The sequence below is a fragment of the Nocardia sputi genome, from assembly GCF_023501985.1.
This window is the reverse complement of sequence record NZ_JAMFLC010000024.1, coordinates 57,672-173,014: the sequence shown is the minus strand read 5'-3', so window position 1 is coordinate 173,014 and position 115,343 is coordinate 57,672. Positions and strand designations below refer to the sequence as shown.

Below are 115,343 nucleotides of genomic sequence, written 5' to 3'. Positions count from 1 at the left end.
GCACGCCTATGTTCAGCCCGTAGACTGACCTGTTCGGCGAGATCCTGTCAGACCCTCTGCTTACGATCTCGGATAACCGCTTTGATGATATGTCGCTGCTGGATCTGCTCGACGACAAAGTCGGGATCTGGCGGGGAAGGTATGGTGTGGACGCATTCGGTGTGCTCGACAGGATTCTCGATGACTACCAGGCTTTCGTCTCCGGCTTCTTGAACATCAGGGACGCGGAGGTCAAGCACAAGGTCGAGACGGAGATTGCCAACGGGCTGCTGTGGCCGGAACCCTGGCTGGCGCTGAATCCGGCGTTCGAACCGGGCGGAACTGTCTCCGAGCTCGTCGACCACGACCTACTACACCCGGGCGCACGCGAAATTTTCCGCATCAGGACCGAGGAGGATCGGTTCGGGCGGGAGATTCCGTTCCACCGGCACCAGACCGACGCGTTCGACGTCGCCCGTCGCGGCGAATCGTATGTGCTCACCACCGGCACTGGTTCCGGCAAGTCGATGTCCTACATCGTGCCGATCGTAGACCGGGTGCTGCGGGACGGTTCTGGACATGGGATCAGGGCGATCGTCGTGTATCCGATGAATGCCCTTGCGAACAGTCAGCTCGGTGAGCTGGAGAAGTTCCTCGGCCGCGATAACCCGGAGGTCACCTTCGGTCGTTACACCGGCCAGGAAACCCGCGCGGAGCGCGACGACATGTTGCAGAACCCGCCGGACATCCTGTTGACGAACTACGTGATGCTCGAGTTGCTGCTCATCAGGCCCCGGGAACGGACGGGGCTGATCGCAAGCGCGGCGGATCTGGCCTTCCTGGTGCTCGATGAGCTGCACACATATCGGGGTCGTCAAGGTGCCGATGTGGCAATGCTTATACGACGATTGCGGGGAGCGGTAGGGGGACGACGGCTACAGTGCATCGGCACGAGCGCCACGCTCGCGGGTCCTGGAACGAGAGCCGAGCAGCGTCACCAGGTCGCTGAACTGGCTACTCGGATCTTCGGTACCCGGATTCCCGCGCACAACGTCATCGGCGAGACTCTGCGCCGCGCGACATCGGGCGAGGTCGACACTCCAGCGTTGTCTGCTCGGCTCCACGCACCGACGCCGTCGACGTGGGAGGAGCTGCACTGTGACCCGCTGTCGGTCTGGACCGAACGGACCTTCGGACTGCGCGAGGACGAAGGCGAACTCGTTCGGCAGGTTCCGACTCGACTCAGGAGTGCCGCCGAGAAGCTGGCAGAACAGACCGGAGCCGACCAAGGCATCTGCGAGCAGAAGCTGCGCGAACTGCTGCTCGCAGGCTCCAGGGCGCGCGACGACAAGGGCCGCCCGCTGTTCGCGTTCAAGTTGCACCAATTCATCGGCAAAGGCGACACCGCATACGCGACCCTCGAGCCGCCCGGAAACCGCTATCTGACTACCCAGTATCAGCGCAGCTCTCCCGTGGGCGCGAAGGGACAACCCCTGTTTCCCCTCGCGTTCTGCCGCGAATGCGGCCAGGACTATCTCGTCGTCAGTCTTGACAGTGGCGCGGAAAAGTTCAGTCCTCGAATTCTCAGCGGTGGTCGTGGGGAGCAGGCAGAGGCGACCGGTCTGTTATTCCTCACAGACCAGCCGTGGCCTGCGGCGAACGACCCGGCCATTGCCGATTTCGTGCCCGATGATTGGGTGGTCGAGTCCGGCAGCCACCGCGTGCTCGACAAAGCAAGGCGAAACCGGTTGCCCGAGATCTATCGGGTCGATTCCTTCGGCACGATCACCGACGACGGCCTTCCCGTCGCCTTCTTCGAGACGCTGCATTTCTGCCCCACCTGCAAGACCAGCTACGAAAGCGCCCAGCAGTCGGAATTCTCGCGGGTCGCGAGCCTGGGCACGGAAGGACGTGCCAGCGCGGTCACCGTGTTGTCGCAGGCAGTCGTGCGTACGTTGCGCACAGGGGAGGATCTCGACGCGGATGCCCGCAAGTTTCTGGTCTTCTCCGACAACCGGCAGGATGCCAGCCTGCAAGCGGGTCATTTCAACGATTTCGTTCTCGTCGGCCTGGTGCGCTCCGCCCTCTATCGCGCCGCTCTCACCCAACAGGAAAGGCAGGCCGACGAGCCTCTGACCGACGAGAACCTCGGATCGCGAGTGGTCGCCGCGCTCGGTGGCGAGCCCGCCGACTTCGCCAAGGACGCGTCCACTGCGAATGAGCGAATCCCCCGCACCAGGATCACTCGCGCACTACGCGACGCCGTCACCTATTGTCTGTGGGCCGACCTGAAGCGTGGTTGGCGAATTACCATGCCCAACCTGGAGCAGACGGGGCAGTTGCGGCTGACCTACTTCGGCCTCGAGGAACTCGCCGAAGACGATTCGGTGTGGGCGGCTTGCGGCGAGCCGCTTGCCGGTGCGGAACCGTCGACGCGTTATCAACTGATGCAAGTTCTGCTCGATGAACTGCGCCGCAAGCTGTGCATCGAATCGGAGTTCCTCACCGAGGAGAAGTACGACAGCATCAAGCGCGCCAGTCAGGAGTGGCTCCGCGCGCCATGGGCGTTGTCCGACGAGACCGGTGTGTACGCGGGCACCGCCTACCCCGGAAGCCGTCCGAAATTCGAACCCGGCTCCGGAGCCGACCACTACCTGTCCGGGCTCGGCGCGTATGGACGCTGGCTGCGCCGACCCGACCGCTTCCCGCTGTATGATCATCCGCTCAAGCCCGCCGACGCGGACATCGTCATCGAGTCGCTGCTGAAAGTCATGGCTCGTGAGGGGGTTCTCGCCAGAATCGAGGAGCGCAACCGACGCACCGGATACCGAATCCGCGCCGATCTCATCGAGTGGCGCGCGGGCTCAGGGGAATTCCGGGTGCCTGATCCGATCCGCGGCAACCAAGCCGAGGGGCGTGTCAACCCGTTCTTCCGCCGCTTCTACGCCGAAACCGCCGCGCGGCTGGTCGGGCTGGAAGCTCGCGAACACACTGCCCAGGTGGACTCGATCAAGCGTAAAGAGCGTGAAGAGTTGTTCGGGGCGGCAAAGCTGCCGGTCTTGTACTGCTCGCCCACTATGGAACTCGGCGTAGACATCAAAAGCCTCAATGTCGTCGGTATGCGCAACGTTCCGCCTACCCCGGCGAACTATGCTCAACGTTCCGGGCGCGCTGGACGATCCGGCCAGCCCGCTGTCGTGCTGACCTACTGCGCCACCGGAAATGCCCACGACGCTTATTACTTCGGACGCAGCCAGGACATGGTCGCCGGAGCGGTCGCGCCACCGCGGCTCGAGCTCGGGAATCAGGACCTCGTACGCGCCCATGCGCACTCGATCTGGCTGGTGATCTGCGATCTCGACCTCAAAGCCAGCATGGTGGATCTCCTCGAGATCGACGAACCAGGCCAGCCGCTGCGCGCTGAGGTGCGTGCGGCCATCGAATCTCCGGTCAATCGAGCGCGTGCTGTGGGCGCGATCGCCGCGGTCCTCGGGACAACCGAGGAAGTCACCTCGGCGGAGTGGTGGACCGACAGGTGGGTTGCCGACACGGTGGACAACGCAGCTCGGCGATTCGATATGGCCGCCGACAGGTGGCGCGACCTCTACCGAGAAGCACTGGTGGAACTCGATGCCGCCAATGACGTCCTCAAAACGATCGGCGCGTCCGAGGCCGACAAACGTCAAGCGCGAGGTCGCATTTCGGAGGCTCGCGCGGCGCTGGACCTGCTGCGCGGGCAAGTCGACGACATCGCCCAGGGGGATTTCTACCCCTACCGGTATTTCGCCTCCGAGGGATTCCTGCCCGGCTACTCGTTCCCGCGACTTCCCTTGGCCGCTTTCATTCCGGCGGAGCGCCGCACCAGGAACGGCCAAGGCGACTATGTCCAACGGCCGAGATTCCTCGCGATCAGCGAGTTCGGACCCGGTGCCTTCATTTACCACGAAGGCGCCCGCTACGAAGTGAACCGGGTGAGTCTGCCGGCCCGCGAAGACGGCACCGGAGTGAACATCACAGAGATCAAACGCTGCAATGCTTGCGGCTACCTACATGAGATGAACGGCCCTACCAGTGTGGAGATCTGCGACCACTGCGGCGCGGATTCGCTCGAAACCCTCGACCGGATGATGCGCCTGATTTCGGTCAAGACTCGTCGCCGTGACCGCATCAGCGCCGACGAGGACGAGCGCCAGCGCGCCGGTCATGAAGTGGTCACGACCCTGCGGTTCGTCCCACACGGTGAGCGCGCCGGGCAGCTCACCAGCACAGTGCTTGTCGACGGCGCCACCGTGGGCACCATGACCTATGGCGACACCGCATTGATCCGGCGGATGAACATCGGGCTGCGTCGCCGCAAGGACAAACACATCAAGGGGTATCTACTCGACACTCTGGAAGGCCGGTGGGCGCGGGAAGCGGACCTCGGCAAGAACACCGATGGTGAGGTGCCACGAATCCGGCGGGTCGTGCCCTATGTGGAGGACCACCGTAATGCACTGGTGCTGCACCTCGACCCGGCCATCCCGAACGACGTGCGAGTGGCGGCCATGTATGCCCTCAAACGCGCCATCGAAGCCGTTTACCAACTCGAGAGCAACGAACTGGCAGCCGAGCCCCTGCCTGGCGGCACCGGCGATCATGCCTGGTCCCGTCTGCTGTTCTTCGAGGCCGCCGAGGGCGGAGCCGGAGTACTGCGCCGGCTGGCGACAGAGGACGGGCATATCCGCGAGGTAGCCCGCAAAGCACTCGAGATCCTGCATTTCGACCCCGATACCGGAGCCGACCTCGGCCACGCCGAGCACGCCGCGGAGGACTGCGCCCAAGCGTGCTACGACTGTCTGCTGTCCTACAGCAACCAATGGGATCACCAGCGGCTCGACCGGCACTGTGTCACGGACCTGTTGCGGGATCTGATGCGCGCCGACATCGAGGTCGGCGCGGGCGGGGAAGATCGTGCCGCGCAATTGCGACGTCTCGCGGCGCAGAGCAACACCCTCGAGCGACGGTTGCTCGCGCTGCTCGACGAGCATGGCTATCGGCTCCCGGATGCGGCGCAGCAACTTGTCGAGGGCTACTACGTTCGCCCCGACTTCGCGTTTCATACCAGCAGCGCGGATGTCGCGGTGTTCATCGACGGACCTGTGCACGATTCGGCGCACCGAGCCGAGAAGGATACGCAGGCCCGGACGAAGCTCGTTGATGAAGCCGGGTGGATGGTTTTGCGGTTCGGTTACACAGACGACGATGCCGAATGGCTCCAGACCATCAAGGACAATCCTGACGTGTTCGGTACCGGAAGGGTCGGCGCGTGACCACCACGGAATTTCCGCCCGGCGCTTTGGTACACGCGCGCGGCAGGGACTGGCTCGTACTCCCCGGCGGTCCCGAAGGGCTGGTGCTTGCCCGTCCCCTTGGCGGCCGGGAGGACGAAACCACAGTCCTAATACCCGAATTCGATGTCCCGGCCCTCGCCACGTTCCCCCCGCCGAAGGTCGGCGACCGGGGTGACGCCGCCCGGGCTCGGCTGTTGCGTGACGCCCTGCGCCTGTCCTTCCGGGCCACCGGCGGACCGTTTCGCTCCTTTGCGAACTTGGCGGTGACGCCGCGGAATTACCAGCTGGATCCGCTCATCATGGCCACCGCGCAGGACACCACCCGACTGCTCATCGCCGACGGTGTCGGCGTAGGCAAGACAGTCGAAGCGGGTCTGATCGCCGCCGAACTGCTCGCCACCGGGGACGCGCAACGCCTGGCCGTGCTGTGCTCGCCGCAACTCGCACCGCAGTGGCAAGCCGAGCTGCGCGGCAAGTTCGGCATCGAGGCACAACTGTTGCTGCCGTCGACGGTGAACCGGCTGAAGGTCCCCTGGGGCTCCACCATCTATGAGCACTACCCCTACCTGGTGGTCTCCACCGACTTCATCAAGCAGCGCAGCCGACGCGACGAATTCGTGCTCCACTGCCCCGAACTCGTCATCGTGGATGAAGCGCACACAGCGGTGGCCGCCGGCACTGTCGGCAACACACAGGCGCATTTGCGTTACACCGTGCTGCGCAAGATCGCCGACGATCCGGCACGGCATCTTCTGCTGCTCACAGCCACCCCGCACAGCGGCGATGATCATGCCTGGCAGTCGCTTATCGGACTACTAGATCCCCGGCTCGCGCAGCTACCGGCCGATTTGTCCGGGCGGGACCGGGAGGAGGACCGCAAGCTACTGGCGAAGTTCATGATCCAACGCCAGCGCGGCGACGTCCGCAAGTATGTCGACGGCGAGAACACCCCGTTCCCGAAGCGCGAATCCACTGAACTCAGCTACACGCTCACCCCCGCCTACCGCGCCCTGTTCGATGACGTCATGGCGTTCGCGCGCCAGCAGGTAAGCGATCCGGGGCTGAACACGGTGCGGCAACGAGTGCGGTGGTGGTCGGCGATCGCGCTACTGCGCTGTCTCGCGTCGAGTCCTGCCGCGGCGGAGCAAACATTGCTCAAGCGCTCAGCGCTCGCGTCCGTCGACAAAGCGGACGACGCCGATGCCCTGGCCGTCCCACGGGTGCTCGATGGCGACTTGGACGAAGCGCTGGAAGGCGAGGACGCCGCGCTCGGCGCCGACACCACCGATCCCGATGCGCCGGACCGTTCGACACGTCGCCGACTGCGCGAGCTCGCGGCCGCCGCCGCGGCGCTGAAAGGTCCGGCAGCGGACGCGAAGCTGGGACGGCTGATACCTATACTTCGGGATCTGATCGAAGACGGCTATCACCCGATCGTGTTCTGCCGCTATATCCCTACCGCCGAATACCTCGCCGACCACCTGCACACCGCGCTTTCCAAGAAACATCGCGACCTGCGTGTCGAAGCGGTCACCGGCCTTCTTCCCCCGGAGGAGCGAGAGGACCGGATCGCGGGATTGACCGAGCACGACGGTGCGCGGCTGCTCGTCGCGACGGACTGTCTGTCGGAAGGCATCAACCTCCAGGACGGCTTCACCGCGGTCGTGCACTATGACCTTGCCTGGAACCCGACCCGTCATGAGCAGCGCGAGGGCCGCGTCGACCGGTTCGGCCAACGCGCGGGCACCGTCCGCACCGTCACCTACTACGGCGAGGACAACGGCATCGACGGCGTTGTCCTCCAGGTGCTGATCCGGCGGCATGAGAACATTCGGCGCAGCACCGGGATCTCGGTACCGGTCCCGGTCGACTCGACCACCGTGATGAAAGCGATCTGGGAGTCGTTGTTGTTGCGGGGCACCGCCACCGACCAACTCGCCTTGGACTTCGGCGGTGCGACCTCCGATTCGCTGGCCGACGCGGTGGATGTGCGGTGGAGCGACGCCGCGCAGCGCGAGAAAGCCTCCCGCTCACGGTTCCGCCAGATCGGACTGCCCCGTGAGGAGGTCATCGACGTCCTCACCGCGGTACGGCGCTCGCTGGGTGGCCCCGCCGACGCCGAAACCTTCACCCGCGATGCCTTGTCTTTGTTGTCCGCGCAGATCAGCCCCACCGACGACGGATTCACCGCTCGTATCGACACCCTGCCGCCCGCGGTGCGTGATCAGCTTCCTCCGGTCAAGGATCACCGCCTGTTCTTCCACCGGTCCTTCCCCGTACCACCGGGCCACAGTGTGCTGACTCGCACCGATCCGACAGTGGAAGCGCTGGCTCGGTATGTGCTCGACGCCGCGCTCGACACCGACCTCGACCCGCAACTGCGCCCCACTCGACGCACCGGGGTGCTGCGCTGCGCCGGTGTCGACAAGGTGACCACGCTGCTTGTCGTCCGCTTCCGGCTCGAAGTGGTGATTCCGGGTTCCCGCGCCACCATCACACAGATGGCCGAAGAGGCACGGTTTCTTGCTTTCACCGTCGCCGCCGACGCCGTGACGTGGTTGCCCGACGACGCCGTCGAAACGCTGCTGGGGCAACGACCCAGCGGCAACGTCGCTGATGCGCTGGCCAGAACCCAGCTAGAGCGCGCGCTCGGCCGGCTCGATTCCGTGGCAGATCAGCTGCTGGACTGCGGCGAACGGGTCGCGGAGACCGTCGCCGACGACCACCGCAAGGTGCGCGCCGCGCGCAAAAGCGGCGGACGCGCGGTCAAGGTCCGCCTGCTGCCGCCGCCCGACGTGCTCGGCGTGTATGTCTTCCTTCCCGATAGGAGTGGCTCGTGAACGGGCTGTCGTCGTTCCGGTCCGTCCGCGCCATCGGCACCGTCCTGCCCAGCGAAGCACTCTCGCGTGGCGCCGAGCTGCGTATGCCAGGCCAGAGCGCCGCCGCCTACGTCCTGCCTCCCGGCATGACGATCAACGGGGCCATCGCTCGTGCCTGGGAAGCGATGCTCGCCACGCATCGCGAGTGGCAACACAGCCTGGACCGCCTGCCGTCCGGCGACCCGGCCATCAAGGTGACGCGCGAGAAATGGCTACTGCCACTGCTGTACGAACTCGGCTGGGGACGTCCCGAAGTCCTCGCCGCCGGCCTGGATGTCGCACCCGGCCTCGGCGAGACGACCGGGCAACACTTTCCGATCTCCCATCGCCTGTCCTGGCCGGATGCGGCGAACCCGGCGGTGTGGACACCGATTCACCTGATCGGCGCCGGAGTTTCGCTGGACACCAAGACCGCGGGTGTCGTCGCCCGCGCGCCTCAGTCGATGATGCAGGACTATCTCAACCGCGAGGACAACGCGCTGTGGGGCTTGTTGTCCAACGGCCGCATACTGCGTCTGCTGCGTGACGCCTCGACGCTGTCGAAACAGTCCTATGTCGAATTCGACCTCGATGATATCTTCACCAACCAACGCTACGCCGACTTCCGGCTCCTGTTCCTCACGGCCCATGCCAGCCGCTTCGCGCCGCAGGAGCCAGCACCCGCACCGGCGTCCGACGACGCCGAAGCAGCGCCGGCCACGCTCACCGCGGAGAGTTGCTGGCTGGAGAAATGGCGCACCACCGCTATCGATGACGGTGCTCGCGCTCTGCTCACGTTGCAACAGGGAGTGGCACGAGCGCTGCAACATTTGGGCACCGGCTTCCTCGGCCATCGGGACAATTCCGCCCTGCGCGACACGCTGGCCGCCGCGCCGGACGCCGATCGAGACCTACAGCGCGCTCTGCTGCGCATCGCCTACCGGCTGATCGTGCTGTTCGTCGCCGAAGACCGCGACCTGCTGCACACCTCCACCGTCGATCCGCGAGCCCGCCGGATCTACGCGGAACACTTCTCCACCGCCCGGCTGCGCCGCATGGCGAGCGCGCACGCCGGTACCAGACATACCGACCTCTGGGACGCCCACCAGATCGTCACCGACGCTCTCGCCGGAGAAGGACTGGCCGTACTCGGATTGAGTGGCCTCGAGGCCTCGCTCTTCTCCCGCGACGCGCTGGGCATCCTTATCGGCGCCCGGCTACCCAACCACGCATTCCTCGCCGCGATTCGGGCGCTTTCCCAGATCGACGATCCGGTGACAGGCACACCGCGCCCGGTGGATTACCGCAACCTCGACAGCGAGGAACTCGGCGGCATGTACGAGGGATTGCTCGCCTACACTCCCCGCTACGACGCCACCGCGCGCACATTCACCCTCGACACCGCCGCCGGCCACGAACGCAAGAAATCCGGTTCCTACTACACCCCCTCCGAACTGATCGACCTTGTCCTCGACGAAGCCCTCGATCCGCTCATCGACGAGGCCCTGCGCAGTTCGAGCGCCGAACAGTCCCTGCTCGCCCTGACTGTTATCGATCCGGCCTGCGGCAGTGGGCATTTCGTTGTAGCTGCGGCACGGCGCATAGCCTCGGCCCTGGCGACCGTCCGTACCGGAGACACCGAACCGAACCCGGCCGCGCTGCGCGCCGCGACCGCCGATGTCATCGAAAGCTGTGTCTACGGCGTCGACCTCAACGATCTCGCCATCGAGATCACCAAAGTCGCGCTGTGGCTGGAAGCGTTCGACGCCGAACGTCCCTTTCCTTTCCTGGACGCCCACTTCCGCGTCGGCAACGCGCTGCTCGGGACCACCCCGGCGCTGTTGCGCGACAATATCCCCGACTCGGCCTTCGTGGTGCTCGGTGACGACGATCGGGACTGGACCAGCAAACTCAAGGCCCGCAACAAGGCCGAGCGCCACGCCGACCTCGACCAACTCGCGTTCAGCTTCGGCCCGGAGACCCTCGACGTCGAAACCACCGCTTTCACCAACAAGGCGAGGAACGCCGATACCGGCCACGCGGGATCGCTCCGCGCGATACGAGCCCGTGCCGACGCCTGGCGCGCCCTGGAAAACGATCCTGATCTGCTCGCCGCGAAGCTCGTCGCCGACGCGTGGTGCGCGGCCTTCGTGCAGCCCAAGACCGAGCACTCCGGCCAGGGCATCACCCACGATACGCTCCGGCGTCTCGCCGAGGATCCCCGATCGGTGCCCGATACCGTCGTCGCTCAGATCAACTCGTTGGCTCGCCGGTATCGGTTCTTTCACTGGCACCTCGAATTTCCCGGCATATTCACCGTCCCGGCCGAAGGCGGGGGCGACACCTCGACCGGTTGGACCGGCGGCTTCTCCTGTGTGCTCGGGAACCCTCCGTGGGAGCGGGTGAAGATCCAGGACAAAGAGTTCTTCGGGAACAACGGTCGCACCGATATCGAGGCCGCCAGGACCGCCGCGATCCGCAAGACGATGATCGATGATCTGGCGCTGTCCGATCCCGACCTGTACCAGGCGTACCGGCAAGCGATCCACCAATCCGACGGCACCGCGCATATCCTGCTGCGCAGCGGCCGATACCCGTTGACCGGGCAAGGTGACGTCAATACCTACAGCGTATTCGCCGAAACCATGCGCACGGTCGTCGCGCCGACCGGGGCCGCTGGGATCATCACACCCACGGGCCTGGCAACGGACAAGACCACCGCCCCTTTCTTCGCCGATACGCTCCGCGCCAACCGCCTGCTCGCGTTCTACGACTTCGAGAACGAGGGGAAGATATTCCGGGATGTGGATCATCGTGTTCGATTCTCCATAACATGCATGACCGGACCCGGCAGAGCAGTCGGGCGGACCCAGTTCGCGTTTCTCTCGCGCCGCATCGCCGACGTTCCCTCGCGACGGTTCGAACTCGCTCCGGGAGAAGTCCTGGCGATGAACCCGAACACCGGCACCCTGCCCATGTTCCGCAGCCGCGTCGACGCCGACATCACCCTCGGCATCTACCGTCGCCACCCCGTTCTCATCCGCGACGACGATCCCGACGGCAATCCCTGGGGGCTGTCGTTCGGGACGGTCTTCCACATGACCAATGACTCCGACCTGTTCCATCAGCCCGATGACCTCGCGGACGCGCACTTCAACGGATGGTCCTACGAAAGTGGCGGTGAGGAATACCTACCGCTGTACGAAGCGAAGATGCTCGGCCACTTCGACCATCGCTTCTCCACCTATCATGGTGCCACGCAAGCTCAGCTCAACGTTGGCTCACTTCCACGATTGACCTCGGAGCAGCACGACGACCCCCACTGCGAGTCGATCGCTCGCGTCTGGGTACACCGAACCGAGGCTTCCGCCAAACTGGATAGAAAATGGAAAAAAGGCTGGCTGCTTGGCTGGCGAGACATTACAAATAAAGGGAACGAGCGCACATTTGTTCCAGCCGTGCTTCCGAGATCAGCCGTTGGAAACTCTTTCTACATTGCATTCCCGCAGGACCCCAAAAGCGCCGCGGATTTGCACGCCACATGGTCATCGCTCACGTTCGACTACGTCGCGAGACAGAAACTTAGCGGTTCACACATGAATTACTTCGCGGCGAAACAGATAGCGTGCCCCGCACCGTCAAGGTATTCCATTCCAGCGCCATGGCAACGGGATGTCACCATCACCCAATGGATCCAGCGGTACGTAGTCGAATTGTCCTACACCTCATGGCGATTGAAACCCTACGCAGTCGACTTGGGTGACGACGGCCCACCTTTCCGCTGGAATCCCGACCGCCGCGCTTTGCTCCGCGCAGACCTCGACGCCGCATTCCTCCATATCTTCGGGCTCACCCGCACCGAAGCCGAGCACGTGCTGGACTCCTTTCCCGTCATCCGCAAGTACGAGGAACGAGACTTCGGCGAGTACCGTACTCGCCGCCTCGTGCTCGATGCCTACGACCGCATGGCGACCGCTATCGCGCGAGGCGGCTCGGGCTGGCTTCCACTGTCCGGCACTCCGGCGGGGAGCGGAAGCCGCCACCATCCCTCGTAGAACATGCCTCGGAACCCGGCAGTCCAGCGGAAGCTTTGATCCTTCCCGGCAATGTCACGAGCCAGTGGCGGCAATGTGGTCCAGCCCAGCTCAGCGCCTCTGGATCTCAGCGGACGAGGGCGCCGAACCCGCCCGCCGGGTGAGATCGACCTGCTGAGATCACGACTACTCTCACGAAAATTAGTGCATCTCAACGCTGTTCCTGGTTCCATTGGATAGCGGTAGATTGTGCCGAGGTGGGGGTTTTCGTGGCTGAGGATGGATCGCAGGCCGAGCTGGTGATCGATGGACCGGCCCGTCCTGCGTCCATCCTGCGTGGATCGCCCTCCCGGAGAACAGACTTGATGGAGGCTTTCCAGGAGGCTTACGTGCGCGCTGTCGCCGCCGCGGCGGGTTGTGTCGTCGTCGGACGTCCGGAGATAGACGAGGGGGTCGACATCGTTCTGAGCCACACCTCGAATCGGCATCGCGCGGGCAGAGCCCGGCTCGAGATCCAGATGAAGGCGACGGCGACGGCGCTGGCGGCCGACGGCGCGAGCATCAACGCCCGGATCACCCGGAACCGCTACGACTATTTCAGGACCGATGACCCAGCGGTGGCCAAAATCGTCGTGATCATGCACGTACCCAAGCTGCAAGACGATTGGGTGTACCTCTCCGACGACGCCCTCGTGGTCCGGCATCGCGCCTACTGGGTAAGTCTGTGTGGCTTTCCGGCGACCTCATCCGCGGACATCACCGTGTCCGCGCCGTGCTCGAATACGTTCGACGATATCACCCTCTGCAAGATCATGGAGAGAGTGGGCAAAGGAGATCGGCCATGAGTTCGGCGGCCGATCGAGCGGTGGATGACTACAACAAAGCCACCGTTGCCTACTTACTGCGCAGATTCGGGTGGCGTTTATCGTATTCGATCCCGCAATCATACGAAGTCTGGTCGAACGAGACGGTCCCCGAACAGGAAATATTGCTTCCGATCAATCCGGCCAAGGGGGACTACGCGCAACTACTCCGGCGAGCGTTCAAGATGCTCATCTATGAGCACGGCGCAGAGGTCGAGCACACGAGCCGGCTGCTGATGTTCCAGCAACGATCCGACCTGGAATCGACGAAGTGGACCAAGGAGACACCGGTCGACGCGGGGATGATCGCCTGGGAGGAGGGCGAGCGTCTGTTCGCGGCGGCAAGGCTGAGCCTGGTCGCCGCCGCGAAGGCCACCAAGGAATCGCGACGCTACTTCGGGAACACCGCCGCCTACGTCGCCCGCAGATTCCTCGAAAGCACCTTCATGGGGCAAACAGAAGTGGGCAGCTTCGTGGTCACCGCCTACACCCCGTCCGATCGGTACTTCTACTTCAGCAAAGCCATTGAGGACGCGGCTCCGGGAAAGCTTTTCGAGACCCGCAATCGATGCCGCACCGGGGCCGAGATACTCGACAAGTTCGATGAGATAACGGCCGCTACGCGCTCGGCCTTGGACGAGTACCAAAGCAGGCCTCGTGTCGAGATATTCGACGACCTGGTTCAGACTGGGATGTCCTATGAGATGTCCAGCGCCCTCTCCTCGCTGTGCATGAACGGAGACGGTGCGGTGACCATCATCCGCAAGCCCACCCACTCCGGACGCGAGGTGCGGTACGAATACCGCTTCGACGCGGTGGAGTCCCCCATCCTGCGCAAGGTCGCCGACCGGTTCGCCGAGACTCGCGAGCCGGAACAAGTGAACTTGACCGGCGAGGTCACCCTGCTCGCGCATGAGTCGGCCACGGAGAGACGCCTGATTCGGTTGCACGTCTACAACCGCCCCGATATCCGGATCGTCCGAGTCGAACTGTCGGAGGAACAGTACGAACTCGCCCTCGAGGCCCACCGCCAAGACAAACCACTCAAGTTGTCCGGCACCGTCCACAGAGTCGGCCGATACCAATGGCTGACCGATCCGGTCAACGTCGAATTGTTCCCCGAAGGCAGCAATGACGACCCGTTGTCGGAACCGCATTGATGGCATTGCCGGCGAGCGCGGTCGACTGCCGATGCACTGACATCTGCGGGACTACCGCCGCCACTCGCGGACCAGGTCTTCTGGACCCCAGTGCGCAGCCAACGGCAGGTTGTCCGCGATGCCGGATCGGGAGACGACTACCAGCTCGGTGTCGTGATCGGTGCCGGTACCGCCGGTAGAGAGCGCGCGAGGGTGTCGTAGTCGTGGCGGTCGAAGGGGCGGTTTTCGAACCACTTGATCGATCTGACGAATTGAATCGCCTTGGCGACCGGTTCGGGGTCTGCGCCGATCAGGTCGATCTCCGGTTTGTTCTGCCGGTTCCACCACCCGCCGACCGCTTCGGTGCCGGGCCACCGATCGTCGGGGGAGTAGATGCAGCAGTGATTCGCGGATCAGAGGTTCGATCGCCCGTCCACGCCAAGTCGTCCACGAGCGTGCTATCCGAGCCAGTGCGAGGTTGCCGCGGCCGCGTTCGATGAGTGGAATGCCGCGTTCGAGGAAAGCGAGCCAGAACCGGAGATAGGAGTCGGCGATCCGGTCGCTCCCACTTGATCGTGTCGCGACCGACTATCGAAGAGAGCGCCGCATGACGGATCGGTTCCACCGAAGCACAGCCGACTCAGCGAATCTCGCGCATTTCAGCGTCGATTCAATCGGCCACGCCGGCCCACTTCGGCGACACAGCGGATGTCCGCCTGTTTCGGAAGCCGCCGAGGGCCCCGACATGGTCCGATAAGGACGTCGACGATGCTCCTCGAGAAGCCAGCGGGTTATCGGGTCGGGGCATGACGGCGGCCGGAGATCGGCGAGTCGCTGAACCGCTATTCGCAGCGGGACGGAATGACCGAGAGGGCGCTCAATATCCGAATCCCGCAATGTTTCAGTGATCAGATCGAGACATAGTTGATCTCGTTACAGCGAAATTCTCGATTGTGATACAAATCACGTTTAGTCATGAAATACCTGGTAGTCGAGCCACTACCACCAGTGTATCGAGTGTTCCAAGATCAGGAAATCGAATCATTAACTAGTTGTTTGCCGTAAGTTCACCGACCGTGATCAAGCTGAGATCAGGTCCGGAAGAGACCCGAGGAACCAGCTCTACAGCCCCAACGGCTTGTTTCTCTCCGGGTACGGCAGCGGCACCGAAGGGCACCGCCCCGATTTGTGCACCGCGTCGCGCCGCCAGGGATTCGCATCCTGGCTTTCACAACGAAATCCGATAACCGCACACGAGCCGAGATGGCGAACACCATACCCGGTGCCCGCCGTGGATCCGCGCCGGTTTCTCCGGCCGGATCGCCGCACGAACAAGGAACTGATTTCTCGATGCCTGACGCACACCTTTCCTTTCTCCGCCGCCCATCCCTTCGCAAGGGCGCGGCCCTCGCCGCCACCGTCGGCGTGATCGCTGTCGGCTTCCCCGCCGGTGTGGCGGTGGCCGACAACAACGCTGCGGCCCCGGTCGCACCGGTCGCCGCTGCCGCGCCGATCGACTTCCCGGGCCTGCCCGTGCTACCCGAACTGCCCGCGCTGCCAGGGTTGCCCGGTCTGCCAGGGGTGGCGCCCGAGGGTTTCCTGCCCGCGCCGCCCCCGGTCTACGAGAACAACCTCGACGGCTGGATTCGCCAGTCCCTCGACGTGATGCGCATCCACGGCATTCCGGGTAGCTACGAAGGCATTCACCGAAACATCATGCGTGAATCCGGCGGCAATCCCCGGGCCATCAACCTGTCGGACTCCAATGCCGCCAAGGGCACCCCCTCCAAGGGTCTGCTCCAGGTGATCGACCCGACCTTCAACGCCTACCACATCGACGGCACCGCCTTCGACATCTACGATCCGGTCGCCAACATCACCGCCGCCTGCAACTACGCGGCGCACCGGTACGGCTCGATGGACAACGTCAACGGGGCCTACTGAGTCTCGAGTCGGAGCAGGCGCCTCCCCGTCTTCTCGACGCGGGGGCGCTGCCGTTTCCCGAGGCGACTCCAGTTCACCTCGATCGGCCACTCCTGCCGCACCGCCATCGGCCAGCAGCACGCTGTGAATCGCGGTCCAAGGCACCGATTCCGAGTCTCCATGGGGCGGTCGAATGCGTGCGGGTGGTTGATCGACGCGGCGGTGACGATCGTCGCCGAACCCAGCACCGCGAACGAACGCGAGCACATAGGCTGCCTTCCGAAGACACGCATGGGGAACACAGGCGAAGAGCGCACACGAGGACCAGCGGGTCCGGACGGGCCACGGTGCGGTTCGCCAAGACCCGCCTTCGATTCAGATGGGACTGTGGCGAGCCTTATTCGCAATTCCCCGAGTCGTCGATACCGACGAACGAATTCGGATCAAGTGGAGGCCCGGGCGTTGCCGAAGCTGCTCCTGAGCCCGGCGTTCGGCATACGCATCGGGTGACTGCCTGGCACTTCCGCTGTCTCCGGCGAAAGGCTCGTTGGTGCGGAGACGAGTTTCGTGCTGTCACCTCAAATCCTCGACGGCGAAGCGAACCACGCACTCGGTACCGCAGGAATCGCGAGTGCTCGCCGATCCGGATGGCGGAGTGTCCCTCTGCTCCGCGCAGGCTAGACCTGCGCGGCGCGCCTGCCGAGGAATTCCCGCACCTCCGGAACCGCGGCATGTGTGCGAACCAGGTTGGCGATGGCATCGATGCGCTGGTGCAGGCGGGTGGACGCGAGTCCGGCGATGGTGTCGTAATTATCGGCAAGCAGTGAGCATGCTCGTGCGACGTCACCGGACGTTGTGAAGTTCTCCGCAAGATGGATCTGCCACGCGGCGCGCTCCCTAGGCCACGCCGACGAACTCTCGACTGCGGCTTGCAGGTTGGAGGTGGCCTGGGAGTGCTCGCCGAGCCGCATCTGTGCCCAGCCGATGCCACCGACGAATTCGGCTTCCGGCAGGTAAACCCAATCCGGGTCGTGCCCACGAGTTGACTCATACGCACGGTGCGCCCGACTGATCGCGGCCGCCATCGCCGACTTGTCCCTGCGAACCCCATGCGCTTCGACTTCCCTGATCGCCATCAAGGCACGCAGTTTCGGACCGCCGTCGCGGAGGGATGCCCGCGCCCCAGCCTGTGCGTATTGCACGGCCAGAGGGTTCCCCTTCGCGTCGTCACCGGGACGACTCGCCATCAGAAAGCTGGCATTCCCCAACGCATGCGCCGCAGCGATCCCATCACCGGCCGCATTGGCGGCGTTCGCCGCGTCCGCGTAATACCGCCGAGCATCATCGAGACGCCCGGCGTCGTAGTGCACCCACCCTGCGGCGGTCATCATTTCGGCGGCCGCGCTAGTGAGCGCCCGCCCGACCGTCTCGGTGTAACTGCCTTGGTCGAGAAGCTGCTCGACATAGCGGACTTGATTGGCCGCCACCCGGCACAATCGGTCACCACCGACCACCAGATCCAGTTCGTGGATCTGGTTCACGCTGTCGACGATGGCTTCTACATCGCTCGCGCCGACTTTCCCGCTGGACGCCGACGCGGCGTTCGCGGGGGCGGGAACCGACATCGTGGCGCCCACGCTCCCCAATGCCCCTGCTCTGAAGAAGTTGCGACGGTCCACATCTGCCTCCTGGTCCGACTCCACTACCAGTATGGCAAGCGGAACCTGAAGCGCACGGGCTACGAGCCGAAGAACGCGAACATCGTGGGAAGCGGGGCCGCCGCGTTCGAGGTGCGAGACGGCAGGCTGGGAGAAATTGATCAGTGCGCCCAACTCGGTCTGGGTCATGCCGACCGATTTACGGATTCGCCGGATCACTTCACCGGTCGTCATGTACATGGCCCAGCACCCCCCGATTATTGATTGTCGTTCCCCTGAGCATTCACCCCCGAAACGGGCGCCTGCGCAGGATATACGGCTCCTCGCATAGTCGGAACGGAAACCGAAATCCGCGCTCCCACTTGGCCGAATGCCGCGCTTACGTTCGCCGCAGGTGCCCGGTACCGGGCCGACGCCGGACTGTCGCGGCGCACCGGCCGGTCAGAGTGGCGGGCTGGTGGCGAGAGCCCCCGGTACCGGGCACCGGCCGATCCTCGGAGCAGAGAGGTTTCCCGTGTCCCCGCATTCCCTCGCCATTTACCAACTCATCGCCCTGTGTGACGCAGCCGCCCACCGTGCACCGAGGTTGCCGTTCAGCATCGCCCAAGCTCATGACGTGATGCAGATCCACGTGGCCTGCCGCGCGAAACATTGCGCACGCAAGGCGGCGGCACGACAGGTGCTGATCGACAGCGGACGAATGGTGCCGGACCCGAGCAGGCCGCAGTGAAGCCAACTGCCCCAGAGCCTCCGGACCGGCACCGCCACATCCAAATCGAAACCGGCCCGCTGTGCCTGGACTACCAGGCGAGCGCCGAACAGGCCGAAAGCGTCGCACGCGCACTGGCACAACGGTTCCCGGACATCACCGTGACTATCGACGACAACCTGGACGACGACCTCCCGCACCTCCCGTGCGCACGGCTGTGGGACTGATCGCTCGTCCCACCATTTATCTTCCGAATCCGAACGGAGAGTTATCGATGCAATTCGCATACGCCCGAGCAAGGCCGAATCCTCCCCGCCCCGTGCTCACGGAGCGGCCATGAATACAGATCCCGCCGCCGACCCGACACTCACCCGCTGCCAGCGCTACCGACACGTGTACGGGCTGCCGTGCTACGTACACGAGGAAACGCGACGAATCACCCTGCGCGCAGGAGATGTAGGTGCGGTCACGGTACCCGAACAACTCGGCAGAATGGTCCACAGCGACCTCGCCAGGCAATACTTGCTCGGCCCAGTCATCGCACACGGCTCCGGCCGCTGGACGATCCTCGTCCGTCCCGACGACACCCACCAGCTCGCCAACGACAGCGACATCTTCATCGCACTACTGCGCGCCCGCGCGACGATCGTCCCCAACGGCGGCGAGATACTGCTGCCCTCCCCCGTTGACGAACGGACCGGATACCGCTGGTGGGTCGTCGCACCACGCGACGCGTTCCGGCCACACATCAGCACGATCGTGCAGTCGATCATCATCTGCGCGGAGCGAAACCCACACCATCACTATGGTTTTCCGGGACCTGATCGGCCGCGAGACCACTCGTAGCAACGATCACCGAGCTGCGCCCGTTGATCTGCTGGCGCAAGGTTTCAAGCCTCCGGATCCGAACGAACCGAATCCGATGGAACCGGAGGCCCCCTGAGTGCGTCATAGTCTTCAGGGACGACTTTGACGGCCCGGATCGGGAGGCTTCGGTGGGACGACGGACGACGGCGACGGTTGCGGCGCTCGCTGGGGTGGTGCTGGTCGCTTCGGGGTGCGAATCGGCCACGAACGGGACTGCTACAACTGACACGTCGGCGGCCGCGGCCGCTCTGTGGGATCCATGCACGCAGGTGCCGAACAGCACGTTGCAGCAGATCGGCGTCCGACCGGACACCAAAAGGTCGGGGGTTGCGGGCGTCGAGGAGTCCGGATGGAAGGTGTGTTCGTGGAACAATGATGACTTCAACCTCGGAGTGTCCACGACGATCCACACAGTCGATGATTTCAAGGCTAAGCCGGACAACATCGACTTCTCCGACATCTCGATCGCCGGGCGCGATGGTGTCCAGCATCGCAGAACATCCGACCGGTTCAACGAGCTTTGCGATCTGATCTTTCCTGCAAACTCTGGATCGTACGGAGTGACGATTTCCAATCGCGCGTCAGCAAAGAATCCTGTGGAGCCGTGTTCGCGTGCGCGGGCTGCGGCGGCAATTCTTGTACCGACGTTTCCACGCTGAGCAGAGGGGCAGCAAGTGGCATTGGGCGAAGACTTAACACGGTGGCGGTATCTCGCTGGCGAGGCCGAGGCAGGTCGGCTGTATCTTGATCAGTCAGTCGCACAGGCATGCCGTGACGCGTGCAACCGTCAGATCGATCTCTACAACAAGCTTCGCGATGACCTGCAGTGGGTGAGCAAAGTGAGCGGCCTCGGCCGCTTCGACTGCTCCGACGAGCTGGCGAACATGCTGGGCGCCAAGGCAATCGGCGGCGACGGCGATGTGGACTCCGCCCTCAAAGAACACATCGAAGTACTGACCCTGATGCGTGATACGATCCAGATTTCCGTGGACCGCATCGGCGCACAGGACGACTCCAATGCGCAAGACACGAGCAATCTGCTGAGCTGACCGGGGGATAATCATGGGTCTGCCGTTCTTGGTAGCGATTGGCGCCGCGCTGTTCGAGCAGTCGAAATCGGGCCCGCCGGACAGCGGTTCGCGCGACGAGAGCGCCGACGCGGCCATCGCACGGAACCGCATCGCCGAAATCATGCGCGCCGGTAGCGATGTGCACATGCAGTCGCCGAAAGTTCCGGAAAGCGCGTACAAGAATCCGGACGGTATCGATGATCTCTATCAACGTGTGCAGGCGATGTCGATCACCGATGTTGTCGCGCTGCACCAGCGGTGGGAGTCCATTCGCAATCGGCTCGAGCAGGGTTTGCGAGGTTTCGGCCCGGAGATAGGCAAGGCCATGGAAGGCAAGTGGGAGGGGGCGGCGGCGAAGGCCGCCAGCGACGGGATCAAGGAATACGTCGACAAGTCCAGCGGACTGATCAGTTCGGTGCAGATCGTCGCCGAGAAGGTGAAGATCATCCGATCGGGCATCGAGGTCACCCGGCCCGCCGTGCAGGAGGCACCGGGGCATACGTGGACCAGCGATGTCGCCAGTTGGGTGCCGGGCCCGACGTGGAAGTTGAACCAGCATCGCGACGACGCTGCGCGCGATGCTTCCGTGAACGTCGTCAAGAACGTCTTCTACCCGGCCGTCCGGGAAGCCGACACCGGCGTTCCACTGGTACCCAAGCCGTACAACCCGGTGCACAATTCGGGCGATCAGCCATCCGCGCCGAACAAACCCTGGCAGCCGTCATCGTCCGGTACCGATACCGGCGTTAAAGGCACCACGGTAGACCCAGCACAGCTACCGGGTACTGAGAACACGCCAGAGAGCAGCGTCCCGTCCAGCGCGAATCCGGTTGCCGAGCGGGAAAGCACGCCCGAACAGACCACGACCACCCCCGCAGGCGCGAACCCTTCGACCCAACCAGCGAGCGCCGATCCCGGCACCGATCCATCACTGACCCGCCCCGGAACACCGAGCCCCGGATCCCCCGGCACGCCGAGTCCGGGCACACCCAGCCCAGGCGTGCCCGGCCTCGGCAACCCCGCGCCGGGTCGCAGCATCAACGGTGTGCCCGGCGTTCCAGGCGGCGTTCCCGCCGCCGCGTCCGCGCGTCCCGGGACCGGTCGGCCAGGAACGAGCGGCATGCCGGGCATGATGGCGCCGGGCGCTCGCGGCAAGGGCGACGACGACAAGGAACATCAGACGAAGGACTATCTCGTCAACCAGCGCAACGGCGAGGAACTCACCGGCCTCGGTGCGGAGAACAGGGTGAAGTCGGTGCCCCCGGTGATCGGCGAATGAGCGAGCCGAGAATCGACGCCACGCCGAAACACACGACACGGCCGTGGTGCACGACGAAGGAGCCGGCTTCATGAGCCGACGGGACTGGTCGTTCACCGCGCTCGGTTTCACGGTGCTGTGGCGGGCCGTCGAGCGCGACGTGCTGCCATACCCGTTGCAGTACCGCTCCACCGCCGAGACCGTCGCTGATTACGAGGCGGAGTGGAAATCCGAAGCCGCCGGACTGCACCGTCGACTCGACGAGTCCTTGTACAGCGCCTTGCGTGTGCTGGCCGAACCCGAGGCGCGCATCGAGATGGCGGGTTTCAGCGGGAAGGAGAAAGTACGCGTCCACGCGGCCGTGCATTATCGGCATGCTGTGCTGCTCGTACAGGAGCCCACGTCGTCGCTGGATCGCGGTGAGGCGGTGCACATGTCACTAATCGATGCGGAGAGCGTGAGCCGTCGGGTCATCGACCATCTGCCGGGCGCCGCACGCGGCAGCGGCCCCGGCATCGAGATCTCTCGGCACGAACTCGACGCCGACGACGAGGAACCGTACCGCGTGGGCGCACCGGCCCCGCCCCGTGCCCGAGCCGAGCAGTTCTTCGAACGCCCCCGCAGCACCATCGCCCACGTCGCGGTGTACGCGGGCCCGGCCTGGGACAATCGCCCGGCACCCGCCCGCGGCTTCCACGTGATGGACTATCCCGACGGCCGCTATCTCGTCCGCAGCGGACCCACCATCAAGGCCGTCCCCGCCGACACCACCGAAGTACGAAGCCAACTCGACCGGGCCATACAGGTAACGGTCGCGGCCTTCCGCGAGGAAAACGATCCCAGTTACACCTGAAGCGTCGGAATCCTGCACGCGCAACCGGATCGCCCGGGCCGAGAAGTCAGCCGACACCGCCGCCGGAACTGCACCGGAGTCGGACCAGTGGACCTACTCCTGTCGCCAAGTCAGCGTACTTCGAATTCGTTCTTGTACAGCCGGTTCGGCGGCGGTGCGGCACGCTCACTGACCTCGACGAGGTGATCACACGCACGCAATACTTGCGGGCGGTAGCTCCCGCCGAAGGTCACCATCACCGATCCCCCGACACCGTTGCGGCCGCGCGTCTGATTCGCCTCCCGGCCGACGTTGAAAACGTTCTCGAGATCGCGGCCGTCGTTGCCGACCGCAATGCTGCCGTCGTGAAAGAACTGGACGAACGTCCCGTTATCCGCGCCAACCGTTCCGGCGACAGTTCGACCGCCTTCCGGATCGAGCGAGATCTCGACGTCACACCGTTGCTGCCCTGCGGTCGGGCCAGGTGTCGACAGAGCACGGCCGATGCTGAGGAAGACGGTTTCGCCGAGCGCGTTGTGGCGTTCACGGCCCTCGATGGTCCACAGATGTGTGGTCGACCAGACCTTCACCCGGCCGTCGTCGAATATCGACACTCGGTCGCCCATGTCGTTGCCGACCAAGTACTTGGCATTGTTCGCTGTCACAGTGTTCCTCTCATGCGGGCAGCAGGTCCCGTCCGTCCCAGGTGAACCGCGCCGTTGTCACCGCGTCATCGCCGTCGCCGCCCACGATCTGATGAATTCCGATCCCACTCAACTCCGTATACGTGCACCACTCATGATCTGAGGTCAGCATCAGGTCCAAATCCAACGTCGACAGCAGGGCGAAGATCTGCCCCCGGTTCACGGTGTCGACGCCGACGAACACCTCATCCAGCAGGATGATCCGCGGAGCCTGTGGCGCTGCATGGTAGTGGGCCGCGACAGCCGCGAACAATGGCAGGTGCAAGGCGATGGCCTTTTCGCCGCCGGACAGCGCGCCGTGCAGTTTCTTGGTCAGCTCCTGGAAGCCGTCGCCGTTGCCGCGGTCGATCTTGACCACGAACCGATGCCAGGCCGTGTAGTCGAAGACCTGCGCGAGCTGCTGCTCCCAGCTGGTGGCCGTGTCGTCGGCCTTGGCCTCTTCGATCCGATCACGCAAGAAGCGATGCAAGGATTCACGGTCGGCATCGCTGAGCCGGACGGGATCTTTGAGCAGCAGGTCGCGAGCGGCCTTGGTACCGGTCGGAAGGTCTTTACCGACCTGCCAAACCAATTGCACCGCGACGTTCGAGGCGGTACGCACGCGTTGCAGCCGCGCGTTCATGTTGTCAACGAGGTCGTTGGCCTGACGGATACGGGCGGCGAGATGACGGCGGGTATCGCCGGTCAACGTCTGGTCGAACAGCCGCCTTTCTTGTTCGGTGATCTCGCTCTTGCTCTGTTCGGCTTCCGTGCCGAGTATCCGCAGCAATTCGGCGCAGCCGACCCGGACGCCGTCGACCACAGCGGTGAAGACTTGCACGTCATCGTCGGTTTCCAGATCGAGGTCGGCGCGGGAGCTGAGCGCGGCGCGGCATTCGTGCACAGCTTCGTTGAGTCGGCGCACCGCGTCGTTCAGGTTGCTCGTGGCGTACGGGATGGTGGGCCAGGCCGCGGCGACGAACCGTGCCGCGTCGAGTGCGGCGCGAACCCCATCCGAAGCTGCCAACGTCTCGCGGAACGTCGACAGGTCGGGCATGGCGCTGTCCGCTGGGAAGATTCCGGCCGACAGCTGCCGGAAGCGCAGCGCGACACGATCTCGGGTCACGGTGGCAGCATCCCGGGCGGCGGCATACGAAGCGTGCTGGGCCGCGAGACCACCGACCTTCGTGGCGAGTTCGGTGAGTGTGATGCCGTCGCGTTCGAGGTCACCACCGCGCTCTTGCTTGCGGATCCGCAGGGCTTCGATTTCGGCCAGGACTTCCCGGTAGTCGCGGCCGACAGACTCCTCGATGGCATCAAGTTCGGTTGCCAGCCGCTGATGCTCGTAGATCGCCTCGGCGGCGGCGTCGGCTCGTTCCGCGGCATCGGCGGCGGAACCCTCGGCGCGGTCGGCGCGGTCAGCGGTGATGGCCCGTGCCTGACGCAAGTCGCGGTAAGCGTCGAGCCACACGTCGGCTTGACCCGCGAAATCATCGATCGCTCTGTTCAGAGCCGCGAGGCCGGTCCGGTCGGTCGGAAGTCCGGTTTCAGCGGCGAGCGCGGACAACGCGTACAGTGAGTTCTTCACCGCGGCTTCCTTGGTGGAGACGTTCTCGAGCGATTTGCGTACTTGGCGATCGGCCGCGTCCAGGTTCGATGCCATTCTGGTGAGCCGATCCTCGGCAGCTGAGAGCGCGCTGCGGTCCGGTCGATCGTCGTATTCGGACTCGATGAGGCCGCGGTGGGCGATCAGTTGTCGCAGTAGCGTGCCGAGTTCGTCGAGCCGCCGGTCGTACTCCGCGATCTCGGCCTCGAGTTCACGGACCCGACGATGCCTCGCGCGTTCGCGGGTGGAGGCGCCGATGTAGGCGGGCTGCTCTTTGCGCCAGCTTCCGGTGAGGTTGCCGACGCGCCAGGCCCCGTCGGCGCCGACGGCGGCCACCGCCCCGGTGGGCAGCCGGTCACCGAAGGCGATCGTGCCCAGCAGTCGGCGCACCACATCCGGCGATACCTCGGCGTCCGGAACGACAATGAGGATGTCCGCCAGAGAGCGGCCCGCCACCGTCTCCAACACTGTGTGGTCGGCGAATACATCGTGGCCGTCGACCTCGCCGTCTTGCCCGATCCAGGCATCCAGCAGTCCAGCGGATTCAAGGGCGGCCTCCGTCGCCGCCGCGAGGGCGCCGGGCACCCCTTCGGCGAAATCGACCAGACGCCATAGCGGCGCTCCGGACATTCGGCTTCGATCGGCAGTCCGCCAAGCCGGCCGGATCGGCGGTATGTCATGGTGGTCGTCGAGCCGATCCCGTTCGGCGACCAACTCGCCGCGCTCGGTCTCGGCGGCGGTGACTGCCCGTCGGCAATCGTTCTCTCGACAGGCCACATCCTCCAGGGCCGCGGTGACCGCCTTGTTCACCGTATCCATCAGCACTGATTGGCTCTCGGCGAGATCGGCGATGGCATCGGGCGCCTCGAAGATCAGGGCGCGACATCCGGTGGCCCACTCGTGCAGCCGCTCGCGCAGCGCATCGAGTGTGCGCGCGCGTTCCTCGACGGCCTGCACGTGAGCGTCCTCGGCCTGCGTGAACTCGGCTCTGGACAGCTCCAGTGCGGACTCGGCGTCGGTGCGCGCGTCAACCGTACGTTGGTGCTTGTTGAGCGCATCGGTCATATCGCTCAAGCGTTCCCTTTTGGCGCGTACCGCACCGCGCAGCAGGGTCCGTGATCGGTTCGACTCCGGGGCGTCGGCCAGTTCGTCGTACACGCTCGTGAGTCCAGCACGGTGCGCGGCCTGCCGGGCTTCGATACCGCTGACGTCGGCGATCCGTTCCAGTCCCGCTTCGGCTCGGACAGCGGCGTCATGAAGTTGCGCGGCGCTCGCTGCGGCTCGCTGCAAACGCTGCGCGTCAACGTCGAGCCGGTCGGCACGCGACTTGGCGCTTCGAACCTGTTTGCGCAGATCGTCGAGTTTCAAACCCTGCTTGTAGGCGTCTGTCTTCGTCAGCCCTTCGAGCCTCGATTCAGTATGCGCGAGTTCGGCTTTCGTTGCATCGATCCGTTGCTCGACCTCCCGCTTGCGCTGTTGCGTGTGTTCATGCTCATCGGCGGATTTCTTTGCTTTACTGGAGAGTTTTTCCAGCTCCGTGGTGGCCGAGATGAGCGCGGCGGCGCCCGCACGCAGCACACGCTGGGCGTAGGTGCGCTGATGACGCGCCAGCTTGCCGGTGGCCTGGACCTCGGCATCCAAACGGGCCAGGCGCTCGCGCTGGGCGTCCAGCCGCTCGAAACCCTCCGCGAGATCCGCGATCTCCTCGTGGCTAAGCGGCGGCAGGGCACGCGACAGCAGCGTGGACAGCAAGGCCGGATCGAGTCGCTGTGACAATTTCGGCGTCCGCAATTGCAGCAATGCGGTGATCAGGGCGTCGTAGCGTTGCTCGTTCAGGGTCGGGAACAGTGCCGCGCGCACCGCCGCGCGGTAATCGGAGGCGCTGTCGTACACCATGCCGGAACTCCCGATCCGCTCGGCCAGTGTCGCGCGGGTCAGCGGGCGGCCGACATCGGTCAGGACCAGCCTGTCCTCGCAGCCTGCCGCACCGACCCGCGACACCGTGGTGAAGTAGTCGGCGTGCACCGCGTTGGTGCGACTCGTGGCCTGGAGGCGAGCACCGCAGGTGAACCAGCGGCTGGTCTCTCCCTGGAGCCGGAATTCCAGCCAGACGTACCCCACCCTGGTCGCGCCGGAGGCTCCTTCCCCCATCAGGTTCCAGTGCATGGTCCGTTCGCTGGTGCCGAAGGTCGACAACCGGTTGGCCCGCAGACTCGCGTCGAACAGGAATGGCAGCAACAACTCCAATGCCTTGGACTTGCCGCTACCGTTCGGACCACGCAGCAGCAAGCGGCCGTCATGGAATTCGAATACCTCGTCGTAGTAGCGCCAGACGTTGAGAATTCCCGCACGAGTCGGCATCCACCGGTCGCCTTCGCGCGTCTGCGGTCGTTGCGGAAACTCGGTCACGGTCATGACGGTTCCTTCGCGGTATCGGCTGTGCGAATCTCGTTGACGCGATAGCGGAAGGCGGCCGGCAGCGGAGTCACCAAACCCGATGCCGACGTGCGGACGAGCCCGAACTCCTTCAGCACCGCGAGCGCGTCGGAAACTATCTCTCGAACGCCACCTTCACCTTGATATTTTCGGGCCCAGCGCGGAAAGCGTTCCAGCATTCCGGCAGTGCTGCGCTGCAACTGCTCGACGGTGGTCGGACCCGGCATGGCATCCAGGAGCAGCAGGGCGGCTACCTTCGCCGTGCTCGCGTCATCGGGGAACTTGTTGTCGGTCGCGATGCCGTCCGGATCGATCAGAAGTAGACCTTCGGCCCGTTCCTCCAGGATGAAACCGCCCTGTTCGGCGGCGCGACGCAGCAGCTGCCTGCCGGTGGGAGACTCGAGGTAGGCGCGCTCGTCCGCACTGAGTTCGTCGAGGTAGACCACGGGGTCGTCGACAAGCCGGCGAAATACGCTGTGCCGCAACCATAGATTTCGCTGAGCGTCGGAAACGCCGGTGCGGTCCGCATGCCTGCCCGCCGGTGCGCCCGCCAGTCCATAGCGACGCTCCCTGGTGAGTTCCGCCAGGACATCGGCGAGTCGCAGCGGCACCTCTTCCACGGGCATTCCCAGCTGCGATGGCCCCGAGGGGGTCGCCAGTAGTCGCAACAACAGCGTGGTGTCGACTCGGAACAGCACCTTCGCCGCGTCCGAATCCACAAACGAGTCGGCCACCCCATCGACCGCTTCGAGTACGCCGAACGATTCCAGGAGCCGCAGCGCGTCCACGAATGCCATCCGTTCACCGCGGCTGGCCGAATCGAAGGTCTCCACCACCGGTTCTTCTGCGGTGGCGGCCCGCACCCGTCCCGCGAGCAGGCCGATGGTCGTCACGGGAGCAGCGAAAAGTTCCGCCGCCACCACGCACAGCAGCACATACCGCCTGCGATCGAACGCCGATCTACCGGAACGCAGCCGGCGCGCAGGCCGGGTCGGGTCGGTGGCCGGCCGCACCTTGACCAGACGGGCATAGCCGAGCCGAGGCTCGACGATCAGCGTCCACCCGCAGTAATAGTCGAACCACTTCGCAATCGGATCGCGCCGCCTTCTGATCACGTCGAACACGTCCGGCGCGGCGCGTTCGGTGATCAGCGGATCAGCAAGTAGATGCCGCACGCCCCGGGCGATCTGCTCCCGTTCGGCGATCACCAATTGGTTCGCTAGTTCGCTCACGATGGACTCCCGAAAGCTGCCTGAGTTTCGATCATGCGAATGCTCCCCGGTGGCGCCTCTCAGGTCCGGGTGCGGTGATTTCCACAATGTAGTCGGGCCCGCGAAACACTCCGCGCCGTGTTTTCAGCTCGGCGGTTCCGCCGTCAGGCGAGAGCCGTAAGACGATTTCGACCCGTCCGTCCGCGGTGCAACCACGCCGAGTGCCGTTCGGCTCCTGCACGCCGCCGAGCGCGCGGCCGAGCAATTCGAGCAGTCGTTCGAACACCTCGTGATCCAGTTCGCCGAAGGCTGAAAGCCGGATGCTGCCACCGGTGTCGAGCATGTCCCACGCGGCCTGGAGTTCCGCCCGTTCCAGTGCGGCACGTACCGCACGGGCCTCCTTGATCGCCGCGACATCGGGAATCGCACCGGTTCGGCCGAATCGCTCGGTGCGACCAGACGATCGTAGAAGCGGCGAGACCTCGACTGCGGGCGCCTCCTGCCAGGACGCCGTATGGCTCACCAACTCCGGGTCGGAGTGGGCCAGGTGTGGATGCCGCGCGGAGTTGAGCCCGAAGGCGGTGGACCACAACCGGTGCAGATCGTCCTGCTCCGGCAGAACCGAGAACCACCGGGCCAACTCCCGGAAATCCGCCACGGCGCTGCTCGAGCGCCTGCGTGACTCGGTGATCCGATCGAGCACCTGGAGCAATGTGACGATGGCCCGCCGACCGACCTGGCGCAGTTGGTCGATGCGCGGCTGCGTGCCGTCCGCAGGCAGGAACCACGCGCGCAGGCCATCCCAGCGGGCTCTGCGGTGTTCCAGCCACGCCACCCCGGGATCGATGCCACTCAGTTGCGGCAGTTCGGCTCCGCGTAGAGCACGTTGATGCATGCGCGTGACACCGAAGTCCTCGATCGCCTGGATGCGGGAGCCGATCACATGAGCGCGGTACTCGAGATCGGTGAGGAACTCGTGGAGGTAGGCCACCGTCGCGGCTTTGACCTCGTAAAAGACTGTGAGGTCCACGCCATCGGCGCGCAGCAGACGCTGCAATTCGCCGTTGAACTGCTTGGTGTTGCCCCGTAGCGCCGCGAGATGGGACTCGAGCTCGCTCAACGCCGTGAATACTCGGCGATCCGAACCGGACTCCAGTTCGTGCACCAGGTCGGCCAGCCGGTCGGAGATCGCGTCGAGTACCGCGGTCTGCAAAGCACCGGTCGACGCCAGAACCGTCATCGCGTGCAGGACGCCGGCGAAGGCGGCCTCACCCTGCCGGGTGAGCGAGTACTGCAGATTGCGACGTTCGTATTCCGTTGCAGTGCGGTAGTTCTCGGAGTGGTTCTGGATGACGTCGACCAGATTCCAGGTGTTCAGTTGGTCCAGCGCCGCAGTCAAATCGTGGTCCTCGATAGCTTCCAACCATCCGACCGACCGCAACCGGGCCCGAAGCTCGTCGATGCCGAGCGCCGTTTCCAGGCGTTCGTTCGCCTCACCGAACGCGTGCAGCACCGAAACATAGAGACCGGCGCGATCACCGCTGGTGAAACGGAACATCTCGGGCGGAACACGAATCGGATCCATCAGTGGCTCCCCCTGGCTGGCGACTCGAATGCCCACCATAGACCCAAGGGCCGACATTCACGGCTGGATATCCGTGAGCAATAGATCGACGACCCGCTCCTCAGGGACCGCCAGGCCGGTCCGGCGCAGGTGCTCTGACAGGTCACCATCCCACGGCACAGGGGTCACCCGACCGACAGGGGGTCCGCTCGCCCCAACCGCCGAGAGGTAGTCAGCGCTGGTCATTCGCCAAGGCATCGCACCGAACCTGGCGACAATGTTGGCGGCGATCCGCAAACCCTCCCCGTCGAGATCACCGTGATAGCGAAGTTCGGAGCCCGCACCTGCCAGCCGTTCCAGCAGCTGCACACAGGCACTGCTCGGCCACCCCGCCGTGCAGATGATCGGCGGGCAACGATCGCCGAAACGGCCCAACGCCATCGCGAGGATGCTGGGGTTCTCGACTATCCACACGAGTCCAGCCGCCTCGGCTGGTTGCGGCTGGCATCGGATTTGCTGCAGCGTCACAACCGCGGCCAGTCCACGGCTCGCGCAGGTGCGCAGGATCTCGCCGACCACTCCGTCGGTACTTCCAGTCGGCGATCCAGCGACAAGCACGGTGGACGATAGTTCGTCGTCAGCCAGCCCGGCACGCTCCCACAGGGCGCGCAACTGAATGGCGTCGGTCGGCGGCTCGCTGTTGTAGAGGGTGGCGAGAGCGCGAACAACCGTCGCCTACAACCGTGTTCCGTCGTCGAGTGCGTGCGGATCGCCGAGCACTCGTGCGGCGAACACCGGCAGAGGCAACCCGGCTCCGGGTAGTTCGCGCAGGACGCGCAACGCCCGCTCGAGTTCGGATCTCGTGTACTCGACCGACCTCGCCATCAATCCCGTGCGCCGCATCGAGGTCACCCATTCCTCGAGGACAGGTTGTGCGCACACGACGTCGTGGGCGGACAACCAAGCCCACAACTGCTGTCGAGCGGCGGCCTCGGCCGCGCGATCCGCTGCCCTATTGCCCACCGGCCCGACAAGATGCTCGACGACAGTGTAGGAATCCGTCCCGGCCACTTCGGATAGCACCGCATCCATATCGGCCACGCTGACCGTCCGGTACTCGCCCGGCAACCTGGACAAACCGAACAAGTCGGCGAATGCCGTCTGCTGGCGGATGTCCAGTGGGCCGACCTTGACCCGAAGCACCGGCCTGCCGGTCGACAGACGCCGATGCAACGCCTGCCACAGCGGCGCCAAGTCCGCGAAGATGCGCGCTACTGCCTGTTCGTCACGCATTGGTCGTTCGGGCAACGAAGCGGTACATCAGAACGGCCATCCGGTTATTCATACCCAATCGACCTGCAGCGCCGCGAGCAATTCGATGGGCTCATCACCCGTTGCTCCCTCGACTGTGCGAGCCACGCCCCAACCTGATCATGGTGATCCCCCACGTCGATTCGTCGATCCGCCGGAACCGATGGCGATGTCTGTGCAGCTAGAACGGTAGACATCGCGATGTCGGCCTCGAGACCCGCCTGCCACGTCGTGCTCATGTCGGCCACCTCTTTGGCGATTCGGTTCCAGCTCTCGGAATACGCCCCCACCATCTTGTCGTTTCCGGCGAGCCCGTCCAGCACCTTGCGGTATGGCTCGACGTGCGTGAGCATCCATCCGGCGATCTGATCGCCCACGAATCCGAACGGGTCTATCCCGGCATCCACTACGGTCGCGCCTACCGCGATGCCGCCGGTGATCGCCTCGAACGTCTCCGCGTGCCGGAAATTTGCGTAAGCCTCCCATGCGTCTCCCGCTATCGTGCCAGACAAGATCCCGGGCAACCTGGTCTCTCGATCCTGCTTCAGACCGATGTCGTGCATCCAGAAGACGGTCTCCTGGAAGTACTCCTCCCGGTAGTCGGTCCTCTCGGCGATCAGTGGTGTGTTCTCGGCTTTCTTCCGGTCGTCGAAGCCGGGAGTGTTCTCGTTGAGCCAGTCGCCGATTGTCGTGCTCACTGCGGCCCTCCCGGTGCGTCGGCGATGGTCTTGCGCAGTTCGGTCACCGACCTGCCGAAGGCGCCGACCTTGTCTTCGAATGCCGCAGCGACGGTGTCGAGTTTGCCGGGCAGCGCCGCGACGTCCTCGGCGAGCTTGCGGATCACGTCGATGGTGTTGCGATGTTTGTCCTCGAGCACCAGTTGCACGGGAGGTCGGGGTACCTCGCCGAATCGTCATTCGCGGCACCGAGATAGCTGGCGGCTTCCAGCGACAACGTCAAGCTCTGCGTGAGCTTTTGCAGCTTTCCGGCATGACTACGCACTTCGTCTGGATCTACGGAGATTGCATCAGGATTCGTCACGGTCACACCAGCCAGAAATGGTTGTAGTACTCGATCTCCGGATCCGGTTCGTCCGGGACGACGATCTGGTCACGGTCGGGCTTGCGGCTGCGCGGGGCGGCCGTATCCGAGGAGGCCGGTCCCGGCTGCGGCGGGAAGTGCTGCGGCGGGAAGTAAGGGGCCGCCATCGAGAGGTTGTCACTGGACGGATGCGAAGTGCGGTGTTCGGACGGTTCGACCGTGGGCGGATCGGGATCAGGGAAGCGCTGTGCGTACTGTTCGATGATCGCGACGCCCACCGGGTCTTCTCCGACGGTGTTCCGCACCAGCCCGGTGACCTCCGCGCGCAATGTCGAATGCGCCTGCCGCAGACAGGACATGATCTCCGCGGACAGCACCGCCGGATCCGTCCCGCGCGAACTCGGCGACAGCGTGATCGCCGTGGGCACACCGCTGCTTGCCAACGGTGACGACGACGCGACGATCTTTGCCCGACTCGGTGACCGTCGACTCCCGCATCCGGCCCTCCAACTCCTGAAACCTTCCGGCCCGGCGCTCGAATCCGCTGCCCCCTGCGCAAAGTCCTCCGCAACGCGGCTCACGTCGAATGCGGCCACTCACACCTCCCACTTCGCAGCTACCTATTGACTGACAACCCCGCCGCACGCATCGCGGATTCGACTTGTCTTCACACCTGACTCTGACGCAGCTCGCGGCCGATCGGTTCCATCTATTCCTGGAGCGTCACCGACCCGGGAAGCGACCGATCGGCCGGAATCCTTTCGTGCAGCCGCCCGGCTCGGAGCGACCTGTCACTGGGCGACTTCGGAACAATATCTGTTGCGCACAGTGATGTTCGACTCAGACGGCGATGGCGCCCCGGCTGCCGCCAATGCACAATCGACCGATTGCGCTGATGATCACCGGTTCGCCCTGGTCACATCGGTACTCCCGCCAGTGACAACAAACACACACATAGCGACACCTACGCTTGCCCTATGCCTCGCTGGAGCACGCACGATCGGAAATCAGCGAGAGTAGGTCGGCTGGCACGACTCGGCGGCGATCTTGAAACACTCTCAGCGACAACGCTTTCGAGTGCCAGGACAAGATCGGTCAGTTCCCCTGTGAGCAGACCGGAGGCGCAGTCGGATGCCGACAGCGAAGCAACAGGACCAACGTCTCCCACCGTGCGCCCGGGCTCGATCACGCCGAAGACAGAATCCGTCTCGCCGACAACGGCAATGGCGATGCCCCCGCTTCCGCCACCACGGCGGCGGGACGACGAGCCGCATCGACCGCACAACTTCGGCGCGGCCGCGCTCGTCGGGCTCTGCATCGGACTGGTGCTCGTCGTGGTGTCCGGTTGTCTACTCGTCGACCGCTCCACCGGAACGACGGCCTCGGCCACGCCGATCCGTGCCAGCGCGCCGACCACCACGACACCTTCGCCTACCGTCCGCACGACACCTCCACCTACCGTCCGCACGCCTCCCCGAGCCGCTCCACCTGTTTCCCACCTCGGAATCGGGATGACCTTCGGGAAAGTCACCGCCAACGACGGCACGACCCTGGTGGTCCGAAACGCGTTCACCACCGGCACCGCCAAGGTCCGCACCGACACCGACACAAAGGTGCACGTCCTGGCCGCCAAACAAGCATCCGACATACGCATCGGCGCCATCGTCGCCGTCTACGGTCGGCGATATGTCGATGACGCGATCCTCGCCGATGTCATCACCGGCATCTCCGTCGGCTCACCCCCCAAGTAATTCTCGTTCGTGCGCTTGCCGCCGAGTCAAGGCCGCCCGCGTAACGCGGCTTCCACCTCCACCTCATCGACGGGCTCTCGCTGTCCCCACACACTCCGTGCCAGGCGCAGCTTCCCGGCCATGCTGGCCACCAACGCCGCCTCCGCGGCCACATCTCCGGCTCCCTCCCGGAGCAGTTTGCTGTAACGGACCGCATCGACGACGACCGATTTGACCCGCTCGTGATCGAGGTACGTCCGCAGGTCACGACGCCACTCGCCGGTCGCGGCCTCGGGCTCGGCGGCGATCCACTCGGCGAGGAACGCCTCCTGTTCTTCCGGGAGATAGCCCATCTTGTGCAGATGGGTGGCCACGTCGTACACCGGGTCGCCGTACAGGGCGAATTCCCAGTCGAGAAACACGACCTGGCCGTCCCGCACGATCATGTTCTTCCGGTGCACGTCGGCATGCACCATTCGAAAGGGCCTCGGCTCGAGCGTGTCCCACGAGGCGACGACATCCTGGAGCGGCCGGTCGGGAACGCCCAACCGGCGGTAGAGGTCGCCGAAATCCGCGCTGCTCTCGCGGTACACCCGGGCGGTGACAGCCGACAGTCGCCGGGCGAACCCGGCGGGATCGTCGGTCCAATCGGGCTCGATCGGCGGCAGCAACTCCCGTGGGATGCGCCGGAGTTCCGCGAAGAGCGCCGCCACATCCGCCGGAACATGAGCCGGAACCGGCACGCCACGCGGCGCGATGCCATCCAGCAGGTCGCCATCGATGTAGTCGTGGATCTGGTAGGCGGGGCGGGCCGATTCCCAGCGCAACTTCGGCGCCGAAGCGACGAAGGGTTCGATCGAGATCAATACCGCCGCTTCGTGCCACTGCCGCAGATCCATCACGTCGGCGCCTTCGACGGGAATCCGCACGTTCACCGCTCCGGACACGCCGTCGACCCGCACATTGTGGTTGTAGTACCCGGCGGCCGATTGTGAGCGGGAAAGCGCGTCGTCGTACATCGCCTCGGCGTCGACGCCGAGTACCCGCGCGATCACCCGTGCGGCCTCGCGGTCCATGTTCGTTCCGGGCGTCGGCGGCTGGATTCGCGACCGCGCGCCCGCGGCGGCTTTCGAGATGTCGGGTTCGGTCCAGCCATACAGTGCCAGGACCGCTCGCGCCACGAGTACGAGACCGGGGTAGACGTTGGCGCCCTCGAACTCCGAGATAGCCCATCGCGCACTGCGTACCGCGTCGTCGCGTTGTCCTCGGCGCGCGAAGACCCCTGCGCGGAACAGCTCGGCCCTGGCCCGGCCCGATCGGTACCCGGCCTGTTCGAGGATCTCGCACGCTTCGGCGAGCGCGTGCTCGGCGGCGTCCAGCTCCCCGAGCGCCAACCGCGCCAAACCGAGTGCCGTGTAGGCCTTTCCGAGCTCGTGCAGGGCGCCGAGTTCCCGCTGCCGCACGATCGCGGTCCCGGCGGCCTCGATCGCCCGCGACGGGTCGGTGAGCGCCAAGAGTTCGGCCACATTCGTCGCGATGTTGGCCTGCCCGACGACGCTCCCCGCGGCCAGGTAATGGGTATCGGCCTCGGCCAGATACTGTGCGGCGCGCTCGGTGTCGAACGCCAGCCGGTAGGCGAGATGACGCAGCCGCGCCACATCTCCCAGGAACTCCCGGTCGTCGCCGTCCGTCATGGCCACGAGTTCCTCGCACATGGTCAACGCCTGACGGAATCGCCCCTGGCACATGTGCAGGTCGGCGGCCCACTGACCGGCGACGAGCCGTGCTCGCCCCGATCCCCGCGACCACACACTCTGGTAGATGGCCAGCGCGTCGTCGGTGTCACCGAGTATGCGGCGGGCGTTCGCCGCGGCGACGGCCAACCGCTCCGCGATCGGTCCGGTCCTATCCAGAGCGACGTCCCTGGTGAGCCGATCGGCTTGCTTGGCGTCGCCGAGCAGCACCGCCGCTTCCGCTTCCAGGCACCGCGTCAGTTCCGACAGTTCCGCCATACCTGCCAGGTTCTCATGTGGATCGTTCAGGTAGCGGTCCAGATCGCTGATCACTCCGCCGATCCCCTGGCTGCCGCCCGCCGCTTCGATCCGATCGACGTAGTGCAGCAACGTCACCGCGGACAGCATGCCCGAACGAACACCGTGATATCCCGCCTCCCGCAGGGCGGTGACCCGGCCGGTCGGCCGTTCCGCACGCACGAACCAGAGGTTGTGCAGCATCGCGTGCAGGGTGCGCCGAACATCCGGATCCAAGCGCCGCTGCAACGCGTCCACCATCAACTGGTGCAGCTGGAAGCGCGGGCCTTCGTCGCTTTCGTCCGCCGCGTACACGAACGAGTACGCGATCAGGGACTTCCACGCCGCGATGTGATGAGGCAACTCGAACTGCTCGGCCACCGCCGTGAAGATCTCTCGATCGAAGGTGCGAGGTAGCCCCAGCAGCTCCAGCATCCGGACCTCGTCGGGGCGCACGTGCTGGAGGAAACGCTCGAGAATCGTTTCGGGGGATACCAATTCGGCAGGGGTCACCCAACCCGCGCGGGTGCGGGCGTCGATGGCCAGATGCAGATAGAACGGGACACCGGCACTCGAAGCGGCGATTGCCGCGCGCTCGGCGGGTTCCTCGATTCCCGACGAATTCAGCAATTCGAAGCGGGCATCCATCGGCAGGTCGTCGACCGCGACCGCCCGAACTCGGCTGGACCACTCCGGATCGTGCCGCTCCCAGCCCAGTGGCTCGCGGCTGGCGATCACCACCAACCCGGTGTCCAATTGCGCCACCACATCGCGGAGCCAAGCATCGGACGCCGCGGCGCGGCCTTCGCGGTCGGTGCCACCCATCAAGGCTTCGTAGGCGTCCAGGAAGACCACATAGGGCCTACCTTCCGTCCCGCTTTTGAGATCTTCGGCGAACAGGTAGGAAACGGCTTCCTCCAAGCTCGCCAGGCTCAGCCGGTCGAGTTCCTGGAGGATCGGATCGTGCCGTATCCGATGTGTGCGGATAGCGCGGCGCGCACCGAGGTCGAGCAGCCGGGTCGCGGTGCCGAAGACCGGTATCCCGGTCGCGTCGTTGAGGATCTCGGTCAGGATCTCACTGTGCTCGGCGAGCGCCAGCGAATCAGAGGTAAGACGCAGATGCGGATGCATGCGCTGCCACAACACGGCGCAGGCGATGTCGAAGCGGTGGAATTTGATCTTCTGCGCACCGAACTGGACCCGCAGCACCGCGAGCCCGTCCGCGGCCTGACGATGACTCGGCACTTGCAGATCGAGCACCGCCGCCGGATGTTTGCGCTCGACCCGCGCTCGCAGCTCGGTGACCAACCGGGACTTACCGATTCCGCCGATGCCACTGAGCAGCATGACCCGGGGGTGGTCGGCGGCTTCGGTCAGTAGTTCGTCGAACCGGCTCAGCACCTGCTCACGATCGACGAATGGACGGCTGGCCGATCCCGGCTGAAAACGCGCGGTCAACACCATGGTGTGTTCCCCCTCGTGACGAGCACGCAACGATTCTGCCAGAGCGGGTCGCGTTCGGACCCGCCCTTCAGTTGCGGCGCCCGCGGGACGGGTGATGGAATCTGACATTCGATGGAACCGAACGTCGGGCCGCTACGTCAGATTCAGCAACGGACCGAATTCTCGAAGTGGGGGTTTGCAGGTGCAGGACAGTGGGCGCGACGCGACACAGCCATCCACCGACGCGCTGCGTGATCAGGTCGATTCGCTGCTGGAGGTTTTCGAGCAACAGCGCAGAGACCTGGCCGACGCTCAGTCCGCGATAGCGAGCACCACGGTCACGGCGTGGTCCTCGGACAATCTGATCCGGGTGGTCAGCAACGCCGCCGGTGTTCCGGTGGAAGTCCACGTCGAGCCGGAGGCGTTCAAGCGCTCCACACCGGACAAGCTCGGGCACTCCATCACCGAGGCCGTCCAGGCCGCCGCCCGGCTGGCGCTGGAGGCGACCCGACAGGCCGTCGCCCCGATCGAAGCGTCAGGAGAGGGTATTCCCGATCTCTCGGATCTGGTGCCCGGCGCCCCGAGCATCCGTGATCTGGTCCGCACGATGTTCCCGGAACCTCCCACGCCACAGAACGAGCCCGCAACGCTGGACGAGGAATCCGAGGACGAGTACTACCGCAACCGCTCCTACCTGCGGGACCGCCCGTGAGTTGTTTCCAGTCGGTCCGGATTGGCTGCGAGCCAATGCCTTCGGATTGCCGGGGCAACTGCGTCCCGCCATCCGATCGGACCGATGAGAACACAGCCGGGCCGATGGCTACGGCCATCGGAAGTCACTGATCTGGTGATGACAACAAGCGGGCGCTCCTATTTGCTTGTGCTGCACGTTACTTGCTTTCGAGAGGTGGGATTCTGAGTTGAGCCCGTCGAGCTGCTCATGGATGTCGGTCGCTGTCCGAAACCGCGACGGGGAGCGGTGATGGCAAAGCACAGTATTTCGGACTTCATGGAGCCGTATTTCCGGCGCCGGATCTTGCCCGAGCCAACGGATTCGGACTATGCCTGGGCGCGAGCGAACCCCGGCAAGTGGAAGTACCTCACGGACCCGAGGGCCGACAAGTCGGCGATCCGGAAGGAGAACGTGCTCGGCGGGTGGTTGGCCGACGACAACGGCGGGATCGCCGAGTACTGGGTGAACCCTGAATTCGTGCCGGTCCCGGAGTCGGCCGGCGTGGAACTCGCGAACGAGTTCGAGCTGGTGCTATGGCGAGCGACGTGGGGGTTCAACACCATCGCCTGGCTCATCGAGGCGTTCAGCCGCAGCGAGTTCACCGTGGTACTGGCCGCGGACGATCCGCAGGCTCAGCGTGGGTGGCCGTTCCGCGTCCTCGATACGATGACCTCTTCCAGTCCGATGATGATGTTGGATATCTACACCTCGCCGGGCAGGTTGCCGAAGGACGTGAACCCCTGGCTGCGGCGAGTTGTCTCGGGCCGGGAGTTGCTCGAGCAAGTGTGTCCGCAGGAATCGGTTTGGCTGTCGGTCAACCCCGTTCCATCCCTCAACTCGGCCGACGACTTCCTTTCCGCCACCATTCCCGGTTCGGATCTGACCGATTGGTGGCGTGAGTGGTCGGACGGCCAACGTACCCGTCCCGCAGCAGAATCCGATGCAACGTAAACGCCTGGAACGGCCCTCCGAGTACTACCGCGACCGCTCCTACTCACAGGATCGCCCGTGACCAACTTCCGTGTCGACCCGGATGCGCTGCGCGCCACCCGGCCAGGCTTCACCGACGTCGCCGACAAGATCGCCGCTGCCGCCGCCGACCTGCGGCGGGTCATCGAGACCGAGGGCGAGTGCTGGGGTTCGGACAAGATCGGCCAGAGCTTCGCCAAGAACTACACACCCGATGTCCCCAAAGCGTTGACCAGCGTCGACAACCTCGGCAAGACGATGACCAACCTCGGCGACAGCATGGTCGCCATCGCGAACACGGTGCAAAACCGTGACCAGGCCAACGCCGCCCAGATCGACCGGATCACCACCTGATGGGTATCGAAATCCCGGAGTGGCTGCAATGGGTCGCCAAATGGGTGGTCGGCGCGGGTGATTGGCCCGAGGGCGACGAAACCGCGATGCGGCGAGTAGCCGACGCATGGTCGGGGATGTCGGCCGCACTGAACGAGCTCGACGACGACGCCGCGCACACGATGCAGCAGGCGTTGGCGGCGATCGACGGACAAACCCATGACGCGATCGCCGCACACTGGGACACCTTGGCAGGCAAAGAAGGTGCCTGGCAGGCGCTGGTCGGATATATCGACAAATTGGCCGACCAAATCGGTGACGGCGCAGCCGATATCGAGCACACCAAGCTGGTCATCATCGGCGCGATGGTCATCTTCTCGATCGAGGTGGCGCCCTTGCTGCTGACCGCCTGGACCGGGTTCAGCGCCGGAGGCGCCGTCGTCCTGCGAATAGCCACACAGGTCACCATCCGCATGGCGATCAAACAGCTGATCGCCCGCCTGCTCACCCGCGCCGCCGCCAAAGCCGCCGCCCGGGTGGCCCTACTCGGCGCGATCAACGAGGCACTGGAGGAAGGCGGCCTGGAACTCGGCGTCAAAGTCTTCCAAGCCGCCACCGGGCGCCGCGACGAAATCACACTTCAGGACGTGAAGGCCGCTGGAATCGCCGCCGCCGCGGGCGCGGCGGGCGGCGCGGTCGGTGGCGGACTCGGCCGCAGCGGACTGTTGTCCGGTGTCGACGACGTCGCCGCCAGCCGCCTCGGCCGAGCCACCGTCGCCGCCACCACCGAAACCGCCACCGGCATCGCCGGCGAAACCGCCGCCGCAGCGACAGTCGCCGCGCTCACCGACCAACCCTTCAACCTCACCCTCGAAAGCATCACATCCTCCGCCGCACAGGGCGTTCCGCACGGCCTCCACTCCGCTGCCAACGACACGGACACAACGTCGTCCCCACCCGACCTGAGCGATTCGGGCCCGGACCTACCTGCACCCAGCGACAACCAGCCACCCGAACGCACTCAACCCGCACCCGGCGACACCGGAGACCGAACACAGCCGAGCAGCTCTCAGCCGCAACCCGAAGCGACCCAGCCCGCGAGCACCCCCGCCGACGCCGACGGGACCGACAGCGACTCCGTCACGTCGAATCCCCCGGAGAACACCACGCCTGCCTCGACGAGCTCGGCACAGCCGCAGAACACGACGGCTCACACGAGCGAGGTCGGCAACGAGAACTCCGGCCCCACCCCGGCCGGCAGTACCGATTCGACCTCGAACAACCCACAACCCCAGACTCCGGCCGCAACGCCTGTCAGCGCCGAGGGAACCTCGACTCCGTCACATGCCGACAGCCCATCCGATAGCAGCACCAGCACGGTGATTCCGGATCCGGGCCCACCCACGCTCAGCGGCACCCAGACGACGTCCATCGACGACACAGCACACAGCAACTCCGACGAGCAAGACCCGACCGGAACCACGACTTCGCCCGCCCCTGCGGCTTCAGCACACATTTCGAGCGAAATAGGCGGACAACCGACCGCCCCATCGAATCCCGCGCCCGCTGCCTACGATGCGGCTGATCAATCCGGCTCCCAACCCAGCATCCAGAACCGGTCGACCGCCGACGATTCGCCGCCCCTCCCCGACCGCGCCGCCCCGGCACCTGGCCAGCGCGTAGACGCGTCGACCGCACCGGACACCGCGACACCGAGCACGACCGGCCCCCTCGCCGCGACACCGCCCGCGACGCCTACATCCAGATCGGATGCCCAGGCCGATTCGCCATCGGACACCGTCACCTCGAGCGCTGTGGCAACAGCATCTCCAGCGGCCGTGCTGCCCAACACGCTCGCCGGACCTTTCGCGCCCGCCATCGACCCGGGCCAGCGCTCGACCGTTTCCACTCCAGACCCCGCTGCATCCGTCGGTCCAGCACAGTCTGCGACCGCCGCCACACCTCGGCCCGATCACCCCGCGCGCCCGAGGACTCCCCCGCAACCGGTCTCGCCGCCGACCACGACCAGCGAGCCCGGCAGCACCGGCGCCCCACCAGCCGACCTGGCCCACCGCGCGAGCCCAGCCGACCGTGCCTCATCGGGCGGTACTGCGCGCACGGCACCTTTCTCCGACCGCGCCGCGGCCACCGACATGCCTAGACGGGACGACACGTCGGAGGCGGCACAGCCCAATCGACGAGCCGACCCGAGTACTCGGCGGCAGTCGAACACGAACGATCCAGGCGCCACCGACTCCGAGGCGATGTCGTATTCCGGTGGCGCCGTGCGTCCACGCGACGACTTCGCGGCGTTCGAATGGGCGGAGGACGCCTACGACCATTTCCGCCGCGACGACGGTGACATCGATGACATCGCGCGCACACTCGGTGAACATCCGCGCACCGACGGCTCACATTTCACCCGCGACGATGTGGAGCAGATCAAGAACCATCTGTTCCGCGAAGAACACCCCATCATCGACTATGACGGCAACCTGATTCGACGCAGGTTCGACGCCGATCCGGCCATCGCCGAGGCATGGATCCGGTTGCGCGCCGGACATCCGCTGCCCGCCGATATCGTCTTACTCGAACACGAGCTGGCCGAGTCCACCTACCTGCGTGCTCATCCCGGCTCGACGTATCAGGACGCACACGCCCACGCGAATCTCGACCATCACTGGTCCAACGACATACCGCCACGAACTGGCGAACGCTACGACACACTGTGGGGACGACACGATGGCACTGCTGATCTACTACAACCAGACCAAGGACAACCCGAGCGAAGTGGAGTACCGGTTCGGGGAGACGAGGGACAACCTCGATCGCACACTGACCATCGACAAGACGAGCAACACCGCCCGCACGGACCAACCGGAGGACGGGATCTTCCGAGCGGCGGCAGGACAGATCATGATCCGGGCCAGACGCGAGAAGCAGTGGCCTCGCAACGGCGTGATCGCCTCGTAACCGAGGACAACCGTCCGCGCCCGGCACACTCGCAAGCGGACACTCCACGCCCGCAGGAGTCCGACCGTGGACCCCAGGGGACGACGGACCGTGTGGCAGCGATGCCACCTCGTGACGTTCCGGATTCTTCGGGCACCGCGCCGCATCGACCTTCGTCGCCGCGCGGGCCGGTCGAACTCAGCTACAACGACCTTCGGGTGATCGAGGATCACGCCACCAGGCACGGTCTGGTGGCCGCCGACATCGTCCGCGGGGTCCAAGACGGCACGCTGCGTGTCGGACAGTACGGCGTCTACAAGAACCCGGAACAACCGCCACTCCACGAGACTCCCGACAAGCTCGACCCGGAGTACCTCACCGAGGTCGTGGATCACGACCTGCGCGATCCCGTGCGACGGCGCTACGCGAGCGTCGAACCCGACGCATTCGAACCCGGCTGCGCCGACAACCTGCTGCCCGATCACCTGACCCGGTCCATGCCCGGCCAGGCGCTCGACGACGCGACTGCGCCGATCGACCCCACGAGGTTGGTGGTCAACTATCCCGGCGACGGCCTGTCGCCGGTATGGCGGGACAGGAGCGCTGAAGACGCGTTCCTGGACGCCCGCAACGCCCTGTTCCGCATGGATTCGCGGGGGCCGGAGATCTTCGACCTCGGCTTCTCGCCACGCGATCCCGGCAACCTCAACATCGGTGCGCACGTCGGCCACACCGGCCCCGGCCAAGCAGACGGCTTCGTGTCGCTGTCGAGGAGTCCGGAGCACACCATCGCCCGGGAAACGGACATCGCGGGCAACGACCTCAACCGGCTCGCCGATGAGGGGCAGCTGACACGTCTGCCCGACGGCACCTTCCGGCAGACGATGTATATGCACGAGCTGTACCACCCGCACGGCATCGACGTAGACGCCACCTTCCACGACGCCACTGCCCATAGCCGATACAACGCGGGCAGCCACAGGGAAGCCGAGATACTGGCCCCTGGCGGGATATCCGGCGACACCGTCTACCGCGTCTGGCCGCGGGAGATCATCGTCGACGCCAACGGGAACCTGGTATCCGTCAGGGTCGGCGAGCCCGTCTACAACCCGCGCTTCGCCCACCTGGACAACCCCCGTTTCGCCCACACCCACGATATTCCCGCTGTCGACCGAGGACGACAAGCGGGAGAGCACGCTCAGCAGCAGGATGCGCACTCCGGGCAGCACAGTCCCCCAACGGAACACGCACCACCGCACACGCAGGTTCCCCGCCCGGAACCTCCACCGCACCGGTCGGGTTTCGATCCGAACGTTCACAGGTACGTCGCGCATTTCAACGACGGTCGTGTCATCCCGCACGATCCCTTCTACTACGGCCGATACAACCCGCACATCGGCCGCTACCAGCCGACACCGCAGGAGACCGAGGCCGCCTACGCCCACCCGCTGGGGCAGAGCCCATACGACATCCAGGTGCGCAACTGGCTCGACGGCCACCAACAGCACACCGACTACCGGGCTCCCGAATCCCAGCCTCCGACACAGCAGGACCCGTGGCGGTCGATGCGGGCGCCGGAATCGCTCCCGCCGACTACTCACGAGCCGAGACAGCGCGCACAAGAGAACCCTCGTTCCCATGGCGAGACGCAACGCCTGAGCACACAGCGCACGCAGAATCCGTATACCGAGCACCCGCACCCGGACGCTCCGCACGTGCGGGAATCCGATCGTGGCCGGGTGCCGCCACGCGCGCCCGAAACACGCGCACCCGTAGCCGATCTGTCATCGATGCGAGCCCCCGAATCGCCGCCACCACAGCCGCGTGTCCCATCACCACCAAGACACGTAGCGGAACCACACTCACCCGTCGCTCCCCATCGGTCGGGCCCCTCCACGTCTGCGCCACATAATCCGAGACGACCTGCCAACCGCGAGCCCAGACAACACCTCGACCCGCGCATAGAGCGGCACATGGGATCGGGACCACAGCGTCAGGATTCTCATGTCACTGTGCCACTGCATGATCCGCACAGCTCCGCACCCCCTACCGAGGTGCCCGATCGTCGCCGTCCGATAGACCCGGAAACACAACGGGCACTCGAAGCGCGCAATGCGCGCGAGAACTACCGACGACGAGCACCCGATCGAGTCATCGCGGTTCGGCCGGACCGAACGCCCGGCATCCCCGCATACGAGATGCGGCGGTACGCGGAAGGACCCGAGCATGTTGCCGTGGTCAGCGTGCGGATCCACCTCGAAGCCGGTCCGCACGTCTCCCCGCAGGAGATGCGGAATCTGATCGAAAACGCTCACTTGGCGACAGACCGTGCCTTCAACTACGGTCACCGATTGCTCAGTGGTGACTGGCTGCTGGTCGACGTCGTCTTCACCGACGACCCGTCCACCGCCCACCTGTCCGTCGACGTCAACCGCGAAACGGCCGACCCGAGAAGCTGGCATCCACACGACAGCTCCGAAACGCTCACCAACCACCTGCGCGAGCATCTCGGACTGTCGGCCGACAGCCGGAATCAGCCGACCGTCCGTCCGGAAGACCTGCGACAGATCAGCAACGACATCGCCGCAGCGAACACCCCCACCAGATTCACCGGTCTGCCCGAGACTCGCGTCATCGACCACAACCGGCTGACCAACCTCGAAAATCGCTCCTACCAGCAGATTGTCGAGGACTCGCTGCGTGACGGCGACCGCTTCACAGTAGGTGCCGACCCACGTACCCACCCGTACGGGCGACTGATCAACGACGGCGGTCCCGGATTCCCCGGACGCGGCAACAACTGCCTGGACAGTGCACTGGCAGCGCTGTCATCGTTCTTCGGCAGGCCGCAAGTGTCGCTACCCCGCTACCCGGACCGGCTTGCCGACGGGACCATCGACCAGACAAGCGGCGAGCGCAATGGCCCGCAGCGCGCAGCCGACTGGCTCGGCAGCAGCTTGCGAAACCACGCCGGTACGCCCGTGCCGGATCAATTCATGGCGCTGCACAATCAGATCAGCGCCCACGGCCCTGGATCGGCCGCCTTGGTCATCAACGAGTGGCACGCCCGTGACCCCCGAACCAACGCCTTGCTGTACCACCAGGACGGGGCACCGGTCATCGACGGCAGCCATGCCACCGTCATCGTCTACCCGCTCGGCGCGAGCGGCCCGGTCTGGTGGGACCCCCAGCAAAGCACCTTCTCGGACCGGCCTCCAGCCGACATGATCCACAACTCCGCTGGCTTGTGGTCGATACCGATTCCACCGAATCAAGGAGTGAACAGTGCCGGAATTTCGAACCAGAGAGCAAGTGGAGCAGTATCTGGCACAGATCTTCAGCCCCGACCAGGAGTATCGGATCTACCAGTTCGAGCACTGCTGGGTCTGTCGGCCGATCTCGACTCCCGAGCAGATCGCGAACGGTCAGAGGCTGGGCTTGGGGAACTACGTGGTGAACGCCGAGACGGGAGTGGTGACAGCTCACGCGAGCCTCGCGCCGACCATGATCGGGGAGAGGTACGACGAGGCGATCCGCACGGGCCAACCGGTACAGGGCTACCAGGTGTATCCGCCGACTTGGCGGGTGTCTATCGAGCGGACACGGGAAGACGCGAAGGAGATCGAGTACCTGCTCCGAGCGACGTCACTGACCGATCCACCGGAACCGAGCAGCGAACACCAGCTCGTGATCGACAAGAACACCCTGTCGTTCAGTCCGACGGACAGCACGTCGGCGAACGCGGTTTCCTGGGCCGAGATGCGCAACCGGACGGATGGGACCTGGCCGCGACAGGGGACGTTCGACTTCTAGACGGCGCCGCTGAGCACGACGGCCCAGCAGCCTCCGTACCAACCTCCACGCAAGCCACCTCACCGAATACAAACACGCAGGTACTACCGATCCCAGCCCGTCCATCGGCGCCTGCCGACCCAGGACGCTCACGGGATCGTTCCGACGAACCCGCTGACCGCCGACATCCGCCGAATCCTGCTCCGGGCCCGAGCGCCGAAGATGCACGACGCTACGACCCCGCGTTCATCGAAAACCTACGAATCAGCAACTCCACCCCTGCCGACCGGCCCGACACACGGCCCGTCGAGCGAAGCGCCGACCCCAACGCCGCCACGATATTCGCCGAAAACCAACGCATCACCAACCCCACACCCGACAACCGCCCTGAGACGCCGCACGTCGAGCGGAGTGCCGAGCCCCCTCCCCGAGATCTCGGCATGCGCGGTGCGCAAGGGCAGATCCCTATCGAGAGGCTCGTCGACAGCGTTCGCGACCGTGTTGCCCAGGACCCCAAATTCGAACTCAGCTACAGCGAAAGGGATCTCAACAACCTGATCGAGCACGGACGTCGACTGGGAATCGATGATCGCGGCATCGCCGACCTCATCCATATCGGTTCCCGCCTTGCGAAGCCCATCACCGCTGACGTGCTCGCACAGCACATGGAGAACTGGGCCGATGTGGTTTCCGATCGCGGCTACCCATACCGCTTCGAAGACGCCGGTCACTTCAACGCGTTCGCCAGGGATCTCGATCGAATCCTCCACGATGCCGGATTCGGTGACCACGGCATCTTTGTCCAAGGATCGGCGCTGCGGAGCCCCCAAGCGAACGACATCGACATCGCTGTCGTCATCGACCGTGACAGGTTCCATGCAATCCTCGTGGAGCGCTACGACGGACGGATAGCGACCAAGGCCACCGATGCGGCACCAGGCGGTCCTCTGACCCTGAGAGGGCTCACGCGGGCCGAACTTCAGGCGCTGGCCCAACGGATACACGAAAACCCGAAGGCTTACAACAACCAGGCGCTTACATTCGCCAATGCAGTTCGAAAAGGCGTGATCCGATCGACGCACGACATTTCGAAATCACTCAAGGCGGCAGGCAAGGAGATTCAGAACAAATATCCGGAGCTGAACATCGAGGATATTTCACTGATCGTCCCGGGCAGCGACTTCGACTCCAGTCCCGAGTTGCCCGTTGTCGAAACCACCGACAAGGATCGCGCGCACGAACTCACTCGCAGACTGGAGGCCGCTCGGGAACTCGAATTCCAGCGTGACCTGGCCGACGGCCAACGCGGGAAGTTGCTGGCGCAGCTGAACCCGCATATACGGGAAATCGTGCAACTGTCGAGAGATCTCGCCGAGACGAATCGAGTGCAGAGCGCGGCGGAGTCGCTAGGGTATATCCAGGCTCGCGAGGCGCTCGATCGGATCCGGGAGGCACTCGAACGCGGCGCTCCGCTGACCGACGTGAGTAAAGATGTCGCACTCGCGAAGGAGCGCATGGCCGCAGCGCAGCAACTCGAACTCCATAGCCGCCTCGACGCGCTGCGTGAACTTCAACTAGGCGAGCACAGACAGGTTGTCGCACAAATCATCGAACTCGATGTGCGCGAGCGGAACCTCTTGACCACGACCCAGCTGGAGATCACTGAGCGAGCACTCGTCGAGGTAGCCACCCGAGAAGTACTGGAATTCCGCAACCAGCAGCCGGACGTGCGTACCCCCTCCCTCCAGCTCGAACTGAATACTGCACGCGAATACGAGCAGGCCCTCGCGCGCGGCCAGGCGCAGGACCTCGGCGAGGTGACCCGGAATTTCGACGCAATACAGCGCGCCATCCGGCACGAGCAGGCAATAGAGGCGCGCCGGATCGAAGAGCTCGGGCTGGATCCAGCGCATCGGCAAATTGTGACCCAGGCGCTCGACACGGACCGCGCTCGCACACTCGGCAAAGCAGCGGAAACGCTGGGCAAGGAAATCGTGCGACAGCACCACAACGAGATCGTCGGGCCGAGCAGAGTCCTGCAATTGACTCCGGATCAGGCAAGGCGCCTAGATATACAGACTTATTCGCTGTGCCTGGACCTCACACCGACAAATTTCGATCATGAAAGGAGTGTGTACGTGTACGAGCCGCCAGGGCGACCTCCCGTCCATGTTCCCTACGATTCGCCGGAGCGCCGATACGCGCAGGCTGTCAAAGCCATACGAGACGGGCTTTCCCCACAGGTGGTCGAGGTCGATTACCTACGGTCGATCGGCCACGCTACGGCAGCGGAGGAAGCTGTCCGCCGAAATCCCGAGGTGTCACCGCGAGTAACCAGAGCGCGGGCGCTCGAACTCGAACGTGCACGGCAGCTCCGTATCGAACGTGACCGTTGAACGTGGCGAAACACGCTACGGCAGATGCGATTGTGGTGATCATATGACGGAGTGGCAGACGACGACCGCTGCCGAGCGGAGGGAAGTGAACCTCCTGAAGCGACAACTGACACTCATCCTCCATGGCCCGCTCGACCAAGTCCATCTCGACCGGTTGCGAGACGAACTCGGCATGACCTCGACTGGCTCCGCCACCGACCCGGTCGGCACCCGATTCGGACAGCGCCTCCGACATCACCCGAAGTATCAGACGATCACAATGATGGTGCTGACCGTGCTGCGCACCGATATAAACGAATGGTCGGTTAGGCTCGACGCCATACCGGGCACCGACTTCTCCGAATGGAAGCGCCTCGCTGAAATCAGCGCCCAGAAAACAGGACTCACCATCGCCGAACGGCAGCTGCCGTCATCGACGCCCCTCTCCGATATCGGTGATCCAGAGCCGGCGACTCGCATCGGCCGATCCACCGATGAACTGTCAACGGCTGGCGCCGCGAGCTCCGCCGCCCCGCATCCGATGCCAACCCCCCTGCTCGGTCTCAGTACGATGTCGCCTACCGGCCGCCCAAGCTGGGTGGACTTGCCTGCATACGACGCCGACCTCATGGACAGAACGATCCGGCAGCTCGAAGCCGTGCCGCGCTACACTCCACCGCAGCCACCAGTCCATCGACCGGAGCTGGACGACGCAGAGTTGGTTAACCTCGTCACCGGACTTCGCAATCTGATCTGGTCATGGCGAATGGATGACCTGGTGACCGTCAGCGCGCGAGCCGGGCTCTGGACGATAGAAAGACGCGAAACCGATCGGGTGGTATTCACCAGCAGATATGTGGCCGGTGAGTGTTATGTGAACGGAAATGCCCTCGATGTCCATTCCATAGATTTGCCGGTCGCGACCATCATGCCTGATAGCGACGACTGCCGGACACCACCACGCGACGCCTTCACCCGAATGACCGCAGCACTCATAGACATATATGGTGAACCCACCGCACGCTCGTCGGGGACGACTTCACAGATCGAATGGACGGGAACGGAAAATGCACTGATCCTCGCCTACCGACATCCTTCCGTCCGGATCATCGTACGCCTCAACCCGAGAATCACCACTATTTATGGAGAAGCCGAGAGCACGCGCCGCAAGCGAAATGAAGAGCGGCGCTAGTATCGACCGCTTCACTCTCGACGAGTGATCGGCGTATGATCTCGTGTCGAGCCACATCGAGATTACACCTAAAAAGGATACTCATGACCATTACCTCGTACCACGGAACCTTTTATACCGATAGACCGGAGGTGATGGAACAGATTCTGAGAGCGTGGGTAGCGAAACAAGCTCTGCAGATGAAGCCGCATCGCGGGTTTCAGGTGCACTATGAGACCGACGGATTCGAACTCTATTGTTACGATGCGGGTGGGCCGGAAGCGCCTATCTACTTCCTTCTCGAGGGCCGCATCGAGGACGCGGCCGACTCTGCTGCTGATCGGCTTCGGAACCTTGCAGAACACTCCAGAAACGCAGGCCTGGAATTCAGTATCGACTACGAAGAAGTCGATGCCGAAGGGAATCCGTTGAGCGCCGAAAAAACACTGAGCTGATCCGCTCGAGTTTGCTCTGTGTGGCCGCCGTCGTCGGTGACGCCGCGCGTTACCGCCCCTGCCCGACCGGTGGTCGGAGCCGACCTGGCGACCCTCCGAGGTCACGCACTCAGTCGCGCCTGGACGAACTGCTGTGCGTGCGGCGGCATGAGCTCGACAGGCATCAGATACCACCCCCCGACGCGGAACTTCCACTCCACGACGTCGCCACGGAGTCTGAAACGCCGGATATTCCGGTAGGCGATGCGCGAATCCTCGACGGGCGTGCGCAGGGCGAAACCCTCACCGTCGTACTCGACATGCATCAGTGCGCCCGGAAAAGCGTAGGTCGCAATCCGTTTGCGGGTCAGGTTCCATCCTCGGAAGGAACCGATGACCATGAAGAACAGGATGAAGCCGAGCACGAACGCGATGCCGCCGACCGCACCGTCGCCGAATCCCTCGGTGCCCTCGCGGATGACATTCACGACTACCTGCAAGCTGAACAGCCCGGTGATCACACCGAGGAACAGCAGAAACCGAGTCGGATCGAAGCTGGCGAAGAAGGCCGCGCGATCGAGACGTCCCGCGGTCTGCGCGTCGGCGGCATATTCGAACACGAGCCGCTGGTCCCCGGCCGCCGGGACGGGCTGGTGGGGCTGCGCGTTCGACGGCGAGTACTGGCCGCCGCCCTGCTGCGGCGCCGGATATTGCCGCGATGGCCGCGGATCGGGTGGTGTGGCATTCACGTGCGACGGCCGCGGATGTGACCACGGCGCTTGCGGTGGCGTTGCCTGCGGATATGGTTGCTGTGCCTGGGGTTCGGGCTGCGATTCATACAGATGCTGTGGTGGCACTGGTGGATACGGCGCCCCCTGCGGCGGATGCCCGCCGTACGCGCCTGACATCGTGTTCGGATACGGCTGCCCAGCCGGATGCGGTTTCACGTCGTTCGAGTTCCTTCCCCTGCCGAGACAGGCTAACGCTCGGCCCTCCGGTTCTCATAATGACAAGGCCTCCGACGCGAGGCACGCCGAGTGTCGGTCCCCCTTGCTAACTTTCGTCCTGTTCTGATCTGACGAAACCAGGCGAGGCGCTATGACTATCGGGGGAACCACCTATCTCGAGCTGTCCGAGGACAGCGGTTCCGCGCACAAGTTCTACGAGGTGATCGTCGCGGGCACCCAGGTGAGTGTTCGTTTCGGTCGCATCGGGGAGCAAGGGCAGACGAAGGTGAGTTCGTTCGCCACCGAGGAGAAGGCGCAGGCCGCCGCGGCCAAGAAGGTCGGCGAGAAGGTGCGCAAGGGCTATGCGCCCGCGGTGATGGGGGCGCGGGGCAGGCGCCCGGCGACCCGGCGGGCGATCAGCAGCGGCCGCTCGACCGCGAAGGCCGCGCCCGTGCTGTGGAGTTTCGACTCCGGCGCCGCCGCATTCGGCATCTTCGTCGACGAGCGTCGCTGCTGGGTGGGCAACGAGAGCGGTGACGTGTTCACCCTGACCCCGGACGGGGTGGTCACCGGTCGTTACCGCTTGCCGGACGCCGTCAAATGCATTGTGGCCGATGATTTCTGGATTTACGCCGGATGCGATGACGGTCGCGTCTACGACTTGTCCGGCAAGGTGCCGCGCGCGGCGTACGACATCGCGGCCGATGTCGACATCTACTGGCTCGACATCCACGACGGCATCCTCGGCGTCTCCGACCGTCAAGGCGGCATCACCGTCATCGACTACGAGGAGGAGTCGCTGTGGACCCGGCGCAGCACCGGTGATTCGGGCTGGATGGTGCGTATCGACGCGGACGGCGTCTACCACGGGCATTCCGCAGGCGTCACCAAGTACGACCTGGACAGCGGCAACCCTCTGTGGCAGGCGGGCACCGGCGGCGACGTGCTGTTCGGTTGGCAGGAATCCGACGCCGTCTACGCGGGCACCTCCCGTAACCAGGTGCGCATGGTGACCAAGAGCGGCCGGGCCGAGCGCACCTACCAGTGCGATGCCGCTGTCTTCTCCTGCGCGACCTCGCCCGACGGCCGCTACGTCTTCGCCGGCGACAATTACTCGTCGGTGTACTGCTTCGATGCCGCCGGGAACCGCGTATGGAAGTTGGCCACCGGCTGCGGCTCCGCCTACTCCATGCAGTATCACGACGACAAGCTGTACCTGGTCACCACCACCGGCACGCTGGCCTGTCTCGATGTCAGCGAGGCCGCCATTCGCGATGCCGAGCAGGGCGTGCTGCCCCAGACCGTTTCGGTGAAGGCTCCCGAGATCTCCGCCGTGGTGCCCAGCAATACCGTCGAAGTCACCTCCGACGCCGGAACGGGCGTCATCGTGGAGTGCGTGAACCACGGCAGTTCGCTGCGCGTGCGGGTCGTCTCGCCCGGATACCAGCGCGGCTGGAATGTGCAGTTCCCCAAAGACATCCGGCGCGCGGGCGCTCGTTACGTGGTCGACGGCGTTGCCGAGTCGGCGCGCGGTGGTTTCTACCGCGTCCGCGGGGACATCCGGCAGCTGACCTGAGCGCACCGACAGCGCTCACCCGAGGAGCGTTGCTCGCACGTCCTGCGTGACATGCGAGGAACGCTCCTCGGAGAAACCGGCTCGCCGACACACTGGATGCGGAGCCTCCGCCCGGGAGGCGGATACGCGCACTTCGACAATTTTTCGCCAACGCCCCGCTCGTACCAGCCCGGCGCTCTTCGGCGGGGTAGGCGCGATTGGCGTCCCCGATCTCCGGCTCGCCTGATACCTCCGCCTGCTCGCACGGCGATCAACTGAAGCCGTAGATCCTTCACGCCAGGACTCAGCTCTCCGGCGACCTGAGCGACAGCTCGGGGATGATGGCGTTCGGCCGATGGCTCGGGCCACGACGGGGCGCGGTTGGGCTACTCCACTCATCTCCCGGCACGGCGACTCCCGCGGATCGAGGACGATTACAACGATCGAGAATGTTGGTCGCTTCGGCGCCCAAGCGTTCACCCCGGTCACCGCGACGGCCACCAAGGTGACCGATGTCGGCCCGGTCAGCTCCCCCGCCCGCTGTTGCCCGCCCGCACACCCTGATCTGCCGATTCGTCGGCGGAACGCCTCGCCCGGTGGGAAGGTGGACGTACGGCAGGTGTCAGCAGAGGAGCGAGACACATGGTGGACAAGACCAACGGAGCTGCCGCGGGCGACGGCGGCGTGGTGACGGCGGACCGGCCCGAGCAGATCCGCAACGTGGTCCTGGTCGGGCACAGCGGGTCGGGAAAGACCACGCTCGTCGATGCCATGGCGCTCACCGCGCGGGCGGTCAATCGCGCAGGGCGGGTCGAGGACGGCACCTCGCTGTCGGACTACGACGAGATCGAGCATCGCCAGCACCGATCGGTGCAGCTGTCGGTGGTGCCGGTGGCATGGGACGGCATGAAAGTCAATCTGGTCGACACGCCGGGTTACTTGGACTTCGTCGGCGAGTTGCGGGCGGGTCTGCGCGCGGCCGATGCTGCGCTGTTCGTCATCTCGGCGGCCGAGGGCGCGGCGGGGATCGCGGGGGCGACCAGGGCGCTGTGGGAGGAATGCGCCGCGGTCGGGATGCCGCGCGCGATCGTCATCACCCACCTGGACACGGCGCGCGACGAGTACGACGTGATGACCGACGCCTGCCGGACCGTGCTGGGCGGCGGGTCGTCGGAGACCATCCTCCCGCTGCATCTCCCCGTGTACGGCCCGAAGAATCCGGATGGGCACCGGCCGGTCACCGGCATGGTGGAGCTGCTGCCGCACTGCGTGGGCGACTATTCCTCCGGCGTGGAGGTGCAAGGCGACCCGTCGCCCGATCAGGTGCCCGAGCTGGAGGAAGCTCGCAACCGCCTGATCGAGGGCATCATCGCCGAGAGCGAGGACGAGACCCTCATGGAGCGCTACTTGGAGGGCGAGGAGATCAGCCTGGCGACGCTGATCGCCGACCTGGAGCGCGCGGTCGCCCGCGGGAGCTTCCATCCGGTGTTGTTCGCCGCCCCAGCGCCCGAAGGAGCCAAGCAGGGCCTGGGCACGGTCGAGCTGCTCGACCTCATCACCGGCGGCTTCCCGACGCCGGCCGAGCACCCCATCACCGCCACCAACGGCGCTGAACCGCATCCGCTGCGCTGCGACCCGGACGCGGAACTGGCCGCGGAGGTCATCCGCACCGCTTCCGACCCGTACGTCGGGCGGGTCTGCATGGTCCGCGTCTTCTCCGGCACCCTGCACGCCGACGATACGGTGCACGTCAGCGGCCACGGCTTGGAGGACCGCGGCCACGAGAGCCACGAGCTGGACGAACGGGTCGGCGCGATCTCAGCTCCCTTCGGCAAGCAGCAACGCCCGCTGCGGCAGGCGATCGCGGGCGATATCGCCTACGTCACCAAGCTCGGTCACGCCGAAACCGGCGACACGCTGTCGTCCACCGACAATCCGCTCCGGATCGAGCCGTGGCCGATGCCCGATCCGCTGCTGCCCATCGCCATCCGCGCGCACAGCAAAGCCGACGAGGACAAGCTCTCGCAGAGCCTCGCCCGGCTGGCGGCCGAAGATCCGGCGCTACGCCTGGAACACAACGCGCAGACGCATCAGCTGGTGCTCTGGTGTCTGGGTGAAGCCCATCGCGACGTCGCCTTGGAGCGGTTGCGGACCCGGTTCGGCGTGCAGGTCGACGTGATAGAGCATCAGGTGGCGCTGCGAGAGACGTTCGCGGGCAAGGCGTCCGGGCGCGGCAGGCATGTGAAGCAGTCCGGCGGGCACGGCCAGTACGCCGTGTGCGAGATCGAGGTCGAACCCCTGCCCGAAGGGTCGGGCATCGAGTTCGTGGACAAGGTGGTCGGCGGAGTCGTTCCGCGCCAGTTCATTCCGTCGGTGGAGAAAGGCGTGCGTGCCCAGGCATCCCGCGGGCTGACCGCCGGATATCCCCTCGTGGACGTGCGGGTCACCTTGTTCGACGGCAAAGCCCATTCCGTCGACTCCTCCGACGCCGCGTTCCAGACCGCCGGTGCGCTCGCCTTGCGCGAGGCCGCGGCAGCCGCGGGAATCCGGGTGCTCGAGCCGCTCGCCGAAGTATGGGCGCTGGTCTCCGACGAATTCGTCGGCCCGGTACTGAGCGATCTGTCCAGTCGCCGCGGGCGCGTCCTCGGCACCGAGCCGCACGGCAGCGGACGCACCCGCATCCACGCCGAGGTCCCGGAACTCGAACTCAGCCGCTACGCCATCGACCTGCGCTCGATCTCCCACGGCACCGGCGATTTCACCCGCGCCTACGCGCGGCACGAGCCGATGCCGAACCAACTGGCCGCCTCGGTGCGTGGGGAGAAGACGCGCGCGTAGAGGACTCGCCATCCGAGCCGCGACTCGCGTCGTACCCGCGAGCATCTGTCGGCGCCATCAACCGCAGCGAACGATTCCGGCCGGGTTCAGACCCCCTGCGGCGGTGGTGAAACGGGTGGCGGCGCGGCAGGCTGCGGCGCCGCGGCCACGGCCGGCGGAGGCGGCGCCGCGATTCCAGGAGCGCTACCGGCCGCCGTGTCCAAACCGGTCGGGTGAATGAAGCCCGCGAAATTGCCGTACTTTTCCTTCAACGGAGGATTGTTGGGATCCAAGGGAACGAGCTGGCCATTGTCGAGGACGAACAGGCCGTTCTCGTTCTTGACAACCAGCGCACTATGCTTCTCCCACTGCAGAATATCGCCGGTCTTCAGCTCACCGGGGCCATTGACCACCGCAGGCGGATGCTCCGCTGTGATCTCCCCCGCTGTTCCCTTATATGCCGATATCGCATCGAGAGCGACGTTCTGCGTCTGCTTCTGCAAAGCCTCCGCCACCGGCGGCGACGCGTTCACGGTCGTATCCCCGATCTGGACCGCGGGCGTCGTTCCAGGTGCCGTTATCGGCGGCGGAGTACCCGCGTAGGTCGGCGGCGTCACGCCGGCAGGGCCGGTTTGCTGAACGGCTTGTTGCGCGGTGGTCGTCTGGGCGTTGCGGTTGCGCTCTCGTTCCTCGCGCTTCTCCCGCTCCTGTTCTCGCTCCCGCTCCGCGTAGGCCCGCTCGAGTCGCTCGTCTTCGGGCTGACGCCCTTGGTTCATCATTCCGCTCATGGCGCTCATCATCGCCATCTGCTGCATCGCATTTGCCATACCGTTGTCGCCGCTGTTGGCGGCAGACGGAACATTGCCGGCGTTTGTGCCAGTGTTCGCACCGGGCCCCGTACCAGTCGCGGATCCGGTTCCGCCCTGCAGTGCCGAACGAATGGCGGCAAGCGGATCCGTATCCGAGGACGTACTACCGGTTCCGGTGGCCGAGATGGGTTGCGTGCCTGTAGTCGGATCGGTCAGCGAACCATCGGTGTCGGTAGGGCCGCCCAGCAAGTCGTCGAAGGTAGATCCCCAGTTATCGTTCGCGGTAGTGCCGGACGGTAGCGTGGAAGCATCCTGGGTCGGCATTGGAGGAGTACCGGTGTAGACAGGCGGCGGAGTACCGGTGTTCGTAGGGGTTTTGGTCGTACCGGTAGGGGTGTGTTGAGTGGCGGGCTTTTCGTTCGGGTCTTTACCAGGCTGTTCTTTAGTGGGAAATCCCGGGAACTCACCGAACTTCTTCCCTGCACTCTCGGCTCGATTCGCGTATGCGGTGACCTCCTCTACGCAGAACTGAACAGTGTCGCGAATTATTCCATATATCGGCTCCTCTTCCACGACGTTCTGAATACCGGGAGCCGTAAAGTTGTCTTTACTGAAAGTGCTTCCGCCGAAGTATCCCGCGTGAGGTTTCATCAGCGTCGCCCAGATATCCTCATGCGCAGATTGGACTTTGTCCCACATTTTCCGATATGTGCGGTCATTGTCGGCAGTGAGCTTCAGGTTCTCCGTCTTGAATTGGTCGTCTCTGGCCGCCCACTGGGCATCCAACTCGTCGAGCAACTTGGAAGTCGAATTGTATGCTTCAATAGACTCGCCCTTGCCCCCGGCTTGAGCCTCTGCACCGTTTCCCATTGCATCTGTGAAGGATTTACTCAGGTTATTGTCCCAGATAACGGTGTCGTCACCCTTCTCCGGAGACGCCAGGGCGATCGGCTTCTTTTTGTCCCCCATCTGTTTCTTGAGGTACTTGAGCTGATGGTTCGCCAGACTGACGTATGTCGTCAGGTCTTCCGAAGGAGTGCCCGGAGGCAGCTTGATCTTCAGCGGAAAGTCATCGACCGAGTCCCCCTCTTTCGGATCCTTGTCCAGACCCTCCATATATTTATTCTTCTGCTCCAACTCGGTCGGAGGAGGAGGAGGGGGCGCTTTGCGATCATGTTCCGGGAGGCGCTTGTCCGGGTCGACGCGCGTTACGCTGTCGACAACTCTCTTTTTGTATGCCTGCCCATCCGTAGTGACGAGGTAATCCAGGCGGTTGTAGGGCCACGAGTCCAATTTCTTGGGGTCCCCACCCGGGTTCGCCTCATACAGCGTTACTTCGCCCCCGGGCTTTTCCTGCGCGTAGTAGTAGCCGGACTCCGGACGGCTCTCTGATTTTGTATAATTGCCATGCTTGTCGTGAGTGAAGTAGTTGGTCATGCGTCCTCCTAGACGGGCAGTTCATCGCGGCGCCTGTCGCGAGAGCCCTGTCCTGATGCCGTTGCCTCGATCGCCCGACTGCGGGAAATACCGCCACTTACCCGCGCGTGGGAGTTCCGCTCGATAGTTCGCATCCCTTCAACACAACCCACGATCAGATCGATGATTCCAAGCGATTCGCGAGCGGATTGCAGCCATTCGAGATCCTCCCGCCGGCTACGTGGCGGCCGCTGAGGATCAGGCCTCCGGCGACTTGCCTCGAATCGTTGCGCCACCCGCGCCGTCGGTGTCCTCGATCGCACCTGCCGTCGAGTGGGAAGTATCGGCAGTATCCTGACGACCATCCGCCACCGAGGTCCAGCCGACCACACGATCACGCAGGTGCGGACGTCCGGCAATCTGCAGAAACGCATAGGCCGCATAGCCGTTCGTCGCGATGAAATTCGCTTCGTAATCAGGATCGTTCTTCGCGCGCTCCCGGGCTGCCGGGACCATGTCATGGTTTACGCCGCGAAGTCGGCGCCACTCTTGTGGATCCTGATAGAACTCGGTGGTCATATCGACGAACCCTCTCCACTCCGACCGACCTCCCCATTCTTCAGCATCCCCATACCTGGGGATAAAGAGAGGAAGCCGAGAGCTGGAGTTCAGTAGCCTGAGCCGAACTCCGCCTTCTCCATGAGGTTGTACTCGGCCTCGGTGGGCAGCCCCAGCGAGTCGGCCAGGCGCGGCAACGCGCCGTTGTACAGCAGCTCCGCGCGCCTCCCCACCCGGGACTTCTGGTAGGCCAGCCGGGCGACCCGAAGAATCTCGGCGGCGAGCCAGCTGTCGGTGTTCTCCCACACCTCGTCGCCGAGGTGCAGACCGACGATCATGCCGCTTCGATCACAGGCAACTCCGACGGAGTAGTCGGGATTGAACACCTCGTAGATCAGATTCAGCCAATCGGGCGGCGTTTCGGCCTCGGTGGCGCCCGACACGCCCAGCTCTGTCACAGCATCACTCCTGGGTATGGGGCCGACCACAGCGGCAAGTTACGGTTCGGGCCATGACACCTTTGGTGGCCACGTCGTCTGCTGGATGGCAAGCCGGTGTTGCCGTAGGGCGTCTTCGGTGCTGTCCCGAATCGCCGCCATGATGTCGGCCACCAGCTCCTGACTACTCGACGAATGCGCAATCGTCCCGTCGGCGATGTACAGATCGACGAGACGGCCCATCCCGTCGACCTCCGGAATCACCCGGGCGCTTGGCGAGGGCCGCCGAGCGCGGACTCCCTTGATCCGCTCCATCATGTCATCGACGGCGTGCACGAACTCACGGCCGGATTCCAGCGCTGCCGCCGTAAATGGATGCATCATGAGTGTCTTGTCCTCCGCAACGATCGCCGCACGCCGCGCGAGTGAGGGGCCTTCATCCCGGCTACAGGACAGAGACCCGGCAGCGTCCGAACAAGCATGCCGGATCGCACGGTCATCCGACACTCGATCGAGTCGGCGCCCAGCACTTTCCGCATGCCACCTCCTGCTCTGGATGATACGGATCCATTCTTCACGCTCGGCGCGAGCTTCCCATGCATGAGAACGGAGCCACATAGTTCGCGATGACAGCCCGGTGTGCGTTCTGGTCAGGAACGCAAACAAGCCCATCTACCCGGCGACCACAAGGTGATCACAAAGCAGATGGGCTTCGTCGGCTCGCACGCACAGCTGCGAACGAAGCACCTGGTTGCCGGTGCTCCGATCACAGGGTGGCGACCTTACGACTTACACGTCGAAGTACAGCTCGAACTCGTACGGGTGCGGCCGCAGGTTCACCGGGGCGATTTCGCCCTCGCGCTTGAGAGTGATCCAGGTCTCGATCAGGTCCTCGGTGAAGACGTTGCCTTCGGTGAGGTAGTCGTGGTCCTGCTCGAGGCGGTCGATGACCGACGCCAGGCTGGTGGGGGCCTGCGGGATGTTCTTGGCCTCCTCCGGCGGGAGCTCGTAGAGGTCCTTGTCGACCGGGGCCAGCGGCTCGATCTTCTTCTTGATGCCGTCCAGGCCGGCCATCATCATGGCGGCGAAGGCCAGGTACGGGTTGCCCGAGGAGTCCGGTGCGCGGAACTCGAGGCGCTTGGCCTTCGGGTTGTTGCCGGTGACCGGAATGCGGACCGCGGCGGAGCGGTTGCGCTGCGAGTACACCAGGTTGATCGGGGCCTCGTAGCCGGGGACCAGGCGGTGGTAGGAGTTCACCGTCGGGTTGGTGAACGCCAGCAGCGACGGCGCGTGGTGCAGGATGCCGCCGATGTAGTGACGCGCCAGGTCGGACAGGCCGCCGTAGCCGGCCTCGTCGTGGAACAGCGGCTTGCCGTCCTTCCACAGCGACTGGTGCACGTGCATACCCGAGCCGTTGTCACCGAAGAGCGGCTTCGGCATGAAGGTGACGGTCTTGCCTTCCTGCCACGCGGTGTTCTTGACGATGTACTTGAACAGCTGCAGGTCGTCGGCCGCGGCGAGCAGGGTGTTGAACTTATAGTTGATCTCGGCCTGGCCCGCGGTGCCGACCTCGTGGTGGCCGCGCTCCAGCTCGAAGCCGGAGTTCTGCAGGTTGGTCGAGATCTTGTCGCGCAGGTCGACGTAGTGGTCGTAGGGCGCGACCGGGAAGTAGCCGCCCTTGTTGCGGACCTTGTAGCCGCGGTTGCGGCCGCCGTCCGGGTCGAACTCCGCGCCGGTGTTCCAGGAACCGGAGACCGACTCGATCTCGTAGAAAGCGCCGTTCATGGCCGAGTCGTAGCGGATCGAGTCGAAGATGTAGAACTCCGCCTCGGGGCCGAAGTACGCGGTGTCTGCGATGCCGGTCGATCGCAGGTACTCCTCCGCCTTGCGCGCGACGTTACGCGGGTCGCGGCTGTATGCCTCGCGGGTGAACGGGTCGTGCACGAAGAAGTTGAGATTCAGCGTCTTGGCGGCGCGGAACGGGTCGACGCGCGCGGTGGAGAAGTCGGGCAGCAACAGCATGTCCGACTCATCGATGGACTGGAACCCACGGACGGAGGAGCCGTCGAACGCTAGCCCTTCCTCGGCGAGGTCGGTGGTGAAAGCCTTCCCCGGGATCGAGAAGTGCTGCTGCACACCGGGAAGGTCGCTGAAACGGATGTCGACGTACTCGATGTCCTCATCAGCGATGAATTTGATGACCTCGTCGGCCGTGCTGAACGTCACTTGTTCTCCTTACGGATCGGTTCCCAGCCAGTGTCGCCTTGCGTGGGTTCGTCGCGACCCGACGCTATGGATGCCGTGTTTCCCTGCAGTCAAGGATGTGTTTCGCCGGTGTTACACGTGCGTCAGGCAGCGTGGTGCTGACCACCCGGACTCGATTGAATGGTAGTCCTGCCCCCGGCACGGCGCGCCCCGACGCTGAACTCCGCTTATGCGGTACCGGGCTCCGGTCCGCGCGCGCCTATCCTGGGGTGCATGGCACGCATCACCGGCTCTTGGCTCTCCGGCCCTCCGGCCGACTCCGGCGGTCCGGCAACTCCTGAGTTCCCCGGTGAACACCTCGGCCTGCCGCAGACCGGGGCGGGCTCGCTGGCCGGCATGGGGCGCCGCATCGCCGCCCTCTTCGTGGACTGGATGATCGCGCTCGGCATCGCGGCGCTGCTCGCCCGCAGCGCTTCGGCGTCGAGTCTCACGCTGCTGATCTGGTTCGTGATCGGCGTCGGCGCGGTCACGCTGTTCGGGTTCACGCCGGGGCAGTATTTCCTGCGGCTGCGGACGGTGCGAATCGACGCGCCCGCGCCGGTCGGCTTCGCGCGGGCGCTGGCCAGGCAGGTCCTGTTGCTGTTCGTGGTGCCCGCGTTGTTCACCGACGCCGACGGGCGCGGCATGCACGACCGCGCCACCGGCACGGCGCTGGTGCATGCACGCTGAACCCGGGAACAACCTACGGGACGCCCCCTCCACCGAAATCAAGCACGAACAAAGGCCCGCTTCCCAACAGGGACGCGGGCCTGTGCACAGCGGTCAGCGCCGGCGGATGGTCCGCTGCACGCCGCGCATCTTCGCGCCGGCGGGCATGGGCCCCTTCGGCAGGGCGGGCCCGCCGCGCGCGCTGAGAGCGGACAGCCGGCCTTCGATGAGGTCCATCCGCTTGGTATCGATGTTGCGCGGCAGCTTGGTGAGGTAGCGCTGGAGATCCTTGAGCGGCACCTGGCCTTCGTCGTTGCCGATGACGATGTCGTAGATCGGGGTGTCGCCGATCAGCCGGGCCGTGCGCTTCTTCTCCTGAGCGAGCAGCGACTTGACCCTCTGCGGGGCCCCTTCGGCGACCAGCACCACGCCGGGCAGGCCGATCACCCGGTGCACGGCGTCCAGCTGCGTGGTCGCGGCGATGCCGTTGCTCACCCGCCACTTGCCCTGGAGGTTGTCCAGCACCCAGGCTGCGGCGCCCGCCTGGCCCTCGGCCTTGCGGTAGACGCTCTTCTGCACCCGCCTGCCGAAGATGATGAACGCCAGCAGCGCACCGAGCACCACGCCCAGCGGGACGAGGAACCAGGTCAGCCCGAAGATCAAGCCGATCACGACGAAGACGGCGGTGCTGCCGACCAAGGCGCCGATCATCAGCGGCAGCAGCAGCTTGTCTTCCTTGCGCTGCATCTGGAACGCCTGCCACAACTGCTTGCGGCGTTCTCTCGACTGCTGCTTGCGGGCCGCTTTCGCCGCGGCCTTCGCTTCCTTGGTGGGCTTGCCTGCTGCCATGACTCTCAGGATAGTGCCCAGGTAGTCGCGGCTTTGCCGTGCCCAGCCGGTCTCAGCCGCGGTGGGCGATCGAGCCGAGTGCGGTGAGATCCAGATCACCCGATGCTTCGGTCCATCCCATGGCGCGCAAATCGGCCGGGGCAGCCACACCGAGAGCGTCACGCAAACCGACAGCGACCGAACTGGCGAACTCCACCAGGCTGTTGGGGGCGATAGGCCAGAAAAGGGTCCGGGTCCAGTTGTCGGCGTCATGCCGCACCGCGGGCTCCTGCCAGCCCTGCGCGCGCAGTTCCTGTGCGGCGGTCTCCGGAATCGGGTTGCTCAGGTAGTGGTTTCCGGCCAGTTCAGCAGACAGTTTGATGTCATATTGGACGAACTGGACGTAGCGATTCCCTGGAGCGGCGATGATCAGGGTCGCTCGTGAAGGCAGCTCCGAGAGGCAAAGCGCCAGCGCTTGCACGAACCGTTCCCAGTCCGCGGTCGCCAGCTCACGCATTATCAATCCCCCAAGCATTCGCACTGGGCTGATCATACGCCGACCGAGACACCGGACGAAGTATCTGCGACATCGCGGCGTTCATCCAGTCGGTACCGTTCGCCGTATCCTTCGTCGTCCCCGCGCCGCAGGGCCACAACCTGCGGCAGCTCCGGCGCGACCTACCCTGCGCAAACACCGGCTCGCGGCCGGGCCTCCGCGGCGGCCGGGACGCGGCGGCATGCCGCGAAGCGAAATTCGGATCGGAATCGAGAATGTCGATCGGTTCCGGTTTTCGCGCCGACCCTTCGGGCCGTCACCTCCTGACCGGGATCACCCCCGGAAGGTGACACCGCGCCGCAGCTCACCGCCATGTGGACGTGGCAGCGTGCGATTCGGACGGCGGCTCGACGACCCATGGTTCCGGGGGCTGGACATCCACGCGGGAAGACTCGATAGTCCAATGGTGAGCGAACGAGCCGTTCTGTTGCGCGCCCTGGGCGGGCTGCTGCTCCTGCTGGGAGCCGTCACCCCCGTGACCGCGGTCGCCGAGCCCCTGCCCGTGCCGTACCAGTGGAAGCAAACGTTCATCGACGGCACGGACGGCACCCGACTGCACGCCGATATCCTGCGCCCGGCCGGAATCTCCGAGGAGACCCGCACTCCCGTCATTCTCACCGTCAGCCCGTATCGCGCGCACCTGGCGTATTTGACCGAGCCGCGCCTCACCGGGGGGCCGTCCACCGACAACCTCACCGCCGAGATGTTCCTCAACGCGGGCTACACCTACGTCATCGTCGATCTTCGCGGGTTCGGCGGCTCGAACGGCTGCCCCGACTATGGTGGCCCCGGGGAGCAAGCGGATGCTGCCGCGGCCGTGGAGTGGGCGGCGAGCCAGCCATGGTCTACCGGCAAGGTCGGGATGTTCGGCACATCGTACGAAGCCTGGACCGGCCTCATGGGGCTGGCGGGCGCACCGAAAGGCCTCGCCGCTGTGGGCGCGTTCGCGCCCGTCGGCGACCCGTACTCTTACCTTTACATGCAGGGCATCTCCTGGAAGTTCGCCGGCAAGCCGATCACCGAGAGCGGTGTGCGGCCCGCCGACTTAGCGGGGTTGGAACACCTGCTCATCGCCTCTACCCCACCGCATCCGGAGGACTCCGGCGAATATCAGGCGAATGCGACACAGTTGCCGTGGCAGTGCTACCAGCGGTACCTGGCCGAGATCGGCGATCACAATCCGGACACTGCCTTCTGGCGCGACCGCGACCTCGTCGCTCGATTGCGCGGCAATACGATTCCGCTTTTCCTCGGTCAGGGCTTCGTCGACTACAACACCCGGGCCGACCGGGTGTTCGACCTGTGGAACGGCCTCGGGCCCGGCGAGCACCGGGCCTGGTTCGGCCAGTGGGGACACCGCACCTGCCATGACAAATGCGGCACACCGCACTTCGACACCGAGTTGCTCGCGTTCTTCGACAAGCACGTCGCAGGCCGCGACGTGGTGGTTCCCGGACCGCGAATCACCGTCGGCCAGTTCGACGGACGCTGGCGCGCCGAGACCGCGTGGCCGCCCGCCGACGTGCGGCGGGTCCCGGTGGGACTGCGCACCGGCGAGTACACCGACCGGGGCCTGGTCCCCGGGCCCGACCGTGAACTCTGGTCGGTCTCCGCGCCGCTGACCGGCGACCAGCACCTGTCCGGCATCCCCACCGCCACCCTCCGGCTGAGCGGCCCGGCGAGCGCGACGGTCGCGGTCGAACTCTACGACATCGCACCCGACCTGCGCGCCACCGTCATCACCCGCGGGATCGCACCCGTCCGCGACGTCGCCGAAGTCCGGCTGCTCGCCCAGGATTGGCCGATCGCGGCCGGTCACCGGATCGGCGTGCGAGTCACCGACGTGGTCGACGACGTGTGGTCGCACTCCCCCGCCTTCGCCTCGGTCACAGTGACGTCCGCGAGCATCGAATTGCCCCTGCTGACCGCAACTCGTCACCCGGATCTGCCGGGAGGGCTCACCGAAGGCATCGTGAAGTGGCGAAACGAGAAGACGATCGCCTTGGACCCGAGCATCCTGAACAATGCAACCGTGTCGATGAACCTGCCCGACCGCACCGGTGACCGATGACGGAACCGGTCGACGACCTGACCGCCGAACGCCTCGCCGCCGCGCTGCGCTGTGCGACGGTGTCCACCGACGACCCGCGCGATGCCGACAGCGCCGCGTTCGACCGCCTCGACGCTCACCTGCGGGCGTCGTTCCCCCGCGTGCACGCCGAGCTCGAACTGCGGCGGTTCGAACACAGCAGGCTCTACCGCTGGCCGGGTACCGAGCCGGACCGGGTGGCCGCGATCCTGCTCGCGCACCAGGACGTGGTGCCCGCGGACGATCCGAAGCGCTGGACTCACCCTCCCTTCGCCGGAGTGGTCGACGACGAATACATCTGGGGCCGCGGCGCGATCGATGACAAGAGCCGCGTGCTCGCCATCCTGGAGGCGGTCGAGTCGGCGCTCGTCGCAGGCGTACGGCCGCGGCACACCGTGTACCTGGCCTTCGGGCACGACGAGGAGGTCTTCGGCGGCGACGGGGCCGAGCGGATGGCCGATCATCTGCGGCAGGCGGGCGTGCGCGCGGATCTGCTGCTCGACGAGGGCGGAGTGATCACCGCGGGCATCGTCGAGGGCGTGCGGCAGCCGGTGGCCACGATCATGCTCGGTGAGAAAGGCTACGCGACGGTGCGGTTGTCGGTCACCGAGGTGGGCGGGCACTCGTCCATGCCGGGCAAGCAGACGGCGGTCGGCCGGATCGCGCGGGCGGTGGCCCGCGTCCAGGACCATCCGATGCCGCTGCGCCTGACGCCGGTGATCGCGGACATGCTGGCCAGGTTGCGCGACGTCATGCCGGGACCGCGACGGCGTCTGCTCGGCCTCGCCGGCATCGCCGGACCGGTGATCACCCGCGTGATGGCGACCCAGCCGCAGACCGAGGCCATGGTGCGCACCACCACGGCGCCGACGGTGATCCGCGGCGGCGTGCGGGCCAACGTGCTGCCGCAGCGCGCCGAGGCCATGGTGAACTTCCGCATCCTGCCGGGGGACACGGTCGCCTCGGTGCTGGCGCACTGCCGGAAAGTCGTGCGCGACAAGGGCATCGAATTCGAGCTGGTCGGCATGTCGTCGGAACCGTCGCGGATCACGGAGCCGGGCCCCACCTTCGAGCTGATCGCCGATCTCGCCCGCGCCGTCGTCCCCGGTATCGCGGTGACCACCGGCATCGTGCCCGGCGCGACCGACTCCAGGCACTACGACGACCTGGCGCGGACCCGGTGCAATTTCGCGCCGATCGTGCTGGACAACCGTGATCTGGCCTCGATCCACGGAACCGACGAACGCCTCTCCCGGGTCAACTACGCTCGACTCATCGAGTTCAACCGGCGGCTGATCGAGCATTTCGCGACGGTCGGCGCGCCATCGACGTCAGGAGCGCAGGCATGACGACCGAGCCGACGGCGGGCGACAGCGCGCCCGCCGAGCCGCCCGCCATCCGTACCGCGTCCGGGGAGTTCGACGGGATCGGCAGCGGAGTCGCGTGGCGCGCCTGGCTGCCGGAGGGCGCCGCGCGGGCCGTGGTCGTGCTGGTGCACGGTGTGGCCGAGCATTCCGGCCGCTACACCCACGTCGGACAATGCTTGATCGCAGCGGGTTTCGCGGTGTACGCGCTCGATCACATCGGGCACGGGAAGTCCGCGGGCGGCAAAGCCAACATCGGCTCCATGGAAGGCGCCGCCGACAACGTGGCCGCCATGCTGGCCATCGCGAGCCGTGAGCAACCCGGGGTGCCGCGCTTCCTGGTCGCGCACTCGATGGGCAGCCTGATCACCCTGTATCTGGCCACCCGCGCGCCGATCGACGTCGCGGGCCTCGTGCTGTCCGCCCCGCCGTTGGACATCCCGGTGGGCAATCCGGTGCAGCGCGCGCTCGCACCGGTGTTGAGCCGGTTCGCCCCGAATCTGGGTGTGCTGAAACTGGATTCGTCGCAGATCAGCCGCGACCCCGCGGTGGTCACGGCCTACGACAACGATCCGCTGGTCTACCGGGGCAAGCTGCCCGCCCGCACCGGCGCCGAGATGCTGAGCGCGACGGATACGGTCAAGCAGCGGCTGGCGCAGCTCACCGTGCCGGTGCTGGTGCTGCACGGCACGGCCGACGCGATCGCCGCGCCGTCGAGTTCTGATCTCATCGAGCGGGGCGCGGGGTCGAAGGATCTCACGGTGATCCGCTACGAAGGCCTCTACCACGAGGTGTTCAACGAGCCCGAGCAGCAAAAAGTGCTCGACGACGTCGTCGGCTGGCTGGAAGCGCACCTTACCGAACAGTAGTATCCCGGCATGAGAACTACCGGATCCATCGCGTTCATCCGCGCCAGCTGGCACAGCTCGATCGTGGGCAAGGCGTACGAGGGCTTCCGCACCGAATACGCCGACCTCGGTTTCGATCCCGCCACCATCGACGTCTACGAGGTGCCGGGCGCGTTCGAGATCCCCCTGCACGCCAAGCGCTTGGCGCACTCCGGCCGGTACGCGGCGATCGTCGCGTCCGCGCTGGTGGTGGACGGCGGAATCTACCGGCACGACTTCGTGGCGTCGGCAGTGATCGACGGGCTGATGCGCGTCCAGCTCGATACGGACGTGCCGGTGTTCTCGGTCGTGCTCACCCCCCACCACTTCCACGAGCACAGCGAGCACGTCACGTTCTTCACCGAGCACTTCGTGACCAAAGGCGCCGAAGCGGCCCGTGCGCTGGCGGGCACGCTCAGCTCGCTGCGGTCGCTGCCGGTGTAGCCGCGGGCAGGCGCTCTCGCCGTCCACGACCGACGAGAGCGGGTCGTCGCCCGCCATCGGTCCGCTACGTCGGGCCAGGGCGGATACGTCGGGCCAGGGCGGATACGTCGGTGCCGATCCGGTCGACCCTCGGCGATACGACACCCGCCGGGCGACGGTGGTCCCCGAGCAGTCGCGACCGACCCCGTCGTAGTCGAACCGCGGCGGCCGCGACACCTGGACGATCCTCGTCAGCGCGGCGCTCGGACCAGTCGGCGCGGCGACTTCCGCCCGGGTCAGTGCAAGCGGATGCGGGCGAGCAGCGCTCGGTGGTCGGAGCCCGGAACGGAGAGGGTGTGCAACTGTTCGGCGGTGGCGTCGGCGAGCAGGATGTGGTCGATACCGATCACCGGACCCCAGCTGCGGTCGTCGGGAAAGGTGGGCAGCAATCCGGCGCCGGTCTGGTCGGCCGCCGAGGCGAAGCGACCGCGCACGAGGTCACGGTAGGCCGTGTGGTCCCGGGTCGCGTTGAAGTCGGCGCCCACGATGGCGGGACCCCGTTGCGCCGCGAGGATTTCCCGGGTCCTGCGCATCTCCGCCTGCCACGCGGGGAAATCGAACGGCGGCGGGACCGGGTGGAACGCGAAGACCGCGATCGGCCCGCGCTCGGGGTGATCCATAGTCGCGGAGACGTTGTTCAGGATGTATCCGTCGTACTTCCTGTTCTCCCGCAACGGGTGCCGACTGTAGATGCCGGTGCCGCCACCGCCGTCGCGGGTGGGCTCGAGGTACTGATACGGCAGTTCGTCGAGCAGGCCCGCGCCCGCCAGCCGTTCGAGCGCGGCGTCGGTCAGTTCGTCGACGGTCAGCACGTCGACCCGGTTGTCCCGCACCGCACGCACCACCGCAGCCGGATCGGCCCGGCCGAACAACAGATTCGATTGCATGACGGTGAGCGTCGGACCGCTCGCCGCCCGCCCTTCCGGCACGAACGAGGGCACCAGCGTCCACAGCACCGCCACGGCCAACACCCCGGCGAGTGCCGCGCTGCGCCACCCGCGTGCGACCAGCAGCAGCACCAAGCCTGCGAGGGCGCCGAACATCAAGTACGACGCCCCCGACGCGAGCAGTACCAGTCCACGCTGTTCCCACGCCCCGAAATGCAGCACGATCCCGACGGCGCCCACGACCACAGCGCACCACCCCGCCCCGAGCAAGGCTCGGTCCATCCATTTACGCATGCGGTCGAGCCTAGGCAATGTCTGTGGGGACTCGGTGTGCGCCGAGTGTGGATTACAGGTGCGGGACACTTCGGCGGCTTCACCGTGTGGCGCGACCCGGCCCTCCTGAGCTGGCCGCGGAGCGTAGGCGACATGGCGAGGGCAAGGAATATACGTCGAGGAATTTCGAGCGACGGGACCGCTGACGGCCGAGAGCGCCGAAGACCTGGCGGCGGTGGCGGGTGGGTACCGTCCATCGGCTCGATCGCAAGCACTACACCAAGGCTCGCGTGGTGCGCATCGAAGCCGCCGGACGCCCCCCGCAACCTGAGGGTTCGACGGGACACACCGCGACCGACCGCGTCACGACACGCGCCGCCTCATCAGCTCGCTCAATTCCGTCGTCTCGGTGGTGAGTGATCCGCCGGTGAATTGCAGCGTGGCACAAGCTCTCTCGGCCGCCTCCGGATGCCCGGCGCCGCATGCGTCGGTCACGATGATCGGCAGATAGCCCAGGTCCAGGCTGTGCCGGACGGTCGGCTCGATGCCCACTTCCATGGCGATGCCTGCCACGGCATAGGCGTCGATGCCGCAGTCGCGCAGCGCGAAATCCAACGGCGTCGCGGCGAACGCCGACATGGTGATCTTGTCGAACACCACCTCGTCCGGTCCGGGCGTCAACTCGGGCACCAACTGGAACTGCGCAGAGCCCTGCGGGAAGCTCGATCGCAGGGCAGCCGGGTCGTCCACCTGCTGCCAGGACATAGCGGTGCGCAGCTGCGCGACACCTGACGCCGCGACCGGCAGCGACATGTGCCGGGTGTAGAACACCCGGAAGCCACCCGCCCGTGCGGCGTCGCGCAATCGGACGCAGGCGCGCACGATCCGCTCCCCCTCGGGAATCTGCCGCACGATGCCCACCTGCATGTCGTAGATGAGCAGCGCCATCCGCGCGGGGTCGCAGGCGTCGGGCACGGTCTGCGGGATGCTCAGGCCGAAGGCGTGCCGCATGCTCACGCCGTCCGGTCGTAGGGCTCGGCGACGTCGACGGCCGGATCCATCAACGCTTCCAGCGGCAAGGGCGCCTGAACCGGCACGAATGTCCACTCCAAGTATCCGGCCTTGGTGAGCGGAAAGTCCGCGACGTACTTGCGCGCCTCCTCGACGCTGTCGACCTCGAAGACGATGACTACGCCGGGCTCATCGGCGCGCGCGTAGTTCTCCCGGACGATGCCCGCCTTCCACAGCCGCCACACATTGGCGACCTCCTCGGGCAGGTACGGATTGATCGTCTCCAGGGTGACCCCGGGCTTGAATCGGTCGAAAACAATGACCTTCATAGGATTTCGCTCCATGTCTGCGGTGATTTGCTACGAACGGCATCCATGGAATCGCGATGATTACAGTGTTACAAGAACGCACTTTTCGGTGCGTAGGGTGAGCAGCCAGGAGGTCCGACGCGTGCCCGACAAGCGCTACCACTGCGCCGTGGAGGTGACCGTCGACCTGATCGGCGGCAAATGGAAGCCGGTGATCCTCGCCCACCTGAAAGAGGGGGTGCACCGCTATGGCGAGCTGCGCAGGCGGATGCCGACCACCAGCGAGAAGATGCTGATCCAGCAATTGCGCGAACTGGAATCCGACGGCCTGGTCCGCCGCACCGTCTTCGACACGGTGCCTCCGCAGGTCGAATACACGCTCACCGACGAAGGCCGCACCCTCGTCCCCGTCCTCACCGCCCTCTACGACTGGGGCGAGCAGCGGGCGGCCCGCAGGGGTCTCGCCCTGGGAACGTGAGTCCGGCTTCGCGGACACGCTTCGTGCGGCCGCGCGCGGAGAGCGGCGAATCGCTACGGCACAGCCTCAGGCGCCGAAGACTCGTTCGACGACGGCTTTGGCGCGCCGCGTGACGCGCATGTAGTGGTCGAGGAATTCGCTCCCGTCGTCGTTGGGCCAGCCCGCGACGCGCGCCACAGCGGACAGGAGCCGGCCCGGCCCGGGGAGCTGGTCGGTGGGCTTGCCGCGCACCAGGACCAAGGCGTTGCGCGCGTTGGTCGCGGTCAGCCAGGCGTCGCGCAACAGCGCCACGTCCTGCGCGTCCAGCAGTTCGGTCTGCTCGATCACGTCCAGCGCTTCCAAGGTGGAGGTGTTGTGCAGGCCGGGCACCTCATGGGCGTGCCGCAGCTGCGTCAGCTGGACCGTCCACTCGATGTCGGCCAGGCCGCCGCGCCCCAGTTTGGTGTGCGTGGCCGGGTCGGCGCCGCGGGGCAGCCGCTCCGCGTCCACCCTGGCCTTGATCCGCCGGATCTCGCGCACCGCCTCGGCCGACACCCCGCCCTCCGGGTACCGCACCTTATCGATGACGTGCAGGAAGCGCACCCCGAGTTCCTGGTCACCGGCCACCTGGTTGGCGCGCAGCAGCGCCTGCACCTCCCAGGGTTGCGCCCACTGCTCGTAGTACGCGGCATAGGCGGCCAGCGTGCGAACGAGCGAGCCGTTGCGACCCTCCGGGCGCAGCCCGGCGTCGACGTGCAGCGGCGGGTCCGTACTCGGCGCCCCGAGCAACTGCTGTACCCGGTCGGCCACCCCGATGGCCCATTTGACGGCCTTGGTCTCGTCGGCGCCCGGCCGTGGGTCGCACACGAACAGCACGTCCGCGTCGGAGCCGTAGCCGAGTTCCATGCCACCGAGCCGGCCCATGCCGATCACCGCGATGTCGGCGGGCGCGGGCTCGCCCCGCTCGGCCTCACTCGCCCGGATCACCGCGCGTAACGACGCTTCCAGTACCGCCACCCACACCGACGACAGCGCCCGGCACACCTGCGGCACTTCGAGCATGCCGAGCAGATCGGCCGACGCCACCCGCGCCAGTTCGTGCCTGCGCAACGAACGCGCCGCGGCCACAGCGCGTTTCGAGTCCTCGTACCGAGCGGCGGCGGTGAGGATGCCGCGGGCCACCTCGTCGGGCTGCGGACCGAGCAGCAGCGGGCCGCCGGGCCCGTCGGCGTACATCCGGATCGTTTCCGGCGCGTTGATGAGCAGGTCGGGCAGATACTCCGAGGAGCCGAGCACGATCATCAGCCGCTGCGCGATCGCCCCCTCGTCGCGCAGTTCGCGCAGGAACCAGATCTGGTCGGCCAGGCCCTCCGACACCCGGCGGTAGGCCAGCAGGCCCGCATCGGGATTCGGCGTGTCGCCCAGCCATTCGAGCAGCGTCGGCAACAGCAGGGCTTGGATGCGGCCTTTGCGGGACACGCCGCCGGTCAGGGCCTTCAGGTGGCCGAGGGCGTGTTCGGGCGCCGCGTAACCGAGGGCCGCCAGCTGCCGGATCGCGGCCTCGGGGCTCAGGCGCAGCGCATCGGGATCCAGGCGCACCACCGAGTCCAGCAGCGGCCGGTAGAACAACTTGGCGTGCAGCCGCCGTACGCGCACCGCGTTCCGGCGGATCTCGCTGCCCAGCACACCCACCGCGTCCTGCCTGCCGTCGGGCCGGATATGGGCGGCGCGCGCCAGCCAGCGCATGCCCTCCTCGTCGTCGTCGGCGGGTAGCGTGTGAGTGCGACGCAGCCGCTGGAGTTGCAGCCGGTGTTCCAGCAGACGCAGGAACTCGTAGGACGCGGTGAGATTGGCCGCGTCGTCGCGACCCACGTACCCGCCCGCGGCCAGCGCGGTCAGCGCCTCGACGGTGCCCTGCACGTGCAACGTGTCGTCCACCCGCCCGTGCACCAACTGCAGCAGTTGCACGGCGAACTCGACATCCCGCAGGCTGCCGTGCCCGAGCTTCAACTCGCGTTCGCGCAGATCGGCGGGCACCAGATCCTCCACCCGGCGGCGCATCGCCTGGACGTCGGCGACGAAGTCGGGACGCTCCGAGGCCGACCAGACCATCGGCATCAGCGCGGCGCGGTACTGCTCGCCGAGCGCGAGATCACCGGTGGCCGGGCGGTTCTTCAACAGCGCTTGGAATTCCCAGGTCCGGGCCCACCGCTTGTAGTAGGCGATATGCGAATCCAGCGTCCGTACCAGCACACCGGCTTTGCCCTCCGGCCGCAGTGCCGCATCCACCTCGAAGAACGCCTGGCTCGCCACGCTCATCATCTCCGCGGCCAAGCGCGTGGCGGTGGCGTCGGCGGGCTCGGCGACGAACACCACGTCGACGTCGCTGACATAGTTCAACTCGCGCGCGCCGCACTTGCCCATCGCGATCACGCCCAACCGCACCGGCACCGGCTCGTCCTTGCAGACCCGCGCCACCGCGACGGCCAGCGCCGCGGTCAGGGCGGCATCGGCCAGGTCGGTGAGATGCCTGCCGACCACCTGGTACGGCAACACCGGCTCGTTCTCCACCGTGGCCGCCAGATCCAGCGCGGCCAGCAGCATCAGCTGGTCGCGGTACCTCTTGCGCAGCGACGCCACCACAGCGGGCTCGGAGATGCCGGCCCGGTAGAGCATCGGGGCCGCGTTCGGGCCTTGCTCGGGTTGCGCCTCGACCACCGTGAGCAGATCGGCGATCAGCTCGTCGCGGCCGGGCAACTCCTTGCGGCGCAGGACTTCCCAGGCGGACGGCGCGGCGACGAGGTGATCGCCCAACGCGCTGGAGGAGCCCAGCAGCGCGAACAGCCTGCCGCGCAGCGACGTATCCGTGCGGATCGCCGAATCGATGGCGTCCCAGCCGCTTCCGCTGCTCTCCCGCAGCCGCATGAGCGTGCTCAACGCGAGGTCGGCGTCCGGCGCGCGGGACAGCGCCCACAGCACGGGGATGCTCTCGACGTTGTCCCAGCCCAGTTCGCGCAGCGACGCGGCGGCGGAGGGCTCGAGCAATCCGAGCCGACCGACACCGGGGACAGCGGAGCGGGCAGACGGGGGCCGGACCATGGTTCTCAAATTACAGGGCGGAGCGCGCGCGCACGCCGACCCGGCGTCCCTCCGGCCTACAGCCCCAGGTATTCCTTCAGCTCGAACGGCGTGACCTGGCTGCGGTAGTCCGCCCATTCCCGGCGCTTGTTGCGCAGAAAGAAGTCGAACACGTGCTCGCCGAGGGTCTCGGCGACCAGTTCGGAGCGCTCCATCGCCTGCAGCGCCTCGTCCAGGGTGCCCGGCAGCTCGCGGAAGCCCATCGCGCGACGCTCGGCCACGGTCAGCGACCACACGTCGTCCTCGGCCTCCGGCGGCAGCGTGTAGCCCTTCTCGATGCCCCGCAAACCGGCCGCGAGCAGCACGGCGAAGGTCAGGTAGGGATTGCACGCGGAATCTGGGCTGCGGATCTCGACGCGGCGCGAGGACGACTTGTTCGGCGTGTACATCGGCACGCGCACCAAGGCGGAGCGGTTGGAACGGCCCCACGAGGCCGCGGTGGGCGCCTCGCCGCCGTGGATGAGGCGCTTGTAGGAGTTCACCCACTGGTTGGTGACCGCGCTGATCTCCGGGGCGTGCTCGAGGATGCCCGCGATGAACGCCCGCGCCGTCTCCGACAGGTTCATCGGGTCGTCGGGATCGTGGAAGGCGTTGGTCTCGCCCTCGAACAGGCTCATGTGCGTGTGCATCGCCGAGCCCGGGTACTCGGCGAACGGCTTGGGCATGAACGTCGCGCGCACGCCCTCGTCGATGGCCACTTCCTTGATCAGGTAGCGGAAGGTCATCACGTTGTCGGCCATGGACAGCGCGTCGGCGTAGCGCAGGTCGATCTCCTGCTGGCCCGGAGCGCCCTCGTGGTGGCTGAACTCCACGGAGATGCCCATGGACTCCAGCGCGTCGATGGCGTGGCGGCGGAAGTTCGGCGCCGAGTCGTGCACGGCCTGGTCGAAGAAGCCGCCGCTGTCGGCGGGGACCGGCACGCCGCCCTGCGGACCGTTCTCCAGCAGGAAGAACTCGATCTCGGGGTGCACGTAGCAGCTGAAGCCGACGTCGCCCGCCTTGTTGAGCTGGCGGCGCAGCACGTGGCGCGGGTCGGCCCAGGACGGCGAACCGTCCGGCATGGTGATGTCGCAGAACATGCGCGCGGAGTGCTGGTGGCCCTTGCTGGTGGCCCACGGCAGCACCTGGAAGGTCGACGGATCCGGCCGGGCGACCATATCGGCCTCCGAGACGCGGGCGAAGCCCTCGATGGCCGAGCCGTCGAAACCGATACCCTCCTCGAAGGCGCCCTCCAGCTCGGCGGGTGCGATCGCGACGGACTTCAGATAACCCAAGACGTCGGTGAACCAGAGACGTACGAAGCGGATGTCCCGCTCTTCGAGCGTCCGCAGCACGAATTCCTTCTGGCGATCCATGCCCGCGAGCGTAAGCACCTGGCGTTAAATCTGTGTTACATACACGCTTAAGATTGCTGACCTGGATGTTTTCGGAAGACTCCGCACAGTCGAATCGTCCGGTTTGTGAGCTTTTGCCCCGGTGTGCAACGACGGCGCCGCCGGTCGGCAACCGAGCCGCCTCAGCAGGTGAGGCCCGGAGCGGGTTCGGTCAGGTCGACCAGATAGGCGATGACCGCGTCGTCCACGCAGGACACGCCGCCCGCCAGCGCCACAGTGTGCCGGTTGCCCTGGTAGGTGATCAAGGCGGCGCCCAGTTGCCCGGCCAGGTCCACTCCGGCCTGGTACGGCGTCGCCGGGTCCTCGGTCGTGGACACCACCACCGTCTTCGGCAGACCGGTCACGGAGATGCGGTGCGGCTCGCTGGTGTTCGGTACCGGCCAGGCGGTGCACAGTTCCAGCGGCGCGGCGCCGGTGCCCCGACGGTCGTCCAGGAACGGCGCGGCCTTGCGGTATTCCGCGTCCTGGCGCGCGGTGACCTCGCGGTCGGCGATACGCGGATCGTCCACGCAGCGGATCGCGTTGAACGCGTCGGTGGTGTTGGAGTAGCTGCCGTCGTCGCGGCGGCCGTCGTACAGATCGGCCAGCGCGAGCAACGTGTCACCGCGCCCGTCGCGCAGCTCGGACAACCCGAGCGTGAGTACTTTCCACAGCTCGTCGGTATAGAGCGCCTGGCGCACGCCGGTGAGCGCGTCACCGTAGCTCAGTCCGCGCGGATCGGTGGTGGGCAGCGGCTTGTCCCACAGCGGGTCCACCAGCGCGCGGAAACGCGGCACCGCCTGCGCCGGATCGGTGCCCAACGGGCAGTCCGGCTGCTGGGCGCAGTCCGCGGCGTAGGCGTCGAACACCTTCTGGAAGCCCGCCGCCTGGCGCAACGACTCCTGCACCGGATCCTGCGAAGAGTCGACGGCGCCGTCGAGCACCATGGCGCGCACGTGCGCCGGGAACTTCTCCGCGTACGCCGACCCGATCTTGGTTCCGTAGGAGTACCCGACATAGGTCAGCTGCGCGTCACCCAGCGCGGCGCGCATCACGTCGAGGTCCTGCACCACTTCGCGGGTACCGACGTGGGCGAGGAAATCCTTCCCGGTCCGCTCGGCGCAGCGGTCGGCGTACCGGCGGTTGTCGGCCTCGGCGTCGGCGATGCCTTCGGGGGTGTAGTCCTCCTGCGGCTCGGCACGCTCGGCGTCCTGCTCCTGCGGGGTCTGGCAGACGATCACCGGAATGGAGGAGCCGACGCCGCGCGGGTCGAAGCCGACCCGGTCGAAACGCTCGGCCAACGCCGTCTTGTTGCCGAGTGAGGACATGCCCAGACCGGACTCGCCCGGCCCGCCCGGGTTCATCACCAGCGAACCGATGCGCCGCCCGGTGGCCTGGATCCGGGACACCGCGATCTGCGCGGTGGGCCCCTCGGGCGCCGCGTAGTCCACCGGCACCGTGATCCGCGCGCACTCCGTGCTGGGCGGGAACCGGTCATCCGGCCCGCCGAATCCGGTGCAGTCGCCCCACTGCACCCGCTGGTCGTAGAACTTCTCCAGCCCGGTGGGCGGCGTCGGCATCGGCTGCCCCGATTCGGTGCGGGTGACGGCGCACCCCGAGATCAGCACAGCGGCCGAGGCCAGCACCGCCACCACCAGCGCACCGCGCCCACTCCGCACCGTCGACATGCTGACGATATTGCCATCGGGCAGACGTGGGCGCCGCGCCGGGCGACCCAGTCGGCGCTGTGACCAATTGCACCGGTCATCGGCCTTAATCCGCCCGGGTGGCGGGTGGCACACTGAAATTCGTCAGACAATCCCGGGGACCCGGACGGGCCCCGAGGCGACACAGACGAAAGGGACGATGATGTCCGTATCCGATTCGGAAACCCCTGCCTACGGTGCGGCGCCCGCCGAGCCCGAGAAGGTCGTCCGCAAGACCCGGGTGCACCACCTGCGGCAGATGAAGGCCGACGGCGAGCGCTGGGCGATGCTGACCGCCTACGACTACTCCTCGGCGCGGCTGTTCGAACAGGCAGGCATTCCCGTGCTGCTGGTCGGCGACTCCGCGGCCAACGTGGTGTACGGCTACGACACCACCGTGCCCATCACGGTGGACGAGCTCATCCCGCTGGTGCGCGGCGTGGTGCGCGGCGCGCCGCACGCGCTGGTCGTTGCCGACCTGCCATTCGGCACCTACGAGTCCTCCCCGCAGCAGGCGCTGGCCACCGCCACCCGGTTCATGAAGGAGGGCGGTGCGCACGCGGTCAAGCTGGAGGGCGGCGAGCGGGTCGCCGAGCAGATCGCGGTGATCACCGCGGCGGGCATCCCGGTCATGGCGCACATCGGCTTCACTCCGCAGAGCGTGAACACCCTCGGCGGATTCCGGGTGCAAGGCCGCGGCGACGGCGCCGAGCAGCTGATCGCCGACGCCATCGCGGTTCAGGAGGCGGGCGCGTTCGCCGTGGTCATGGAGATGGTGCCCGCCGAGCTGGCCGGTCAGGTCACCCGCAAGCTGACCATTCCGACCGTCGGCATCGGCGCAGGCGCGGACACCGACGCGCAGGTGCTGGTCTGGCAGGACATGGCGGGCTACACCAGCGGCAAGACCGCGAAGTTCGTCAAGCGCTTCGGCAACGTCGGTGACGAATTGCGCGCCGCCGCCGCGGCTTATGCCGACGAAGTGCGCCGGGGCACCTTCCCGGGCCCGGAACACAGCTTCTGACCCCAGTTCCAGGAAGACGACCGGCTGGGCGGCGCGCGCTCGTCGCGCCGCTCGGCCGATCGGTATCTCAGCGGCTCTTCCCAGCGGAAACGGCCGGTTCGGGCCGGTGGGCGAAATCAATGGCAGACTCGATGCCGACAATGCCGACACGACCAGAGGTACCGATGCCGTACAGCCGTTGGATTTCACGCAGCACCCTGCTGGTGGCAGGCGTTCTCGCCGCCGCGGCGTTGACCGCTTGCGGCAGCGAGTCGGGCCCGGCCCCCACCGGCAGCTCGAGTTCGACCACGGCCTCGGCCACCGCCGCGCCGGGCACGACCTCCGGCAGCGGCACGCCGGCGAGCCCGGAGATCTCCGACGCGGCCGCGGCCCAGCTGTGCGACATGATGCGGCCGGAACTGACCAACTGGCGTATCCAGGGCGGCACCCTGGGCAAGATCGGGCTGAACGCGCTGGTGCACGAGTGGGCGCTGCGCAACGGCGGCATCAACGCCGCGGTGCTGTCGGACAAGCCGATCGTCGACCGCGCCACCACCAAGAGCTGCCCGGACGTGCGTCAGCAGGCCGTGGAGGCGCTCGGCATCCCGGATCTGGCCTCCGGTCTGGCTTTCTGAGCCGGGCCGCCCTATGCGCACCCGTTACCCCGCGATCGAGCCTTATGTCTCCGGCATGCTGGCGGTCGGCGACGGCCAGTCGGTGTATTGGGAAGTCAGCGGGAATCCGGACGGCAAGCCGGTGGTGTTCCTGCACGGCGGACCCGGCGGCGCCACCGCGCCGTTCCATCGGGAGTTCTTCGATCCGGCCGCCTACCGGATCGTGCTGTTGGACCAGCGTGGTTGCGGCCGCTCCACCCCGCACCTGGCCGACGGGGCGAGTCTGGAGCACAACACCACCTGGCGCCTGATCTCCGACATCGAGACGTTGCGCGAGCACCTGGGTATCGAACGCTGGCAGGTGTTCGGCGGCTCCTGGGGTTCCACGCTCGCGCTGGCCTACGCGCAGCGCCACCCCGAACGGGTGACCGAATTGGTGCTGCGTGGCATCTTCCTGTTGCGCCGCAAGGAAATCGACTGGTATTACAACGGCGCCGCAGGTTACGTCTATCCGGACGAGTGGGAAAAGTTCCTCGCACCGGTGCCCGAGGACGAACGCGACCAGGATCTGGTCGAGGTCTATCACCGCCTGCTGCATTCGCCCGACGAACACCTCGCCCGCACGGCCGCGATCGCCTGGTCCACGTGGGAGAGCGCGACGAGTTCGCTGCTGCCGCGATCGGATCGGGTGGCCGAAGCGGCCGAGCCCCGCTTCGCGCTGGCCTTCGCCAGAATAGAGAACCATTACTTCCGCCACGCGGGATTCCTCGACGAGGGACAGCTGCTGCGCGACATCGGGACCATCGCGCACATCCCCGCTGTAATCGTGCAGGGCCGCCACGACATCGTCTGCCCGGCGGTCAGCGCATGGGAATTGCATCGCGCCTGGCCCGGTTCGGTCCTGCACATCGTCGACGACGCGGGCCACGCGGCGAGCGAGCCCGGCATCACCCATCACTTGGTGGAAGCGACCGACCGATTCGCGAAAGCGCGGTGAGCATGGTGACCATGGCTGGGGAAGCACTCATCGGCGCTTTGCGCGACGACGTCGACCGCCTGCTGGCCGCCGAACCGGAAGTCCGCGCGGACGCACCGGATTCGGTCCATCAGATGCGGGTGGCCACCCGGCGGCTGCGCAGCGTGCTGCGGTCCTACGGCAAGTTGCTCGTCAAGAAACCGGCCGCCACGATGGGAGCGGAACTGAAGTGGCTGGCCGGATTGCTCGGCGAGGCGCGGGACGCCGAGGTGCGCGCCGATCGATTCGCCGCACTGCTGGCCGAGCACGCCGAGCGGGCCCGCCGAGCCGACATCGACGCCGTCACCGCGCGCTTGGTGGACGCCGAGCGGGAACGCTACCGCGCGGCGCACGACGAGGTCTTGGCCGCTCTGGACGGCGCGCGCTACCGGGAGTTGCGCGAAGAGCTGTCCGGGTGGCGCACCGATCCGCCGCTGCGTCACTCCCGCGCCGAGACATCCGCCACGGACGTCTTCGAGGAAGTGCTGCGGCGCGATCTCGACCGGCTGCAGTCCCTCGTCCGCGCCGAGCCTACCGTCGACCCGCACGAACGGGTCGAGGTACTGCACGAGATCCGCAAGAGTGCCAAGCGTTTACGGTATTCGTGCGAGGCCGCGGAACAGGTGCTCGGCGACGATGCCGCCGAGCGCGGCCGCCACGCGAAGAAGCTTCAGACCGTGCTCGGCGATCACCGGGACGCGGTGGAGTCGCACGAGGCGATCCTCCACCGGGCAGCCGAGGCCGCCGCGTCGGGTGAGGACGCCGGGCTCTACGAGATTCTCGCGGCCGCGGAGGACGTGGCGGCCGGTCGTGAGCTGAGCCGCTATCCTGCCACGGCGGCGGCGCTGTTCGGATAGGTCCCGCTGCCGTTCACGCGGGGTATGCGAAGGCTACTTTCCGCTCCCTGGGGTCTGCCGACACCAACCGCACCCGCACCGTCTCCCCTTCCGGTGGTTCGCCCACGCACGGCCCGAGCACCGGCGGGTTGGCGATGAAGACCACGGCAGGCCGGTTGCCGTTGGCCTCGCGCAGCACCACGGCGTCGAACTGCGCGCCGATGCGCCGCGCCAGCAGGGTCGACTCGGTCAGGTCGATGCAGGCGCGCTCGATCTTGCTCGCGACGCCGTCGCTGCGCCGCATGGCGTCGGCCGCGCTCGCCAGCCCTTCGCGCACCCAGCGCGGCACCTCGGCGCCCGCGCATCGAGCCAGGCAGATCTCGGTCGCGAACCGGTCCGACAGCCGCCGCAGCGGTGCGGTGACGTGCGCGTACGGAGCGCCGATCGCACTGTGCCGCAGCGCGTCCGGCGCGGGCGGCTCTGCCGCGACGCCGTCGACGATGGTGTAGGAGGCGCCGCGCAGCAGGGTTGTCGCCTCGGACATCAGCACCAGCGCCGCTGGTGTGCGGGTGTCCAGCCGGGCCAGCATCCGCCCGACCGCTTCGCCCGCGGGCCAGGCCACGCCCAGCGCCTGCGCGGTCCGGCGCATCGAATCGATCGCGGATCCGGATGGGGGCGGCATGGTGCGCAGCAGCGCGACCCGCTCCTGGGCGGGCGCGTCCGAGTCCAGCATGATCCGCGCCGCGCACATGCCGGTCAGCAGCGAGACCTGCTCGTTCCAGTCGTCGGCGGCGGTACGCGGTTCCACCACCAGCCGCCAGTGCCCGTCGGCGCGCTCGTCCTTGACGACGGTCTGCGCGGGCAACCGCAACCCGATCGCGCCGCGCGCCACCCCCGCCTGGATGCGCCGCGCGCCGAATTCCGGCAGGGCCGCGATCGAGGGATGCAGCCGACCGGCCTCCGCGTCGGCCTGCACCTGGACGTAGTCGAGCCGGGCCCGCGAGCGCACCAGAGCACGGATCACCGAGTAGTGCACCGGTTCGGCTTGCTCGTCGAGTTCGATGGTCCACAGCGCGGCCGGACGCGTCCGCTCGGGAAGCAGGCTCGCCGACCCCTCCGACAGGGCGGGCGGGTGCAGCGGCACGGTGCCGTCGGGAAGATAGAAGGTCTGGCCCCTGGCGCCGGACTCTTCGGCCAGCGCGCCGTCGGGGGCGATCACGGCGCCCACGTCGGCGATCGCGTAGTGCACGGTGAAGCCGCCGGGGGTGCGTTCGATATGCAGGGCTTGATCCAGGTCCATGGCCCCGGGCGGGTCGATCGTCACGAACGGGATGTCCGTGCGATCGACGCGGTCGCCCGCGAACGCGTCCACCGCGTCGCGGGCCTCCGCACTGGCCTCGGCGGGATACGCCGAGGCCAGACCGAACTCCGACCGTATGGCACCGAAATCGACGGGCGCCGAGACGATCCGCTGGTGGAGTTCCACGCTGAGGCGCCGGTACTACTGGAGCGCCAGCATGGTGCCGTTCAACTGGTCGAACGGACCGTAGACGGTGAAGGTGACCCGGCCACCCGGCACCGAGGACGACACCTCGGCCGCGGCGTCCAGCGCCTGACCGAACGAGGCGGCGGACGGATGGGGCAGCCCGGCGATGGCCAGGCCCACATTGTTCTGGTGCACGAATACCGTGTCGGCGGGACTGAGGTCGACCTGGACCCCGCCCTGCAGCGGAGTCACCGCGACAGCGCCGGCGGAACCCGCACCCAGCACCGCGAAAACCGAAGCGGCGCCTGCGACCAATGCGCCGGCGACCATGGAGCGAACTACTCGCATATGTCTCGAGACCTGCTTTCCCGCGATCGAAGTATGAATCGCCCGATGCTGCCCCGCACCGGGCTTTACCAACGGCGACTACTTTATGACGTCGATCACGATCAGGGCCAGTTCCGTACGAATCGGGCACACGGAATTCTCGCCCGACGGCACGAGCACGCCCGCGCTGCTAACGTGGCCCGCCGTGACGGGCGTCGCGTTCGCCCGCGCATTCGGAAATGTCCCGCACGTCGACAATTGGGAGCCCCCTACCTATGTCATCGATTTTGTTCGACTACCTGTTGCCTCTGCTCGGCCCCGAGCAGGCCGCGTACTGGGCTCAGGTTTTCGTCATCAACCCGGTCTGACCGCGCGATTCTTTCTTCACTACTCGTCGCCTCCCGTTCACCTGACGGGAGGCGGCGGTGGTTGTCGGCCGCTAGCATCCCGCTGCGTGACCAGAACTACCGCCGCGATCGCGGCCAGCGCCACCCTCCTCGCCCTGCTCCTCACCGGTTGCGGCGACGACAAGACCAGCAGTGCCACCTCCTCCACCACGACGGCGGCGGCGCAGGCCGCGACCCAGGTCGACAACGTGAAGGCGGGCGCTTTCGTCGTCAGCTTCCGCGGCGCGTTCCCGAAGCTGGCCGACGGCAAGGACGACGCGAAGATCGCGACGATCCTGTCCGAGACGTGCGCGGACCTCGGGGCAGGCAAATCCGAGGACGACGTCGTCGGCAACATCACCAAGCGGGCGGGCGGCGCCACCCAGCCCAGCTCCGAGGAGGCGAAGGCTATTTACCAAATGGCCAAACTCATGTGCTGACCCGCTCCTGAAGAGGGCGTGCTTCGCACACCCGCTCGATTCCTCGCCAGGGATCGGGCCGGTGTGCGAAGCAGGCCGGGCGGGCGGACGAGTCGGTCTGTAAGCCGGATCCTGTCCCCGGCCGTGTGGCCGGGGGGCGGCCATCCATCTGGGCACTCCGTCGCCGGGTGCCTCGAGCGGTCCACCCGCAGGCTCGGGCGAGCAGCCCTCGAACACCTGCGCAGCCGCACCGCGAGCGGTGCGACCTTCGACCTTGCTCCGGGCGGGGTTTACCTAGCCGCCCCGGTCACCCGGGGCGCTGGTGCGCTCTTACCGCACCGTTTCACCCTCACCGCACGGCCGCGAGGCCGTGGGCGGTCTGTTTTCTGTGGCACTTTCCCGCGGGTCACCCCGGGTTGCCGTTAGCAACCGCCCTGCTCTGTGGAGTCCGGACTTTCCTCGGCGCCGGGCGGCGGCACAACCGTGCCCGTTCCCAGCGCCGCGGCCGCCCGACCAACTCGTCCGCGAGAACAGGATACTGGGTACGGTTGGTGGCCATGGAACGTGTCGAGGTCGGCTTCCCATCCGGAAGCGAGCAGTGCGCGGCGTGGCTCTATCGCCCGGACGGCGCACCCAAGCCCCGCCCGCTAGTGGTGATGGGACACGGCCTGGGGGCCAATCGGGAAATGGGACTGGATCGCTACGCGCGGCGTTTCGCGGCCGCGGGAATGGCGGTCCTGGTATTCGACTATCGGCATTTCGGCGCCAGCCAGGGCACGCCCCGCCAATTGCTGAGCATCGCGCGCCAGCGCGCCGACTGGCATGCCGCCATCGCGTACGCGCGCACACTGCGTGGCATCGACGCGACCCGGATCGCGTTGTGGGGCACCTCGTTCGGCGGCGGGCACGTGCTGTCGGTCGCGCCGGACGATGCCTACCTCGCGGCCGTGGTCGCGCAGGTCCCGTTCACCAGCGGCCTGTCCTCGGCGTTGGCCAAGGGACCGATCAGCCTGATCAAGGTGGCCACCATCGCGGCCGCCGACCTGCTGCTCAGCCCGATCCTGCGCAGGCCGGTCCGCATCCGGCTCGCCGGACGCAAGCGTGCCGCGGCGCTGATGAGCGCGCCGGACGTGCCGGACGGCTTCCGTAGGCTGACCGACGAGAGCGAGACCTACGAGCCCAAAGTGGCGGCACGTGTGGCATTCTCCGCATTGTTCGACGCGCCTGGGCGACGCGCGAAGGCGCTCAAGATGCCGGTGCTGTACGCACTGTGCGACGACGATTCCGTGGCTCCGGTGAAATCGGCGCTGCGCGCCGCCGAACGCACCAAGCACGCCGTGGTCAAGCGTTATCCCGCCGGCCATTTCGATATCTACTTCGATGAGGTCTTCGAGAAGACCGTGTACGACCAGACCGAGTTCTTGGTGTCGGTGCTGCGGCCATGAGGCGTTCGCGGCCCGGCCGACAGCCGGCCGCGAATTCGAGAACGTACTGGTGTGCCGGGCAGGTGAAGCGGCTCGAGTCGACGGAGTCGGCCGATGCTGTCACGATGGCCCGGATGATTGTCAGGCTTGCGCGAGAGGACGACCTCGCCGCAATACTCGAACTGGCGGGGCAGGTCGAGCACTGGTTCGGCGCGATGGTCGACGACGCCGGGTTCCGTGCCACGGTGCTGCGGCACGTCCGGCGCGGCACGGCGCTGGTCGCCCGGTCCGCCGGGGCGGAGGTGCTCGGCGGACTCATGTTCGGATCGCACCCGCCGGTCTACCGGGTGCACTGGCTGGTGGTCGCCGAACAGGCCCGTGGGCACGGCATCGGCCGGGCGTTGACCACGGACGCGATCCGCCGGTACGTGCTCGCGCCGGGCACCCTGGAAGCGGTCACTTTCGGGCCCGATCATCCCGGCGCGGTCTCCAGCGGTGCGCGAGCGTTCTACGCGCGCATGGGCTTCCATCCCGCGGAGGACGCGGCTCCCGGGCCGGAGGGCGGCTCCCGGCAGGTCTACCGGCGGCGCGTTTGAGGCAGATCAGCGGCCACGGAACGCGCGCCAGAGGATGAAGGCGAGGGTGGAGGCCGGTATCGCGGCCAAGATGGGCTTGTCGCGAAGCGTCTCCAGGAGCGTGCGCCCCGGGCGGCTGACCGGTCCGGGGATTCCCGCCGCGCCGCGTTCGGCCGCGGCGGCGGTGTCCGCCTCGATCTGTTCGGCGCGCTCGGCGGCCCGGCGGACGGACTCCGCTATCGGCGCGGCCTGACTGCTGCCGTCCTCGGCCGAGCGCCGCATGGTGTATTCCGGCTCCGGTGTCCCTACCGCGCCGCCGGTGTCGCCCGACGTCGCGGCCGCGTCCGCCGAAATCGGCGTCGAAGTCACTGTCTCCGGCTCCGGCTCCCCTTCCGCACCAGCGGCACCGAGGGTCTCCACGGCGGCATCCTCCAGGCCCTGCGCCGAAGTCACCGGTTCCGGCTGCCCCGCCGACTCCAGGACAGCGTTCTCCAAGTCTTGCGCCGAAGTCACGGTCTCGGGCTCCGGTTCTCCTGCGGCACCGGCCGCGTCCGCCGAGACCTGCGCCGAAGTGACCGTCTCCCCCGCCGCACCAGCGGTACCCCGTGCCTGCGCGGCGGCGTTCTGCGCCGTGCTCCCCGGCTCGAGCTTCCGTCCTCCGGCAGCGTCAGCGTCACCGCTCGCCTCGGTGGGCGTGTCCGCGGCTCGCGGTGGAACGGCCTGCCGCGGCTTCCGGCTTGTCCGGGCCGCGCCGCCCACACCGGCCGCCGTACCGTTGGACGGCTGCTCGGTACTGCCCGGCCCGCCGGCCGGGACATCGGTGGCACGCTGAGCGCTGGTCTCCTTGTCCGTGGGTTCGCGGTCGTTCATCGCTGTCTCCTGTGTTCGGCGTCGCGGTGGGGACGGACGTCCCGGCTGCCGTCGAGGCCCGGATACCCTACGGATCGGCAGGCAAACCGGGCTTCGGCGGCCGCCATTCCATCTCGAATTCCCATCGTGGATCGCCCGGAGCCACGGGTCCGCTCACCCCGGTGCGGACGAAGCCGTTGCGCAGGTACAGGCGCTCGGCATAGGCATTGTGCTCGGCGAACTCCAAACGGACCACGGCATGACCGCCCACGACCGCCCAGTCGAGCACCGCGCGGACGAGCCGGTCCGACACGCCGGTGCCCCGAGCCCGGGGCGTCACCCACATCGAGATCAGGTCTACGCCACCGCGTTCCCGGTCGGGCATGCCCGCGACGGTACCCACCGCGGCCCCGCCCGCCTCGGCCAGGAACTGCGCCCGATCCGACAGCGCACCCCGCCAGTCGCTTTCGGTCTTTGCCCGCGCTTCGGCCGAGGTGGTGCCGAAGAATTGCGGTGCGTCGGCCAGCGCCTCGAGCCGGATGCGCCGGAACACCGCCCAGTCATCCGGGACGAGCAGTCTGATCTCGGGTGTTGGGAGGCCCATTCGCATTTCTCTACTCGACAGGCGACTTCGTACGCAAAGGATTTCCCCGTTGATCGCCCGGACGCGCGATCCACTCGCCGCGTGGCGGGATCACCATCACCGCCACGTTCGGCGCCGGGAAGCGGACCGCGGTGACCTCGGGCTCGGAAAGCCGGGTGCCTTTCATGAAGCCGTCGAATCCCTCCCGCATCACCTCGACGAGTTCGGCGGCCCGATGGACGAATTCGCCGATCACCGGGACGAAATAGGCGTCAGCCGTGAACGTCGCGGCGAAGGCTGCACCGTCACCGGGCGCCCAGGCCGCGACTCGCGCGGCGAGCAACCGGGCCAGGGGCGGCCTCGTCGGCTCGGCGGGATCGGTGCCGTACACGGTCACCGCCGTTCACCGAGTTCGCGAAGGCCGGCGCATTCCAGGCCGGCGAAGGTGGCGACCGTCGCCGCGCCGATGAGCAGGAAGACGACGCCCAGACCGGTCAGCGCGAGGACGCCCGAGCCCGCCAGCCCGATCATCCCGACCGCGGACAGGGCGTTCACGGCGACCACCGCCCGCGCGTGGCGCGCGCGGATCACCGGGCGCCGGGCGATCGACAGCAGCGCGAGCGCGCCGCCGAGCATGACGACGCCGAACGGAATGCTCCAGCCGATCGGCAGCCCGAGGGGGCCGCGCAACGATCCGGCCCCGGCGAGCAGCACCCCACCGAAGATCCCGGTGCTCCAGCCGTCCACGCGCAGCGCGGAGCGCAGGAACGCGGCGCTACGGCCGGGCCCGGCCAGGGTCGTGGGGGTCATGTCGTACTCCTGTCGGTCGATCCGAGGGCGCCGATCGGCTCCCGGCACCAACCCTGGCGGCCGGAGGTGGGCGTCTCAATGACCTCGCAGGTCATGGCCGCACCGCGCGACGGCTGCTTAGCTGGACGGGTGGCATCGGTTCAGACACCGTCGAGAGTGGGCGCCCTCCTGCGCGAATGGCGGCAACGGCGCAGGTTGAGCCAGCTCGACCTGGCACTCGCGGCGGACACCTCGGCACGTCACCTGTCCTGCGTGGAGACCGGCCGGGCCGCACCCAGCCGCGCGATGGTCCTGCGGCTGTGCGACACACTGGAGGTGCCGCTGCGCGAACGCAACACGCTGCTGGTGGCCGCCGGTTTCGCGCCCGCCTACCGGGAGAGCAGCCTCGACGACGCGCACCTCATCTCGGTGCGGGCCGCGCTGGACACCATGCTGAGCGCGCACGAACCGTACCCGGCGGTGGTCATCGATCGGCTGTGGAACGTCGTGGTGGGCAATGCGGCGATGAGCGTGCTGATGGACGGCGTCCCCGAGCACCTGCGTGCGCCTCGTCCCAACGTGTACCGGCTGGTACTGCACCCGGAGGGGCTCTCGGTCCGGCTGGCCAACCTCGCCCAGGTGCGCGAACTGTTCCTGGAGCGGCTGGCCAGGCAGGTCGCAGCGAGCGGCGACGCGGAGCTGGCGGCGCTGTACGAGGAGGTATCCGGTTATCCCGATCCACCCGAGGCGGATGCCGCGCAGGCGCAAGCGGACGCGCCGCCGAGCCCGTTCGAGGTGCCGATGGGGATCCGCACACCCGCCGGTGAACTGTCCATGTTCAGCACCATGGCCACCTTCGGCGCACCGGCCGACGTCACACTGTCGGAACTGGCCATCGAATTGTTCTACCCCCTCGATGATTTCACCGCGGCCATGCTGCGCGCGGCGGCCGCGGCGAAGTCGTGAGCGGGCCTCAGGCGTCCAGCATGGATTCGTCCCACTCGCGGTCCAGGTCCGGGTCGGCCGCCGACAGTATTTCGTCCAGCCGCAACCCCACCTCGCCGATGTTCGGCTCGGTCATCATGTTCAGGTGATCGCCCGGCACGTCGATCACCGTGAACCGGCGCGCCGCGTACTGTTTCCAGCCGTTGTCGGCGCTGTCGAACATGCTGCCGACGGTCTGGTGGGCCAGGTCGACGCCCGGCGGCAGGCCCTCGGTGGCGCGCAGCAGCGTGATGTCGCGCTCGTACGGTTCGAGCTTGTAGTCCAGCATCGCCGAGTAATTTGCGAAGAACACCTCGTAGAGCCGCCGGATCGCCTGCGGCGAGCTGTCGGCGGGCAGGATGCCCGACCGCACCGACTCCTCGAGCATCGCCGCGAACAACTCCTCGGAATTGTGCACGTCGGGTTCGAAATCGACCAGGGCGGACTGGCTTCCACGCGCATACCACAGCAGCTCGAGGAAGAACCACCGGATGAGTTTCTCTTCCGGGATCGGCGTGCGGGTGCGGGGGCGCAGCGCCATCGTGTCCAGCAGCGTCACGCTGGACACCTCGTGCTCGGGGAGCCTGCGGGCCATCTCCAAGGCGACATAGCCGCCGAACGACCAGCCCGCCAAGTGATAGGGACCGACCGGATGCACCCGCCGCACCGCCTCCAGGTACGACTCCGTCATCGCCGGAATGGATTTCTCCGGCGCGCTACCGGAGTCCGCGCCGGCCGCCTGCAACCCGTACACCGGACGGTCCGGATCCAGGTGCCGCGCCAGAGCCAGGTAGCACAGCACGTTTCCGCCGATCGGGTGCACCAGGAACAGCGGCGGCTTGGCGCCGCCGACGCTGATCGGCACCAGCGGGTCGAACGTGCGCTGGACCGCACCCGCCCGCACCAGCGTGGCGAGCCCGGCGGCGGTGGGCGCGCCGATGAACGCGTCCAGCGGCACCTCGACGCCCCACCGGCGTGACAGGGCCATCACCACGCGCATCGCGCCGATAGAGGTGCCACCCGACGCGAAGAAGTCGTCGTCCACGCCGATCGCACGCAACCCCGCGTACTCGGCAAGCAGGCCGACCGCCGAACGCTCGTATTCGTCGGCAGGCTCGCGCCGCGCCACCACCGAATCAGTGACGTCTTCCCCGTAGGCGCGCAGCGTCGCGTCGTCACGCTTGCCGCTGGGCGTGCGGGGCAGTTCATCGAGCCAGACGAACCGCGACGGCACCATGTGCGCGGGCAGCACCGAACGCAAATCGTGCCGCAGCGCGGCGAGGTCGGTCTGCTCGGCCGCGCCGACCAGGAACGCGACCAGCGAACCATCGATGCCGCCGAAGCCTCGGGCCACCACGGCGGCCTCGGTGATGCCGGGGAACTTCTCGACCAGGCTCAGGATGCACAACTCGACTTCGGCCGGCTCCACCCGGAATCCGCGGATCTTGACCTGGCTGTCGCTGCGGCCCAGGCAGACGATATCGCCGGAGAACAGGCGGACACCCAGATCGCCGGTGCGGTAGCGGATTCCGCCCGCGTGCGTGGCCACGAAACGCTGCGCGGTGAGCGCGGGCCTGCCCTCGTAGCCGCGGGCGATGGTGCGGCCGCCGAGATAGATCTCGCCGATCACGCCGTCGGGCACCGGGCGCAGCGCGCTGTCGAGCAGTTCCACGGTGTCGCCGTCGACGGCGCGGCCGATGGGCGGCAGCGCGGGGAACTCGTCGGCGGGACCCTCGAGCGTGAATTTGGTCGCGACGTGGGATTCGGTGGGGCCGTACTGGTTCTCCAGCACCAGGCCGGGGACCACCTTGCACAGAGCGCGGATCTCGTCGGTGATGCGCAGTTGTTCCCCGGAGGAGATCAGCACCTTCAACTCGGTCGGGAACATCCGCCGGCCCACGGCGGCCTCGGCGAACGCCTGCAGGGCCACGTACGGCAGAAACAGCCGTTCGATGCCCTCCTCCACCACCGTGTTCAGCAGTTGCTCGACATTCGAGCGCAGGTCGGCCGAACTCACCCGCAGGGTGGACCCCGCCGCGAGGGTGGTGAAGATCTCCTGGAACGACACGTCGAAACTCAACGGCGCCAACTGCAGGGTGCTGAGCAGCCCGGTGCCGGTGGCCGCGCGACTCTGCCAGTCCACCAGGGAGGTCAAGCCGCGGTGCGGCATCGCGACGCCCTTGGGTTCGCCGGTCGACCCGGAGGTGAACAGCACGTAGGCCACCGCGTCGGGCGGAATGTGATCGGGCAGATCCACCTCCGCCTCGGGTGCGGAGTCGTCGAAGAGCGTGACGGCGTCCAGCACCAAGGCGGCGTCGTCGACGATGTCGCGATAGGCGGCGTCGGCGATCACCCGGTGCGGGCGGGCGCGGTCGATCATCAGGTTCAGCCGGGCCCGCGGGTAGCTGACGTCCAGCGGAACACACGCGGCGCCGATTCTGGTCAGTGCGAGCACGAGCAGCACCAGCTGCGGACGCCGGCCCATCAGGATGCCGACGCGGTCGCCCGGCGACACCCCGTGACCGAGCAGGCGTCGCGCCAGCCGGTCGGAGCGTTCGATCATCTCGTCGTAGGTGACCGACTCGTCGTCCCCGGCCAGGGCGACGCGGGCGGGAGCGAGCGCGGCGGCCTCGGCCACCAGCGTGCCCACGTCGCGGGCGGTCGCGGGGCCGACGCCACGGTCGATCGGCGCGTCGGGGTCGGCGACGATGCCCGCCAGCATGCGCAACTGGGTGAGCGCGACGGTTTCGCACTGCTCGGCGGTCAGCGTGTGATCGCCGTCGACCCGCAACCACATCCGGCCGTCGCGCGGATCGGTCGCCGCGGTCACCAGCAGCTGGAAGTTGGTCTCCTCCCGGGCGTCGAAGCCCAGCAGGCGCACGCCGTCGAGGACGAGCATGGGCTGGAAGACGTGGTAGTTGACGAAGTTGAACGCCGTCTCGAAGACCGGCCCGCCGTCGGCGAGGATCGACCGCAGCGGGTAACGGCGGAACGGATAGGCCTCGCGTTCCCGTCGCGCGATCTGCTCCACCGCCGCGCGCCAGGTGGACGCGGTGGCGTCCAATCGGATCGGCAGCGTGTTGAGGAACAGCCCCGCCACCCGCTCGGCGCCCGCACGGTCCGGGCGACCGTGGCTGACCACGCCGGTGGTGATGTCCGTGCGCCCGGTGAGCGCCCGCAACGCCAGGCAGTGCGCGGCCAGATAGACCGACTTCTCCGGAATCTGGTGGCGCGAGGCGAACGCCGAGACCCGCTCGGCCAGCCTGCGCGGCACCAGCGCACGCGCCTGCGGCACGCCCGCGACGACCGGCTGGTGCACCCCGAGCGCGGTGAGCGCGGTGGGTTCGGCCCCGGCGAGGGCGGTGCGCCAATACTCGCGGGCCGCGGTGTCGTGCGCCGTGCCCTGCTCGGCCCGCGCGTACTCGGCGAGCACGGTGGCCGGGTGCGGTGTTGCCTCGATCCGGGTCTGGGTCATGCCGAGGTGGTTCAGGTAGTCCAGCAGCAGTTCCAGCACCGACGTGGCGACACTCCAGCCGTCCAGGATCGCGTGGTGGAAGCTCAGCACCAGGTCCACCGTGCCGACCGGCTCCTGTGGCCCGGGACGGACGAACACCCGGATGGCGAACAGCGCGGCGACCGAGAAGTCGTAGGGGGCGTGCGTGCGCTCGTGGAGATATATCTCGATCAAGTCTTCGCCGTCCGCCTCGCCGATATCACCGAGGTCGACGATCTCCAGCTCGTAGGGCGGCGCGGGGTGCACGACCTGCAACGGGATCGAGTACCTGCTCAGTTCGAACGACGAGCGCAGCGCGGGTTGACGCCGCACCAGCCGGTCCACGGCCTCCCGGAACTGCGCGGCGTCCCAGGGTATTTCGAGCCGGTAGCGGAACGCGTCCTTGTAGGTGACCGAGTCGGCGCGCTCGATGCTGTGATACAGCATGCCCAGCTGCAGGGCCGTAGCCGGAAAAGCGTCCTCGACCCGGTACAGCGCCGCGCGGTCGATCAGCGGCACCGTCTCCAAGGGGGCCACGACGCGCGCGCGGCCCGCGTGCCGATCGTCGCGCACGACACGGGCCAGCTCGGCGATGGTCGGCGCCTGGTAGAAGGCGTCCACGTCGAAGTAGAGCCCGGCGCGTTCGGCGGCGGTGCGCACGGCCAGCGCGAGGATGGAATCGCCGCCGTTGGTGAAGAAGTTGTCGTGCACGCCGATCGACTCGACGCCCAGCACCGTGCGCCAGACCTGCGCGAGCCGGGCCTCCACCTCGGTACGCGGCGCACCGCCCACGACCTGCCCGGCGCCGTGGCCGAGAACGAGTTGCTCGGCGAGTGCGCGCCGGTCCAGCTTCCCGTTGCGAGTCAGCGGGATCCGGTCCACCCGGATCAACCGGGACGGCACCATGTAGCGGGGCAACCTGGCCGCGAGCTGCTCGGCGATCTCCTCGCCGGAGACGTCACTCCCGACGAAATAGCCGACCAATTGCACGCCGTGCGCCTCTGAGATCTCGTCCACCACCGCCGCCGCGCGCACCCCGGAGCAACCGAGCATGGCGTTCTGCACTTCTCCGAGCGTGATTCGGTTGCCGCGGATCTTCACCTGGTCATCGAAGCGACCAAGGTACTCGAGATTGCCGTCCGGTAGCCAGCGCGCCAGATCGCCGGTGCGGTACCGGCGTCGCCCGGGCACCGCGCGATCGTCGACGAACGCCGCCGCGGTCAGCTCGGGCCTGCCGCGGTAGCCGCGGGCCACGCCCACGCCCGCGATGTTCAACTCCCCCGGCACGCCGACCGGCACTCGGCGACCGATGTGGTCGAGCACGAGCAGGTCGATGTTGTCGATGGGACGGCCGATCGGCACCACGTCGAGCGGGTCGTCGGGAGGGCAGTCGAAGTAGGAGACGTCGACGGTGGCCTCGGTCGGGCCGTAGAGGTTGACCAGTTGCGGCGCTGTGACCCCGGCCGCGGCGAAGACCGCGTGAAACCGGCGCACCAGCGCCGGCGGTAACGCCTCACCGCTGCAGAACACCCGCCGCACGCTGCCGATCCGCGCGACCGTCGATGGGTCGGCCGTCAGCTCGGCGACGAACGCGGTCAACATGGACGGCACGAAGTGCAGCACGGTCACGCTGTGCACGGCGATCGCGTCGGCGATGCGGCGCGGATCGCGCTCGCCACCCGGTTCCAGCAACGCCACCCGGGCGCCGGTGATCGCCCACCAGAACAGTTCCCACACCGACACGTCGAAGGTGGCCGGCGTCTTCTGCAGGATCACGTCCGACGCGTGCAGTGGGTAGCGCCGCTGCATCCAGGTCAGTCGGTTCACCACCGACCGGTGCTCGATCATCACGCCCTTGGGCACGCCCGTGGAACCCGAGGTGTAGATGAGATAGCTGAGGTCGGCGGGGTGCGAGACATTTTCGACACCGCGCGCCGGAACCGTGTCGGCCACCCCGATCCTGGTGACGCCTAGTTTGTCGAAGACCGCTCGATGCTGCGGCCCGGCCACCACGAAGCGAGCCCCGCAGTCGGCGAGCACGGCTTCGATGCGCGCGGACGGGAAGTCCGGATCCAGCGGCACGTACGCGCAGCCGGCCCGCAGTACGCCGAAGATCGCGACGAGCATCTCCGTCGAGCGGGGCAGCACGACCGGGACGCATTCGTTGCCGGTCGCGCCCAGCGTGCGCAGCCGGGCGGCGAATCCGTCTGCCAGAGCGGATAGTTCGGCGTAGCGCACCGGTTGCTCGCCCGAGCCGACGACCGGTTCGATCGCCACCCGATCCGGATGGCACGCGGCCATGTCGGCGAACAGCCGGTCGAGGGTGGTGTACGGGAACTGTTCGCGCGGACCGGATTCGAACGCGGCGATCGCGGCCAGCTCGCGCGCGGGCATCAGCGGCAATGCCGAGATCGGCAGGCCGGGCTGTTCCAGCGCCGCCACCAGCAGCGCGCCGATGCCGCGCACGACCGACCCGAACGGGAAGTTCTCGTCGAAGACGTCCCGGTCGTAGTAGAGCTGGAGGTTGAGCGACCCGTCGCGCGCGTGCTCCACGCCGAGGATGTTCAGCGCCTCGAGCACGGTGCCCGGATTGACGATGTCGAGCGTGCCGAGGATCTTGTCGAGGTGATCCGACGACGGCATCTTGATGTAGGAGTACGCCACGTCGAACAGCGGCGGCGCGGTCGGATCGCTGCCGAGGGCGCGGGCCAGGTCGCCGTACGGGAAACGCTCGTAGCGCTTCAGCTCCCGGATCTGCGCGGCCACCTCGGACGCGACCGCCGACAGCGGCTGCGCCGGGTCCACCCGGATGCGCAGGGGCACCACGTTCGTCCGGTGCCCGGCGGTGCGGAAGGTCTCCGCGCTGTGCCGGTTGAGCATCGGGACCCCGATCACCACCTCCTCGGAGCGGTGGATGGTGGTCAGGTAAGCGGCCAGCGCCGAAGCCGTGAACGCGAAGACGGAGAAGCCGGTCGCGCGAATCCGGTCGAGGAAAGCCGGTTCCACCACCACGCGCCGACGTCCCCGGTTCACGTTCGGAGTACTCGCCCGGCCGGAGAACAGAGCGGGGACCACTCCCTCGAAACGGCGGACCAGCGCGTCACGATCGGCCACCCACTGCGGAGAGGACAGATACTCCTCGTGCTCGGCGGCGATCTTCCGGTAGGTCGCCACACCGCGGTCGGTCTGCTCGGTGACCGGATCCGGTTCGGCGAGCAGTTCCAGCGGCAGATCCGTGCGGCTGTAGTCGTCCACCAGGGCGCTCCACAGCGCGTTCACGCCCCAGCCGTCGATCATCGCGTGGTGCATCGCCACGTAGAGATGGAAATGGTCGGGACCGTCGACCAGCGCGGCGATCCGGAACGGCTGCCGCGGCGGCGACGGCGTCACGTTGGCCCGGTTCACCCAGTCCCTGCGGGCCGCGGCGGGATCCGACGCCCAGCTCAGATCGACCAGCTCCACCTCGGGTAGTTCGTCGCAGACCCACTGCCAGAAGCGGCCTTCGGAGAACTCGAACCGCAAGCGCAGCGCGTCGTCACCGAGCATCGTCCTGCGCACTACAGCCCGCAACCTGGCCATATCGAACGGCTCGTCCAGAAACGCGCAGTAGGCGTTTCTGGTGACCGGCGCCGGGGCATACCTGTAGGCAACCGACAACACATCTCGCTGATACGCGCTGACGGGCCAGGCTTCGGGAGGTCTTTGGGAAGTAGCACTCGGTTCGGATGTCACAGTCACTCCTATCGCGACAGTCGCGGCACCGGCCGTGCGCGGATCTAACCAAGCCCACCCTGATCACTGAAACGCAAAGCTGCTACCACACTTATCCAGTTATCGATATCGCGAATCACGGCATCGGCTTCGCCGATGCCGCGACTCTGCTGTTGTTTCGTCGTGTATGCGGGCCGGTCAGCAGGCCGACAGCAGCGCGCGCACGCTCTCGTCGGCGAGACGATCGGCTCGCGCACGCGATACCGCGGGCTCGACGTAGCCGATGTTGAACGACAGCTCGTTGTGCGTCGCGTTGGCGGTGGCCATGATGAAACCGCTGACGGACATGCCGGAGACGAACTGCGCGCCCTCCAGCTGCCAGGAGCCGATCTTGTCCGGGAAGGGGTAGTCGCCCAGGTAGGTCATACAGAGGTGGCCCGGGCCGCGGGTGTCCATGAGTTTCACCGTGGACGCGCTGGCGGCCACCGACTTCGGCGCGGCCACCTTCAGCAGGTTCAACGCGGACAGATGATCGCGCCGGTCCATCCGCGCGCCGTACTCGCGCTCGATCTCGGCGGCGATCTCCCACAGCGAGGCCCACGGCGCGTACTTCGCCGGGGTGGCGATCATGCCTTGGTAGGTGCCGACTTCGGTGTCGCCGGCGGCGCCGTCGAGATGCTCGCGGAAGTTGACCGAGCTGCCCACGGTGTACCAGGCGGCCTTCTCGGTGCCCGCTTCCCTGGCCGCCGCGATCAGCAGCGCGGCCGAGAGGACGGACTGCAAGCCGACGCCGTGCCGGGCGCAGCCCGCGGTGAGCGCGTCGAGCCGGTCGGCGTCGAGGCTGCGGTGCACCACCCGGCTGCGCCGCTGCGCGGGCGGCGCCAGCGAGGTGGGCTCCAGTCGGCGCGGCTTGCGCAGCTGCGACTTCTGGTCGCGCAGAAACGAACTCGCGGTGCGCAGCGCACCGCCCGCGCCCTGGAAGCGCGCCGGGAACAGCTCCTCCGGTCCTGGCCGCACCGGCGCGGGCGAGAAGTCGCCCGTGTCCCCGGCGGCTACCTGGAGCACCTGCTTGGCTACCGACAGCGCGCTCTCGCCATCGGCGATGGCATAGTGCAGCGTGACGATCAGCTCGTTGGTGCCATCGGTCTCCTTGATCAGCACGGCCCTCGCCAGCGGGCCGGTGCGCCAGTCGAACGGCTCGCGCAGTTCCACCGCGTCGACCTCGGTCAGCCAGTTCGTGCTGTCCTCGGATTCGATGACGCGCAGCGGAATCGGCGCCCCCACCGGCACGAAACGCGGTGCGGTGCCGTCGGCTTCGGCGGCGACGGCGACCCGCAGGAGCGGATGTCGGCGCTGCACCTCGTCCAACCCGGCGCGGATCTGCTCGGTCTCGACGTGCCCACGGATCCGCACGCGCGACAGGATGTGCAGCGGCGCGAGCTGATCGGCGATCCAGTGCCAGCGCTCGACCGGCGACAGCGGGCGCGGCAGCCGGGCGGTCGGCCCCTCCGGCGCCGGGAAGGACATCGGTTTGCCGAGCTCGCGCAGGAAGAATTCGGTAGGCGCGTGCCGGAAGTAGGTGTCGCGCACCCGCACCAGGCGCGGGTCGGTGGTCTGCTCGATCTTGGCGAGCGAAGCCGACCCGTTGACGAACATGGCGGTGCGGTCGGCGCGCAGCTTCTCGTAACGGCGCAGGGCCGCGACCGGATCCAGGGAGTTGCGCAGCACGCTCGCCAGCACCACAGCGTCCTCGATGGCGGCGTTGGCGCCCTGGCCGAGGCTGGGCAGCATCGGGTGCGCCGCGTCGCCGAGCAGCGTCACCCGGCCGCGGCCCCACTGCGGCAGCGGCGGGCGGTCCTGCGCGGGCACGGCCAGGATCGCCGCCTCGTCGGTCTGCTCGATGCAGGCGCGCACCTCCGGCGCCCAGTCCGCGTACAGGCGCAGCAGGTCTTCCTTGCCACCCTGCCAGTTCGCGGCCTCGTCGGCGGGCAGCGTCTTGGTGCCCCACCAGTACACGCGGCCGTGCCCGATGTCGTGGATGCCGAAACGCATTCCGGTGCCCCAGAAGTGCGCCGACAGCCCGCGCGCGACATTGGGATGCTCGAACGGGATGCAGGCCAGCCAGCAGACGAAATTGCCGGGGCGCGGCTCGGCGCGGCCGTGCAACTGCGCGCGTACCACCGAGTGGATACCGTCGGCGCCGACGAGCAGATCGCCCTGGGCGACCCGGCCGTCGGCGAACTCGACGCGCACGTGCTCGCCGTCGTCGACGAAGCCGGTGGCCTGCGCGCCGACGAAAGTCGGCGTGTCGCCGATCGCGCGCAGCAGCACGTCGTGCAGGTCGGTGCGGTGCAGCGCCACGGCGGGGGCGCCGAGCTGGGCGTCGAGCCGGTGCACCGGAAGCACCCGGATGGGACTGCCGTCGGGGTTGCAGAAACGGAAGGTCTCGACCCGGCCGCCGCGTTCGAGCAGTTGCTCATCGATGCCGAGGCCGAGGGTGCGCAGTGCGTTCATGCCGTTGGCCTGCACGGAAAGTCCGAAGCCCTGGGCCCGCAATTCGGGACCCGCTTCGTATAGTTCGACGCCGAAACCCGCGTGCCGCAGGGCGGCCGCGGTGGTGAGTCCTCCGATCCCCGCCCCGAGAACGACAACCTTGATCGGACTGCTCATCGAACCTGCACTCTCATCGAACCACTCGACGGCACAGGTGCTTCCAACCGCGACGCGGCCGACGGGCGGCGCTGCCCGCGAGAAACCGTCCCACTGAGCAGCACTGACCGAGGTCACTGCGTCGACCCCGACCAGGCAGGCAGCTAGGACGCCTGTGCCTGACCGTCCGGAAGCCTACCGCTACTGGGCGCGCAAGGCAGAGTTGAAGTGAGATTCACCGCATCACGCGATTGTGAAACGCAAATGTGTTGCAATGGGGCATAATTCGCCCTCCGCGCACCGTGTTCGCCCTCGATTCGGGCCGGGCGGCACTCTCAGAGGTAGGACGTATCGTTCACCAAGCGCACCGAGGACCCGCCGTCGAGATAGAACTCCGCTATCGATAGCGACGCCAGATCCAGATGCAATCGGTACAGCAGTGAGGGGCCGACATCGAGCGCCAGCCGCAGCAGGGTCTTGATCGGGGTCACATGACTGACCACCACCACGTTGGCGCCGGGATACCGCTCGAGCAGGTCGCGACGAACCGCGTCGACCCGCACGCGGACCTCTTCGAAGCTCTCCCCGCCGGGCGCGGCGACGGTGGGGTCGCCGATCCAGCGAGCATGCAGTTCGGGGTCGCGTTGCGTGGCCTCGGCGAAGGTCAGTCCCTCCCACTCGCCGAAGTCGGTCTCGATCAACCCGTCGTGGATTTCGGCCGGTACTCCGAGAGCGGCGGCCGCCGCCTCGGCGGTCTCCCTGGCCCGGCCGAGCGGAGAACTGACCACCGCGGCGATACCGCCCTTGACGGCGAGCATTTTCGCGGCGCGAGCGGCCTGCTCCCGGCCCAGCGGTGTGAGCGGTGGGTTGCCACGACCGGAATAGCGCCGCTGCACCGACAACTCGGTCTGGCCGTGGCGCAGCAGCAGCAACCGGGTGGGACGGCCGACCGCGCCGGTCCAGCCGGGGCCCTGCCCGGCGGCCTCGGACTGCTCGGCGCTGGTGTCCCTGACTTCATCGATCCAGCTCGGCCGGTCGTGCTCGGCGACCGCGAGAGCCGGATCGGCGGCCTCGGTCGGCCGCGTGTCCACGGTCGCGGCACGGCCCGTGCCCTCGTCCATGGCCTCGTTCGCCAGCCGGTCGGCATGCGAGTTCTCCGCGCGCGGGATCCAGGTGTAGCCGACCCGCGCGAACCCGGAGGCCAGCCTGCGGGCTCGGTCGGCGAGCGGGATCAACGCCGCGTGCTTGATCTTCCAGCGACCGGACATCTGCTCGACGACCAGCTTGGAATCCATGCGCACCACGATCGACTCGGCGCCCAGCTCCGCCGCCGCTTCCAATCCGGCGATGAGCCCCCGGTATTCGGCGACGTTGTTGGTGGCTGTGCCGAGGAACTCACGACGCTCGGCGAGCACCCGGACGTGTCCGGCGTCGTAGACCACCGCGCCGTAGCCGGCCGGACCGGGGTTGCCCCGCGAACCGCCGTCGGCTTCGACGATCACCTCCGAGAAACTCATCGCACGTCCTGATCACCCGATCCCGGCGAGCTCACAGCCCCGATTCCTTGGTCCGGACCAGGATCGCCCCGCACTCCGGGCACCGCACGACCGCGTCGGGGGCGGCCTTGGCGATGCGCGCGATCTCCCCCCGATCGAGCTCGATGCGGCACGCGCCACAGCGGCGCGCCTGCAACAGCGCCGCGCCGACGCCGTGCTGTTCCCGCTGCCGGTCGTAGATCGCGAGCAGGTCGGCAGGCAGCTTGGCCACCAAGCCCGCGCGATCGGTCTCGCAGCGTGTCTGTGCCACGTCCAGATCGGCGAGCGCTTCGTCCCGATGCCTGCGCGCGGTGGCGAGCTCCTCGTCGGTCTTGCTCAACCGCGCGCCCGCGTGCTCGTGGTCGGCAGCGGAGGCCTCACGCCGTTCCATCACCTCGAGCAACTCGTCCTCCAGCACGGAGCGGCGGCGCTCCAGGCTGCCGAGCTCGTGCTGGATCTCCGAAAGTTGCTTGGCGCTCACCGTTCCCGCGGTGAGCATGTCCTTGTCGCGGTCCTCGCGCTTGCGCACCGCGTCGACCTCGCCCTCCAGCTTGCGGATGTCGCGGTCGAGGTCGTCCAGCACGATCTCCACGGCCACCGCGGCGTCGGAGTGCGCGTTGCGCTCGGCCTCCAGCCGGGCCACCTCCTGCTGCTCGGGCAGCACGGTGCGACGGTGCGCGATCCGGGTCAGCTCGGCGTCGACGGCGGCGAGCCGGAGCAGCTCGGCCTGGATCGGGGGTTCGACATTCAATGCGGACAAACTCCTGGACGGGGTGGACGAGACTGGTGTTCAACCGTACCCCGCCGGATCGGCGGACCGCCGTCAGCCGCCGACGGTGCGAGTCTTGATGGCGTCCCGGGAGATGTAGACGTCGTATTCGCCGGGCACCGCGATCACCGCGTTGCCGTACGCGGAGCGCACGAACGGCTGGGTCCACCAGCGGCCCTCGCGCATGTCGGCGAAGAAGTCGCGGTCGCCGTCGTTGAGGAAGATCTGGTTCTGCGTGGTCGCGACGCCGTCGAGGCGCTGGCCGTACAGGCGGCTGATCCGGTAGCCGGAGTGGAAACCGAGGGCGTTCACCCACGGCTCCAGCTCGACGATGCCCGCTTGCAGCACCCACATGTCGCCCTCGACCCGGTAGGTCAGGCGCTGCTCCGGGTGGTTGTCGTCGCCGTACAAGGTGAGGTCGACGTCGAGCTGGTGTTCCTGCCCGGCCACCGGCTGGGCCACCACGTGCGCCGCCTTGATCTCGCCGGTCAGCCCGAGGTAGGTCTGCACCAGGGTCGCGATCCACAGCAGCACCGCCGCCACCAGCAGGAGCGCGAGCCCGCCCGTACCGCGCGCGAGCGATGCCCGCATCCCGACCCGGCGCGCGGCGATCAGGCCGGAGACGATCAGCGCTACACCGACGACCAGCAGCAGGATCAGCCCGATCTGCACGAGCCCGAAATCAACCGGGAAGTTCATGCGGTAGTTGTACCCCGCGCGAACTACTCGATTCACGCAATCCGCCAACCTGTCCCGGTCCGGCTCGGACACGCCCCGACACGCCGTCGCCAGTTCGCCGCCGGGACAACGGCATCGGACGCTCGGCGGTCAGCTCGGGGCGTGTACCGTCCACGGGTCGGTGCGCAGTGTGGACACCCTGGTCTCCAGATCCGGCAGGGCAGTCCGGACGAATGCTTCCGCCTGTGCGCACCACGGGAACTCGGTCGCCCAGTGTGCCGCGTCGACCACCGCGGGACCGCCCTTGCGCAGGTGCTCATCGATGGGATGGTGGCGCAGGTCGGAGGTGACGTAGACATCGACGCCGAGCCCGGCGGCACGGCTCAGGTAGGAGTCGCCCGCTCCCCCGCACACCGCGACGGTGCGGACGGTGCGGTCCGGATCACCCGCGGCGCGCACGCCCCACGCGGTGTGCGGGAGTGCACGAGCCACGCGATCGGCGAAGGCGCGCAACGATTCCGGTCCCGGCAGGGTGCCGACCCGGCCGATGCCGCGCGCCGAGGACAGCTGGGCGCGTTCGCTGATGTGGTAGGCCGGGTCCTCGTAGGGATGGGCGGCGCGCAGGGCGGCGAGCACGGCCGAGCGCGCCGAGGGCGGGGCGATCACCTCTATCCGGTCCTGCTCCACGTGCTGGAGTTCGCCCGCGGTGCCGTGCGCCGGGTTCGCTTCGGCCATCGGCCGGAACTGCCCCGTCCCGGGCACTCGCAGCGCGCAGTCTCGGTAGTTCCCGCTCCCGCCCGCACCGGCGGCGAAGAGTGCGGCGAGCACTGCGTCGGCGTGGGCATGTGGCACCTGAATCGCCCAGTTGTCCACGGCTTCTTCTGGTTTCGCGTCCAGCGGACCGGTCACCGTGAGGCCGAGTGCCGCGGCGAGCGCGTCGGAGACGCCGGGGTCGGCGGAGTCGGCGTTGGTGTGCGCGGTGAACAGCGCGCAACCGGAGCGGATCAGCCGGTGCAGCAGCGCGCCTTTCGGCGTGCTCGCCGCGACGGTGTCGACGCCGCGCAGCAGCAGCGGGTGGTGTACCACTAGAGCTTGCGCGCGCCAATCGATCGCCTCGTCGACGACCGCCTCGGTCGCGTCGACCGCGAACAGCACCCGGGTCAACTCCTCGGCGGGGTCACCGCAGACCAGGCCGACCGAGTCCCACGGCTCGGCCAGCGCGGGCGGGTAGGCCGCGTCCAGCACCCCGATGAGATCCGCGAGCGTGGTCATCGTCCACCTTCCTTCGCTTCGGTCCTGCACTGATTCGTTCGGTACCGGCCCGAGGCCGGGTTCCGGAACCGCCCGCGGTCCGCTCCCGCGACTTCGCTGCGCAGGACACGCCCCCGCCCGCACAGCATGCGCATCGCGACCCCGGCGCGCACTCCGCCCCACGCCTCCAGCTCGGAGGTTCGCACGACGGCCCACCGGCGCGAACGATTCCCCGCGCTCACCGCGCATCCGCCGACCGGATCGCGGCGACCAGCCGATCGACCTCCTCGGCGCCGCGAACGGCGACGCGCAGATGGTCCGGGCCGAGACCGGGGAAGGTGTCCGCGCGGCGGATCGCGATGCCCTGGACGGCCAGGTGCTTGCGCAGCAGTTCACCGTCCGCGACGCGCAGCAGCAGGAACGGTCCGTCCGCGGGCGTGTGGACGTCGACGCCGAGGGCGGTCAGGCGCTCGATCATCGCGGTCCGAGCCACGGCGAGAGCCTCGGCGCGTCGCTCGGCCTCGGCCACGGCGGCCGGGCTCGCGGTGGCGGTGATCGCTTCCAGTTGCAGGGTGCCCAGCGGCCAGTGCGGCCGCCCGTGGTCGAGGCGCGCGAGCACGTCGGGTGCGCCGAGGAAGTAGCCGCAGCGCAGACCCGCCAGCGCCCAGGTCTTGGTCAAGCTGCGCAGCACGAGCAGGTCGGGGGCGGGATCGGCGGCGAGGGAGTGCGGCTCGCCCACCACCGCGTCGGCGAAGGCCTCGTCGACCACGATCAGGCGGCCCGGCTTCCGCAGTGCCCGGATGGCCTCGGCGGAGTGCAGCACGGAGGTCGGGTTGGTCGGGTTGCCGAGCACCACCAAGTCGGCCCCGGTAGGCACCGCGGCGGGATCCAGCCGGTAGGGCGGTCCCAGCACCACCCTGGTCACGGGGACGCCCGCCTCGCGCAGCGCGAGTTCCGGCTCGGTGAACGACGGGTGCAGCACCACGGCCGAGCGCGGCGCGAGGCGGGGCAGCATCGCGAAGCCTTCCGCGGCGCCCGCCAGCAGCAGCACCTCGCCGGGCGCGCGGCCGTGCCGGGCCGCGACCGCGCGGCGGGCGGCGTCGGCGTCCTCGGCGCTCGGATAGCGGCCCAGCTCGGACAACCGCGCGGCCAGCCGCCGCAGCAGCCACTGCGGCGGCGCGGCGCCTTGGACGTTCACCGCGAAATCGAGCATGCCCGCACGTGCGTCCACGTCGCCGTGGTGACGCAGTTTCGCGCGATCGACGGTGTGCTCGGCCACGAGACCACACCCTACGTGGCGGTCCGGTATCCGGACCGGCCAGAATGGCAGGCGTGGGCCAGCTGCACGTCTCGTTCGTCTGTACCGGCAACATCTGCCGCTCTCCGATGGCGGAGAAGATCTTCGCGTCGCACCTGTACCGGGCCGGACTGGCCAACCGGGTGCGGGTGAGCAGCGCGGGCACCGGTTCGTGGCACGTCGGGGCCGACGCCGACCCGAGAACCAGCGCCACCCTGCGTAGATACGGATACCCGACCGGCCACGTCGCCGCGTTGTTCGGCGCCGAGCACCGCGACGCCGACCTGGTCATCGCCCTGGACCGCTCGCATCAGCGCGACCTCGCCCGCCTCGGCATCCCCGCCGAACGGCTGCGGTTGCTGCGCGCCTTCGACCCGGACGCCGACGGTCACGACGTGGCCGACCCCTACTACGGCGACGCGGCGGACTTCGAACTCGTGCGCGCCCAGATCGAGGCCGCCGTCCCCGGCCTGCTCGACTGGGTGCGCGCCGAACTGAGCGCCGCCGCCGAACCGCCCGATCCGCGCCTGGTCCCCGACGAGCGACCGTGATGCGCAGGCTCGCTTTCCTGTTGCGCCCCAGCTGGCTGATCCTGGCCATGCTGGTCGCCGCGTTCGCCTACCTGTGCTTCACCGTGCTCGCGCCGTGGCAACTCGGCAAGAACACGGCCACCTCGCATCGCAACGAGCTGATCGCCGAGTCGGTGAAGGCCGATCCCGTGGACGTCACCACCGTGCTGTCCGATCCGGGCAGCGCCGCGCACACCGAGTGGCGACGTGTCACCGCTTCCGGCAGCTACGTGCCGGACTCGACGGTGCTGGTGCGGCTGCGCCACCTCGACGGCTCTCCGGGATACGCGGTGCTCGCGACCTTCCGGTTGGACGACGGTCGCGTGCTGCTGGTCGACCGCGGGCTGGTGTCAGCTGTCGACGGGACGCGCCCGCCGCAGATTCCCGAGCCACCCGCCGGGCCGCAGCGCGTCGAGGCCCGGATCCGGATGTCCGAGGGCGTCACGCCGGGTAAGGACCCCAGCGTCCAGGACGGCTATCGCCAGGTGTACTCCATCGACGTCACCCAGGAATCGACGGTTCTGCAACAGCCCCTCACCCCCGTTCCCACCGGCGGCGAGCGTGGCGGCTACCTGCAACTGAGCGAGAACCAGCCGGGCGCGTTCACACCCACCCCACTCCCCCGGCTCGACGCGGGCCCCTACCTTTCCTACGGCCTGCAATGGCTCGCCTTCGGCATCATGGCTCCCCTCGGTCTCGGCTACTTCGTCTACGCCGAGATCCGGGAACGAAGGAAAGAGAAGGCCTCCACCGCGCAGCAGCCCGGCGCGTCCGCCGCCGAACCAGCCCGATCGGCCCCGGCTTCGGCGACCACGCCGAGCGCACCCGCCGCACCGACCACGGAAGCTCGCCTCGCCGACCGCTACGGCCGCGGCCGGGGATGATCCGGCGCGACTTCTCGCCGCGAACACTGTCGACAGGCTGTGGCTCCACGCTGGAGAAGCACTACGGCTGATCCGGACCGAGCAGATCCCACCGATTCCCCGCGATGTCGAGGAAGACCGCCACCCGCCCATACGATTCGCCGCGGGGCACGCTCACGAACTCGACACCCCGCGAAACCATCCGGTCATACGCAGCCTGGAAGTCGTCGACCCGCAGGAAGAACCCGACCCTGCCCGCCACCTGCTGTCCGATCACGGCGGCTTGCGACCCACCGTCGGCCCGGGCCAGCAGGATGCCCGTTTGCGCACCGGGCGGCCTTACGACGACCCACCGTTTCGAGCGGCCGTCATTGGTGAGTGCGGGCGAGTCCTCGAGCAGCTCGAATCCCAGCGAGTCGACGAAGAAGCTGATCGCCGGGTCGTACTCCGCCACGACGATGGCCATGAGCTCGATGCGCACCCCGGAAGCCTATTGGGGTCCGCATCGCGCGGCGAGCGCTTACCGCGACGAACGCTCAGCGCCTCGTCGCGGCTACGACGGCGGCGAGCAGGGTGGCCGCGAGCTGCACGGCCTCGGAAAGGCGGACGGCGCGGCGCAGGTCGTCGACGGTAGGAGCCGGACCGTCGCCGAGCAGCGGGCGCATTTCCACGCCGTGCGGATACTCGGTGCGGCCACCCAGCCGGACGCCGAGCGCCCCGGCCATCGACGCTTCGACCACCCCCGCGTTGGGGCTGGGATGCCCGGCCGCATCGCGGCGCCAAGCGCGCAGAGCCGCTGCGGGGCGGCCGCCGATCAGCGGGGCGAGCGCGGCCGTGAGCAGCCCGGTGACGCGCGCCGGGAGCAAATTGGCCGCGTCGTCGACGCGCGCGGCGGCCCAGCCGAAACGCCGGTAGCGCGCGTTGCGGTAGCCGATCATCGCGTCGAGCGTGTTGACCGCGCGGTACCCGAGCAACCCCGGGACGCCCGCCACGGCCCCCCAGAGGACCGGGGCAACGGCCGCGTCGGAGGTGTTCTCGGCGATGGACTCCAGGGCCGCGCGGGCGAGCCCGTCCGCGTCGAGCGCTTGTGGATCGCGGCCGCACAGCGAAGGCAGCAGCGCGCGAGCGCCGTCCAGATCACCGGCGGACAACCGGTCGGCCATGACGCGCCCGGTCCGCGCGAGGCTGTGTCCGCCCAGCACGGTCCAGGTCGCGGCGGCGGTCGCGGTCACCCCGCCGCGCCGCACGGCCAGGCCGAGCCCGACCACCGCGCCGATGGCAAGCGCCTCGTGCGCCAGCCCCGCCGCCCGCCGGTCGGCGTAGGTCACCGACTCCAAAGCCGCCACCGCCGTGCCGAATCCGGCGACCGGATGCCACCGTCGCGGGTCACCGAACACCCGGTCGAGTGCGAATCCGAGCAGCAACCCGACCGCGATGGAGGTCCCCTTCTGCACCCGGCGAGGTTAACGGGTGCCCGCCCGCGGCCGTGCACACGGCTCGCGCTGTCGGCGCCGTGTCACACTCGGTGCCCCTGCGTCGTCGACCTGGTGACGCATCCATGAACTCGCCCCGGCGGGGGCCGAACGACGAACGGCGAACAGCAGTGACTTCCGAGCAGCCCTCCTCCGAGCCCATCGACCAGGCCGAGCTGGCCAGGCGGTTCGAGGAGCACCGGCCGTATCTGCGCAGGCTCGCCTACAGCACCTTGGGCAGCCTCAGCGACGCCGACGACGTGGTGCAGGAGGCGTGGTTGCGGTTGCAGCGCCAGTACGAGGCGGGCGCCGCCGGTGAGATCGACAACCTGCGGGCGTGGCTGTCCACGGTGACCGGCCGTCTCGCCCTCGACCACCTCGGCTCCGCGCGCGTGCGCCGCGAACAGTACGTGGGCGAATGGCTGCCGGAGCCGGAGGTGACCAGCTGGGAGGACCCCGCCGACCGGATCACCCAGGACGAGCGGGTCACCACAGCCCTGCTGGTCGTGCTCGAGTCGCTCTCCCCTGCCGAGCGCACCGCGTTCGTGCTCCAGGACGTCTTCGGCATGAGCGGCCCGGAGGTCGCCGAAGTGGTCGGCCGCACCCCGGCCGCCGTCCGCCAGCTCGCTTCGCGGGCGCGCAAGCACGTCGAGAACGGCACCCCGCGTTTCCCCGCGTCTCCCGACGAGCAGAAGAGGGTGGTGTCGGCCTTCGCGCTGGCCTGGCGCTCCGGCGATCTCGGCGCTCTGCTCGGCGTCCTCGACTCGGACGTGAGCCTGACCGCCGACGGCGGCGGCAAGGTGCCCGCGATCCGGCAGCCCGTGCACGGCGCCGAACTCGTGGCCAAGCTGCTGCTCGGCTGGTACCACGCGCCGTCGGCTGTGGGCGGGTGGGGCCGCGCGGTGCTGGTCAACGGCCAGCCGGGGCTGGTGGTCTTCGACGGCACCCACACCGGCGTCTTCTCCTTCACCGTCGACGACGGCCACATCGTCGCCATCGACGTGGTCCGTAACCCGGACAAGTTGCGCGACCTGCCCACCACCGGTGAGCCCGACTGGTATCTGGGCGAGGGACGCACCGAACAGGAGTAGTCAGCCCGCGACGCCGAGCGGCCTGGAATAGCCGTGCGCGGCGGCTACTTCGCCGGAAAGCAGTCGCCCGGCGTCCGCGGTGAGTCCGTGGGCGAGATCGGGGCGCGCGGCGCACGCCTCCTGCCAGCCGAGACCAGCGATCGCCCGCACGTAGGGAAGGGTCGCGTTGGTGAGCGCGATCGTCGAGGTGTGCGGTACCGCGCCCGGCATATTGGCGACGCAGTAGAACAGCGCGTCCGCCACCCGGAAAGTCGGATTCGCGTGCGTCGTCGGGTGCGCGGAGGCGAAGCAGCCACCCTGGTCGATGGAGATGTCCACCAGCACCGCGCCGGGGCGCATGCCCGCGACGAGCTCGTCGGAGACCAGTTTCGGCGCTCGCGCGCCCGGTACCAGCACCGCGCCGATCACCAGGTCGGCCGACAGCACCGCGCGCCGGATCTCCGTGGTGTTCGACGCGACGGTGGTGACCCGACCGTCGAAGCGGGCGTCGAGTTCGCGTAACCGGCGAAGGTCGGTGTCCAGCACGCTGACGCGCGCGCCCATGCCCACGGCCACCGCGGCCGCGTTCGAGCCCGCGACGCCGCCGCCGAGCACGACCACCTCCGCCGGGCGCACGCCGGGGACGCCACCGGGCAGCAGTCCGGCGCCGCCGAGCGGAGCCATCAGGTGATAGGCGCCGACCTGGGCGCCCAGCTTGCCCGCGATCTCGCTCATGGGGGCCAGCAGCGGCAGCGACCCGTCGGCCGCACGGACCATCTCGTAGGCGATGGCGGTGATCCCCGACCGCAACACGGCATCGGTGCATTCGCGCGAAGCCGCCAAGTGCAGGAAGGTGAACAGCACCTGCCCATGGCGCATCCGCGGATACTCCTGCGCGATCGGTTCCTTCACCTTCAACACCAGCTCCGCTTCCCGCCACACCTGGTCGGCGTCCGGGACCAAGCGGGCCCCCACCGCGGCGTAATCGACGTCGGGAAACCCCGATCCGATGCCCGCGCCCGCCTGTACCACAATCTCGTGTCCGTGCCCGGCCAGCTCCCCGGCGCCCGCCGGAGTCAGGGCTACCCGGAACTCTTGCTCCTTGACCTCCCGTGGTACTCCGATCCTCATACCGCCATCGTGGCCCCGCCGACGTGCCGACGCCACGAGCGACGCGCCGGTCGCGCATGACGACCATCCGCGTCCGCTCTTCGAGCCGGTTTCTCGGCACGTTGCTCAGCTGAGCGTGGCACCGCGCTCGGCCGACTGCGGTCTCACGGCGGCCGCCCGTCCCAAGGGCGGGATGCGCAGTTGATCCCCGCGACCGGCGTAGCGGAATATCCGGCTGAGATGGTCGAGCGACTCACTGAAGTGCGCCCAGCCCTCGCCGTGCACCGGCACGATCAGGGCGTCGCCGAGCACCTCGGCGGCCAGCAGCGCGGTGCGCGCGTTCAACGTGAGGTCGGCGTCGCCGAAGTGGCCGATGTTCGCGGCGCCCACGTTGAGCACCGCGACATCGATGCGCCCGATTCGCTCGGCGATCCGCCGCACCACGTCGACGGAGGCGTTGTCACCCGAGACGTACACCGTCGGCTCTCCTTCGGCCCGCAGCACGAACCCGGTGACGAATCCGGTGAACGGTTCGCAGCCCTCGGGGCCGTGCAGGGCGGGCACGCCGGTCACCTGCACTCCGCGCACCGTCACGGTCTCCCAGTTCTGCAGTCCGCGCACGCCCTCGATGCGAGTCGCGGCGCCGGGCGTGGACAGTACGGTCGGCACGGTACGGAGGAATTCTTGGCCGGAGCTGTCCAGGTTGTCGGGGTGTTCGTCGTGGGAGAGCAGCACGACGTCCACCGGGCCGAGTTCTCGCGGCGACACTGCGGGGCCGACAAGTTTGTGCAGCGTGACGCGCCCCGGGTAGTCGCCGGGCTCGTCGAAGGTGGGGTCGGTCAGCCAAGTGCGCCCCGCGTAGCGCAACCGCAGCGTCGGCCCGCCGACGTGCAGGACTTCGAGGGCGGTGGTTTCGATCGTGTCGCTCATGTCGTCGATCCTGTCCGGCCCGCGCACCGGTCAACAGTGGCCCGGGAGCCGCTTATCGTTAAGATCGGGCCATGCGCACGGTAGCCGTCTTCGCGTTCGACGGGATCAGTCCCTTCCATTTGTCGGTGCCCAGCCTGGTTTTCGGGCGGATAGGAATCGACGGGTCCGCGCCGTATCAGGTAGACGTGTGCGCCGAGCGGCCCGGGAATTACAGCACTCCAGCCGGTTTCGACATCAATGTCCGGCACGGACTCGACACGCTGGCCCGCGCCGACACGATCGTGATCCCGAGCTGGCGGCCCGGAACGCGACTGTCCGCCGAAGTGCGCGCCGCGCTGCGCACCGCCCACGCCGGCGGCGCCAGGATCGTCGGGCTGTGCCTCGGCTCGTGGGCGGTGGCCGCCAGCGGGCTGGCCGACGGGCGCGAGGTGACAACGCACTGGGCCGCCGCCGCCGAACTGGCCCGCGCGTTTCCGGCGGTCCGCGTCCGCGCCGACACGCTGTGGACGGACCTGGGCGATGTCGTGACGTCGGCGGGCGTGGCCGCGGCCCTGGACTGCTGCCTGCACCTGGTCCGCGGCGATCTGGGCAGCAAAGCGGCCACCGAGCTGGCCCGAGCGCTGGTCACCGCACCGCACCGCAGCGGATCGCAGGCACAGTACATCCCGATCGCGGTCCCCGACGCCGCCGAGGACGATCCGATCGAACGCGCCATGGTGTGGGCGCGAACACGTCTCGGCGACCCGATCGACCTGGACAGCTGGGCGCGGGTCGCACTCATGTCGCGGCGCACGTTCACCCGCCGCTTCCGCGACCGCACCGGCAGCAGCCCGCAACAGTGGCTGCTGCTCCAGCGCACCGACCGGGCGCGGCTATTGCTCGAATCCACCGCCGACACCGTGGAACGCATCGCCGTCGACACCGGGTTCGGCACGGCGGTGAGCCTGCGCCACCACTTCCACCGCCTCCTCGGCACCAGCCCCGCCGCCCACCGCGCCGGCTTCCAGGGGGCGCGGTTAAGTTCGTGACCATGCGGATTCAGCTGGGCGACTATGCGCCGGATATCGAGGACAGCGCGTGGCTCGCGCCGAACGCCACCGTGATCGGCCGCGTGCGGCTCGGGGCCGAGGTCAGCGTCTGGTACAGCGCCGTACTGCGCGGTGACCTGGAGACGATCGAGGTCGGCGCGCGCAGCAATATCCAGGACGGCTGCGTGCTGCATGCCGACCCCGGCTTCCCCCTGACCGTTGGCGCGGGAGTCTCGGTAGGACACAACGCGATCCTGCACGGGTGCACCATCGGCGACGACGTGCTCGTCGGCATGGGCGCCACCGTCCTCAACGGCGCCGTGGTCGGGCCGGGCAGCCTGATCGCGGCCAACGCACTGATCCCGGAGGGCGCGCGGATTCCGCCCGGCTCACTCGTGGCGGGCGTACCGGGCAAGGTACGCCGAGAGCTGCGCGCCGAGGAACAAGATCGCATTCGCCTGAATGCGTCTGTCTACCTAGCAAATACAGCTCAACATCGCACGGCAAATGAGGTGTGATACCGGACACACTGATCAAGTGTCCAGTAAGGTTCGCTGATAGCATTCAGCCAGCGTGCCCGGCGACCCGGGCTCTCCTGTCGACACGGTTGTCGTGCGACTTGTAGCGCAGTGGTGAACCCACCCGGGTCGGTGGGCGGGTGAGCGTGCAGGCAGGAGGTATCACGGTGTCGTACGTGCAGTCGGGTGTGCATCGGCCCAAGGGCCGGATCAGCGTGGCCGACATCGCGGCCCAACCCGGTGGAGTCGAGGCACTCCAGCGCCGGGTACATGAATTACGTTCCCGCGGCGTGGATTTCGCCGCGAACGCGATCGAGAAGGAAATGGCCGAGCTGGATCTGCCGCGCCAATGACTTCGCCTGCCACGGTCACGGCGGTTCACTCCGCGGTGACCGTGGCCAATCCGGCCGTGGTGTGCTGATCCAGCGCCATCAACGCGGCCCGTATTCGTACCGGTTGCCAACCACCGTCGATCCGGCGCAGGCGCACCGTTCCCTCGGTGCGATGCCGCGCCAGCTCTCGCGACATGGCCTTCGCGGCCTCCAGATCGTCCGGGTGGATCTGCGGTCTCGGCTGCTGCGGCAGATCCTCCCAGGCGATGTCCGGCATCGGCGCGCCGATCCACCGGATCAACCGCAACGACCGCAGATTGACGATCGCGCGGTACTCGCCGGGTTCGGTGGCGGCCTCCAGCACCGTGTACTCCAGGATCGTCGGCGGCGGCGCGGCGGCGACCGCGGTGGCCGCGCCGATGTCCTGCGTCACGCCGCGCAGGAGCACGTGACGCACGCCGGTGTCATCCGGCTCGACGACGATCCGGCAGGCGAAATGCCCGGCGCGCAGCGCGGCGTCGTCCCGACGGATGGTCCAGACCGCCTGGTGCTCGGTGCCCGGCGCCGAGTTGACGATCTTGGCCAGCGCCTCGCTCTCGTCGCGGTTGGTGACCAGCCGGGTGAACGCACTGGCGATGGCCAGCTCGGCGGCCCGGTTCTCGGGCGCGACACCGTACAGGTCCAGCAGGTCGACGCTGCGCACCGAGCGGTTGGTCGTGAGGTCGAAATACCACGCGCCCATCGGGTCCGCGGCCAGGACGGGCTCCCGCACCGGACCCACCCACAGTCGAACGGCATGCGCCTGCCGCGGCGTGATGAGCAGCGGCTCGGCCCGCACCGTGCGCCGCCCGTCGTCGGAGACCTGTGCGACCGGCACACCGGTCGCACACGCCTGCCACAGCGCCGACTCCGCGTCGGCGAGCGACAGCGGGTTGCGCAGGATGTTGGCCAGCGGCACGAACGACTTCGGTGTGGACCCCAAGGCGATCACGCGTCCGGGACTACCGGAGAAACACTCGAGCAGAATCCATTTCGTCACCGAGCGGGCCTCCACGGCCCGCCGCCGGTGCGGCGCGACGCCTCACCCGTCCGCCATAACGTGAGATACGTTCTGACAGTTCTCATTTCGCCATTTCCCATCTCTGACCGCGTACCCTGAGAGCGGTCAGGACCGGAATACCATGTCCAGCACCTTCTCGTGGTACGACCCGGCGATTCTTGTGACCAGGTCCACAACGACGGCGTCCAGTCCGACGAGGACCTTCGCCTCGCCGCGGGCGGCGCCGCGCAGAATGGTCCGCGCCGCCGCGACCGGGCTCATCCGCGCCACCTGTCCTTCGAACCGGCGCACCACCTGCGCCGCGTCGACGCCCGGCGCGACCCTCGCCGACCGGGCGATCCCGGTGAGCACCCCGCCGGGATACACCCCGGTGACCCGCACGGTGCCGCCCGCCGCCCGCATGTCCTGGCGCAGCGAGTCGGTGAAGCCGCGCACGGCGAACTTGGCCGCGGTGTAGGGTGCGTGCCGCGCCACGGCCACCAACCCGAACGCCGACGAGATGTTGACGACATGCGCGCGTTCGGCAGCCAGCAGATGCGGCAGGAACGCCTTCGTTCCGTTGACCACACCCCAGAAGTCGACGGCCATCACCTCTTCGAAGTCGCTGAACGGCGACTCCAGCACGCTGCCGACGTGCAGGATGCCCGCGTTGTTGAACAGCGCCTCGACCCGCCCGAACCGCGCGACGGTCCGCTCCGCGTACGCGAACACGGCCGCGCGGTCGGTGACGTCCACCGCGCTCACCGCGGGCTCCCGGCCCGCGGCCGCGCACAGCCTCCCGGTCTCGGCGACGGCCTCCGCCGACTTGTCCGACAGCGCCAGCCACGCCCCCGCGCCGGCCAGCGCCACTGCCAATTCCCGGCCGATACCCGACCCCGCTCCGGTGACCGCCACGACGCGATCCGCGAAATATCCCATGGCTCAACCCCTTTCCGCATCGGCCGACGATGCGGCCGACACCGACCACAGGCTGCCCAGTTTATTCTGGACACGCGACCTACTGTGCGGGATCACGCGGTCGGGCGATGCCCGGTCACGCTCGGCCTACCCAATGAAATAATGAACGTCCCGTCCGCACCCGTCGCGATGCCGCGCCCACCGGCCACGGCCCGGCCACCGCGCCGAAACCACTGGAGATCCTGTGCCTTCCATCTCGCCCATGCTGCAACGCATCCTGGAGAAACCGGTCGCCGACGGCGAGAAGCTCCTGGAAAGCGCACTCTCGGCCTTCCTCGACTTCGGCATCAAGCGGACCAGTATGGGTGAGATCGCGCGCCGCGCGGGGATCAGCCCCGCCACGCTGTACCGGCGCTACGAATCCAAGAACGACCTCGTCGAGGCGGTCAGCGTCCGGGAGGCCCAGCGTTTCGTCGCCGCGATCGAGAAGCAGGTGCACACCGTCTCCGGCAACGACGATCAGCTGGTCGAGATCTTCGTCGCGTTCATCAGCGCCATCGCGGGCAACGAACTGCTGCGCAGGCTGCTGCGCACCGAGCCGGACCTGATCCTGCCCCGGCTGACCACCGAAGCGGGGCCGATCCTCGCCGTCGGCCGCGACTACCTGGCCGAGAAGCTGCGCGAGCTACGAGATGCCGGTGGCACGCACGATTTCGACGCCGACCTGGTCGCCGAGATCATGGCCCGGCTGGCGCTGTCGCTCGCGCTCACGCCCGACGGGCTGATCCCGGTGAGCGATCGAAGCGCCGCCCGCGACTTCGCCCGCCGCACCCTGCTGCCGATGGTCGGCGTCCAGGTCAGCGCGTAATCGGACGCCGAACGCCGCGGCCACGCGGTCGTCCAGCTCGGCTTGCGCCGCCGGATCGGGCATACGACCCTCGACGAACTCGCCCACCAAGTCGATCACGGCCCCCGACCGGGCTGCCGCGGGGTCGGGCACCGGCAGCCGCGACACGTACTGAGTGATCCAGCGCCGCCTGCCCGAGTACAACCGATTGCCGCAGACCGCGTCGTAGAACCGCAACCCGAGCGCCGAATTCGCCACACCCATCAGCAGATACGCCAAGCGTGTGGCCTCGGCTGGCACACCGGCCAGGTCCGGTAGCGAGATCCAATAGCAGTCGCCGTTGACCACGGCCCCCGAACTGTCCAGCGCGAAACGCGGACGGTCGCTGATGTCCGGAAAGACCAGCTTCGGCTCGCGCCACAGGTGCGGGCGCTGCGGAACCCAGATCTCGTACCAATCGCGACCGCTCTCCACGACGTAGCGTCGTCCGGCCAGCGTCTCCCGATGCGACAGCAGGTACGCGGCGGCGGCGGGAAATTCGGCGAGGTCGATGGGTGTGCGGCGCGTCCTGTCCAGGTCGTAGGGATACAGCACGCGAACGTCGCGGGCGCGGTTGGCCCGCCACGGCGTCAGATCGTGGTGGGTGATCAGATCGAGCAGCAATTCCGGTTCGGGGCACGGATCGGCGTCGGCCCAGCCGTCGGAGATGAACACGCGGTCGGCGGTGGTCTTGATGCCGACCCGGATGCGCGCCACGTCACCGAAGTCGCGCCAGGTCGCCGACGCGATCCGCGTCAACCAGGAATCGATCGCCTCGTGCGACATCCG

Annotated in this window: 85 protein-coding genes, 1 other RNA gene and 1 pseudogene; 43 read left to right on the top strand and 44 right to left on the bottom strand. The window is 67.3% G+C overall.

Translation table 11 applies throughout. The annotated features are described in order from the left end of the window. Positions 1 to 89: 89 nt before the first annotated feature. The 6 genes from M8859_RS29135 to M8859_RS29110 all read left to right on the top strand — a co-directional run bounded on the left by M8859_RS29135 (position 90) and on the right by M8859_RS29110 (position 16,150). Positions 90 to 5,291: a DEAD/DEAH box helicase gene (locus tag M8859_RS29135; RefSeq protein ID WP_249645128.1), complete on the top strand. Its 5,202-nt coding sequence runs from the start codon at positions 90 to 92 to the stop codon at positions 5,289 to 5,291. Continuing rightward, on the top strand, positions 5,288 to 8,152 hold the full coding sequence (locus M8859_RS29130) for a DUF8741 domain-containing protein (protein WP_249645127.1): 2,865 nt from the start codon (positions 5,288 to 5,290) through the stop codon (positions 8,150 to 8,152). The genes M8859_RS29135 and M8859_RS29130 overlap by 4 nt, the downstream gene beginning before the upstream one ends. Then, positions 8,149 to 12,225 (top strand): Eco57I restriction-modification methylase domain-containing protein, encoded by a 4,077-nt coding sequence (locus M8859_RS29125; protein ID WP_249645126.1) that lies wholly within the window; start codon positions 8,149 to 8,151, stop codon positions 12,223 to 12,225. Before M8859_RS29130 ends, M8859_RS29125 begins: the two co-directional genes overlap by 4 nt. 248 nt (positions 12,226 to 12,473) lie before the next feature. Beyond that, positions 12,474 to 13,049, top strand: a complete 576-nt coding sequence (locus M8859_RS29120; protein WP_249645125.1) for a DUF4365 domain-containing protein — start codon at positions 12,474 to 12,476, stop codon at positions 13,047 to 13,049. Then, positions 13,046 to 14,227, top strand: a complete 1,182-nt coding sequence (locus M8859_RS29115) for a hypothetical protein (protein WP_249645124.1) — start codon at positions 13,046 to 13,048, stop codon at positions 14,225 to 14,227. Before M8859_RS29120 ends, M8859_RS29115 begins: the two co-directional genes overlap by 4 nt. Positions 14,228 to 15,556: 1,329 nt before the next feature. Then, positions 15,557 to 16,150 carry a transglycosylase SLT domain-containing protein gene (locus M8859_RS29110; RefSeq protein WP_249645123.1) on the top strand — a complete coding sequence of 198 codons (594 nt, stop codon included), beginning with the start codon at positions 15,557 to 15,559 and terminating at the stop codon, positions 16,148 to 16,150. A gap of 656 nt (positions 16,151 to 16,806) precedes the next feature. On the opposite strand, the gene M8859_RS29105 is transcribed toward M8859_RS29110, so the two are convergent. Beyond that, entirely contained in the window at positions 16,807 to 18,027 is a 1,221-nt protein-coding gene (locus M8859_RS29105) for a helix-turn-helix domain-containing protein (protein WP_249645122.1), read from the bottom strand. A 274-nt stretch (positions 18,028 to 18,301) separates the two neighbouring features. Here M8859_RS29105 and M8859_RS29100 point away from each other — a divergent pair, with 274 nt between their 5' ends. From M8859_RS29100 to M8859_RS29070, 7 genes are all read left to right on the top strand, one after another. Further along, on the top strand, positions 18,302 to 18,517 hold the full coding sequence (locus tag M8859_RS29100) for a hypothetical protein (RefSeq protein ID WP_249645121.1): 216 nt from the start codon (positions 18,302 to 18,304) through the stop codon (positions 18,515 to 18,517). Then, a complete protein-coding gene (locus tag M8859_RS29095; RefSeq protein ID WP_249645120.1) occupies positions 18,514 to 18,723 on the top strand; it encodes a hypothetical protein in 210 nt (69 codons plus the stop codon). The genes M8859_RS29100 and M8859_RS29095 overlap by 4 nt, the downstream gene beginning before the upstream one ends. Positions 18,724 to 18,832: 109 nt before the next feature. Beyond that, on the top strand, positions 18,833 to 19,342 hold the full coding sequence (locus M8859_RS29090; protein ID WP_249645119.1) for a DNA-directed RNA polymerase subunit beta: 510 nt from the start codon (positions 18,833 to 18,835) through the stop codon (positions 19,340 to 19,342). Positions 19,343 to 19,491: 149 nt separating this feature from the next. Next, positions 19,492 to 20,022, top strand: coding sequence for a DUF3558 domain-containing protein (locus M8859_RS29085; RefSeq protein ID WP_249645118.1), 531 nt, complete (start codon positions 19,492 to 19,494; stop codon positions 20,020 to 20,022). 15 nt (positions 20,023 to 20,037) lie between these two features. Then, positions 20,038 to 20,412, top strand: coding sequence for a hypothetical protein (locus tag M8859_RS29080; protein ID WP_249645117.1), 375 nt, complete (start codon positions 20,038 to 20,040; stop codon positions 20,410 to 20,412). A 13-nt stretch (positions 20,413 to 20,425) separates the two neighbouring features. Then, positions 20,426 to 21,712 (top strand): hypothetical protein, encoded by a 1,287-nt coding sequence (locus M8859_RS29075; protein WP_249645116.1) that lies wholly within the window; start codon positions 20,426 to 20,428, stop codon positions 21,710 to 21,712. A 70-nt stretch (positions 21,713 to 21,782) separates the two neighbouring features. Further along, positions 21,783 to 22,544 (top strand): ESX secretion-associated protein EspG, encoded by a 762-nt coding sequence (locus M8859_RS29070; protein WP_249645115.1) that lies wholly within the window; start codon positions 21,783 to 21,785, stop codon positions 22,542 to 22,544. 110 nt (positions 22,545 to 22,654) lie between these two features. On the opposite strand, the gene M8859_RS29065 is transcribed toward M8859_RS29070, so the two are convergent. The 8 genes and pseudogenes from M8859_RS29065 to M8859_RS29030 all read right to left on the bottom strand — a co-directional run bounded on the left by M8859_RS29065 (position 22,655) and on the right by M8859_RS29030 (position 32,803). Beyond that, complete coding sequence (locus tag M8859_RS29065; protein ID WP_249645114.1) at positions 22,655 to 23,188, bottom strand: hypothetical protein; 534 nt, start codon at positions 23,186 to 23,188, stop codon at positions 22,655 to 22,657. Between the two features lie 10 nt (positions 23,189 to 23,198). Further along, positions 23,199 to 27,227, bottom strand: a complete 4,029-nt coding sequence (locus tag M8859_RS29060; RefSeq protein ID WP_249645113.1) for a TIGR02680 family protein — start codon at positions 27,225 to 27,227, stop codon at positions 23,199 to 23,201. Next, on the bottom strand, positions 27,224 to 28,480 hold the full coding sequence (locus M8859_RS29055; RefSeq protein WP_223517294.1) for a TIGR02678 family protein: 1,257 nt from the start codon (positions 28,478 to 28,480) through the stop codon (positions 27,224 to 27,226). The genes M8859_RS29060 and M8859_RS29055 overlap by 4 nt, the downstream gene beginning before the upstream one ends. Before the next feature lie 31 nt (positions 28,481 to 28,511). Then, positions 28,512 to 30,044 carry a TIGR02677 family protein gene (locus M8859_RS29050; protein ID WP_249645112.1) on the bottom strand — a complete coding sequence of 511 codons (1,533 nt, stop codon included), beginning with the start codon at positions 30,042 to 30,044 and terminating at the stop codon, positions 28,512 to 28,514. 57 nt (positions 30,045 to 30,101) lie between these two features. Next, positions 30,102 to 31,316, bottom strand: a pseudogene (locus M8859_RS29045) (TIGR02679 family protein). A 44-nt stretch (positions 31,317 to 31,360) separates the two neighbouring features. Beyond that, the gene (locus tag M8859_RS29040; RefSeq protein ID WP_249645111.1) at positions 31,361 to 32,032 is read right to left on the bottom strand and encodes a hypothetical protein; all 672 of its coding nucleotides are present in this window, start codon (positions 32,030 to 32,032) and stop codon (positions 31,361 to 31,363) included. Continuing rightward, entirely contained in the window at positions 32,029 to 32,220 is a 192-nt protein-coding gene (locus tag M8859_RS29035) for a hypothetical protein (protein ID WP_249645110.1), read from the bottom strand. Before M8859_RS29035 ends, M8859_RS29040 begins: the two co-directional genes overlap by 4 nt. Before the next feature lie 157 nt (positions 32,221 to 32,377). After that, complete coding sequence (locus M8859_RS29030) at positions 32,378 to 32,803, bottom strand: hypothetical protein (protein ID WP_249645109.1); 426 nt, start codon at positions 32,801 to 32,803, stop codon at positions 32,378 to 32,380. Positions 32,804 to 33,886: 1,083 nt separating this feature from the next. Between M8859_RS29030 and M8859_RS29025 the strand changes: the two genes are divergently transcribed. Further along, complete coding sequence (locus tag M8859_RS29025) at positions 33,887 to 34,126, top strand: hypothetical protein (RefSeq protein WP_249645108.1); 240 nt, start codon at positions 33,887 to 33,889, stop codon at positions 34,124 to 34,126. A 26-nt stretch (positions 34,127 to 34,152) separates the two neighbouring features. Here M8859_RS29025 and M8859_RS29020 read toward each other — a convergent pair whose 3' ends face one another. Then, positions 34,153 to 37,599 (bottom strand): phosphotransferase, encoded by a 3,447-nt coding sequence (locus M8859_RS29020; protein WP_249645107.1) that lies wholly within the window; start codon positions 37,597 to 37,599, stop codon positions 34,153 to 34,155. A 181-nt stretch (positions 37,600 to 37,780) separates the two neighbouring features. Between M8859_RS29020 and M8859_RS29015 the strand changes: the two genes are divergently transcribed. From M8859_RS29015 to M8859_RS28990, 6 genes are all read left to right on the top strand, one after another. After that, a complete protein-coding gene (locus M8859_RS29015) occupies positions 37,781 to 38,290 on the top strand; it encodes a YbaB/EbfC family nucleoid-associated protein (protein WP_223517311.1) in 510 nt (169 codons plus the stop codon). 270 nt (positions 38,291 to 38,560) lie between these two features. Then, positions 38,561 to 39,262 carry a hypothetical protein gene (locus M8859_RS29010; RefSeq protein ID WP_159927195.1) on the top strand — a complete coding sequence of 234 codons (702 nt, stop codon included), beginning with the start codon at positions 38,561 to 38,563 and terminating at the stop codon, positions 39,260 to 39,262. Positions 39,263 to 39,319: 57 nt separating this feature from the next. Then, positions 39,320 to 39,634 carry a WXG100 family type VII secretion target gene (locus M8859_RS29005; protein WP_159927197.1) on the top strand — a complete coding sequence of 105 codons (315 nt, stop codon included), beginning with the start codon at positions 39,320 to 39,322 and terminating at the stop codon, positions 39,632 to 39,634. Then, on the top strand, positions 39,634 to 48,753 hold the full coding sequence (locus M8859_RS29000) for a toxin glutamine deamidase domain-containing protein (RefSeq protein WP_249645106.1): 9,120 nt from the start codon (positions 39,634 to 39,636) through the stop codon (positions 48,751 to 48,753). Before M8859_RS29005 ends, M8859_RS29000 begins: the two co-directional genes overlap by 1 nt. A 43-nt stretch (positions 48,754 to 48,796) precedes the next feature. Then, positions 48,797 to 49,924, top strand: coding sequence for a DUF6301 family protein (locus M8859_RS28995; RefSeq protein ID WP_195070176.1), 1,128 nt, complete (start codon positions 48,797 to 48,799; stop codon positions 49,922 to 49,924). 83 nt (positions 49,925 to 50,007) lie between these two features. Next, positions 50,008 to 50,358 (top strand): hypothetical protein, encoded by a 351-nt coding sequence (locus M8859_RS28990; protein WP_159927215.1) that lies wholly within the window; start codon positions 50,008 to 50,010, stop codon positions 50,356 to 50,358. Between the two features lie 101 nt (positions 50,359 to 50,459). Here M8859_RS28990 and M8859_RS28985 read toward each other — a convergent pair whose 3' ends face one another. Next, a complete protein-coding gene (locus M8859_RS28985; protein WP_195070175.1) occupies positions 50,460 to 51,086 on the bottom strand; it encodes a hypothetical protein in 627 nt (208 codons plus the stop codon). A 349-nt stretch (positions 51,087 to 51,435) separates the two neighbouring features. On the opposite strand from M8859_RS28985, the gene M8859_RS28980 reads away from it, so the two are divergent. Continuing rightward, positions 51,436 to 52,860 (top strand): WGR domain-containing protein, encoded by a 1,425-nt coding sequence (locus M8859_RS28980; protein WP_195070174.1) that lies wholly within the window; start codon positions 51,436 to 51,438, stop codon positions 52,858 to 52,860. A 621-nt stretch (positions 52,861 to 53,481) separates the two neighbouring features. After that, positions 53,482 to 55,677 carry an elongation factor G-like protein EF-G2 gene (locus M8859_RS28975; RefSeq protein WP_195070173.1) on the top strand — a complete coding sequence of 732 codons (2,196 nt, stop codon included), beginning with the start codon at positions 53,482 to 53,484 and terminating at the stop codon, positions 55,675 to 55,677. Between the two features lie 86 nt (positions 55,678 to 55,763). Here M8859_RS28975 and M8859_RS28970 read toward each other — a convergent pair whose 3' ends face one another. The 5 genes from M8859_RS28970 to glnA all read right to left on the bottom strand — a co-directional run bounded on the left by M8859_RS28970 (position 55,764) and on the right by glnA (position 61,102). Continuing rightward, positions 55,764 to 57,902 carry a hypothetical protein gene (locus M8859_RS28970; protein WP_195070172.1) on the bottom strand — a complete coding sequence of 713 codons (2,139 nt, stop codon included), beginning with the start codon at positions 57,900 to 57,902 and terminating at the stop codon, positions 55,764 to 55,766. Positions 57,903 to 58,139: 237 nt separating this feature from the next. Then, a complete protein-coding gene (locus M8859_RS28965) occupies positions 58,140 to 58,460 on the bottom strand; it encodes a hypothetical protein (protein ID WP_195070171.1) in 321 nt (106 codons plus the stop codon). Between the two features lie 89 nt (positions 58,461 to 58,549). After that, positions 58,550 to 58,897, bottom strand: coding sequence for a hypothetical protein (locus M8859_RS28960; RefSeq protein ID WP_159927227.1), 348 nt, complete (start codon positions 58,895 to 58,897; stop codon positions 58,550 to 58,552). Positions 58,898 to 58,936: 39 nt separating this feature from the next. Continuing rightward, on the bottom strand, positions 58,937 to 59,260 hold the full coding sequence (locus tag M8859_RS28955; protein WP_159927229.1) for a hypothetical protein: 324 nt from the start codon (positions 59,258 to 59,260) through the stop codon (positions 58,937 to 58,939). Positions 59,261 to 59,665: 405 nt separating this feature from the next. Continuing rightward, positions 59,666 to 61,102, bottom strand: a complete 1,437-nt coding sequence (gene glnA / locus M8859_RS28950; RefSeq protein WP_249645105.1) for a type I glutamate--ammonia ligase — start codon at positions 61,100 to 61,102, stop codon at positions 59,666 to 59,668. A 252-nt stretch (positions 61,103 to 61,354) separates the two neighbouring features. Here glnA and M8859_RS28945 point away from each other — a divergent pair, with 252 nt between their 5' ends. Then, the gene (locus M8859_RS28945; RefSeq protein ID WP_195140139.1) at positions 61,355 to 61,810 is read left to right on the top strand and encodes an RDD family protein; all 456 of its coding nucleotides are present in this window, start codon (positions 61,355 to 61,357) and stop codon (positions 61,808 to 61,810) included. Between the two features lie 93 nt (positions 61,811 to 61,903). On the opposite strand, the gene M8859_RS28940 is transcribed toward M8859_RS28945, so the two are convergent. Next, positions 61,904 to 62,638, bottom strand: a complete 735-nt coding sequence (locus M8859_RS28940) for a DUF4191 domain-containing protein (protein ID WP_195140140.1) — start codon at positions 62,636 to 62,638, stop codon at positions 61,904 to 61,906. Between the two features lie 52 nt (positions 62,639 to 62,690). Next, a complete protein-coding gene (locus M8859_RS28935; RefSeq protein WP_249645104.1) occupies positions 62,691 to 63,134 on the bottom strand; it encodes a TY-Chap domain-containing protein in 444 nt (147 codons plus the stop codon). A 442-nt stretch (positions 63,135 to 63,576) separates the two neighbouring features. Here M8859_RS28935 and M8859_RS28930 point away from each other — a divergent pair, with 442 nt between their 5' ends. From M8859_RS28930 to M8859_RS28915, 4 genes are read left to right on the top strand one after another with little or no spacing between them, the layout of a single operon-like run. Then, positions 63,577 to 65,244: a CocE/NonD family hydrolase gene (locus M8859_RS28930; protein ID WP_249645103.1), complete on the top strand. Its 1,668-nt coding sequence runs from the start codon at positions 63,577 to 63,579 to the stop codon at positions 65,242 to 65,244. Then, a complete protein-coding gene (locus tag M8859_RS28925; RefSeq protein ID WP_159927241.1) occupies positions 65,241 to 66,611 on the top strand; it encodes a M20 family peptidase in 1,371 nt (456 codons plus the stop codon). Before M8859_RS28930 ends, M8859_RS28925 begins: the two co-directional genes overlap by 4 nt. After that, positions 66,608 to 67,495, top strand: coding sequence for an alpha/beta hydrolase (locus tag M8859_RS28920; protein ID WP_249645102.1), 888 nt, complete (start codon positions 66,608 to 66,610; stop codon positions 67,493 to 67,495). Before M8859_RS28925 ends, M8859_RS28920 begins: the two co-directional genes overlap by 4 nt. Before the next feature lie 9 nt (positions 67,496 to 67,504). Beyond that, entirely contained in the window at positions 67,505 to 67,957 is a 453-nt protein-coding gene (locus M8859_RS28915) for a 6,7-dimethyl-8-ribityllumazine synthase (protein WP_159927245.1), read from the top strand. A 275-nt stretch (positions 67,958 to 68,232) separates the two neighbouring features. On the opposite strand, the gene M8859_RS28910 is transcribed toward M8859_RS28915, so the two are convergent. From M8859_RS28910 to M8859_RS28900, 3 genes are all read right to left on the bottom strand, one after another. Beyond that, positions 68,233 to 69,177, bottom strand: coding sequence for an endonuclease/exonuclease/phosphatase family protein (locus M8859_RS28910; RefSeq protein ID WP_249645101.1), 945 nt, complete (start codon positions 69,175 to 69,177; stop codon positions 68,233 to 68,235). A 342-nt stretch (positions 69,178 to 69,519) separates the two neighbouring features. Continuing rightward, entirely contained in the window at positions 69,520 to 70,167 is a 648-nt protein-coding gene (locus M8859_RS28905) for a cysteine hydrolase family protein (protein WP_159927386.1), read from the bottom strand. Between the two features lie 2 nt (positions 70,168 to 70,169). Further along, positions 70,170 to 70,496 carry a YciI family protein gene (locus tag M8859_RS28900; RefSeq protein WP_040865768.1) on the bottom strand — a complete coding sequence of 109 codons (327 nt, stop codon included), beginning with the start codon at positions 70,494 to 70,496 and terminating at the stop codon, positions 70,170 to 70,172. Between the two features lie 121 nt (positions 70,497 to 70,617). On the opposite strand from M8859_RS28900, the gene M8859_RS28895 reads away from it, so the two are divergent. Further along, complete coding sequence (locus tag M8859_RS28895) at positions 70,618 to 70,953, top strand: winged helix-turn-helix transcriptional regulator (protein ID WP_223517337.1); 336 nt, start codon at positions 70,618 to 70,620, stop codon at positions 70,951 to 70,953. Positions 70,954 to 71,019: 66 nt separating this feature from the next. Here M8859_RS28895 and M8859_RS28890 read toward each other — a convergent pair whose 3' ends face one another. The 3 genes from M8859_RS28890 to M8859_RS28880 all read right to left on the bottom strand — a co-directional run bounded on the left by M8859_RS28890 (position 71,020) and on the right by M8859_RS28880 (position 77,131). Next, positions 71,020 to 74,031 (bottom strand): bifunctional [glutamine synthetase] adenylyltransferase/[glutamine synthetase]-adenylyl-L-tyrosine phosphorylase, encoded by a 3,012-nt coding sequence (locus M8859_RS28890; RefSeq protein WP_195070166.1) that lies wholly within the window; start codon positions 74,029 to 74,031, stop codon positions 71,020 to 71,022. Between the two features lie 56 nt (positions 74,032 to 74,087). Continuing rightward, positions 74,088 to 75,425: a glutamine synthetase family protein gene (locus M8859_RS28885; RefSeq protein WP_159927253.1), complete on the bottom strand. Its 1,338-nt coding sequence runs from the start codon at positions 75,423 to 75,425 to the stop codon at positions 74,088 to 74,090. Positions 75,426 to 75,586: 161 nt separating this feature from the next. Beyond that, positions 75,587 to 77,131, bottom strand: a complete 1,545-nt coding sequence (locus tag M8859_RS28880) for an alpha/beta hydrolase (RefSeq protein WP_195070165.1) — start codon at positions 77,129 to 77,131, stop codon at positions 75,587 to 75,589. Between the two features lie 181 nt (positions 77,132 to 77,312). On the opposite strand from M8859_RS28880, the gene panB reads away from it, so the two are divergent. The 4 genes from panB (at position 77,313) to M8859_RS28860 (ending at position 80,635) form a co-directional block, all read left to right on the top strand. Continuing rightward, entirely contained in the window at positions 77,313 to 78,170 is an 858-nt protein-coding gene (gene panB / locus M8859_RS28875; protein WP_159927388.1) for a 3-methyl-2-oxobutanoate hydroxymethyltransferase, read from the top strand. Between the two features lie 164 nt (positions 78,171 to 78,334). Continuing rightward, positions 78,335 to 78,784, top strand: coding sequence for a hypothetical protein (locus M8859_RS28870; protein WP_159927257.1), 450 nt, complete (start codon positions 78,335 to 78,337; stop codon positions 78,782 to 78,784). Between the two features lie 13 nt (positions 78,785 to 78,797). Next, positions 78,798 to 79,760, top strand: a complete 963-nt coding sequence (pip, locus tag M8859_RS28865; RefSeq protein WP_195140143.1) for a prolyl aminopeptidase — start codon at positions 78,798 to 78,800, stop codon at positions 79,758 to 79,760. An 11-nt stretch (positions 79,761 to 79,771) separates the two neighbouring features. Further along, the gene (locus M8859_RS28860; protein WP_249645100.1) at positions 79,772 to 80,635 is read left to right on the top strand and encodes a CHAD domain-containing protein; all 864 of its coding nucleotides are present in this window, start codon (positions 79,772 to 79,774) and stop codon (positions 80,633 to 80,635) included. 13 nt (positions 80,636 to 80,648) lie between these two features. On the opposite strand, the gene M8859_RS28855 is transcribed toward M8859_RS28860, so the two are convergent. Together M8859_RS28855 and M8859_RS28850 are read right to left on the bottom strand one after the other, a co-directional pair. Further along, on the bottom strand, positions 80,649 to 82,100 hold the full coding sequence (locus M8859_RS28855; protein WP_249645099.1) for an RNB domain-containing ribonuclease: 1,452 nt from the start codon (positions 82,098 to 82,100) through the stop codon (positions 80,649 to 80,651). A gap of 15 nt (positions 82,101 to 82,115) precedes the next feature. Further along, positions 82,116 to 82,448 carry a hypothetical protein gene (locus tag M8859_RS28850; RefSeq protein WP_159927263.1) on the bottom strand — a complete coding sequence of 111 codons (333 nt, stop codon included), beginning with the start codon at positions 82,446 to 82,448 and terminating at the stop codon, positions 82,116 to 82,118. A 433-nt stretch (positions 82,449 to 82,881) separates the two neighbouring features. Here M8859_RS28850 and M8859_RS28845 point away from each other — a divergent pair, with 433 nt between their 5' ends. Further along, the gene (locus M8859_RS28845; protein WP_195070162.1) at positions 82,882 to 83,253 is read left to right on the top strand and encodes a hypothetical protein; all 372 of its coding nucleotides are present in this window, start codon (positions 82,882 to 82,884) and stop codon (positions 83,251 to 83,253) included. Positions 83,254 to 83,337: 84 nt separating this feature from the next. Here the strand turns inward: M8859_RS28845 and rnpB are convergent. Further along, positions 83,338 to 83,753, bottom strand: an RNA gene (gene rnpB / locus M8859_RS28840) — RNase P RNA component class A. Positions 83,754 to 83,789: 36 nt separating this feature from the next. Here rnpB and M8859_RS28835 point away from each other — a divergent pair. Both M8859_RS28835 and M8859_RS28830 read left to right on the top strand, forming a co-directional pair. Further along, positions 83,790 to 84,677, top strand: a complete 888-nt coding sequence (locus M8859_RS28835) for an alpha/beta hydrolase (protein ID WP_159927267.1) — start codon at positions 83,790 to 83,792, stop codon at positions 84,675 to 84,677. Positions 84,678 to 84,790: 113 nt separating this feature from the next. Continuing rightward, positions 84,791 to 85,252: a GNAT family N-acetyltransferase gene (locus M8859_RS28830; protein WP_159927269.1), complete on the top strand. Its 462-nt coding sequence runs from the start codon at positions 84,791 to 84,793 to the stop codon at positions 85,250 to 85,252. Positions 85,253 to 85,258: 6 nt separating this feature from the next. On the opposite strand, the gene M8859_RS28825 is transcribed toward M8859_RS28830, so the two are convergent. The 4 genes from M8859_RS28825 to M8859_RS28810 form a co-directional block, all read right to left on the bottom strand. Next, the gene (locus M8859_RS28825; protein ID WP_249645098.1) at positions 85,259 to 86,101 is read right to left on the bottom strand and encodes a hypothetical protein; all 843 of its coding nucleotides are present in this window, start codon (positions 86,099 to 86,101) and stop codon (positions 85,259 to 85,261) included. Between the two features lie 67 nt (positions 86,102 to 86,168). Beyond that, the gene (locus tag M8859_RS28820; protein ID WP_159927273.1) at positions 86,169 to 86,684 is read right to left on the bottom strand and encodes a GNAT family N-acetyltransferase; all 516 of its coding nucleotides are present in this window, start codon (positions 86,682 to 86,684) and stop codon (positions 86,169 to 86,171) included. Between the two features lie 10 nt (positions 86,685 to 86,694). After that, a complete protein-coding gene (locus tag M8859_RS28815; protein ID WP_249645097.1) occupies positions 86,695 to 87,060 on the bottom strand; it encodes an SgcJ/EcaC family oxidoreductase in 366 nt (121 codons plus the stop codon). Continuing rightward, positions 87,057 to 87,473 carry a hypothetical protein gene (locus tag M8859_RS28810; RefSeq protein WP_159927275.1) on the bottom strand — a complete coding sequence of 139 codons (417 nt, stop codon included), beginning with the start codon at positions 87,471 to 87,473 and terminating at the stop codon, positions 87,057 to 87,059. Before M8859_RS28810 ends, M8859_RS28815 begins: the two co-directional genes overlap by 4 nt. 78 nt (positions 87,474 to 87,551) lie before the next feature. Here M8859_RS28810 and M8859_RS28805 point away from each other — a divergent pair, with 78 nt between their 5' ends. Continuing rightward, positions 87,552 to 88,418, top strand: a complete 867-nt coding sequence (locus tag M8859_RS28805; protein WP_249645096.1) for a helix-turn-helix domain-containing protein — start codon at positions 87,552 to 87,554, stop codon at positions 88,416 to 88,418. 7 nt (positions 88,419 to 88,425) lie between these two features. Here M8859_RS28805 and M8859_RS28800 read toward each other — a convergent pair whose 3' ends face one another. The 7 genes from M8859_RS28800 to cobC all read right to left on the bottom strand — a co-directional run bounded on the left by M8859_RS28800 (position 88,426) and on the right by cobC (position 103,801). Further along, positions 88,426 to 95,589, bottom strand: coding sequence for a non-ribosomal peptide synthetase (locus M8859_RS28800; RefSeq protein ID WP_249645095.1), 7,164 nt, complete (start codon positions 95,587 to 95,589; stop codon positions 88,426 to 88,428). Between the two features lie 249 nt (positions 95,590 to 95,838). After that, on the bottom strand, positions 95,839 to 98,310 hold the full coding sequence (locus M8859_RS28795; protein WP_195070158.1) for an FAD-dependent monooxygenase: 2,472 nt from the start codon (positions 98,308 to 98,310) through the stop codon (positions 95,839 to 95,841). Positions 98,311 to 98,624: 314 nt separating this feature from the next. After that, the gene (locus M8859_RS28790; protein WP_159927283.1) at positions 98,625 to 99,806 is read right to left on the bottom strand and encodes a bifunctional RNase H/acid phosphatase; all 1,182 of its coding nucleotides are present in this window, start codon (positions 99,804 to 99,806) and stop codon (positions 98,625 to 98,627) included. A gap of 31 nt (positions 99,807 to 99,837) precedes the next feature. Then, positions 99,838 to 100,575 carry a zinc ribbon domain-containing protein gene (locus M8859_RS28785; RefSeq protein ID WP_159927285.1) on the bottom strand — a complete coding sequence of 246 codons (738 nt, stop codon included), beginning with the start codon at positions 100,573 to 100,575 and terminating at the stop codon, positions 99,838 to 99,840. A gap of 72 nt (positions 100,576 to 100,647) precedes the next feature. After that, positions 100,648 to 101,292 carry a hypothetical protein gene (locus M8859_RS28780; RefSeq protein WP_159927287.1) on the bottom strand — a complete coding sequence of 215 codons (645 nt, stop codon included), beginning with the start codon at positions 101,290 to 101,292 and terminating at the stop codon, positions 100,648 to 100,650. A gap of 129 nt (positions 101,293 to 101,421) precedes the next feature. Beyond that, entirely contained in the window at positions 101,422 to 102,543 is a 1,122-nt protein-coding gene (locus M8859_RS28775) for a Nif3-like dinuclear metal center hexameric protein (protein WP_249645094.1), read from the bottom strand. A 217-nt stretch (positions 102,544 to 102,760) separates the two neighbouring features. Continuing rightward, the gene (gene cobC / locus M8859_RS28770) at positions 102,761 to 103,801 is read right to left on the bottom strand and encodes an Rv2231c family histidinol phosphate aminotransferase CobC (protein ID WP_195140150.1); all 1,041 of its coding nucleotides are present in this window, start codon (positions 103,799 to 103,801) and stop codon (positions 102,761 to 102,763) included. Positions 103,802 to 103,845: 44 nt separating this feature from the next. Here cobC and M8859_RS28765 point away from each other — a divergent pair, with 44 nt between their 5' ends. Both M8859_RS28765 and M8859_RS28760 read left to right on the top strand, forming a co-directional pair. After that, complete coding sequence (locus tag M8859_RS28765) at positions 103,846 to 104,370, top strand: low molecular weight protein-tyrosine-phosphatase (protein WP_249645093.1); 525 nt, start codon at positions 103,846 to 103,848, stop codon at positions 104,368 to 104,370. Beyond that, positions 104,370 to 105,272, top strand: coding sequence for an SURF1 family cytochrome oxidase biogenesis protein (locus tag M8859_RS28760; RefSeq protein ID WP_249645135.1), 903 nt, complete (start codon positions 104,370 to 104,372; stop codon positions 105,270 to 105,272). The genes M8859_RS28765 and M8859_RS28760 overlap by 1 nt, the downstream gene beginning before the upstream one ends. Before the next feature lie 61 nt (positions 105,273 to 105,333). On the opposite strand, the gene M8859_RS28755 is transcribed toward M8859_RS28760, so the two are convergent. Both M8859_RS28755 and M8859_RS28750 read right to left on the bottom strand, forming a co-directional pair. Beyond that, on the bottom strand, positions 105,334 to 105,732 hold the full coding sequence (locus tag M8859_RS28755; RefSeq protein WP_159927305.1) for a VOC family protein: 399 nt from the start codon (positions 105,730 to 105,732) through the stop codon (positions 105,334 to 105,336). 55 nt (positions 105,733 to 105,787) lie between these two features. Then, on the bottom strand, positions 105,788 to 106,705 hold the full coding sequence (locus tag M8859_RS28750) for a cobalamin biosynthesis protein (protein WP_249645092.1): 918 nt from the start codon (positions 106,703 to 106,705) through the stop codon (positions 105,788 to 105,790). Positions 106,706 to 106,854: 149 nt separating this feature from the next. Here M8859_RS28750 and sigJ point away from each other — a divergent pair, with 149 nt between their 5' ends. Next, a complete protein-coding gene (gene sigJ, locus M8859_RS28745) occupies positions 106,855 to 107,814 on the top strand; it encodes an RNA polymerase sigma factor SigJ (protein WP_223517376.1) in 960 nt (319 codons plus the stop codon). Here the strand turns inward: sigJ and ald are convergent, their stop codons facing one another. After that, complete coding sequence (gene ald / locus M8859_RS28740) at positions 107,815 to 108,924, bottom strand: alanine dehydrogenase (RefSeq protein WP_249645091.1); 1,110 nt, start codon at positions 108,922 to 108,924, stop codon at positions 107,815 to 107,817. A gap of 105 nt (positions 108,925 to 109,029) precedes the next feature. Next, positions 109,030 to 109,833, bottom strand: coding sequence for an MBL fold metallo-hydrolase (locus M8859_RS28735; protein ID WP_249645090.1), 804 nt, complete (start codon positions 109,831 to 109,833; stop codon positions 109,030 to 109,032). A gap of 71 nt (positions 109,834 to 109,904) precedes the next feature. On the opposite strand from M8859_RS28735, the gene M8859_RS28730 reads away from it, so the two are divergent. The 3 genes from M8859_RS28730 to M8859_RS28720 all read left to right on the top strand — a co-directional run bounded on the left by M8859_RS28730 (position 109,905) and on the right by M8859_RS28720 (position 111,732). Further along, complete coding sequence (locus tag M8859_RS28730) at positions 109,905 to 110,861, top strand: GlxA family transcriptional regulator (protein ID WP_249645089.1); 957 nt, start codon at positions 109,905 to 109,907, stop codon at positions 110,859 to 110,861. Between the two features lie 2 nt (positions 110,862 to 110,863). Beyond that, on the top strand, positions 110,864 to 111,379 hold the full coding sequence (locus tag M8859_RS28725) for a gamma carbonic anhydrase family protein (RefSeq protein ID WP_159927317.1): 516 nt from the start codon (positions 110,864 to 110,866) through the stop codon (positions 111,377 to 111,379). A 140-nt stretch (positions 111,380 to 111,519) separates the two neighbouring features. Further along, the gene (locus M8859_RS28720) at positions 111,520 to 111,732 is read left to right on the top strand and encodes a hypothetical protein (RefSeq protein ID WP_249645088.1); all 213 of its coding nucleotides are present in this window, start codon (positions 111,520 to 111,522) and stop codon (positions 111,730 to 111,732) included. 25 nt (positions 111,733 to 111,757) lie between these two features. Here the strand turns inward: M8859_RS28720 and M8859_RS28715 are convergent, their stop codons facing one another. Together M8859_RS28715 and M8859_RS28710 are read right to left on the bottom strand one after the other, a co-directional pair. After that, on the bottom strand, positions 111,758 to 112,750 hold the full coding sequence (locus M8859_RS28715; protein ID WP_195070151.1) for a GAF domain-containing protein: 993 nt from the start codon (positions 112,748 to 112,750) through the stop codon (positions 111,758 to 111,760). A gap of 126 nt (positions 112,751 to 112,876) precedes the next feature. Then, a complete protein-coding gene (locus M8859_RS28710) occupies positions 112,877 to 113,689 on the bottom strand; it encodes an SDR family NAD(P)-dependent oxidoreductase (RefSeq protein WP_249645087.1) in 813 nt (270 codons plus the stop codon). Positions 113,690 to 113,930: 241 nt separating this feature from the next. Here M8859_RS28710 and M8859_RS28705 point away from each other — a divergent pair, with 241 nt between their 5' ends. Then, positions 113,931 to 114,536, top strand: coding sequence for a TetR/AcrR family transcriptional regulator (locus tag M8859_RS28705; RefSeq protein ID WP_159927323.1), 606 nt, complete (start codon positions 113,931 to 113,933; stop codon positions 114,534 to 114,536). Positions 114,537 to 115,343: the final 807 nt, after the last annotated feature.

Excerpts from the sequence above, each read along its gene's own strand:
- M8859_RS29135 (WP_249645128.1), top strand. The coding sequence starts at position 90 with ATGTCGCTGCTGGATCTGCTCGACGACAAAGTCGGGATCTGGCGGGGA.
- M8859_RS29115 (WP_249645124.1), top strand. The coding sequence starts at position 13,046 with ATGAGTTCGGCGGCCGATCGAGCGGTGGATGACTACAACAAAGCCACC.
- M8859_RS29110 (WP_249645123.1), top strand. The coding sequence starts at position 15,557 with ATGCCTGACGCACACCTTTCCTTTCTCCGCCGCCCATCCCTTCGCAAG.
- M8859_RS29105 (WP_249645122.1), bottom strand. The coding sequence starts at position 18,027 with ATGTACATGACGACCGGTGAAGTGATCCGGCGAATCCGTAAATCGGTC.
- M8859_RS29090 (WP_249645119.1), top strand. The coding sequence starts at position 18,833 with ATGAATACAGATCCCGCCGCCGACCCGACACTCACCCGCTGCCAGCGC.
- M8859_RS29075 (WP_249645116.1), top strand. The coding sequence starts at position 20,426 with ATGGGTCTGCCGTTCTTGGTAGCGATTGGCGCCGCGCTGTTCGAGCAG.
- M8859_RS29070 (WP_249645115.1), top strand. The coding sequence starts at position 21,783 with ATGAGCCGACGGGACTGGTCGTTCACCGCGCTCGGTTTCACGGTGCTG.
- M8859_RS29060 (WP_249645113.1), bottom strand. The coding sequence starts at position 27,227 with ATGACCGTGACCGAGTTTCCGCAACGACCGCAGACGCGCGAAGGCGAC.
- M8859_RS29050 (WP_249645112.1), bottom strand. The coding sequence starts at position 30,044 with ATGGATCCGATTCGTGTTCCGCCCGAGATGTTCCGTTTCACCAGCGGT.
- M8859_RS29025 (WP_249645108.1), top strand. The coding sequence starts at position 33,887 with ATGACCTTCGGGAAAGTCACCGCCAACGACGGCACGACCCTGGTGGTC.
- M8859_RS29020 (WP_249645107.1), bottom strand. The coding sequence starts at position 37,599 with ATGGTGTTGACCGCGCGTTTTCAGCCGGGATCGGCCAGCCGTCCATTC.
- M8859_RS29010 (WP_159927195.1), top strand. The coding sequence starts at position 38,561 with ATGGCAAAGCACAGTATTTCGGACTTCATGGAGCCGTATTTCCGGCGC.
- M8859_RS29000 (WP_249645106.1), top strand. The coding sequence starts at position 39,634 with ATGGGTATCGAAATCCCGGAGTGGCTGCAATGGGTCGCCAAATGGGTG.
- M8859_RS28995 (WP_195070176.1), top strand. The coding sequence starts at position 48,797 with ATGACGGAGTGGCAGACGACGACCGCTGCCGAGCGGAGGGAAGTGAAC.
- M8859_RS28990 (WP_159927215.1), top strand. The coding sequence starts at position 50,008 with ATGACCATTACCTCGTACCACGGAACCTTTTATACCGATAGACCGGAG.
- M8859_RS28980 (WP_195070174.1), top strand. The coding sequence starts at position 51,436 with ATGACTATCGGGGGAACCACCTATCTCGAGCTGTCCGAGGACAGCGGT.
- M8859_RS28975 (WP_195070173.1), top strand. The coding sequence starts at position 53,482 with ATGGTGGACAAGACCAACGGAGCTGCCGCGGGCGACGGCGGCGTGGTG.
- M8859_RS28970 (WP_195070172.1), bottom strand. The coding sequence starts at position 57,902 with ATGACCAACTACTTCACTCACGACAAGCATGGCAATTATACAAAATCA.
- M8859_RS28965 (WP_195070171.1), bottom strand. The coding sequence starts at position 58,460 with ATGACCACCGAGTTCTATCAGGATCCACAAGAGTGGCGCCGACTTCGC.
- M8859_RS28955 (WP_159927229.1), bottom strand. The coding sequence starts at position 59,260 with ATGATGCATCCATTTACGGCGGCAGCGCTGGAATCCGGCCGTGAGTTC.
- M8859_RS28945 (WP_195140139.1), top strand. The coding sequence starts at position 61,355 with ATGGCACGCATCACCGGCTCTTGGCTCTCCGGCCCTCCGGCCGACTCC.
- M8859_RS28940 (WP_195140140.1), bottom strand. The coding sequence starts at position 62,638 with ATGGCAGCAGGCAAGCCCACCAAGGAAGCGAAGGCCGCGGCGAAAGCG.
- M8859_RS28935 (WP_249645104.1), bottom strand. The coding sequence starts at position 63,134 with ATGCGTGAGCTGGCGACCGCGGACTGGGAACGGTTCGTGCAAGCGCTG.
- M8859_RS28930 (WP_249645103.1), top strand. The coding sequence starts at position 63,577 with ATGGTGAGCGAACGAGCCGTTCTGTTGCGCGCCCTGGGCGGGCTGCTG.
- M8859_RS28925 (WP_159927241.1), top strand. The coding sequence starts at position 65,241 with ATGACGGAACCGGTCGACGACCTGACCGCCGAACGCCTCGCCGCCGCG.
- M8859_RS28920 (WP_249645102.1), top strand. The coding sequence starts at position 66,608 with ATGACGACCGAGCCGACGGCGGGCGACAGCGCGCCCGCCGAGCCGCCC.
- M8859_RS28915 (WP_159927245.1), top strand. The coding sequence starts at position 67,505 with ATGAGAACTACCGGATCCATCGCGTTCATCCGCGCCAGCTGGCACAGC.
- M8859_RS28910 (WP_249645101.1), bottom strand. The coding sequence starts at position 69,177 with ATGCGTAAATGGATGGACCGAGCCTTGCTCGGGGCGGGGTGGTGCGCT.
- M8859_RS28905 (WP_159927386.1), bottom strand. The coding sequence starts at position 70,167 with ATGCGGCACGCCTTCGGCCTGAGCATCCCGCAGACCGTGCCCGACGCC.
- M8859_RS28900 (WP_040865768.1), bottom strand. The coding sequence starts at position 70,496 with ATGAAGGTCATTGTTTTCGACCGATTCAAGCCCGGGGTCACCCTGGAG.
- M8859_RS28890 (WP_195070166.1), bottom strand. The coding sequence starts at position 74,031 with ATGGTCCGGCCCCCGTCTGCCCGCTCCGCTGTCCCCGGTGTCGGTCGG.
- M8859_RS28885 (WP_159927253.1), bottom strand. The coding sequence starts at position 75,425 with ATGGATCGCCAGAAGGAATTCGTGCTGCGGACGCTCGAAGAGCGGGAC.
- M8859_RS28880 (WP_195070165.1), bottom strand. The coding sequence starts at position 77,131 with ATGTCGACGGTGCGGAGTGGGCGCGGTGCGCTGGTGGTGGCGGTGCTG.
- panB (WP_159927388.1), top strand. The coding sequence starts at position 77,313 with ATGTCCGTATCCGATTCGGAAACCCCTGCCTACGGTGCGGCGCCCGCC.
- M8859_RS28870 (WP_159927257.1), top strand. The coding sequence starts at position 78,335 with ATGCCGTACAGCCGTTGGATTTCACGCAGCACCCTGCTGGTGGCAGGC.
- pip (WP_195140143.1), top strand. The coding sequence starts at position 78,798 with ATGCGCACCCGTTACCCCGCGATCGAGCCTTATGTCTCCGGCATGCTG.
- M8859_RS28860 (WP_249645100.1), top strand. The coding sequence starts at position 79,772 with ATGGCTGGGGAAGCACTCATCGGCGCTTTGCGCGACGACGTCGACCGC.
- M8859_RS28850 (WP_159927263.1), bottom strand. The coding sequence starts at position 82,448 with ATGCGAGTAGTTCGCTCCATGGTCGCCGGCGCATTGGTCGCAGGCGCC.
- M8859_RS28835 (WP_159927267.1), top strand. The coding sequence starts at position 83,790 with ATGGAACGTGTCGAGGTCGGCTTCCCATCCGGAAGCGAGCAGTGCGCG.
- M8859_RS28830 (WP_159927269.1), top strand. The coding sequence starts at position 84,791 with ATGATTGTCAGGCTTGCGCGAGAGGACGACCTCGCCGCAATACTCGAA.
- M8859_RS28825 (WP_249645098.1), bottom strand. The coding sequence starts at position 86,101 with ATGAACGACCGCGAACCCACGGACAAGGAGACCAGCGCTCAGCGTGCC.
- M8859_RS28820 (WP_159927273.1), bottom strand. The coding sequence starts at position 86,684 with ATGGGCCTCCCAACACCCGAGATCAGACTGCTCGTCCCGGATGACTGG.
- M8859_RS28810 (WP_159927275.1), bottom strand. The coding sequence starts at position 87,473 with ATGACCCCCACGACCCTGGCCGGGCCCGGCCGTAGCGCCGCGTTCCTG.
- M8859_RS28805 (WP_249645096.1), top strand. The coding sequence starts at position 87,552 with ATGACCTCGCAGGTCATGGCCGCACCGCGCGACGGCTGCTTAGCTGGA.
- M8859_RS28795 (WP_195070158.1), bottom strand. The coding sequence starts at position 98,310 with ATGAGCAGTCCGATCAAGGTTGTCGTTCTCGGGGCGGGGATCGGAGGA.
- M8859_RS28790 (WP_159927283.1), bottom strand. The coding sequence starts at position 99,806 with ATGAGTTTCTCGGAGGTGATCGTCGAAGCCGACGGCGGTTCGCGGGGC.
- M8859_RS28780 (WP_159927287.1), bottom strand. The coding sequence starts at position 101,292 with ATGAACTTCCCGGTTGATTTCGGGCTCGTGCAGATCGGGCTGATCCTG.
- M8859_RS28775 (WP_249645094.1), bottom strand. The coding sequence starts at position 102,543 with ATGACCACGCTCGCGGATCTCATCGGGGTGCTGGACGCGGCCTACCCG.
- M8859_RS28765 (WP_249645093.1), top strand. The coding sequence starts at position 103,846 with ATGGCAGGCGTGGGCCAGCTGCACGTCTCGTTCGTCTGTACCGGCAAC.
- M8859_RS28760 (WP_249645135.1), top strand. The coding sequence starts at position 104,370 with ATGCGCAGGCTCGCTTTCCTGTTGCGCCCCAGCTGGCTGATCCTGGCC.
- ald (WP_249645091.1), bottom strand. The coding sequence starts at position 108,924 with ATGAGGATCGGAGTACCACGGGAGGTCAAGGAGCAAGAGTTCCGGGTA.
- M8859_RS28735 (WP_249645090.1), bottom strand. The coding sequence starts at position 109,833 with ATGAGCGACACGATCGAAACCACCGCCCTCGAAGTCCTGCACGTCGGC.
- M8859_RS28730 (WP_249645089.1), top strand. The coding sequence starts at position 109,905 with ATGCGCACGGTAGCCGTCTTCGCGTTCGACGGGATCAGTCCCTTCCAT.
- M8859_RS28725 (WP_159927317.1), top strand. The coding sequence starts at position 110,864 with ATGCGGATTCAGCTGGGCGACTATGCGCCGGATATCGAGGACAGCGCG.
- M8859_RS28710 (WP_249645087.1), bottom strand. The coding sequence starts at position 113,689 with ATGGGATATTTCGCGGATCGCGTCGTGGCGGTCACCGGAGCGGGGTCG.
- M8859_RS28705 (WP_159927323.1), top strand. The coding sequence starts at position 113,931 with ATGCTGCAACGCATCCTGGAGAAACCGGTCGCCGACGGCGAGAAGCTC.